Annotated in this window: 77 protein-coding genes, 5 tRNA genes and 1 other RNA gene; 41 read left to right on the forward strand and 42 right to left on the reverse strand. The window is 37.3% G+C overall.

Annotated features, from left to right (window positions below; genetic code table 11):
- Positions 1–221: 221 nt before the first annotated feature.
- From B3E00_RS21770 to B3E00_RS21820, 11 genes are all read right to left on the reverse strand, one after another.
- Entirely contained in the window at positions 222–848 is a 627-nt protein-coding gene (locus B3E00_RS21770) for a glycosyltransferase family 32 protein (RefSeq protein ID WP_293940117.1), read from the reverse strand.
- A gap of 18 nt (positions 849–866) precedes the next feature.
- The gene (locus tag B3E00_RS21775) at positions 867–3,245 is read right to left on the reverse strand and encodes an outer membrane beta-barrel family protein (protein ID WP_293940119.1); all 2,379 of its coding nucleotides are present in this window, start codon (positions 3,243–3,245) and stop codon (positions 867–869) included.
- 69 nt (positions 3,246–3,314) lie between these two features.
- Entirely contained in the window at positions 3,315–3,635 is a 321-nt protein-coding gene (locus tag B3E00_RS21780; protein ID WP_293940121.1) for a 2Fe-2S iron-sulfur cluster-binding protein, read from the reverse strand.
- A gap of 4 nt (positions 3,636–3,639) precedes the next feature.
- Positions 3,640–4,950, reverse strand: a complete 1,311-nt coding sequence (locus B3E00_RS21785; protein WP_293940123.1) for a GlcNAc-transferase family protein — start codon at positions 4,948–4,950, stop codon at positions 3,640–3,642.
- A gap of 22 nt (positions 4,951–4,972) precedes the next feature.
- Entirely contained in the window at positions 4,973–6,280 is a 1,308-nt protein-coding gene (locus B3E00_RS21790; protein WP_293940125.1) for an SPASM domain-containing protein, read from the reverse strand.
- The gene (locus B3E00_RS21795; protein WP_293940127.1) at positions 6,277–6,795 is read right to left on the reverse strand and encodes a hypothetical protein; all 519 of its coding nucleotides are present in this window, start codon (positions 6,793–6,795) and stop codon (positions 6,277–6,279) included. The genes B3E00_RS21790 and B3E00_RS21795 overlap by 4 nt, the downstream gene beginning before the upstream one ends.
- Positions 6,796–6,803: 8 nt before the next feature.
- A complete protein-coding gene (locus B3E00_RS21800) occupies positions 6,804–9,026 on the reverse strand; it encodes a peptidase domain-containing ABC transporter (RefSeq protein WP_293940129.1) in 2,223 nt (740 codons plus the stop codon).
- Positions 9,027–9,031: 5 nt separating this feature from the next.
- Entirely contained in the window at positions 9,032–10,069 is a 1,038-nt protein-coding gene (locus B3E00_RS21805; protein WP_293940131.1) for a hypothetical protein, read from the reverse strand.
- A gap of 5 nt (positions 10,070–10,074) precedes the next feature.
- A complete protein-coding gene (locus B3E00_RS21810; RefSeq protein WP_293940133.1) occupies positions 10,075–11,445 on the reverse strand; it encodes a radical SAM/SPASM domain-containing protein in 1,371 nt (456 codons plus the stop codon).
- Positions 11,446–11,578: 133 nt separating this feature from the next.
- On the reverse strand, positions 11,579–11,788 hold the full coding sequence (locus tag B3E00_RS21815; RefSeq protein WP_293940135.1) for a hypothetical protein: 210 nt from the start codon (positions 11,786–11,788) through the stop codon (positions 11,579–11,581).
- A gap of 148 nt (positions 11,789–11,936) precedes the next feature.
- Positions 11,937–12,773 carry a glycosyltransferase family A protein gene (locus B3E00_RS21820; protein WP_293940137.1) on the reverse strand — a complete coding sequence of 279 codons (837 nt, stop codon included), beginning with the start codon at positions 12,771–12,773 and terminating at the stop codon, positions 11,937–11,939.
- Between the two features lie 279 nt (positions 12,774–13,052).
- Between B3E00_RS21820 and B3E00_RS21825 the strand changes: the two genes are divergently transcribed.
- The gene (locus B3E00_RS21825; protein WP_293940139.1) at positions 13,053–13,241 is read left to right on the forward strand and encodes a hypothetical protein; all 189 of its coding nucleotides are present in this window, start codon (positions 13,053–13,055) and stop codon (positions 13,239–13,241) included.
- The gene (locus B3E00_RS21830) at positions 13,204–14,676 is read left to right on the forward strand and encodes a recombinase family protein (RefSeq protein ID WP_293885100.1); all 1,473 of its coding nucleotides are present in this window, start codon (positions 13,204–13,206) and stop codon (positions 14,674–14,676) included. Before B3E00_RS21825 ends, B3E00_RS21830 begins: the two co-directional genes overlap by 38 nt.
- Before the next feature lie 47 nt (positions 14,677–14,723).
- Here the strand turns inward: B3E00_RS21830 and ssrA are convergent.
- From ssrA to B3E00_RS21845, 3 genes are all read right to left on the reverse strand, one after another.
- Positions 14,724–15,091, reverse strand: a transfer-messenger RNA (tmRNA) gene (gene ssrA / locus B3E00_RS21835).
- A 320-nt stretch (positions 15,092–15,411) separates the two neighbouring features.
- Positions 15,412–17,442, reverse strand: coding sequence for a M3 family metallopeptidase (locus B3E00_RS21840; RefSeq protein ID WP_293940141.1), 2,031 nt, complete (start codon positions 17,440–17,442; stop codon positions 15,412–15,414).
- 192 nt (positions 17,443–17,634) lie between these two features.
- On the reverse strand, positions 17,635–18,840 hold the full coding sequence (locus B3E00_RS21845) for a pyridoxal phosphate-dependent aminotransferase (RefSeq protein ID WP_293885098.1): 1,206 nt from the start codon (positions 18,838–18,840) through the stop codon (positions 17,635–17,637).
- A 266-nt stretch (positions 18,841–19,106) separates the two neighbouring features.
- On the opposite strand from B3E00_RS21845, the gene B3E00_RS21850 reads away from it, so the two are divergent.
- From B3E00_RS21850 to B3E00_RS21865, 4 genes are all read left to right on the forward strand, one after another.
- Complete coding sequence (locus B3E00_RS21850) at positions 19,107–20,096, forward strand: cation diffusion facilitator family transporter (protein WP_293885097.1); 990 nt, start codon at positions 19,107–19,109, stop codon at positions 20,094–20,096.
- 147 nt (positions 20,097–20,243) lie between these two features.
- Positions 20,244–22,034, forward strand: coding sequence for a translation elongation factor 4 (lepA, locus tag B3E00_RS21855; protein ID WP_293885096.1), 1,791 nt, complete (start codon positions 20,244–20,246; stop codon positions 22,032–22,034).
- Between the two features lie 64 nt (positions 22,035–22,098).
- A complete protein-coding gene (locus tag B3E00_RS21860; RefSeq protein ID WP_293885095.1) occupies positions 22,099–22,986 on the forward strand; it encodes a bifunctional 5,10-methylenetetrahydrofolate dehydrogenase/5,10-methenyltetrahydrofolate cyclohydrolase in 888 nt (295 codons plus the stop codon).
- 84 nt (positions 22,987–23,070) lie between these two features.
- On the forward strand, positions 23,071–23,613 hold the full coding sequence (locus B3E00_RS21865; protein ID WP_293885094.1) for a hypothetical protein: 543 nt from the start codon (positions 23,071–23,073) through the stop codon (positions 23,611–23,613).
- A 93-nt stretch (positions 23,614–23,706) separates the two neighbouring features.
- Here B3E00_RS21865 and B3E00_RS21870 read toward each other — a convergent pair whose 3' ends face one another.
- Positions 23,707–24,576 (reverse strand): serine hydrolase, encoded by an 870-nt coding sequence (locus tag B3E00_RS21870; RefSeq protein ID WP_293940143.1) that lies wholly within the window; start codon positions 24,574–24,576, stop codon positions 23,707–23,709.
- 153 nt (positions 24,577–24,729) lie between these two features.
- Here B3E00_RS21870 and B3E00_RS21875 point away from each other — a divergent pair, with 153 nt between their 5' ends.
- Positions 24,730–25,275: a DUF1543 domain-containing protein gene (locus B3E00_RS21875; protein WP_293940145.1), complete on the forward strand. Its 546-nt coding sequence runs from the start codon at positions 24,730–24,732 to the stop codon at positions 25,273–25,275.
- 61 nt (positions 25,276–25,336) lie between these two features.
- Here the strand turns inward: B3E00_RS21875 and B3E00_RS21880 are convergent, their stop codons facing one another.
- The 6 genes from B3E00_RS21880 to B3E00_RS21905 form a co-directional block, all read right to left on the reverse strand.
- Entirely contained in the window at positions 25,337–26,821 is a 1,485-nt protein-coding gene (locus tag B3E00_RS21880; protein ID WP_293885091.1) for an amino acid permease, read from the reverse strand.
- Between the two features lie 131 nt (positions 26,822–26,952).
- Positions 26,953–27,600, reverse strand: a complete 648-nt coding sequence (locus tag B3E00_RS21885; protein WP_293888953.1) for an NAD(P)-dependent oxidoreductase — start codon at positions 27,598–27,600, stop codon at positions 26,953–26,955.
- 7 nt (positions 27,601–27,607) lie between these two features.
- Entirely contained in the window at positions 27,608–28,021 is a 414-nt protein-coding gene (locus B3E00_RS21890) for an Rrf2 family transcriptional regulator (RefSeq protein ID WP_293885089.1), read from the reverse strand.
- Positions 28,022–28,130: 109 nt separating this feature from the next.
- On the reverse strand, positions 28,131–28,817 hold the full coding sequence (locus tag B3E00_RS21895; RefSeq protein WP_293940147.1) for a carboxypeptidase-like regulatory domain-containing protein: 687 nt from the start codon (positions 28,815–28,817) through the stop codon (positions 28,131–28,133).
- A 121-nt stretch (positions 28,818–28,938) separates the two neighbouring features.
- A complete protein-coding gene (locus B3E00_RS21900; protein ID WP_293940149.1) occupies positions 28,939–30,885 on the reverse strand; it encodes a M1 family metallopeptidase in 1,947 nt (648 codons plus the stop codon).
- A gap of 168 nt (positions 30,886–31,053) precedes the next feature.
- Positions 31,054–31,401, reverse strand: coding sequence for an arsenate reductase (locus tag B3E00_RS21905; protein WP_293940151.1), 348 nt, complete (start codon positions 31,399–31,401; stop codon positions 31,054–31,056).
- Positions 31,402–31,728: 327 nt separating this feature from the next.
- On the opposite strand from B3E00_RS21905, the gene fbaA reads away from it, so the two are divergent.
- The 3 genes from fbaA (at position 31,729) to B3E00_RS21920 (ending at position 34,522) form a co-directional block, all read left to right on the forward strand.
- A complete protein-coding gene (gene fbaA, locus B3E00_RS21910; RefSeq protein WP_293885085.1) occupies positions 31,729–32,808 on the forward strand; it encodes a class II fructose-bisphosphate aldolase in 1,080 nt (359 codons plus the stop codon).
- Between the two features lie 132 nt (positions 32,809–32,940).
- Positions 32,941–33,615 carry a head GIN domain-containing protein gene (locus B3E00_RS21915; protein WP_209578871.1) on the forward strand — a complete coding sequence of 225 codons (675 nt, stop codon included), beginning with the start codon at positions 32,941–32,943 and terminating at the stop codon, positions 33,613–33,615.
- Between the two features lie 238 nt (positions 33,616–33,853).
- On the forward strand, positions 33,854–34,522 hold the full coding sequence (locus B3E00_RS21920) for a sterol desaturase family protein (RefSeq protein WP_293888961.1): 669 nt from the start codon (positions 33,854–33,856) through the stop codon (positions 34,520–34,522).
- 122 nt (positions 34,523–34,644) lie between these two features.
- On the opposite strand, the gene B3E00_RS21925 is transcribed toward B3E00_RS21920, so the two are convergent.
- Positions 34,645–35,037 carry a group III truncated hemoglobin gene (locus B3E00_RS21925; RefSeq protein ID WP_293940154.1) on the reverse strand — a complete coding sequence of 131 codons (393 nt, stop codon included), beginning with the start codon at positions 35,035–35,037 and terminating at the stop codon, positions 34,645–34,647.
- A gap of 187 nt (positions 35,038–35,224) precedes the next feature.
- Between B3E00_RS21925 and B3E00_RS21930 the strand changes: the two genes are divergently transcribed.
- Positions 35,225–35,791: a hypothetical protein gene (locus B3E00_RS21930; protein ID WP_293940156.1), complete on the forward strand. Its 567-nt coding sequence runs from the start codon at positions 35,225–35,227 to the stop codon at positions 35,789–35,791.
- A 202-nt stretch (positions 35,792–35,993) separates the two neighbouring features.
- Here B3E00_RS21930 and B3E00_RS21935 read toward each other — a convergent pair whose 3' ends face one another.
- The 7 genes from B3E00_RS21935 to B3E00_RS21965 all read right to left on the reverse strand — a co-directional run bounded on the left by B3E00_RS21935 (position 35,994) and on the right by B3E00_RS21965 (position 39,621).
- Positions 35,994–36,527 (reverse strand): ExbD/TolR family protein, encoded by a 534-nt coding sequence (locus B3E00_RS21935; protein ID WP_293940158.1) that lies wholly within the window; start codon positions 36,525–36,527, stop codon positions 35,994–35,996.
- A 242-nt stretch (positions 36,528–36,769) separates the two neighbouring features.
- Positions 36,770–36,854 (reverse strand) — tRNA-Ser (locus B3E00_RS21940).
- A gap of 248 nt (positions 36,855–37,102) precedes the next feature.
- On the reverse strand, positions 37,103–37,699 hold the full coding sequence (locus B3E00_RS21945; RefSeq protein ID WP_293888967.1) for a hypothetical protein: 597 nt from the start codon (positions 37,697–37,699) through the stop codon (positions 37,103–37,105).
- Positions 37,686–38,177, reverse strand: a complete 492-nt coding sequence (locus tag B3E00_RS21950; protein ID WP_293940160.1) for an RNA polymerase sigma factor — start codon at positions 38,175–38,177, stop codon at positions 37,686–37,688. Before B3E00_RS21950 ends, B3E00_RS21945 begins: the two co-directional genes overlap by 14 nt.
- Positions 38,178–38,186: 9 nt before the next feature.
- Positions 38,187–38,327 (reverse strand): hypothetical protein, encoded by a 141-nt coding sequence (locus tag B3E00_RS21955; protein ID WP_209578865.1) that lies wholly within the window; start codon positions 38,325–38,327, stop codon positions 38,187–38,189.
- Between the two features lie 229 nt (positions 38,328–38,556).
- A tRNA-Ser gene (locus B3E00_RS21960) sits at positions 38,557–38,641 on the reverse strand.
- A 95-nt stretch (positions 38,642–38,736) separates the two neighbouring features.
- Positions 38,737–39,621 carry a bestrophin family protein gene (locus B3E00_RS21965; RefSeq protein WP_293884613.1) on the reverse strand — a complete coding sequence of 295 codons (885 nt, stop codon included), beginning with the start codon at positions 39,619–39,621 and terminating at the stop codon, positions 38,737–38,739.
- A 67-nt stretch (positions 39,622–39,688) separates the two neighbouring features.
- Here B3E00_RS21965 and B3E00_RS21970 point away from each other — a divergent pair, with 67 nt between their 5' ends.
- The 3 genes from B3E00_RS21970 to trxA (B3E00_RS21980) are packed head-to-tail and all read left to right on the forward strand — an operon-like array spanning position 39,689 to position 41,572.
- Positions 39,689–40,537, forward strand: coding sequence for a glycoside hydrolase family 25 protein (locus tag B3E00_RS21970; RefSeq protein WP_293888969.1), 849 nt, complete (start codon positions 39,689–39,691; stop codon positions 40,535–40,537).
- A gap of 7 nt (positions 40,538–40,544) precedes the next feature.
- Positions 40,545–41,276, forward strand: coding sequence for a rhodanese-like domain-containing protein (locus B3E00_RS21975; RefSeq protein ID WP_293884615.1), 732 nt, complete (start codon positions 40,545–40,547; stop codon positions 41,274–41,276).
- A complete protein-coding gene (gene trxA, locus B3E00_RS21980; RefSeq protein WP_209578861.1) occupies positions 41,276–41,572 on the forward strand; it encodes a thioredoxin in 297 nt (98 codons plus the stop codon). Before B3E00_RS21975 ends, trxA (B3E00_RS21980) begins: the two co-directional genes overlap by 1 nt.
- A 92-nt stretch (positions 41,573–41,664) precedes the next feature.
- Here trxA (B3E00_RS21980) and B3E00_RS21985 read toward each other — a convergent pair whose 3' ends face one another.
- From B3E00_RS21985 to mqnC, 3 genes are all read right to left on the reverse strand, one after another.
- Entirely contained in the window at positions 41,665–41,826 is a 162-nt protein-coding gene (locus B3E00_RS21985) for a hypothetical protein (RefSeq protein ID WP_209578860.1), read from the reverse strand.
- A 153-nt stretch (positions 41,827–41,979) separates the two neighbouring features.
- The gene (scpB, locus tag B3E00_RS21990; protein ID WP_209578859.1) at positions 41,980–42,540 is read right to left on the reverse strand and encodes an SMC-Scp complex subunit ScpB; all 561 of its coding nucleotides are present in this window, start codon (positions 42,538–42,540) and stop codon (positions 41,980–41,982) included.
- A 9-nt stretch (positions 42,541–42,549) separates the two neighbouring features.
- Positions 42,550–43,674: a cyclic dehypoxanthinyl futalosine synthase gene (gene mqnC, locus B3E00_RS21995; protein ID WP_293888971.1), complete on the reverse strand. Its 1,125-nt coding sequence runs from the start codon at positions 43,672–43,674 to the stop codon at positions 42,550–42,552.
- Between the two features lie 430 nt (positions 43,675–44,104).
- Between mqnC and B3E00_RS22000 the strand changes: the two genes are divergently transcribed.
- The 8 genes from B3E00_RS22000 (at position 44,105) to B3E00_RS22035 (ending at position 57,027) form a co-directional block, all read left to right on the forward strand.
- Entirely contained in the window at positions 44,105–47,371 is a 3,267-nt protein-coding gene (locus B3E00_RS22000; RefSeq protein WP_293940162.1) for a SusC/RagA family TonB-linked outer membrane protein, read from the forward strand.
- 21 nt (positions 47,372–47,392) lie between these two features.
- Positions 47,393–49,129: a RagB/SusD family nutrient uptake outer membrane protein gene (locus B3E00_RS22005; protein ID WP_293884618.1), complete on the forward strand. Its 1,737-nt coding sequence runs from the start codon at positions 47,393–47,395 to the stop codon at positions 49,127–49,129.
- A 123-nt stretch (positions 49,130–49,252) separates the two neighbouring features.
- Positions 49,253–50,572 carry a D-alanyl-D-alanine carboxypeptidase gene (locus B3E00_RS22010; RefSeq protein WP_293940164.1) on the forward strand — a complete coding sequence of 440 codons (1,320 nt, stop codon included), beginning with the start codon at positions 49,253–49,255 and terminating at the stop codon, positions 50,570–50,572.
- Positions 50,573–50,582: 10 nt separating this feature from the next.
- Positions 50,583–51,881 (forward strand): MFS transporter, encoded by a 1,299-nt coding sequence (locus B3E00_RS22015; RefSeq protein ID WP_293884620.1) that lies wholly within the window; start codon positions 50,583–50,585, stop codon positions 51,879–51,881.
- A 20-nt stretch (positions 51,882–51,901) separates the two neighbouring features.
- Entirely contained in the window at positions 51,902–52,630 is a 729-nt protein-coding gene (locus tag B3E00_RS22020; protein WP_293884621.1) for a (Fe-S)-binding protein, read from the forward strand.
- A 21-nt stretch (positions 52,631–52,651) separates the two neighbouring features.
- Positions 52,652–53,542 carry a TIM barrel protein gene (locus tag B3E00_RS22025; RefSeq protein WP_293884622.1) on the forward strand — a complete coding sequence of 297 codons (891 nt, stop codon included), beginning with the start codon at positions 52,652–52,654 and terminating at the stop codon, positions 53,540–53,542.
- Between the two features lie 237 nt (positions 53,543–53,779).
- The gene (locus tag B3E00_RS22030) at positions 53,780–55,354 is read left to right on the forward strand and encodes a peptide MFS transporter (RefSeq protein ID WP_293940166.1); all 1,575 of its coding nucleotides are present in this window, start codon (positions 53,780–53,782) and stop codon (positions 55,352–55,354) included.
- A gap of 83 nt (positions 55,355–55,437) precedes the next feature.
- Positions 55,438–57,027, forward strand: a complete 1,590-nt coding sequence (locus B3E00_RS22035) for a peptide MFS transporter (protein WP_293940168.1) — start codon at positions 55,438–55,440, stop codon at positions 57,025–57,027.
- A gap of 95 nt (positions 57,028–57,122) precedes the next feature.
- Here B3E00_RS22035 and B3E00_RS22040 read toward each other — a convergent pair whose 3' ends face one another.
- Positions 57,123–58,415 (reverse strand): hemolysin family protein, encoded by a 1,293-nt coding sequence (locus B3E00_RS22040; protein WP_293885489.1) that lies wholly within the window; start codon positions 58,413–58,415, stop codon positions 57,123–57,125.
- 142 nt (positions 58,416–58,557) lie between these two features.
- Positions 58,558–59,904 carry a Gfo/Idh/MocA family protein gene (locus B3E00_RS22045; RefSeq protein ID WP_293885490.1) on the reverse strand — a complete coding sequence of 449 codons (1,347 nt, stop codon included), beginning with the start codon at positions 59,902–59,904 and terminating at the stop codon, positions 58,558–58,560.
- Between the two features lie 227 nt (positions 59,905–60,131).
- On the opposite strand from B3E00_RS22045, the gene B3E00_RS22050 reads away from it, so the two are divergent.
- The 10 genes from B3E00_RS22050 (at position 60,132) to B3E00_RS22095 (ending at position 70,823) form a co-directional block, all read left to right on the forward strand.
- Positions 60,132–61,238, forward strand: coding sequence for a phosphotransferase enzyme family protein (locus B3E00_RS22050; protein ID WP_293885492.1), 1,107 nt, complete (start codon positions 60,132–60,134; stop codon positions 61,236–61,238).
- A 79-nt stretch (positions 61,239–61,317) separates the two neighbouring features.
- On the forward strand, positions 61,318–61,962 hold the full coding sequence (locus B3E00_RS22055; protein WP_293885494.1) for a carbohydrate-binding family 9-like protein: 645 nt from the start codon (positions 61,318–61,320) through the stop codon (positions 61,960–61,962).
- 473 nt (positions 61,963–62,435) lie between these two features.
- Positions 62,436–62,684: a type B 50S ribosomal protein L31 gene (locus B3E00_RS22060; protein ID WP_209578846.1), complete on the forward strand. Its 249-nt coding sequence runs from the start codon at positions 62,436–62,438 to the stop codon at positions 62,682–62,684.
- A 78-nt stretch (positions 62,685–62,762) separates the two neighbouring features.
- A complete protein-coding gene (locus tag B3E00_RS22065; RefSeq protein WP_293885497.1) occupies positions 62,763–63,929 on the forward strand; it encodes a putative sugar nucleotidyl transferase in 1,167 nt (388 codons plus the stop codon).
- Positions 63,930–63,940: 11 nt separating this feature from the next.
- Positions 63,941–64,708, forward strand: coding sequence for a triose-phosphate isomerase (gene tpiA, locus B3E00_RS22070; RefSeq protein WP_293885499.1), 768 nt, complete (start codon positions 63,941–63,943; stop codon positions 64,706–64,708).
- Between the two features lie 9 nt (positions 64,709–64,717).
- On the forward strand, positions 64,718–65,557 hold the full coding sequence (prmA, locus tag B3E00_RS22075; RefSeq protein ID WP_293885501.1) for a 50S ribosomal protein L11 methyltransferase: 840 nt from the start codon (positions 64,718–64,720) through the stop codon (positions 65,555–65,557).
- A gap of 6 nt (positions 65,558–65,563) precedes the next feature.
- On the forward strand, positions 65,564–66,934 hold the full coding sequence (locus B3E00_RS22080) for a Mur ligase domain-containing protein (protein WP_293885502.1): 1,371 nt from the start codon (positions 65,564–65,566) through the stop codon (positions 66,932–66,934).
- A gap of 66 nt (positions 66,935–67,000) precedes the next feature.
- Positions 67,001–67,330, forward strand: coding sequence for a helix-turn-helix domain-containing protein (locus tag B3E00_RS22085; RefSeq protein WP_070566095.1), 330 nt, complete (start codon positions 67,001–67,003; stop codon positions 67,328–67,330).
- A 136-nt stretch (positions 67,331–67,466) separates the two neighbouring features.
- Positions 67,467–69,239, forward strand: coding sequence for a peptide MFS transporter (locus B3E00_RS22090; RefSeq protein WP_293885507.1), 1,773 nt, complete (start codon positions 67,467–67,469; stop codon positions 69,237–69,239).
- 54 nt (positions 69,240–69,293) lie between these two features.
- Positions 69,294–70,823 carry a peptide MFS transporter gene (locus B3E00_RS22095; RefSeq protein ID WP_293888170.1) on the forward strand — a complete coding sequence of 510 codons (1,530 nt, stop codon included), beginning with the start codon at positions 69,294–69,296 and terminating at the stop codon, positions 70,821–70,823.
- Between the two features lie 54 nt (positions 70,824–70,877).
- Here the strand turns inward: B3E00_RS22095 and B3E00_RS22100 are convergent, their stop codons facing one another.
- Positions 70,878–71,873 (reverse strand): acyl-ACP desaturase, encoded by a 996-nt coding sequence (locus B3E00_RS22100; RefSeq protein ID WP_209578839.1) that lies wholly within the window; start codon positions 71,871–71,873, stop codon positions 70,878–70,880.
- A 185-nt stretch (positions 71,874–72,058) separates the two neighbouring features.
- On the opposite strand from B3E00_RS22100, the gene B3E00_RS22105 reads away from it, so the two are divergent.
- Positions 72,059–73,282 carry a cysteine desulfurase gene (locus B3E00_RS22105; RefSeq protein WP_209578838.1) on the forward strand — a complete coding sequence of 408 codons (1,224 nt, stop codon included), beginning with the start codon at positions 72,059–72,061 and terminating at the stop codon, positions 73,280–73,282.
- A gap of 13 nt (positions 73,283–73,295) precedes the next feature.
- A complete protein-coding gene (locus B3E00_RS22110; protein WP_293885511.1) occupies positions 73,296–73,715 on the forward strand; it encodes a SufE family protein in 420 nt (139 codons plus the stop codon).
- An 838-nt stretch (positions 73,716–74,553) separates the two neighbouring features.
- On the opposite strand, the gene B3E00_RS22115 is transcribed toward B3E00_RS22110, so the two are convergent.
- Both B3E00_RS22115 and B3E00_RS22120 read right to left on the reverse strand, forming a co-directional pair.
- Positions 74,554–74,626, reverse strand: a tRNA-Lys gene (locus B3E00_RS22115).
- 263 nt (positions 74,627–74,889) lie between these two features.
- Positions 74,890–75,843 carry an acetyl-CoA carboxylase carboxyltransferase subunit alpha gene (locus B3E00_RS22120; RefSeq protein ID WP_209578836.1) on the reverse strand — a complete coding sequence of 318 codons (954 nt, stop codon included), beginning with the start codon at positions 75,841–75,843 and terminating at the stop codon, positions 74,890–74,892.
- A 160-nt stretch (positions 75,844–76,003) separates the two neighbouring features.
- Here B3E00_RS22120 and B3E00_RS22125 point away from each other — a divergent pair, with 160 nt between their 5' ends.
- Positions 76,004–78,190, forward strand: a complete 2,187-nt coding sequence (locus tag B3E00_RS22125) for a glucoamylase family protein (protein ID WP_293940170.1) — start codon at positions 76,004–76,006, stop codon at positions 78,188–78,190.
- A gap of 96 nt (positions 78,191–78,286) precedes the next feature.
- Entirely contained in the window at positions 78,287–78,808 is a 522-nt protein-coding gene (locus B3E00_RS22130) for an OmpA family protein (RefSeq protein WP_293940172.1), read from the forward strand.
- 223 nt (positions 78,809–79,031) lie between these two features.
- Here B3E00_RS22130 and B3E00_RS22135 read toward each other — a convergent pair.
- From B3E00_RS22135 to B3E00_RS22145, 3 genes are all read right to left on the reverse strand, one after another.
- Positions 79,032–79,116 (reverse strand) — tRNA-Leu (locus B3E00_RS22135).
- 5 nt (positions 79,117–79,121) lie between these two features.
- Positions 79,122–79,194: transfer RNA gene (locus tag B3E00_RS22140), tRNA-Gly, on the reverse strand.
- A 111-nt stretch (positions 79,195–79,305) separates the two neighbouring features.
- Positions 79,306–79,794: a regulatory protein RecX gene (locus tag B3E00_RS22145; RefSeq protein WP_293940174.1), complete on the reverse strand. Its 489-nt coding sequence runs from the start codon at positions 79,792–79,794 to the stop codon at positions 79,306–79,308.
- Positions 79,795–79,872: 78 nt separating this feature from the next.
- Here B3E00_RS22145 and B3E00_RS22150 point away from each other — a divergent pair, with 78 nt between their 5' ends.
- Positions 79,873–82,314, forward strand: a complete 2,442-nt coding sequence (locus B3E00_RS22150; RefSeq protein ID WP_293940176.1) for a bifunctional UDP-N-acetylmuramoyl-tripeptide:D-alanyl-D-alanine ligase/alanine racemase — start codon at positions 79,873–79,875, stop codon at positions 82,312–82,314.
- Between the two features lie 44 nt (positions 82,315–82,358).
- Positions 82,359–82,958 (forward strand): DUF502 domain-containing protein, encoded by a 600-nt coding sequence (locus B3E00_RS22155; RefSeq protein WP_209578831.1) that lies wholly within the window; start codon positions 82,359–82,361, stop codon positions 82,956–82,958.
- A gap of 146 nt (positions 82,959–83,104) precedes the next feature.
- On the opposite strand, the gene B3E00_RS22160 is transcribed toward B3E00_RS22155, so the two are convergent.
- Positions 83,105–84,007 carry a pirin family protein gene (locus tag B3E00_RS22160; RefSeq protein ID WP_293885595.1) on the reverse strand — a complete coding sequence of 301 codons (903 nt, stop codon included), beginning with the start codon at positions 84,005–84,007 and terminating at the stop codon, positions 83,105–83,107.
- 45 nt (positions 84,008–84,052) lie between these two features.
- Between B3E00_RS22160 and B3E00_RS22165 the strand changes: the two genes are divergently transcribed.
- Positions 84,053–84,655, forward strand: a complete 603-nt coding sequence (locus B3E00_RS22165; protein ID WP_293887364.1) for a hypothetical protein — start codon at positions 84,053–84,055, stop codon at positions 84,653–84,655.
- Here B3E00_RS22165 and B3E00_RS22170 read toward each other — a convergent pair.
- Positions 84,652–85,434: a Cof-type HAD-IIB family hydrolase gene (locus B3E00_RS22170; RefSeq protein WP_293885622.1), complete on the reverse strand. Its 783-nt coding sequence runs from the start codon at positions 85,432–85,434 to the stop codon at positions 84,652–84,654. The genes B3E00_RS22165 and B3E00_RS22170 overlap by 4 nt on opposite strands.
- Before the next feature lie 363 nt (positions 85,435–85,797).
- On the opposite strand from B3E00_RS22170, the gene dnaE reads away from it, so the two are divergent.
- Both dnaE and trxA (B3E00_RS22180) read left to right on the forward strand, forming a co-directional pair.
- On the forward strand, positions 85,798–90,216 hold the full coding sequence (gene dnaE, locus B3E00_RS22175) for a DNA polymerase III subunit alpha (protein WP_293940177.1): 4,419 nt from the start codon (positions 85,798–85,800) through the stop codon (positions 90,214–90,216).
- 122 nt (positions 90,217–90,338) lie between these two features.
- Positions 90,339–90,659 (forward strand): thioredoxin, encoded by a 321-nt coding sequence (gene trxA, locus B3E00_RS22180; RefSeq protein ID WP_209578826.1) that lies wholly within the window; start codon positions 90,339–90,341, stop codon positions 90,657–90,659.
- Positions 90,660–90,695: the final 36 nt, after the last annotated feature.

Genomic DNA, 90,695 nt, shown 5'->3' on the forward strand with positions numbered 1-90,695 from the left:
GCTAGTTAGGGTAAGATTACATAATAATGAAATGGTATTAATAGAAACCTCTGCAATTGATAATGATAGAAAAAGATGTACTATGGCTATTTCTTTTGACGATTAATGTTTATAAAATTATAGCATGACCAAATTGGAGATTTAGTTTTAATTTTGTGGTTTTATATAGATGATATTGTAAATGAAAATCAATTATAAGCCTTCCTTATCGAGGCGGAATACTATAACCATGTATGTAACCAATAATGGATTAAAGGTTTTTTGACCTGTCTTTGAAAAGGTTCCCTTATTTCTGAATAATCAAATTCAAAAATATCTTTTACTGGTAGAATTTGTTGGTTGCAATAATAATCATTCATAGATTCCCGCATCCTATATGCGCCTGAATAATAAGGCGTAAGGGGAAGCTGGCGGGAATTATAGACAGAAATGATATCATCCGTTAGTTTACTAAGGAAAGGTTCGTTCTTTTCGGCTGAAAAACATTCAGGCGCGAAAGTCCCGTTTCTTGGATCTTGCAATAAATACCCTTTATCCAAATTTGAGATTTTGCGGTAATAATCCGATGAATCCACCAGTTCTATATCCCAATCTACATATATACCTGAATGATGTAGAACAATTAGATACCTTGCTATGTCTGATGCTTCGGCAAGATTTCTAGCATTTATAAAAGCCTGTAGAGCATTAGGATAATTAATGGAAATAAAGTCTGATATCTCCACATGATTCCAATATTTTATCTTGAACCCAAAATTTTTCATTTTTGTCCATGAAGTTAAGCATTTATATATAAGTGAATTGGGAATATCAGATAGTAAAATTTGATGAATAATCGGCTCAATCATATCTCTCGTTATAAATTATTAATATGCCCTTTGTTTTTCTTTATCACTGATAAAGTTTCTTTGTCTAGCATTGATATTCATGCTGCCAAACCTAAAAGATATTGATAGTCTAATGCTTCGACTATCATAATAATTGTCATAGGTTTGTTGTACACTGTTGACAATCGCTTTTAGTTTACCTTGTTGTGTTTTGAGAATATCATTAGCAAATAGTGCGAGGTCCCATTGTTCGTTTATTTTGTATCTAAAATTTAGGTTTACATTAAACCGTGGTGATCTTCGAAAAATACCAGTAATCTGAGGAGAATAATAAAAACTTGATAATTGGGTGGTAATCTTTTTACTAACTTTGAAGTTGTTGTCTAAGCTTAAATAGATAACATTTACATTATAATCCGGAACGATTTTATTGTCATATTGTTTTATGTTCCTGTGGTATCCATTGAATACGAAACTGCTTTCAAGCCAGTTACTTTTACGCAAAGTATAAATTGCTGTAAACCCAACTGTTGACATATCATAAAAATTTTGCATGGTGTCAACTACCATCTTTGAGTTTTCATATGGTATGGCAGTTTGAGCAATTTGTTCTTTTGCAAAATTGGTATAAAGTGAAAGATTTAAATTACTATTGTTGGAATAATTCATCTCTATATTATGAGAAAAAGATGGTAATAAATAAGGGTTTCCAACAGTATAGTAATATTTTGAAATATATCTAGCAAATGGATTCATTGCAAGAAAAGCAGGCCTCTCTATTCTTCTTCCATATCCAAGTGAAAAAACGTTCTTTTCGTTAATTTTATATGAGGTGTAGAGTGTCGGAAAGAATTTCATGTATTTATTCTCATACTTCTTTACTAGGGTATTTGAAATACCTTCTGTAGTTGTATTTTCAATTCGAAGGCCCGCTTTAAGGTCTATTTTTTTACTAATTGCGGTATTAATAGAGAAAAATAGTGAGCCAATATTTTCTTTGAATTCAAACTCATCTGAATAATTGAAAATGGTATCTGTAATTCTAGAAGTTGCGACAGACTGTAAATTATTTCTATTACGAGAAGTTGAGAAGTTTATACCATAATTGATGTCAAACATTTTAATTTTTTGCTCAACATCTAAATTAAAGGAAGTATTTATAAAAACATTCTGGCCATTATTTCCTGAATACCATTTATTGTTCTGGATAGGGGTGCCATTAGGTAGAAATGTTTCTGAATTAAAGCTTCGAAAATTATCAAAATTGCTTCTATAATGATCTAAGTCGAGAACTATTTCCTGTCCATCCTTTCCAAGGGAATATGTCGAATTGAAGTTTAAGCCTAAACTATTAGTCGTAGAATTTTGTGAACCATTTCCATTAATAATAGAATCCAGAAGCCCTGTTTTCTGCATAATATTTGTAATAGTATTATCGTTTGCATGTGGTCTATTATCATTTAGAAAAGCCTGAGCTCCAACACTCAATTTTTCACTCACTTTGTAATCAGCTTGTATCCTTCCATTATAATATTTGCTAAAGCTCCTCTTTTTACTTATGGTGTTCCAATCCTGTGTATTATAAGCTATATGGGGTTTTTCTATGAATAAAACAGAACCCTCAGTCATATTTAAACTAGAATAAAGCGAGAGCCTGTCCTTTTTGTAATTGAAGCCGGCTCCTAAATTTATAGTTGGGTGAGTTGTCTGTGTAAATATGGAACGGGCGGATGCGCTCCAAAAATCATTGACTATTTTTTTAAGCTTAATATTTAGGATACCAGCATTCCCTGCAGCGCTAAATTTAGATGGAGGAACGGTTATGACTTCGATACTTTCAATAGATTCAGATGGTATACTTCGTAAATAGGAAGTTAGATCATCGCCAGAAATGCGTAGGATTTTATCATTTACCATAATGGTTACACTACCTTTACCTATAATACTTAATGCATCGTTTTCCGCCATAACAAGCGGGGTGAATTTTAAAACGTCCATAGCATCACCACTTAAAGATACCATACTATTTTGAACATTAAATACAAGACGATCAACTTTCCGTTCAATAAGAGGTTTATTGCCATTGACAACTACTTCTTTTAGAGTATTGACTTTTTCAGTCATCCTAAAAGTCATTTTTTTTAAATGTCCTGAAATAAATGTGGTATCAATATCGGCAAAACCTGTATGTTGAAGTTTTAGACGATATGTTGATTTTTCCTTCAAGTTATTGAAAGTAAAATTACCATTCTGATCAGAAGAAGAATATTGTAACACGGTGGTATCATGGATAAGTTTGATAGTTACAAATTCGAGATTTTTATTTTCCGCAGTAATAATTTTTCCTTCCACACTTTGTGCAAAAACGGGGCTCAAAAATTGTAATATCAAAAAAAAGCTTAATAAATACTTGGACATTTTCATTTAAGATTTATGGAAAACTTCCATTTTCCGTCAAAAATTGACTTTATTGAACGAAAGATTCAGTTAAATTCCTTTTCTATATCTTGCAAACTCTTTCTCCTGATGGGTTTTAATTACGCAATCCGAAGTTGCAAAGCCAGTACATGCTAAGAAATATCCTTCTTTTATGTCTTGGTCTTGTAATGTTGTTTGGGTAGTATGAATAATACTCCCCGAAATTAATTTACAAATACAACTATTACAATCACCAGTTCGACATAAATAAGGGAGGTTAATATTCTCTTGTTCTGCAAGAATTAAAATAGGTTTATCCTCATTTGATACTATTTCCTTTTCAATTCCTCTTTTTTCATTAATAAATGTTAGTTTATTTGTTGTTGACATTATTTTATAAATTTATACAATTTTTAATAGCAAAACCATTCAATCCGGCTTGGAAATAAGGCATCCTTCCTGTTATTCTTTTATTATTTCCTCCATGTTTATTATGGAGTTCAAGAATCCATGAATCTGGAAGATCTCTACATTTGAAATTGATTTCAATTCTGCAATGTTTTTCATCAGAACTTTTATTTTTCCAAATTTCATCTATATTAAGGGCTTGTTGATGAACTTCATCATTGTTACTCATAAATCTTAAATGAGCAAATTCATATAAATACAATTCATTTTCATCAATAACAGAGTTTGGTATATGGATATAATTGTTTACATATGAATAAAAACTGTTTTTCCATTCCTCTTCATTATTATAAATGGTTGGATTTATTGGGGGAAGGTTCATTAAAGTATAATCTTGTACTTTGTTTTCATTGAGTAATATTCCCGAATATCTTTCATAATCTTTTAAATGCCTAACTTTTCCCAGTCCATAATCTCCCCAATTATAGTAGGTTATTTTTTCTGATTGCTCAAATAGACGTTTTAATCGTCGCATTGCTCGATTCTCCAAAATTCCTGTATCAAAATGGTCATCCCAGTGCTTAGGTGTTTCTTTTCGGGTATAATAATGCCAAGTAATATTTATATGGGGATGATATAAATCATAGCCATGTGTATAAGCTCGAACGGCTAGATTAATCTCTTCACCGGAAAAATATAAGTGAGGGTCATCTAAGATTTCTTTACAAAAAGCTCCTATTGAAAAGCAAAATCCCCCAGCTAGAAATCTTGCTGGTATAGGTTCAGTAAGAACTTCCCAATTAGGAATTTCTGATGGCCATCCAATAGGATATATTCCATGTTTATCAAATTCACGGAAAATAATTTGATTTGGCGCAGTTTCTTCATATTTAAAATTAAAAGGTTCGAAATGAGGAGGATAAGTTGTTAAAATTGGTTTTTTAATACCTTTATGCCTTAAAGATTCAAGCATTTCTATCAAGATCCTATCCCATTCCCAAACAAATCTCATATGCGAGTCTATTTGTAACGTATATGCTTCATCTTTGTATTCACGTTGGATTAAATTTCTTGCCCAACACAGACCTTTTGATTCTTTATATGGAATTTCAATTATATTGATTTGAGGATGAGTTTTGAACTCTTTAAATTCAAGGTTATAGTTATCTTCGGGATTATATTGATGGCAAATAGTTATATTCAAGTTTTCCGGATTCGTTGCTTTTTGAAGCATATCCTTCAATGTTGAAACCAATAATGGATCTCTATATGCTGCTATTTGGACAAAAATTGACATTTTGATTCGGATTAAGTGAATACTAGGCTATTGATTTATAATAACTAACAATACATTCATTTAAAGATGACTTTTGGTTCAAATAACTGACTAACAAACGATCTTCAATATTATATTTAAAAGTGGGGCAACCGAGAGATTTACCCTCTTCTCTTTTTAATAGACAGCCACCTCCACATAACGGTAATAAATTGCAACTATAACAAATTGGTTGATTTTCCCGTAGTTCAAGCATCCAATTCCTAAATTTAGTCGAGTGTACATGAATCCTAACATCGTCGCTAACATTCCCAATTAGATTATTCTCGATTATATTTGGTGTTGATAAAGGAAGTGCATTACAGGAAAATAAATTTCCATTTTTATCAACAGATAATGAATTTTGGTCTGTTGCCGCACATGGTAAATTAACACGAGTTGGAAGTATACTCTGTATAAATCCCTTTTCTATTGCATAGAATAAACACTCAATCTCATTCTCAGCTAATTCATCTTTAGAAGTATCGTTGTTTTCTAGAAAATCAAATTTAAAGGTAATTCGATTTTGAGTCTCAGCATGTGAAAATTTATCAATAATGTTAAAAACATCATTAATTTTATCGCTTTTAATGGTGAGTTCAAATATAATTCCATCTTGGGGCCGGAAAGGAAAGTTATCTAATATTGTTAATATATTTTTGATTGTTATTTCAGTGGATTCATAGTTTGAACATTGTAATGTTATGTGATATTTTTTTATTATGCACAAATTGAAAAGCATTGCAAAGACTTTCTCTGTTAGAAATTCGCCTTCACAAATTAGTGATGAAGCATAGTATATATCATTCATGTCTGTAATTCTCAAATTTGACTCTGATATTGAAATCATTGTTTCAATAAATTCAGTTGGATCAACTATTTTCCATGTCAAAAAGAATGTTTTTAGATTTTTTTTGATTAGCTCAATTTCTATGTAAGAATTGATAGAATTAACAAAATCATTTTTGGGTCTAGAAATTGTATTGTTCTTTGAGCATGAATTACACCCAGATCGACAACTCTCAATCAAGTTCACAAATAAGGAGATATTATCATTAGTTACTTTATCGTAATCATATAACTCAACAAACTCATCGTTGCCATTTTGTATTAATATTCTGCTATTTTGTAACTCCGTTATTAGTCTTTCATCCAAATTGTGGAAATCTTCATTCGTAATTTTTTGAAATACTTCGTCCCTTACTACGATAGTTTGGTTAGAAAGACATGAATAAATTATTGTCATCTTGGAAGTCACAGTTTCCTTAGCGTCTTCTATAGAAGTTGTTATGATATATTTGGATAGTTTCATCTCTTTATTAATTTTCTAATCATTGACTCTATAATATTTTCTTTACTGGTTGTGATCTTTAAACCAACATTCATTCCGGCAACTGGTTCGATAACTCGGCTATTGTCTAAGCGTAATTTTTTAGTTTGATAAAGTGTACTTTTCAAGGAGATGTAAGTATGTTGATCTTGACACCAAGATGAATCAATAGTTCCTAAAATTGATCCAAGATCTACAGATTTGTCGCCTAAAAATGTGATTTGAGTTTCTAACCCGTGATCATATCCTATCTTCGGGTCGTCCATATTTAATTTGATAACTAAGCAATTTTCATTAACAATCAACTGGTTTGAAGATATTGTTGCAAGAAATCGATCGTAGTTTTTAATTTGAATTTTATTGATTAACAACATGGCTAATAATATCGATAATGTTATAAGCAAATTGCCCCAGCTAATGAAAAAATGTGGAGGTTTGTTCATAACTTCCTGAACTTCAGGACTTCTTAGTTCGTATTTTGATTTTAATTCTGCCATATCGAATTTTAATTACCTAATTCCAGCTGGTTTTTTACCAATTCATAATATCTACCTCTATTTGAAATCAATGTCGAGTGGTTACCGATTTCCTCTATCTTGCCGTCATTTAATACAATAATTTGATCTGCTTTCTTTACGGTACTAAGTCTATGTGCAATGATTACTACAGTCTTATCTCTGAAAAATTCGTTAAGATAATCTATTATTACTTTTTCATTATTAGCATCCAAACTACTTGTTGCTTCGTCAAAAAATATATATTCAGGGTTTTTATAAACCGAGCGGGCAATTAAAATTCTTTGTCGTTGACCACCGCTAATGCCCATTCCTGATAAGCCAATTTTTGTGGTATAATTATTCGGAGTACTTTCTATAAAATCTTGTAAGTTTGCCACTCTAATTGCCATTTCCATCTTTTTTTCATCTATGTCGCCGCCATCCATCGCAATATTTTTGGCAATTGTATCATAGAAAATGTAGCCGTCTTGCATCACACTTCCACAGTGGCTCCTCCACAATTTGGGGGATATTTTATTTAAATCTGAGTTTCCAACTAATACTCTTCCTTGTGTTGGTTGATAGAAATTCAGCAATATTTTCATTAGGGTCGTTTTTCCACTACCACTTGTTCCAACAATAGCTGTTACTTTGCCTTTTGGGATTCTTAGGTTAATATTTTTTAAAACATACGGAGAATTTGGTCCTTCGTATTGAAAGGAAACATTCTCAATAAATAAATCCCCTAAAGTTATTTGCGGGTACAATATCTTATTTTTTACAATTGCCTCCTCATCTTGTTTATTATGGATCTCTTGTAACCTAGACATACTTAATTTGGCATCTTGTGCGGCCCTAATTAAATTGACTAATTGCTCGATGGGACCAGAAGTCTGGCCAATTATATAAGATATACTTAGAAGTTGACCAATTGTTAAATTCCCTTTAATAGCCTCAGTTGCGGCAATAAATGTGATAAGGATATTTTTGACATGAGTCACGAATATTAGGCCGGTTCGTTGATATTGTTCTAATGCAAGGCTTTTAATATTTAATTTGTAATCTTTTACTTGTAATTGTTCCCATTCCCATCTTTTTGGGGTCTCGCTTCCAAAAAGTTTTATTTCTTGCATACCTGTGATCAATTCATAAAGTTTATCCTGATTTTCTCTGCTTCGGGAAAACCTTTTGTAGTCCATCTCCTTTCTTTTTTTCTGGAAAAGCAGAATCCATATTATCCCAAAAATGCTAAAGGCAACAAATAAACTGAGAATTTTTAGATTATAGACTGCTAGTACTATTGTGAATACAATGATATTTACAAAAGAAAAAAGTGATGTAAGTACAGAACCAGTAAGAAAATTTTCAATTCTATGATGGTCGTTAATCCTTTGAGCAATATCCCCAACTGCTTTTGAGTCAAAATATCTTATTGGAAGTTTTAATAATTTGGACAAAAAGTCAGAGATTATACTTAGGCTGATTCTAGAGTTGATATGTAAAAGTAACCAGGAGCGCACTAATTCGATACTCATGTTTCCAAAAATTAGGAAGAGTTGGGCTAGCAGGATTACGTGTACTACAGATAAATTTTTCTCCGAGACACCTTGGTCAAGTAATATTTGTGTTGTAAAGGGAAGTGTCAGAGAAATTAAACTTGCAGCCAACATACCAATAATTAGTTGGGCAATATGCCTCTTGAATGGTTGTAAATAATGAAATAAAAATTTCAAACCCTGTTGCTTTTCTTTTATTTCTTTTGCATTGTAAAATGTGGGGGTAGGTTCTAAAAGCAAAGCCACGCCTCGTTCATTGTATGTAGAAACCCAAGCTTTATAAAAGGTTTCTTCATCTAGTTTAACGATGCCATGTGCAGGATCGGCAACTACAAAGACTTTTGAATATGATTGCTTATGAAATATTCTTTTTATGAAATTTCCTTTTCTTTTAATTTTTAACAAAACAACAAAGTGTTCCTGATTCCAATGTAAAATACATGGTAATGGACAATCGTTGATGAGCTTTTGCATGTTCAATTTTACCATCAGCGATCTGAATCCAAGGGTTTCAGAAGCTTCACTAATGCTTAAAAGACTAACTCCATTTTTTCCTAAATGGCACAATTCACGGAGATACTCCATGGAGTAGCTTTTTCCATAAAATTCTGCTACCATTTTTAAACAAGTAGGGGCACAGTCCATTATATCATGTTGGATGGAAAACTTGAACATAAATATTAATTCATTGATGTTACAGTAAAATCATTGATCCGAAGTTTGGAGGTGCTTATATTTAATTCATTGAGCTGATAGGCGTAAATTGAGCTTTTTAGATCTGACGGTATCAATTGAAAAACATTTTGGAAATTCAGCATATTAGCTAATATGAAATGTTGTATGGAGGTAGGAACTTGCTTATTGAAAATATTAGATTTGATAGATTTTTCCATTCCATCCATTTGCTTACCATTCAGAATTAGCAAGAAAATATCGAGTGAATCCTTTAAGTATGGATTGATATTATCATTGTAAGGTATATTAAGATTATCAAAAATAGAAAAAAGATAATCGTTATGAAGTGGATCTAAAGTATCAATTTTTCCTATAGCTTTTGATAATATTCCGTTAATAAATGATTGTAAGATCGACTGATACTGCCCCTCGAAGGACAAAACGCTTGAAAAAGGGAACTGGAAAGATTCCTTTTCATTACTCATTAAATATTTTATCACCTCTCTAGCGAATAGTGCCGATTCGGAATATTTTCCAGCATTAAAATAAACTTTAGATATATTTAGGTATTGTTCTATTTTCATATACATTCCGTCCTCAAATCCATGGTCAATCAAAAAATCGATATTATCGAGTAATTCGACCATATATTTTTGCGCATTGTCGTAATCTTTATTAAGATAATAGTGGTAATAAGCCAACACCGGATTTAGTATTGATTTTACACTGTGATACTCTAAAAGATTATTTGGGTCTAGATTATTGTTCTGTTCTAAAATTTTGTCAACAAAATAGGATGATACATTGGGTTCCTTTTCTTTACAGACCCTAAAAAGTTTTTCGCTCAGGATATAGTTGTAAATAAGTTTTTCTCTAACTTCTTCTGTAGGTCGAACATATTTTAAAAGAGCATAAAAAATATGTCCACTGTCATAGTTTTTATGATTCGATTCTAATTCCTTAGATTCTTCTAGCTCTTCTTCACTCGTTGGAGTATACTTCTCGAACAAATGTAGATATTCAATAATTTGAGATTCATTCATAATTATTATCCTAAAGTTTGTAATTGGGATTTATCAATTAAATATTGTAAAACGAGCTTGTCCTCAATGTTCGCTTTCATTGTGGGGCATGTTATCTCACCATTATACCAATCTTTAGGGCAATTGCCATTGCAAACTGGAAATAGATTACATTTTGAACATTTCGGAGAAACATTACAAGTTGCAAGATCATCATACCATCCTCGAACCTGAGTGTTTTTGTTAAAGGTTGTTTTATCTTGCAGAAGATTTCCAATAATATGTTTTTCCTCCGTATATTTAGGCGTATAGGGGAATTCATAACAAGGCGTGATATTTCCCGTAGCATCATAAACCTCACTAGCTTCGTTGACTACCATACATACATCATAGTTTCTTGTTGGCAAAACGTACTTCACAGGAAATCCTTTTTCTAATAGATACATTAGCCATTCTATTTCAAGTTCAGCGAATTCTATAGTGGTTAAACCTTGTTGATCTCCAACAGTCTTGTCACCCCAATTTGTGATTGGGAAAAAGCCCATTTCAACTTTGTCTTGTAATCCTAAAGATGCCATATAATCAACCATTTCATTTGCTTGTCGATAATTGGTTTCATCAATATTCATCCGAATGAAAATCGGATGTGTTACGAATTGTTGGTAATGATCCAAAGAGCAGATATCAAGTATGTTTTTCATTATTATATCAAAAGTTGACTCTCCTTTTTTCGTTATCCGACGTTTATCGTGATGTTCCTTGGTAGTATCTAAAGTGATTTGAAATCGTTTAACCTTGTGATTTAGATAGAGTTCAGTGAATATATCTTTTTTTAAGCTAAGCCCATTTGTGATGATTGAAGCGCTATACCTAAGATTACGTTCATAAGCAATCTCCTGCATTTTATTGCTTAGATTAATTATGGCAGAATAACCCATTAAAGGTTCTCCCCCATACCAGGTTGTATGAACTAATTCAGTGTCAGGTTTCTTATCTAGTTGATAATATAGCCTTTCAATTATCTTATCTTGAATTTCTTGAGTCATAGTCAGCTTGGAATGAACTTGACCACAGTAGAAACATCCTAATTGACAATTTGCAGTAGGTTGAATGGTCATTGATACACATTTTGTATCTTTAACTCCTAATTTGTTCAATTTTAATATCTCTTGAAACTCATCCTCTAAGCTGTGGACTATAATTTCATACTCCATTAGCCTAGCTAATGCAGTAGTATCAATGGTAGAAAAATCCCCTTTTAATAGGCTTTGATATAGACCCTCCTCGATCAATGTAGATATACCACTTCGAGTAGAAAAGAGTATACGTTGATGAACATCGCTGTTAGGGTCTAAAACATCGGTGATCACTATATATTTTGAGAGTTTGAAGTTCATATTTATAAGAGCTTATTTCAATATTATTACTTATTTTAAGTACAAAGCCTATTTCGAGCTGACTGTAGGCTAATTATTTGATTACAGCATGCGAATTTTCATCCACATGCCGTAAATTCTTTTGTAATAATTACTATCCGTAATTACTACCATTGTTACAGGTACAATCAGGTTCTTTGGTCGTGTAGTTTGAACCGTTGTTACATGTACAAGCAGCTAAAATCCCACCACGGGTTGCTGATGCTTCATCAAGGTTCATTACTTCAAAACCGTCCGAAAGATTGCCTCCTTTTTGGCTTTCACTAAATTTTAGTAAAGCCATTTGCAAACGTTTTGATTTCATTTGACTTAATTTAAGTTTACAATTCTGCTAAAGTTTTACATTATTAAGCACTTGTTGAATGGCATATTTGACTCTTATGCTGAGTTTCAATTATAGTGGCTGGACTATAGAAGATTTTTGAATTTTGTGTTAATTTCTATATCGATTTCTAAAATTTTCTATTTAAAGGGGGGCGGCTTCTAATATCATAAAAAGCTTCTAGTTGTAGTTTTCTCCCTTCGTCTGTTGCATGGTCGTTATCCTTATGGAGTCTATAGCAATAAATTACGTTCTGAATAAATAGGCAGTTTTCAAATCCAGCAATTTCTAAAAGAGGTAACATTAACGCTTGGTCATACGTCGACATGTAAAATCGATTATCTCCATATCTGTTGTCGCTGTATCTAAAGTTCTCAACATTTGGATCTTGGTCTAAAAAAGCTTTGAATAATTTGTATTTAAAAGTTTTAAGATGAGATGCTTTCCATGTTGTCTGCCTCAGCATATTGAATTCCTCTTCTGTATATGGCGAACTCGGATCATAAAAACCATAATTAGTAATATATGAACCATAAGTTAGCAGCGCATCGTCATGATATTTACTGTTTACTATTTGAAAAGCAAATTCTCCGAAAATATAATCATCACCATCTAGAATGATTATTATGTCCTCATCTAAGAAAGACTCTGTTACTAATGCTTGGTATATATTTTCCAATGCTCCGATACGAGAATTATTTATTCTTTTATAAAAATTTGGCAAATCATCATCTATTAACTCTATTGTACCATCATCTGATGCGTCATCCAATAGATACACTTCATAATTGTTGTATTCTTGTCCTAAAATTGAGCTTACACAATCAATAATATAATTTCCAACATTCCTGAATGGAACAAGTACTATTATCCTGTTCGATATTTGATTTTTACTTGTAAAAAGCATAGGCTTTGGTCTATAATCTTTCTTGCTGTTGAATTGAGTCTGGTTTATTTTTAGAAACATCCTTAGGATTTCACTAAGGCTATCAAGTAATCTTATTGGTAATTCTATGATTAAAATAATGGATTAGGATTTTTAACAAAAATAAACTCGACCAAATGCGATTTGACCAATACCAACACTTGCTTAACCTAGATGAATTGATATTAAAAGTGTGGTTCTTAATAGATTAAAAGTAGATTGGGAGGGGACGGAGCTTACATCTTTCGAAATTTATTAAAAAACCAATTTGGAAAAAAAACTAAAAAAATAATGTATAACAATTTGAATAAATAATGTCTTATGTCAAATAATTCAGTTTTAAAAAATAGCAGTAATCTTGGTAAAGTGAATAAAAAAGACAATACTATAGCAGATCAAAAAATAAAAAATGATGAAAAATTGGTAAATTTAATAGTTAAGATTTTGGTAAACAAAGCAATAAAGGAGGCTAATGAAAAAGGGTATACGTTATTTAAGGTTCAGCAGTGATGGTCAAAGTTTACATAGTATCGAACGTCAAGATTTAATTACAAGCCAATGGATGAATAATAGTGGTGTGGAAATAGTGGATACATTTATCGACGAAGGACATACTGCACGAAACTTTGATAGGCCGGATATTAAGGTACTTTTTGACTTTATCAAAAAGAACCATGATCAAATAGATTACTTGGTTGTAGCTGAATTAACAAGATTCAGTAGAATAGCTGGCGACGCCATTAATATGGTTACAAAAATTCAAGCACTTTATGATGTGAGAATTGTAAGCGCTAGTAGAGGGTCAATTTATGATTGTATGGATCATAATTCCTTCTTTATAATGGGACTTGAATTTTTAATGGGCAATTCTGAAAATATAAAAAGACAGAATGACATAAATGCAGGAATCTATACTGCCAAAGCCATAAAGGGACTATGGATACAAGGAGGACCTGCACCTTTTGGTTATAAAAAAGAAGGAAAGAATGAGGAACGTCGTTTAGTGATAAATGAAAGTGAAGCGATAGTTGTTAGGTATATTTATGAAGCTTTTATTTCCGGGGTTGCGTTATATAAAATTAAAGAAAAGGCGAAGGAGCTAGGGTTAAAACGTATGGGAACTACAGCAGTAGAGCGAATATTGACAAATCCTTTGTATTATGGATTCCAACGTGTTAAAGCGTGGAAACAAAATCCAGGGGGTTTATACCCACTAAAAAATCATGAACCTATTGTTGATCCAACAACGTGGAAATTAGTAAATGAAAAAATAAAAAGAGGTACTAAAGAAAGGAAAATTTATGATGATCAGATTCCACTTCGTGGTGCTTTACGCTGCCATTGCGGAAAGCTATTAACAGGCGCAGCTAGTAAAGGGAAAATGGGAAAATATTATTATTACTATAAATGTAGTATCGCTAGTGCCCATAATAATATAAATGCTGAAAAAGCTCATAAACAATTATCAGGCGCTTTAGAATTAATGAGTCTTCCTGAAAAACTAATATCCAGTATAAAAGAAAAGAGTGAGATCGAAATGGAGATAACTTTAAAAGAACACAAAACATTATTAAAACAACGCCAAATCGAATATGAGCAGACTGGCCAAAAGCTTTTGTCTATTGAAGAAAAATGGATTTCAAATCGAATTCAACACGACACATATGAACGATGGCATAATGAGTTGACTATAAAAAAAGAATCTCTAAAAGAACAAATTGAAAAATTAAAGCATAATGGAGATAAGACTTATTCATTGTTACAAAATCAATTGTTTTACCTTTCTGACCTAAATTATGTTTATACCGAAGCTAACACAATAGAAAAGCAGGAACTCATTAAAATGGTGTTCGACGACTTTTTATTCTATGAAAATGGTATCTATCGAACTCCGTATATTATGGAGCCTTTTGTTCGTAATGAATTGAAAATGAGAGAAAAATGATTTTTAGATTATACAAAAAAACGGGATAATTTTTCAATGATCCCGTCAAGTGGAGCTGGAGAGATTCGAACTCTCGTCCAGTCATGGTACTGTATACGCTTTCTACATGTTTAGCTTCTCTTTAATTGTCGGGCGAGGGAAGGTGAGTCGCTTACCTATACCGTACGCCGTAGTTGCTGTTTCTCACAAGTGCTTAGCAACATCACACCTGCCAGTTCTATTGTTCGATGCCCCGAATGTTAAACCAAAGAACAGGATCTAACGGGACAAATAGCTATGTTAAGTCTAACTTAAGCAGCTAAGGCGTAGTTTTCTTCGCCAGTTATAATTCTGAAAGTTCAGATTAAAGTGCTCTACTAACAACGCACTACATGCTTACATAACCGTCTCCATCCTGTCAATTCCGGTCAACCCCAATTATGTAATACAAAGATACTATTTTTTGCGTAATCAGCAAAGTGTGAGGGATTCTTATTTTAGTGCGTTTATTCTAAATGGAAACAAGTGATATTTTAATAAATTGCTGAGCGCCAAAATATGGTATCCATAAAGTTTAAGGAACTCATCTACACCCATGCATCGGTTAAGCTAAAAAAAGCTAGATTATACGTCAATTTATTCAGATACTCATATTTTAATTGGTATTTTGGTCGATTAAGGAAATTCTTGGTATAACTACGTTTACAGTAAAAAAGCTGGATTTCAAATCCAGCTTTTTTATGATGATCAATTCAATTATCTGATCAATCCAGCCCTTTTCAACAAGGGGTCTACTGAAGGTTCTTGTCCGCGGAAGCGTTTGTAAAGAACCATTGGGTGTTCTGTACCACCTTTTGAAAGTATATTATCCTTGAATTTGGTTGCGATTTCCTTATTGAAGATACCATTCTGTTTGAAGTAATCAAAAGCATCTGCATCCAGTACTTCTGCCCATTTATAGCTGTAATAGCCCGAAGAATAACCACCATTGAAAATATGGGAGAAGGATGTACTCATGGCATTCTCCTTAACATCTGGATAGAGTTTTGTTGAGGCAAACTGTTCATCTTCAAATGCTTTAAGGTCTGAGATTGCCGTTGGGTCTTGTCCGTGCCAACCCATATCCAATAAACCGAAGCTCAATTGGCGCATTGTCGCCATTCCCTCAAGAAATGAAGCGCTTTCGCGGATTTTTTCGACTAGTTCCATCGGGATTACTTCGCCAGTTTCGTAGTGCTTGGCAAATAATTCAAGGGCTTCTTTTTCATAGCACCAATTTTCCATCACTTGACTAGGTAATTCTACAAAGTCCCAATAAACGGAAGTTCCAGATAAAGTGGGATAGGTGCTATCTGCCAGCATACCATGCAGGGCATGGCCAAATTCGTGGAATAAAGTCGTTACTTCTTGAAAAGTTAACAATGACGGTTTTGAAGCTGTAGGACGCGTAAAATTGCAAACAATAGATACATGTGGACGCTCTTGCCTACCATTTTGGACGTATTGTGGTTTAAACGATGTCATCCAGGCACCATTTCGCTTGCCTTTACGCGGGAAGAAATCGGCATAGAAAATAGCAACTAATTCCTCATTGTCTTTACTGACCTCAAATGTTTGCACCTCTTCGTGGTAGGTGTCAATATTATCGACCTCTTTAAAGTTGATGCCAAACAAACGATGAGCCACCTCAAATGCACCTTGCAAGACATTTTCGAGTTTGAAATAGGGTTTGAGCTTTTCATCGTCCAAATTAAAGCGTTCTTGTTTCAACTTTTCGGCATAATAAGCACCATCCCATTTTTCCAATTGGTCTATGCCATCCAAGTTTTTTGCAAATTGGGATAATTCTTCAAATTCTTGCACTGCCGCTGGTTTTGCTTTTCCGAGTAAGTCATTTAAGAATTCAGTGACTTTGCTTGGGTTCTGTGCCATACGCTCGGCAAGGACGAAGTCTGCGTGGGTTGCGTAGCCTAATAATTTGGCCCTTTCGAAGCGGAGTTTTACAATTTTCAGAACATTATCTACGTTGTTATACTCGTTATCCTGAAATGCTTTGCGGCCTGCCGCGAGGGTAATTTCTTTGCGAAGTTCCCGATTGTCGGCATAAGTAACAAATGGAAGATAACTTGGAAAGTCCAGGGTAAAAAGCCAGCCTTCCTTTTCGTTGGCTTTAGCCAAAGCATGTGCAGCTTCTATGGCACCTTCTGGAAGTCCGGCGAGATCTTTTTCGTCGGTTACCAACAGCTGGTAGGCATTGGTTTCGGCGAGGACATTCTCTCCGAATTTCAATTTTAAAAGCGATAGCTCGGCATCTATTTCGCGGAGCTTTTCCTTTTGTTCATCATTCAAAAGCGCACCATTGCGTACAAAATCCTTATAAGATTTTTCCAATAGGGTCGTTTGTTCTACCGTCAATGTCAGTTGATCTTTTTGATCGTATACAGCCTTAACCCTTTTGAAAAGATCGAAATTTAAGGTGATATCATTACCCAATGCAGATAATTTAGGCGCCACATCCTGCGCTATTTTTTCCATATCAGCATTGGTTTCAGCTGAATGGAGATTGAAAAAAATACTGGACAAACGGTCTAATGTCTGGCCTGAATAAGACATCGCTGCGATTGTATTATCGAAGGTCGGCAGCTCGGGATTGTTGACGATAGCATCGACTTCATCTTTTGTTTTTTTTATAGCTTCATCAAATGCGGGAATGTAATCTTCGTTTTTTATCTTTGAAAACGGAGCAGTGTCGTGCTGCGTTTTAAATTTATCTGTTAAAATACTCATAGGAGTAAATGTAATAAATATTTATTTCAAGCGATAGTATCTGCTTTAAATTATGGAGCTGAGATGATATTTGAACTTGGAAGAGTTGAGGCTGTGTCGTGAAAAATCAGGGAATTTAATCAGCGGAGAATAGATTGGGATGGGATAAAAAAAAGAGCTCCTCTGAGCTCTTTTTTTTATTGGTATAAGAGATTAGGCTAGTTTTCCTAATGCTTCTTTGATTCTTTTTAAAGCTTCGATCAAACTTTCATCTGAAGCTGCATAGGACAAACGGATGTAGTTGTCGTTACCGAAAGAATCTCCACCTACTGTCGCTACGTGGCCAACATTCAATAAGTACAAAGCCAAATCAGATGAGTTCTTGATGACATTGCCATCTTGGTCTTTTTTACCGAAGAACGAAGAGATTTCAGGGAAGAAATAGAATGCACCTTCTGGTAGATTTGTTCTTACACCTGGGATTTCAGTCAATAGATCGTATACCAATTGGCGACGACGAGCGAAAGCTTCTTTCATTTTATTGACAGACTCTAATCCTTGTTCATACGCGACAATACCGGCACGTTGAGAAATTGAACAGGTACCTGAGGTTGTCTGTCCCTGTAATTTATCATTTGCGGCAGCAATGGTTTTGTTGGCAGCGATATAGCCTAAGCGCCATCCAGTCATTGCAAATGCTTTTGAAAAACCATTGATGATGATCACTCTATCTTTGATGCTTTCAAACTGGGCGATGGATTCGTGTTTATCGACAAAGTTGATATGTTCATAGATTTCATCAGATAGAATAAATACCTGAGGATGTTTTTCGAAAACTTGGGCCAATGCAGCTAATTCATCCTTGCTATAAACAGTTCCTGTAGGGTTGTTTGGCGAAGAGAACATAAACAATTTGGTTCTTGGTGTAATTGCCGCCTCCAATTGATCCGGTGTAATCTTAAAGTTATTGTCGATTTCAGTATTAATAAATACCGATTTACCTTCTGCTAAAACGACCATTTCTGAATACGATACCCAATATGGTGTTGGTATAATCACCTCATCACCTGGATTGATTAAGGTTAGAATCACATTAGACAGGGATTGTTTTGCACCCGTTGAAACAACAATTTGAGAAATATCATAATCTAAATTGTTTTCTGTCTTCAACTTGTTTACAATTGCCTGGCGAAGTTCAGGGTATCCTGGTACAGGCGAATAACGCGTCCAGTTTTCATCTAGGGCTTTTTTCGCTGCATCTTTTACATGCTCAGGTGTATTGAAATCAGGTTCACCTACGCTAAGGCTAATTACATTAACGCCTTTTGCTGCTAATTCGCGGCCCAACTTGGTCATTTTAAGTGTAGCCGATTCGGACAAATTATTTATCCTGTCTGATAAGTATGATGATGTGCTCATGATAAGACAAAGATATTATATACGTTGCAAATAATCTCCTTTAATTTTGAGAATTTACAAACAAAAGCAACTCTTTTATTGAGCATTTTTAATAAAAGGGCTGTTGAAGCGATTTAGCGCAGTTATTTATTTTTTTCTTGACTTCACCTGTGTAAAACTAATCGATATGATCTGCCTTTATATCTTTACCTTTGCGCTCACAAAATATTGGCAGGGTATCATTTTCGTGGTTTCCTCATATAAGTTTTTATTAAGATTACAGCATCATGTCAAGACAAAGAAGATTGGTCTTATTATCGCTTTTCACCGGGATAGGTTTGATGGTCGTGAAATTTTTCGCCTATTTTTTAACAGATTCCAGTGCAATCTTTACAGATGCGGCGGAAAGTATTGTTAATGTGGTCGCTTCTGGTTTTGCATTTTATAGTATTTATCTTTCAGCTCAGCCTAGGGATGAGAATCATCCTTATGGACACGGTAAAGTGGAGTTCTTTTCGGTATTTTTGGAAGGTGGACTTATTTTTATCGCGGGTGCAATTATCCTAGCCAAAGCCTGTTACAATCTTTTCTTTCCTGCAGCGTTAACACATCTTGAACAAGGGATTTATTTGATTGGTATGACATCTGTGATAAATTTTGTAGTGGGGTTTTATATCATGAGGCGCGGTCGGGCATTGGGATCAATTACTTTGGTGGCGGATGGAAAGCATTTGCAGGTTGATGCGTATAGCACGATCGGATTGATATTGGGGCTATTGTTGATGAAACTGACTGGTTTTCAATGGATCGATGTTGTCATCTCAGTTATGCTGGGACTTTTTATTCTGTTTAATGGTTATAAGTTACTTCGCCAATCGATTGGTGGGTTGATGGATGAATCGGATACAGCGCTCGTGCGGGATGTTGTTAACATTTTGGAAAGCAACAGGAAAGATGAATGGATTGATGTCCATAATCTTCGTGTACAGCGCTATGGAAATGAGCTTCACGTCGATTGTCATCTTACACTCCCCCGTTATCTTGACCTCACCCAGGTACATGATGAAATATCTGAAGTGGACAAGGTCGTTAATGAAGAGATGTCGGTGCGGACCGAATTTTTTGTGCATGCTGACCCTTGTCTTCCACAATGTTGCCAATATTGTCAGGTTGGCAACTGCCCAATTCGTTCAGAGCAATTTGGAGAGCGGATTTCTTGGGACAGAGATAATGTCACGCGAAATCAAAAACATTTTTTATATACCATTGCTGAATAGCGAAGCCCTATTATGGTGCTGATCTTTAAGGAGATTACGCCTTATTCGATCTCATCGCCCGGGGCTAACTAAAATAAAGCTAGTTTATATAAATATATATAAAAAAAGGTATCTTTGCCTTTTAGCAAAAGAGTTTAAAAATCCTATATGAAGCACATTCGTAATTTCTGTATTATTGCGCATATTGACCATGGCAAAAGTACTTTGGCAGACCGCCTTTTAGAGTATACCAATACCATTAGTCAGCGTGAGGCACAGGCACAATTACTTGATAATATGGATTTGGAACGTGAACGTGGTATTACAATCAAGAGTCACGCCATCCAAATGAATTATACCAAAGATGGTCAGGAATATATTTTGAATCTGATTGATACCCCAGGGCATGTGGATTTTTCCTATGAGGTTTCGCGTTCAATTGCTGCTTGCGAAGGCGCTTTATTAATCGTGGACGCATCTCAAGGCATTCAAGCACAAACGATTTCAAATTTATACCTCGCGTTGGAACATGATCTGGAAATCATTCCGATCCTCAATAAAATGGACCTTCCAGGTGCTATGCCAGAAGAAGTAAAAGATCAGATTGTGGATTTGATCGGTGGTGACCGAGATGCGATTATTCCTGCGTCGGGAAAAACAGGTCTTGGCGTTGCGGATATTTTAACAGCTATTGTGGAACGTATCCCACATCCGGTGGGCGATCCTGATGGACCTTTGCAAGCGTTGATTTTTGACTCAGTTTTCAACTCATTCCGTGGTATCATGGCTTATTTTAAAGTTGAAAATGGTAAGATCCGAAAGGGCGACCGCGTGAAATTTGTTGCTACTGGGAAAGAATATTTTGCCGATGAAATTGGGACACTGAAATTAAATCAAGTACCTAAAGAAGTCATTAAGACAGGTGATGTAGGCTATATCATTTCTGGTATTAAGGAAGCACGTGAGGTGAAAGTTGGGGATACCATTACGCATAAGGATAGACCTTGTTCTGAGGCTATCCAAGGGTTTGAAGAGGTGAAGCCGATGGTCTTTGCGGGTATTTATCCTGTCGATACCGAGGATTATGAGGAGTTGCGTGAATCGATGCACCGTTTGCAGTTAAACGATGCTTCTTTGGTGTTTGAACCAGAGTCGTCAGCAGCCTTGGGTTTCGGCTTCCGTTGTGGTTTCTTGGGTATGCTCCACATGGAGATTATTCAGGAACGTCTGGAGCGTGAGTTTGATATGACCGTTATCACGACGGTTCCCAACGTATCCTATAAGGCTTATATGACCAAGGATCAAGAGGAAGTGATCGTACATAACCCATCTGATCTGCCTGATCCAAGTAAATTGGATTCAATTGAAGAACCTTATATCAAAGCTAATATTATTACGAAATCGGATTTCGTAGGACCAATCATGTCACTTTGTATCCAAAAACGTGGAACGATTATGAATCAGCATTATCTAACTTCGGATCGTGTTGAATTGGTTTTTGAGATGCCAATGGGAGAAATTGTATTTGACTTTTATGATAAGTTGAAAACGATATCAAAGGGTTATGCTTCATTCGACTACCACCAGATCGGTTACCGTAAGTCAGATCTGGTAAAATTGGATATCCGCCTGAACGATGAACCAGTAGATGCTTTATCTTCGTTAATTCACAGAAGTAACGCCTATGATTTTGGTAAAAAGATCTGTGAAAAACTAAAAGAACTGTTACCACGTCAACAATTTGAAATTCGTATCCAAGCGTCAATCGGCGCAAAGATCATCGCACGTGAGACGATCTCCGCTTTACGTAAAGATGTTACAGCAAAATGTTATGGTGGTGACATCTCCCGGAAGCGTAAGCTTTTGGAGAAACAAAAGAAAGGTAAGAAACGCATGCGTCAGGTTGGGAACGTAGAGATTCCGCAATCTGCATTTATGGCGGTATTGAAATTAGATTAATCAAAATAACACAATAATAAAGGAGCTCAAGAGCTCCTTTTAAATACAATAAAATCTCCTAAACATGAATCTATTAGATGGTAAACTAGTTTCCGAAAAAATTAAAGAGCAAATTGCGTTGGATGCTGCTGAGTTTACAGCACAGACTGGTCGTAAACCTCATTTGGTTGCTATACTCGTTGGTAATGATGGTGGTAGCGAAACCTATGTGGCTAGTAAAATGCGCAATTGTCAGTTGGTCGGCTTTGAATCAACGAACATTCGCTATGACGAAAGCATTACTCAGGAAGAGTTGATTGCCAAGATCAAAGAAATCAATCAGGATGGGTCTATTGATGGATTGATTGTTCAGTTGCCTTTACCAAAACATATTGATCCGGATAAAGTTACCGAAGCAATTGATTACCGTAAAGATGTAGATGGATTCCACCCCATCAACCTCGGTCGTATGCAGCGTAATCTTCCTTGTTTTATTCCTGCTACACCATATGGTATTATGTTGATGTTGGATTATTATAAAATTGAAACAGCAGGAAAACATGCAGTAGTTGTTGGAAGAAGCAATATTGTGGGATCGCCAATGAGTATATTGTTAGCGCGGAATTCTAATCCAGGTAATTGTACTGTTACCTTAACACATAGTCGCACAAAAGACCTTAGCGCAGAGGTTTTGCGTGGTGATATAGTTGTCGCAGCAATTGGAAAGAAAAATTTTGTTACCGCAGACATGGTTAAAGAAGGTGCTGTCGTTATCGATGTAGGTATCAACAGAGAGGTTTCTACAGAAACGAAATCCGGCTTTAAGCTATATGGTGATGTTGATTTTGAAAATGTTGCTCCTAAGGCATCGTGGATTACACCTGTACCTGGTGGAGTTGGGCTAATGACTATCGTGGGTTTACTGAAAAATACATTAGAAGCGGCGAAAGGAACAATCTATCCAAAGCAATAATTTTTCTATTTGGCATAGAAGTTGTAAATTCATATATGTGCTCTAATGAGCATTTGAAAAACTACACTTATCAATCAATATATAATGAAAAAAATTGCATTTTTAGCAGTCGTGGCAGGAACATTGGTAATGTCTTCTTGCAACAATTCGGAGAAAAAAGATACTGTAACTACCGATTCAGCTCAGACAGTAGGCGAGCACGTAGACGCAGCAATAGCAGATTTAAAAAATGCGGAGGAGAATGCTCGTTTAAAAGCCGAGCAGGCAAAAAAGGATTTGGATGAAGCTATTGCGAAGGGCGATAAAGCAGCTGAAGAAAAAGCTCGTGCAGCTTCAGAGGAAGCGAATACGGCATGGGAAAAAACTAAAGCAGCATTGCGTAATGCTGGAGAGGATGTAAAAGAAGGGTTAAAAGACGCGAAAGATGCAACAGTAGATGCAACGAACACAGCAGTTGATAAAACAAAAGATGCTGCAAAAGATGTCGCTCAAGGCACGAAGAATGTTGCAAATGATGTCGCTACCGGTACGAAAGATGCTGCTAACGATGTAAAAGATGCTTCCAAAAAGGTTGGTGACGATATAAGCCGAAAAGCTAAGAATGTCGGTGAAGCATTAAAGAACTAAATACTATATTGACCCTTCTTGATATAATAAAGGGACACATTATACGGTGTCCCTTTATTATATCGTTTCATTTTTATAGTACAAGCTTGATTTTTATTGATAATAATCCCATAGTAATTTTGAAAGCTTCCGAGTGAGGATTTCAGCTTCATTGGTTTTTCCCCAACTTTTATCAGCATTATTCTTGGTGAATATACTGAAAACATAATCTCCCTTCGGTGCATTGACTAGAATAACCTCATTACGCACATCGTCTAGAGATCCTGTTTTAGATGCGGTTTTTACAGTTGCCGGGATTTGTGAAAGCCCTCGCCCATCATAGAACATATTTCCCAGAAGGCGATACATCTGATCGGAAGATTTTGCAGACACAACTTTTCCTTCTCGGATCAATGTCACCAAATCAGCCATCTCCTTGGGGGTTGTCTGCCCCCAACCATATCTTTCCCAATCCGATTTTCGCCCCTCAGTCTGTGAGTTGACAAGCGTGTGCACTAGTCGAAGGTCGGTCATTAATTTATTGATTGCGACCCCACCCCCTGCGAGTTTCTGATTCCAGATACTGGTTACATTATCGCTATATGACAACATAAGACCAATTAAGGTTTTCAGGTCCACTTCTGTACTGTCCTTAAAAAATTGCATGAGCCTAGAGCCACCATATTTTTGATTACTGCGGTACACCAGTTGCTGATCAAGCTGTAATTCACCTTTTTCAATTTTATCAAATATGCCAACTAAAATAGGTATTTTGACAATACTGGCGGTAGGGAAAATGCTGTCAGCCTGAATATTGACCTCTTTATTTTTTTTGAGATGATGTACATAAATGCCAACATCGCCCCGAAAACCTTGAATCAGCTGTATTATTTTCGATTCAAGTTTTTTATCGGTGGAGGGCCTTTGCCCAAACGATGATAGTGATAAAAAAACTAAAGTGGATAATAGGAATATTTTGCGCATTGTTAACGTATAATACATGTTGAATGTGATGGATAATAGTTACTTTTATTGTTTACAGGGCTTAAGTTATGAAATATTCATGATTCTTATGTATGAACACTGATGAAAATAAACGGGATATTTTAACAGAGATAGTGAAAAACTGATTAGTATATGATGAGATTATTTATGATTTTGATCGGCTGTAAACCGAAAAATAGGCGAACAGAGCAGCATGATATTTTCTTTGGAATTGGTGATGAGCTCAAAGATTTTGTCGATCCAATTAAAGATTTTTGGCCAGAGGCTGATGGTAAAATTCACATTGATGCTTACCGTATTGTGCATAAGGTCGGAGAGTATGAAATCAACGTTGTTGAGATGAGCGATGAACAAACTAATGATTCCGAATTAAAGTTGTTTTTCGTCAATTTAGGAGGGTACAAGCCAAATGAATTTGATGAGTTTCATTACAAGGAGCTTATCGTCGCTTCTAATTTGGCGAAAGCGACTGAAAAGGCGAAACGCACTGCCTTTTGGAAGCATCATAGTTCGGCGCATATTGATGATAAGTATGGCTTGGATGTTGATGATATTTATGAGATAGAAGATCTATTATCGCAAGTTGATAGATGTAAGTATGGTATTCAAATTAGACCAAATGCCGATCGGGAAGAGGATATTATATCTAACGGATATTTTAAACTAAGCGCGTTGTAGTTTAGATGTATTAGTGATCTTTTTAAACAAAGTAGGCTTCTTTATAAGAAGCCTACTTTGTTTAAACTATATTTTGTTTATCTTGATGTCGTTTTCTGATGACACTATGTTTTTTACCATACACGAAGTAAATCAATAACCCTATAGCAAGCCAGATGGCCAGACGTTCCCAACTTTCTATTGGCAACGAAGCCATCATTAAAATACAAACTAAGATGCCCATGACCGGAACAAAAGGTACTAATGGTGTTTTAAATGGTCGCTCCAAATTAGGATCAGTTTTGCGGAGCACTAAAATGCCGACGCAAACTAATGTGAAGGCAAACAGTGTACCAATACTTACCATATGTCCCAGGTCTGAAACCGGAACGAAACCTGCGAATATACTGACGAATACCATAAAAATAGCATTGGTTTTCCAGGGTGTCTGTCTTTTGGATAGATCGGAAAATATCTTTGGAAGTAGACCATCTTTACTCATTGAATAGAATACACGGCTCTGGCCGAGTAACATCACGAGAATAACTGAAGTGTACCCCGCAATAATCGTAATAATCAATGCTGTGTTTAGAAAATGATATCCTGTTTTCGCAAAAGCGGTAGCAACAGGTTTTGCGTCGCCTTTAAACATGGTATAGTTTTCAATACCAGTCATTACGTAGGAGAATAAAACATACAAAAGTGTGCAGATTATTAACGAGCCGATGATGCCTATTGGCATACCTTTTTTAGGATTCTTTGCCTCTTGGGCAGCGGTGCTCACCGCATCAAAGCCAATGAATGCAAAAAATACAACGCCTGCTGCACGCAACACTCCACTGATACCAAAGTGACCAAAATCATCACTCTTTAAAAATGACCAAAAGCTTTGTTGTCCACTTTTCACAAGCTCTTCACCTGCATTTGTAGGAATAAATGGATTGTGATTTGCCGGATTAATAAAGCTCCATCCCAAGGCGATAAAAATTAAGACGACCCCAACTTTTAGAATCACCAAGATATTATTAACACGGGATGATTCCTGTGTGCCGCGCATTAATAAGAGAGATAGTAAACAGACAATAACGATGGCAGGCAAATTAACAACTCCGCCTTCCCAAGGACCTTTGAGCAGGGTGTCGGGTAGTTGGATATGAAATATCATTAGAAGCTGATTGAAATACTGAGACCAGCTGACGGCTACAGTAGCTCCTGCCAATGCATATTCAAGCACAAGATCCCATCCGATAATCCAGGCAACAAATTCCCCCATTGTAGCGTAAGAATAGGTATATGCACTCCCCGCAACAGGAATCATAGAAGCAAATTCCGCATAACAAAGACCTGCGAAGCCACAGCCTACTGCTGCGATGATGAAAGATAGGATAACAGCTGGACCTGCATTTTCAGCGGCAGCAATTCCTGTTAAAGAGAAAAGGCCTGCTCCGATGATGGCCCCAACTCCCAGAGCGATTAGACCCGAACTCGACAGTGTCCTTTTTAGCGTGTGTTCACCATTTTCATTGGCCTCAGCAATCAGTTGAGGAATCGATTTTTTAAATAACATAGGATTGATGATTTACGATTATTTAGCTTCTTAATTGTTTAATTAATGTCAAATATAAATGATATCAATGAAAAAAGGGAAGATTGCTCTTCCCTTTTGTAATAAATCTTAATCAAATGCTTGATTGAGTACTAATACGCTGCTGTAAAGCGTTTATTGAGGAATTGTTTATTTTCAATTTCGTCTACTATTGCGACAGCAAGATCCTCAACTGATAATTTGGACCGGCCTTCGTTATCAAATACCGGAGTATCTAGCCCTGTTCGATACTTACCGGTGCGTATTCCGCCAGCATGAGAATTCATTTCTATCGCTGGACTGAACATGGTCCAGGTAAGTTCAGTTTCTTTTTTGATGATATCTAAATAGTCGGCTGCAGCTAAGGCTCCCGGTTTAATTTCTTTTGGAAAATCAGGGGAATCGACCAATCGATTTCCATCTATTAATAAACTTCCTGCACCGCCGATAACAATGAAGCGATTAACACCTGAATCCTTAACAGCCTGTTGGATAGCTAGTGCTCCTTTTGTAAAATCCTCATACAGATTGGGATTCGTCCAGCCGGCATTGAAAGCCGAAATGACAACATCGACATCTTTTAGAGCTGAAACCAATTGATGATTATCATTAATGTCTACTTGTAGTTTATTTACTCTTTCATTCGATGGCGTATTTTCTGGGTGGCGTGCAATAGCAACGACGTCGTAGTTACGGTTCGCCAATTCTTTTACAAGATGAGATCCTACATATCCTGTTGATCCAATTACTGCTACTTTCATGTCTTTTTTATTTAAATGTTTTGCTAAAATCAGCTAGGTATAACTTTCGCAAACGCTGTACAATATCAGTGTCGACTTCCTGATAAAGATCATGCAATCTGGAATTGATATTTTTACCAACCATACAGTCTGGGTTAGGGCTGTTAAACTTTCCTCCGAATTCTGCCTGTTTGGTACTCAGATAAATATCTGCCAAATCAATCGCTGGATTATTCGGATTGATACGAATACCACCGCCTTTACCTTCTTTGCTAATTAGTAAAGATGCTGCTTTGAGAGAGGCAATTTCTTTGCGAACCACACTGGCATTTATCTGGATACTCGACGCAATGTACTCAGAAGAAAGCCATTGATTTGACTCTTCTAGTTGCGCGAGAACCATGATGTGTAATGCCGTTGCAAATCTCAAGTTGTGTAACATCCTCTGCTGATTTTTAAATTACAACACAAAGTAACAGAAAAGGTTTTAAACTGATGTAAAAAATATTACAGTTTAAAACCTTCTGACAATCACGTGATAAAAGTTTTTCTTATTTTTTCTCGTTAAATTTCTTATAGCTATCCATAATATACACCTTCAAAGACTCTTGGCTACTATTTTGGACGAATTTATAGGAAGGTCTAAATCGTTCCTTAAACAAGGCTAGGTCCGACCCACTGAGTGGAGTCAATTCTCTAATCAGATTCTCTGTAAATTTTCTATCAACTGCTCTCTTCTCGAGTTCAGCTACCAGAAGCTTATAATTTGAACGAGCTTGTTTTCCCTCTTTACTAAATATACGACTTGGAGAAATCCGTATGCCCCCGCGGTTCTGAGTTGCGTCCGAATATTTTCCTGCAGTCTTTTCGCGTTGTATTTCAGTAGCAAGTCTACTATCAGTCATCCTTTCGACAACGACTTCATTCAGCTGAATTACATTATTCATTCTGTTCAAATAGATTCTCCGCAGGCTATTATCGTAAATAAAGACCGTGTCTTGTTCATAACCAACCGCTTTAATCAAAAGCAGGTCGTTAATTGCCGCATCAATAGCAAATGAGCCATCTCTATTAGTCTGTACTTCAGCCTTTGTTCTTAGATTTCGAATTTGTGCAGCCTCGATTTTCTCACCGCTGACAAGTTCCATAATAATTCCCTTTGTCTTTTCCTGTGCAATGAGATGTCCACTCATTAGCATAAGAAGTGAGCAGCTTAGAATCGCTTGTAATATTTTCATTCGAATAGTTATAGTTATGTACTTTCAATCTATATATGAACAGTGTATTTACTGTTTTGTTTATCAACCTATAGCCATGATCGTTCTTTACTCAAAAATAAAGAATACAATTTGAAATTGGCTAATTTGCTTTCCATGAGTTATTGTCAGGATTCTTATCCGGCATCACCATGTCTGGATCTATTTGTATAGATTGTAATGATTCTGCGGTTGGTATTTTAAACTGCCATATCGTGTTCCTTTCCCATATTTCCACTGGCAGTTTTTTACGTATCTTCTTTCCGGATATGGTTGTTGCTTCAACAGTCACGGGCATCGGCAATTTTTCCAAGTTCTCAATGGTAACAAGGGCACCAAATTTAGGATTGTTGTTGACATAGGAAACAGACTTTATACTTTGGTCCATTTGCCAGTTGTTGACAAACCAGCCGCGCCAGAACCAATTTAGATTTTCTCCAGTACCATTCTCAATGGCTTTGAAGAAATCCTCAGGAGTCGGGTGTTTGTATGCCCAATCTTGGATGTACTTTTTAAAGGCATAATCGAATCGCTCAGAACCAATAATTTCGTTTCGCAATAATTTAAGCCCATAAGCCGGTTTGTAATAGACAAGAGCCCCAATATTACGTTCTTTCATATTTTGAGGTGTACTCATGATTGGTTCTAGATTACGAGCCGTAAATATGTAAGATCTGCTTGCCTGACTGCGGTAATATTCGCCATTATTAAATTCCTTTGTCGCAAGTTCATTTATGAATGTATTAAACCCTTCGTCCATCCATCCATGCTCACGTTCATTGGATGCAACAATCATTGGAAACCAATTATGACCAAATTCGTGGTTGGTGACTCCCCATAAGGATCCCGCTTTGGCCTGATGGCCACAAAATGAAAGGGCCGGATACTCCATTCCACCAACATTGGAAGCGACATTGACAGCTACTGGATAGGGATATTCAAACCAGCTTTTTGAATAGATCTCAATAGCGGCTTTCGTATATTCTGTAGAGCGTTCCCAGGCATTGTTGCTGTTGCTTTCTTCTGGATAAGCTGACAAAGCTAGAGCCTTTTTTCCACTAGGCAGATTGATCTTCGCACCGTCGAGTATAAATGCTGTAGAAGATGCCCAGGCGATGTCTTGAGCATTATTAAGTTGATACTTCCAGGTTAAGTTTTTCTTAATGGGGCGCGAGTTTTTGTCGTTAACTTCGTCGGCAGATCGGATAATTACAGTCTCGTCGCTGCGTTGCGCTTGTTGGTATCTTTTGAGTTGTTCGGGCGTAAATACTTCTTGTGGATTTAACAATTCGCCGCCCAAAACAACCATATGATTAGCTGGGGTGGTGATTTCAACCTGGTAATTTCCAAATTCCCGATAAAATTCACCGGGCCCGGTATAAGGAAGGGTATTCCATCCCCGAATATCATCATAAACGCAAAGTCTTGGGAACCACTGTGCAATAGCATAAATTTTACCGTTTTTCTTATCAAGTATCCCTGTGCGATCGGCACCATACTTTGGCACTGTATATTGGTATTTAATCTTAAATGTTATTTTTCCGCCCTTACTTTTCAAAGATGTAGGAAGTCTAAGTTGCATCCGTGTGTCGTTAATAATATGCTCGATTGCGCTTCCGTTGGCATCGGTAACGGATTGGATCTGATATCCGCCGTCAAATGTCGAGTTGCCATCACCGTAACGACTGCTGGTCAATGGGGAGATCAATTGACCACGCCCATATTGCGAAAACATATTTTGATCTAATTGTAACCAGAGATAATCCATATTGTCTGGACTATTGTTACTATATGTAATCTCAACAGAACCTGTAATTTGATCGTTTTGATCGTTCAGCGAAGCCTGTATTTTGTAGTCTGCTGCATTTTGCCAGTACGCCGGTCCTGGTTTTCCGGAAGCCGAGCGATAGTCATTGCCATTGTTTTTAAAGAATAGAGGAGCAAAGGCTTCGGTATAGCTGTAGTTGGATGTTTTCTCCTGCGAAAAGGCAGGTAAAGCATGGCTCAACGCCAAAAGGCTTAAGGAAGCCAGTGCAATTCTTTTCATCATACTTTTATTTAAATTATATTTATGTCCTCCAATATACAATGAAAAGTAGATTGAGCCAAAAAAACGCAATGTGCGTTTCAAGAGTTAACGGATAAAAGGAAAACTGAAGGGCTTATTTTGGATAATTGAAGGCTTTTCTAAGCCTCCGCCCATGAGAGTTGCCTAAAACTATTTTAAATTTGTTACATATTCTGCTTCATTAAATCCCAATATTATTCCTTTGTTATATTCAACAATAGGACGTTTAATCATACTGGTGTTTTCTTGGAGGAGCTTGTTTGCACTTACACTATCAACGACCTGATTTTGCGTTTCTTGTGACAACTTTTTCCATGTTGTTCCCTTTTTGTTTATTAGAGCTTCCCAATCTACATGAGCCTCCCATTCTTTTAATTTATTTTCACTGACACCTTCTTTTTTAAAATCATGGAATTCAAATGGAACATTATTATCTTTCAGCCATGTAAGTGCTTTTTTTACTGTGTTGCAATTTTTGATACCGTATACGTGTAGCATAAGAGATACAATTTAGTGAATCCAAATTTAATCAATCCTCTTTCATTTTTTTAATAATTTGTACTTCAGGATATTTTTGCGGCGCAGAATAACAAATTCAATTCGAGTAGTGGATAGTTTGTTGTGATCTAATTATGAAGTAGGGAAGAATGTGAAAGTTTCCTAAAAATCTGATTGTTACATTTCTTTTGAAAAGTCAAGATTTTACATTTTGTGCAAAATCATAGTGTATTTAGTACACTGTTAAAATTAGGAAGTAATAATAATTTTTAATAATTTAGTAGCTTCAAGTTTCATGAAAGATTAAAATAAATCAATAACAAAAATATGAGCCTAAAAGATTTTAAAGGTGTATTGACAGGAGATCAAGTACAAGAGTTGTTTGAAGTTGCGAAGAAACATAAGTTCGCTTTGCCTGCGGTAAACATTATCGGGACAAATTCTATCAATGCGGTTATGGAAACTGCAAAAGCAGTAAATTCTCCTGTAATTATTCAATTGTCAAATGGTGGCGCACAATTCTATGCTGGTAAAACCTTGAACAATGATAATTTACAAGCTTGTGTATTGGGAGCGGTGTCTGCAGCTCAGCATGTTCATTTATTAGCGGAGCATTACGGTGTAGCTGTTATTTTGCATACGGATCATGCCGCTAAGAAACTTTTACCTTGGATTGACGGCTTGTTGGATGCTGGTGAAAAATTCTTTGCTCAACATGGTAAACCATTGTTCTCTTCGCATATGTTGGACCTTTCTGAGGAACCTATTGAGGAAAACATTGAAATTTCGGCAAAATACTTGGCTCGAATGAAACCACTAGGGATGACTGTAGAAATTGAGTTAGGTGTTACAGGTGGAGAAGAAGATGGTGTTGACAACTCGGACGTAGACAGTTCAAAATTGTATACTCAGCCAGAGGAAGTTGCTTATGCTTTTGAAGAATTATCGAAAGTATCTGATAAATTTACAGTAGCAGCTGCATTTGGAAATGTTCACGGTGTTTACAAACCAGGTAATGTAAAGTTACAGCCAGTTATTTTGCATAACTCACAAGAGTATATTCGTGAAAAATATAATCTTAGTGCTGAAAAGCCAGTAAACTTTGTGTTCCATGGTGGATCTGGTTCTTCGCCTGAAGAAATTGCAGAAGCGATTTCGTACGGTGCAATCAAGATGAATATCGATACAGATATGCAATGGGCGTTCTGGGAAGGTGTTAGAGCATACGAAGCCAAAAATCACGACTATTTGCAAGGACAGATCGGTAATCCAGAAGGAACTGATTCGCCAAATAAAAAATATTACGATCCGCGTGTGTGGTTGCGTAAAGGTGAGGAAGCATTTGTTGCCCGTTTGAAAGAAGCATTCGCTGACTTGAACGCTGTAGATGTAAATAGTAAACTGTAATCCACGAAAAGAATAGCATAGAAAAAACGCCCTCAGAGAGGGCGTTTTTTTATGTCAAAATAGGTTAAATATATCGTTTTTGATAGCAATTGGCTTATTTTTTGACAATCAACAATAAAAAGTCAAATAAATATGAAATTTTTAGGAGTTAGTGTAATACTTTTATTAATGGCCCAAGTTAGCTTTGGTCAGATAAAGCAAAATGTTGGCGATTTTTCTTCAGTATTAGCGACCGACAAGATTCAGGTTGAGCTGATTAAATCAAATGAGTCTTTGGTAACCTTCGAAGGACAAAATCACGAGAATGTTAAGGTCGTGAATACCAACGGATCCTTGGTGTTGAAAATGAACGCGTTGAATATGCTTCAAGGAGGCAATATATCTGTTAAAGTATATTATAAAACTTTGGGCAATGTTGAAGCGAAAAAGGGCGCTAAGGTATTTGCGACCACAGATAATACAATTTCGGCCGATCACTTAAAGGTATATGCTTCGGAGGGCGGGCTGGTAGATCTGTATGCTGACGTAAAAACAGCTGAGATCAAAGTAACTTCGGGTGCCACAATAGCGCTGTATGGAAAGGCAAACAAACAAGAGATTATCTCGAACTTTGGAGGTAAATATGAGGGGAAAGATTTTAAGACTTCCACTACTATGGTTACTGTCAATGGTGGCGGTAAAGCAGATGTCTATGCCGCTGATTCCATTGAAACAAAAACGCGCGGCGGTGGTATCATTGATGTCTATGGAAAACCAGAACAACGTGTAGAGAAGAAAATGGCGGGGGGCACAGTCAACTTTAAATAAGCTAAACTGTCTTGGATTTGTCAATTTTATCTTCTGTTGATTTTATTGAATTTTTATCAATTGAACTGATATCTGATGTAAGAGATCAAATAAAAAGGGTTTAGCCCAATGCTTAAAGTAATAATTGTTTAACCTTTTTATTAAAAAGGTCAGTAGTTTTGTTTTTCTAGTCAGAAACCTTCTTCATTTGTGTCTAAAATAGTTATTTTTGTGAGGGAATAATAATAAAAATAGTATTATGGCGAAGCGTAATTATGTTTCAAATTCAACGGAGTCTACGCGCATGTTCAAAAATGACTTTTTGGAGTCATTGACGAAAGTGCATTGGAGTGTACCTTTGATTTTCTATGTACCTGTGGTGGCTTTCTTTTCGTACAAAGCTTTAGTTTGGGGAGATATTCCCTTCTTAACATACATGGGGTATTTTGTTTTTGGCTTGGCTTTTTGGACTGCTTTTGAATATGCTCTACATCGATGGGTATTTCACTATCATCCCACGACGGAGTGGGGGAAAAGAGTCGCTTTTATTTTCCATGGTGTGCATCATGATTTTCCTAGGGACCGTATGCGCTTGGTGATGCCGCTGTCAGCGAGTATCCCACTTGCCGCCTTGGTGTATCTCGGATTCACATTGTTTTTCTCAGATGAATTTGTTCTGGCTTGCTTTTTTTCAGGTTTTATGGTGGGCTATTTAATCTATGACGAATGTCATTATGCGATGCATCATGCTAATTTTAAAAGCGGTATTTTCAAGCGTATCAAGCAACATCACATGTTGCACCATTATTCTGATCCGGAAAAAGGATTTGGTGTAAGCTCTTCCTTATGGGATGAAATCCTACGTTCGGGCTTTGAAGAAAAAGAGTCTAAAAAAGAAACCTCTTCATTAAAAGAAGAAAAAGCATAAAGTTGGTTTTGTCCCTGATAAGGCCCTTGGATTATCCCCAAGGGCCTTTTATGTTTTTCTAAAAATTCTTCTGTAATTATTTTTTATGGTAGCATTTATTTAATGCTTGCCTTTAAAGCTTTTTATATTAAAGGTTTCTTGTTGGGATTAGCATTTAGATAGTCAAGTTTGAACTGGAACATCTGAGCCATTTTCTGTGCACGCCATTTTGCCTCTTGTGCTTTTTCACCAGCAAATAAGTCGTCCACCGTTGCTTCAAATAGTTTGAGCCATTGGGCGAAATGTTTTTCTTCTATGGGTAAATTCATATGCGGAGGAAAAGGGCTGCCAAAATAACTGTGTTGATCCAATAGAAGCGTTTGCCAAAAAGTGTACATTTTCTCGAGGTGTACAGGCCAATTGTTTTGGATACGATCCTGAAAAATAGGTCCTATCGTTGTGTCGCTACGCACTATACGGTAGAACTCATCTACTAATAATTTAATGTCATCGAGAGTTTGGATGTCCTGTTTCATCAACGTACAATCTAGCTTTTGAATAAGATTTAAATGTTGGTAAAAAACTTATTCATCGTGTTTTTTTATACCCTAAATATAGTAACATTTATGGAGAGCGATATCACTCGGATGTAAAGAAGGCTGGCTAAAATTTTGTATTTTCCTTTTATTGTCAGTAAATTGAATCCATACTAAGGGAAAACATATGGGAAAGTACGTCTTTTTAATCCTATTGTCGGTGGGATTTTATACTGCCGAAGCGCAGATTACAACAATTTCGATCAATAAGGAAAATTTTAAGGCCTCTAATTTCCCATTTAAGGGCAAACGGGTATTGCAAGTGGAGCGTATCCAAACGTCTAAGGAAGATAATTACATTGTTTTTTCAAAAGACGAACGTGGCGCAAATCCTGATAATCTTTATGTGCAGCATTTTCAGCAAGTCGACGGCATGTGGAAGGTTGTAACTGCTGAGACAATTTCTGAAGTGGGGGTAATAACATCGGTTTGGGAATCACGAAAGGCTTTTTTTGATGCCGATAAAGATGGAAAATTGGATGCGTTATTTGTCTATTCAAGACATCCACAGGATAATGTCCAGAAGCAGCTCAGTTGTATTGGTTTAGTCCTGTACAAAAATAAGTTTTATCGCCTTCGTGCTGAAGAAGCTGATGGTTATAGTCAGACAACGTATTCTGAAAATTATTCATCTTTACCAGTAGAGGTGAGGGAAACTGTGGAACGTTATTGGGAGAATCTTGATAAAAGATAATTGACACTTATGAATTTAATGTCTTGGATTTGCCGAAAGATCATCATGCCACGATCTTTCGGTAGACCTGTTTTATCTTATAGTTCATTGGGAAACGGAGTCTGCACACTTATTAATATCAATCGATTAATTTAAGAAGAATTGGTTTGATAGGCTACATTCATGGGGCTGGTTGGCTGAAGTAATTTAAACCTTAATTCTACTAGAGTGCAGCCAATAATTTTCTTTCTTCCTCAATTTGTGTTTTACTTATCACATAACGGGAAATGCGCTGTTTCTTTAATTGATCTATCGTCTGAATAAGGTCTTTTGTACGTGCTTCTTTGCTAGGTTTAATCAATACAATCATATCCTTCGTATTGGGCATGGTACTTATCTTTGCTTTTAGTTGTGCAATAACTGTCGATAATTCTTTCTCGATATTTACCGCTACTTTTGAAGAGCTGATAGGTTTTTTATAATCTCCATGATACCACATAAATTTTCCTTCGCCTAGAATCAGTGTTGCTGTACGATTTTCATCAATCAGAATTGGACTTTCTACTTCTGATTTGGTTTTGTCTGGCATAGCAATATCCATTGCTGACGGTCTGTTTAAAGTTGTGGTCAGCATAAAAAATGTAATGAGGAGAAAGGCGAGGTCTACCATTGCAGTCAGATCCACTTTAGGAGCCATTTTTCTGCTTCTTATTTTTTTCTTTCCCGTTTCTGGTGTTTTTTGGTTTAATTCTGCCATGGTCGTCTTCTTTAGGTTAACACTGTTGTTGTCACTCAGAAGTACGATGTCGGAAGTAGAAAGATTCCATAGATTTTATTGGAAAATGCGGTTTTTTTGTGCAAACTTTCCAGGTTTTTGAAGAATCATGTTCCATATCAGGAGTCTGAAAAGGCAATGATATTGTTCTAACTTTTGCTCGCAACTTAAGTTCGAACCGCGTAATACGCAAAAAGCCTTTCATTTCTGAAAGGCTTTTTCTGCGGAGAGTGAGGGATTCGAACCCCCGAACCTGTGACAGTTAACGGTTTTCAAGACCGCCGCATTCGACCACTCTGCCAACTCTCCGCGACAAAAGTAGAAATTCTGAATAGATTTACAAAACTTATTTTGCATTTTTCTTTAGCTAAATGGATGTGGCAATTTTTTGAAAGGTAATCTTATTGAATATTAGCTGTTTATTTTTGAATTTTTTAAGTTGCCAAATAAACTATAAGAGCTATCCAAAGGAGCTTTTGACAGCATATGCTTTGCATCCGAGATTTTTATTCTATTTATTTGAACGAGTCCATCACAAGAGTGATAAGGAAGCTTTTCTAATTACCAAATTGCCTTTCCAATTCCTCTAATTGCGAAATAATTTCATTAATATCTTGATCATTTTTTGCAATCTGCTTTTTGCCGATATAGAAATAAGAAAATAATATCCACCCGTAGGTAGGCAGGTAAGCCAAAAGATAATACGTAGAATTAGCTCCTTGTAGAATTTCCCAAAGATAGATTGAGAGTGCTATACTTAAGAGTATATGGTAAATAGGCAGGTTCCAATGGATTCTTTTCTTTCTAAATATATTGAATTGCCGCCATTGCAGCAGGTGTTCGGTTGGAATAGCCGTTTCGCTGATTTGTTTAATTTTATTTGCCGTTGTAAGCATTAAGCTAGCTTGTGTAAAACAGAGTAAAGATACAATGAAGAGGGAACTATACAAGGTTAGCGTCTTATGTCTAAAGTCAAGAAAATAGACTAACGCAATAATGGCTATGCCAGTGATTAATAATAAAATTGCACCTATTATCTCTTTCCTGATCAGTACCTGACGGAAACTTTTGATTCTACTCAGCTTAATCTGAGGCAGGATGTCATTCTGGTCATCTTGTTTCCAAAGATGCTTTAAATCGTTAAAGTCTTGCATATTTATGGAAAATTTCTGTTAATTCTTTTTTAATTCTATGAATTTTGACACGCAGATTGTTTTCTGTAATCCCAGTAATTTCTGCTATTTCTTCATAAGGTTTTTCATCCATTACCAATGTGATTAATACTCTATCTGCCTCTTTTAGCTTACTTATGCATGTGTATAGAAGATCGATTTGTTGCATTTTTTCATCCGATGTTTCGTCAGGAATATCAATGAAGGTTCTGTCAGATATTTTTTCGACATGTTTCTTTTTCCGCAAGTTCATCAGGCAATTGTTGATTGCTATTCTATAAATCCAGGTGCTTAACTTAGCATCATTGCGAAAACTGTCAATCTTCATCCATACGGTGATAAATGTTTCTTGGATTAAGTCTTCAGCGCTATCTCGGTCTCCAGTATAACTGAGACATAGTTTGCGAATAGTCGGCGCATATTCCTTATAGATAATCTCAAAATTCTCTTTGCTGGTCATTGGATTATTTTAAAATTGTATCCAGTTCAGTGATTTTTGCGTAAAGGTTGTACTCCGAATCTTCGGCAAGGTCGCAAGGATTATGACTTTGATCAGATTGAATAAATGACTAAGCAGATTTTCACTCATACGCATAAATATAATGTTCATAAAATTGATTTTAAAATTAGAAATCTTGATTGTCTGGAATATTATGTCTATTAGATGTGCTAGTATTCGAGTTATTACACAAAAAGCAAAATAAAAATAATAGAATCAGGGAAGTGGATTAGTATCGGAAGGTTTTATCTGAGATGAAATTATTTGAGCTATGGGCAACGCCTTTGGTCCGAACCATGTAAAATGCAAAAAGCCTTTCATTTCTGAAAGGCTTTTTCTGCGGAGAGTGAGGGATTCGAACCCCCGAACCTGTGACAGTTAACGGTTTTCAAGACCGCCGCATTCGACCACTCTGCCAACTCTCCGCGACAAAAGTAGAAATTCTGAATAGATTTACAAAACTTATTTCTCGGAGATAGGCTTAGCGTTTGAAAATGAGCTAGATTATTTTTCTAAAAGCTTATGCAGGTATAATTTCATGGCAATGCTTTCGGATATTGGTAGCAATTTTATCGATAGGTAAATCGTCTTGATCTATACCAAATGGTTCTTCAATGGATTCTCCAATCAATTCGAGGGACGCCAAAACATATAGGATAAACGGTACAGCAATTACAACAAAATAACCAATCGAAAAAACATAACCTACGGGCAGGGTCATGGTATAGAAAATAATAAATTTCTTAATAAATGCACTATAGGCCAAAGGTATCGGCGTGTTTTTAATTCGTTCACAGGCACCACAGACATTTGTCATCGCAACTATTTCCTCATTGAGGATAATAAGTTGATCGCCACTTATGGTTCCGGCCTTATAAAGATCGTTTATTTTATGAAAGATCATATTGGACACTTGGTTTGGTCCATGCTTTTTATTATCCAATGCCTTCAATTCGGGATGTTCATTTTCATCTAGCATAAACTTGGTGTAGTCCGATCTTAAAAAATCATAAAGGGTCTCAGCAAATAGCGGTACTGCTTTCCTAAAAAAACTTCGGTTAACCTTATCATCTGTTTCTAGCATTGCATTCAATTTGTAGGACAAGGCTCTACTGACATTCGTTAAAGTTCCCCATTGTTTTCGGGCTTCCCACCAACGGTCATAGGCCGAGTTTGTACGAAAAACAAGTAAGAGCGATATGACAAAACCAAGGAGATTGTGGACGATGGTAATATTCTTTACCCAACTCTTTTCATTTAATTTAAGGAATTCCAATTCTACAAAGGCTATCGCCCAGGAATAAAAAGCAATTAAAACAAGGAATGGCAGTAACTTTTTAAAGGTGTCTGATTTGTGTAATTTGAAAGTTGCTGAAAGCCAGTCTTTGGGGTTGTATACGATCATATACAAAAATATAAATTGTTGCGAAAATTTTGCGAGTTAATTGCTATTGCCGTAACTTCATCGTGCTATGGCGCAACAGCGATCAAAAACAAAAAGAACAGGTACAAAAGGAGGCCCGGGTCGAGAGACTAAGTGGATTTGGATGGTAGCAGGAATGTTTTTATTCTTTCTATGTCTTGTCTTGTGGCATTATCGAGCTGGAATTATCTATTATTTCCGTGTGGCTAGTTCTAAGGATAAGTCGTTAACAAAGGAGGCTAAATACGATATCAGGAATATTGAGATTATGAGTAAGCATGACGATAAAGTGTTTGGCATTGACGTTTCTGCCTATCAGGAAGAAATAGATTGGCAAAATGTAAACACAATCAATGATCACTTTCCGATAGACTTTGTGTTTATCCGGGCCACGATGGGGGAGAGAGGAATCGATGGTAAGTTTAGCCGAAACTGGAGTAAAACTGAAAATAGGGCGGTTTTAAGAGGAGCTTATCATTATTTCAGACCCAACGAGAACTCAGTAAAGCAGGCTAAAAATTTTATTCGTAAGGTTAAACTTCAAGCTGGAGATCTGCCGCCAGTTTTGGATATTGAGGAGCATCCCAAACAACAATCTATGGATAGTTTGAAAGTTGGTCTAAGACGTTGGCTTGATGAAGTAGAAGCCCATTATAAGGTAAAACCAATTCTTTACTCAGGAGATAAGTTTTATAGTGATTTTCTGGAAAAGGAATTTGCAGCTTATACCTTATGGATTGCTAATTACAATTTTTGGGTTGAGAACCCCAAAGAGCATTGGACTTTCTGGCAATTTTCTGAGAAAGGTACCGTACGAGGGATTCAGGGCAATGTTGACCTTAATATATATAATGGTAAAATTGAGGAATTGGAAAAGCTGCTTATTCCTTTTAAATAAAGAATATATGTATAGATTTTTTATCTCACTATTTTGCGTTTGTTTTTTATCAGTGTGTAATCAAAAGCAATTGCAGGCAAAACCAAAATCCCGCCCGGGTATCCAACAACAAATCCCTTCCAATCCGCCTCTATTAACATTGAATAAGTTTAAAAAGCTTTGTAGTGTTGATGATATTCAGGTGCTTGATACCCGATATTGTGATGATTTTTTGCAGGGATTCGTTCCAAATTCGATTAATATTAGTTTTGAAGGCCCCTTTGATCATTTTCTGACGCAAGTTTTCCCCACCAAAGATCAAAAGTTTTTGCTAATCACTGATTCGGAAAATAATGAGGCTGTCATTGATCATTTGATAAAGTTAGGGTATATAAATATTGTTGGAGTTTTGGAAGGGGGGATTGAAACTTGGAAGAGTAAAGAGATGGTAGCGTCTTTAAGTACTATTACAGCGAGGGAATTTAATAAAAAATCAGTTGAGGGTCATATTGTAGATGTAAGGACAGAGAAAGAATTTAAAAGTGGACATATTGACAATGCAATGAATATTCCCTTAACAGATTTAGTTAATTTTGGTTCTGAGCTTAGAAAAGATTATGAGCAGTTGTATATATATTGCCAATCGGGATACAGGAGTACAATAGCTTTATCTATTTTGAGTTCGAAAGGATTTAAAAATATATGCAATATCCAAGGCGGATATAAAGCATTGAAAAAAGAAGAAAAGGAGAATCAATAATGGCTACTTTTGACCAGATTATTCAATCAAATTCGCTGGTTCTGGTGGATTTTTTTGCGACTTGGTGCGGTCCCTGCCAGACTATGGCGCCGATTTTACAGGATCTTAAGGAATTTTATCAAGACGATTTGTCTATCATAAAGATTGACGTGGACAAGAATTCAAAAATTGCTTCGATTTTTAAGGTAAGTGGCGTACCTACTTTCGTTCTGTTTAAGGATGGCCAGCAAGTATGGCGACAGAGCGGAATGATTCCCAAAATGGAGCTACATAAATTGATCGATCAGGTAAAGTAAATAAAAGATAAGGCGTCCAACCAAATTGGACACCTTATCTTTTAATGATACTCTGGTGTTTTTAATAGGTAGTGATATATTACACTAAAATATTAAAATTCATCTTCATCATCGAAGTCATCCAATCCTCCAATCGGGTCGATTTCAGGTAAATCGAAATCATCATCGAAATCATCATCATCGTCATCAGGACCGTTAAAAGATGCGAATTTTACTTCTTCAAAATCTTCGTTAGCTAAAGTTGCCGTGTTCATAAAATAATACTTTATTGTTTCTTATTTAATGTTGTAAAATTAGAGAAGAAAACTATTTTTCAAAACTTTTTTTCAAAAAAATATTGCACTTTATTTTTCTGTTAATCAATGTGTTGAGTTGTATTTTAAAAATAAAAATTTATTTTATTTTATTTATTCATTTGTTTCGCCGATAGCGTTGTCTTCTGTGACGATATCTTTCATTTGTGGGAGATCTCTGACACCATTGATTCCAAAGTGATCCATGAACTGTGGACTAGTTGCATAAAGTAATGGTTTTCCTATACTATCTGCCTTTCCGGCGATTTTGATCAATTTTTTTTCAAGAAGTCTTTGAATGGAATAATCACAGCTGACACCTCTAATCTGTTCAACTTCCAGTTTTGTGATGGGCTGTCGGTAAGCAATGATCGCGAGTGTTTCCAGAGCCGATTGGCTTAATTTTCGTTTATTGTTGTGGTTTTGAAGTTGCTGAATCGATTCGTGGTACAGCGCTTTTGTCAAAAACTGGTAGGAATTGTTAATGTAGCGTAATTCGAGTACAGCATCTTCATCCTGATACTTGGTTTCAATTTTTTTTATCAAGTCACGCAGTTCGTCTCTGGATACTTCGATGGCTAAAGCTTCTTGTAAAATCTGTTTTATATCGGCAAGATCGATTCCTTCTGTAGAAGCAAATATAATTGCTTCAATATTTCTTATGACGTCTTTCAATGTAGCGTATTAATAGTTAATGACCTGTTCGACCATATGAGCTGGTAATTCGCGGAACTCATACTTTTGTGTTCGTAGTTGGGGAGTGAATCCAGCTTCCAAAATTGCTTCCTGTATAGATTTTGATGTAAATCGATGTGGCGCACCAGCTGCTGAAACAACATTTTCCTCGATCATAATTGAGCCGAAGTCGTTCGCTCCGGCGTGCAGACATAACTGTGCGGTACGTTTTCCGACTGTGAGCCAAGAAGCCTGTATATTTTTGATATTAGGAAGCATAATCCGGCTTAAAGCAATCATACGGATATATTCTTCACTTGTTACGTTATTCGTAATGCCGCGGAGTCTCTTTAGCAAGGTGCCGTCATCTTGAAAGGGCCAAGGAATAAATGCTATAAATCCATGCGATTCTTTTGGCTTTTCATCCTGGACTTCACGAATCCATACCAAGTGTTCAAAACGTTCTTCTATTGTTTCAATGTGACCGAACATCATAGTAGCTGAAGTAGGCAAATTTATTTTATGTGCTGCCCGCATCACGTCCAACCATTCTTTACCTCCACATTTTCCTTTTGAGATTAAACGCCTAACACGGTCATTAAGGATCTCAGCGCCTGCTCCAGGTAGAGAATCCAAACCCGCTTCCTTCAATTGAGTCAATACTTCAATATGGCTCATGTTCTCTAATTTGGAAATATGCGCAATCTCCGGAGGTCCAAGAGAATGCAGTTTTAGGGAAGGATAAAGCGCTTTTAATTGCCGGTAAAGATTCTTGTAAAACTCAATACCTAAATCGGGGTGATGACCACCTTGCAGTAACAATTGGTCGCCACCGAATTTAAAAGTTTCTTCTATTTTCTGTTTATAGCTTTCGATATCGGTGATGTAACTGTCTTCATGTCCGGGACGACGGAAAAAATTGCAGAATTTGCAATTTGCAATACACACATTTGTTGTATTAACATTTCTATCGATTTGCCAGGTCACCTTACCATGGGGTACCTGTATTTTACGCAATTCATTGGCTACGAAAGTCAAATCAGCTGTAGGTGCATTTTGATATAAAAAAATGCCCTCTTCCTTGGATAGGAACTCGAATCGGAGCGCCCGTTCTAATAAATTACTTACATTCATCAATAACAAATATAAGGAGCTTTTAGCTTATTTAAAGTTATTTGTACAATATTTGACGTCTAGATTGAATTTTAACAAACCTACTGACTGACGTAATAGAAGCATCCGTTAGTGTAACAATAGTATTGCAATTTAAGATAGTGTATAAAATACAATAACTTGATTTATAGAGTCTTGTGAATTAATTGGTATTTTTCCTTTTTTTTTACATTTATTATTCTTTACATTTATTTAACAGATTTTAACATTTCTATTCAGTAACCAAATTAGAAAAAAAATAAATAACCAGGGGATCTAAATCTGATAGCAAGAACGGACTGTCGCTGTTGTTGTTCTTAAAAAAATAACCGAAAACTAAATATAAACCAATATCAATTTAAATAACTAAAGAATAAACATAAATTTTTTAAACCACCTATTTAGTAAAATTATGATGAAAAAAGCGGACAAAAATTGTTTTGATCTCATATTGCGCCAAAAGTTCAATACGAGGTTTCTGCTTATGAGTTCTCTTCTCGTTGGGGGAGGAATGACCACTCATGGATTTGCCAGTGGATTAACCAACCATGGCAAAGTTGAAGTCGTTTCATTGATGAAAACCAAAAGCGTACAACAGACGCCTATTAAAGGGGTCGTGAAAGATGCTTCGACAGGTCAAGGTATCACTGGTGTTTCTGTGAAAGTGAAAGGGAGCAGCACTGGAACGTCTACCGACGAGAACGGTGCATTTACCATTCAGGGAAAAGTGGGCGATGTGCTTATTGTAAGTTATATCGGGTACAAAAGTACTGAAGTAACTGTTTCGTCGAAAGCTGATCTTGCCATTTCGATAACAGCCTCTCAAGATGCATTAGAAGAAGTCGTCGTGACTGGTTATTCTACGCAACGTAAGAAGGATTTGACGGGATCTGTCGCTGTCGTCAATACGGACCAATTAAAAACTACTCCAGCCGCAAGTGCGGTCGAGTCTTTACAAGGTCGAGCGACAGGGGTTCAAGTTGTGACCGATGGTGCTCCAGGTTCTACTCCGCAGATTAAAATCCGGGGTTATAGTACCATTAATAATAACGAACCGCTTTATGTAATTGACGGGGTTCCATTTGAAGGAAAATTGAGCTGGTTGAATCAGAATGATATTGAAACAATGCAGGTATTGAAAGATGCATCGGCAGCTTCAATTTACGGTTCACGTGCCAACAATGGTGTAGTCATCATTACCACAAAATCTGGCAAATCTGGCAAACCACAGATTAATTTTGATGCGTATTACGGTGTTCAGGTGCCTAATAGCGGCCGTTTCCCAAAAATGTTAAGCCCACAGCAGATTTATAACCTAAATGATAATAAGGATCCGCTACCTGATTATTTGTTGGCTGGTGCTGTCTCGGGCAACAAAGTAACGCCAGCAGATGCCGATATGTCCAAATATAATTATGCGGATAACAAAGAGGAATTTTATCAAATTACCAAAGCGAATAAGGCAGGAACAAACTGGTTCAAAGAATTGAGTCAGAACGCGCCGACACAATCTTATCAGTTAAATACAGTAGGCGGCGGCGAAAATGCCTCTTACGCCGTATCCGGAGGATATTTGGGACAAAAAGGAACAGTTATCCATACGGGATTCGAACGCTTTAATGTACGTTCAAATACGAATTTTTCCGCTTTTAATAAAAAACTGCGTTTTGGTGAAAATATGCAGTATAGCATGACTAAAGGACATGGCGTCGGTGTAAATACAAATACAGCCGGCGATTATATCGGTGAGGGTAGTGCGATTGGATTTGCATACCGTATTAAGAATATTATTCCGGTATATGATGAAGGCGGAAATTTTGCAGGCTCTAGAGGCGGCTGGGGAAATGGTGAGAATCCTGTAGCAATTGCTTACCGCGCGAAAGATAATGTGAACAAAAGCAATTTCTTCTTTGGCAATGCTTTTGGAGAGTATGATATATTAAAAGGATTAACATTTAGAACAAGCTTTGGTGTCAAATATGAGAATTATTACAATTTAAGTTATACCTACCCGAATCTGGAATTTACAGAGGGTAGCGCAAACAGTGCATCGTCAGAGACCTCAGGTTATAATACGGAATGGACCTGGACAAATACTTTGAACTATAAGGCTAACTTTAATGACGCCCATAGCTTAAATGTATTGTTGGGAACTGAGGCTATTGATAATACCTATCGCCAGGTTCAAGGAAATGGAAATGGCTACTTTATTACAAACAGTACGGATTTCTTTTATGTGAGCCAGGCTTCTAAAAATTCGGCAGCAAGTGAAGGTGCTTTGGGATCTTTGTTTTCCATATTTGGAAAGGTCGATTATTCGTATAAAGATCGTTATATCTTAAGTGGAACAGTTAGAAGGGATGGCTCGTCAAACTTCGGATCCAAGAACAAATATGGTACTTTCCCTGGGGTGAGTGGTGCGTGGCGGATATCGCAAGAGGAATTTATGAAAAGTGCAAGCTGGTTAAATGATCTAAAATTAAGAGCAGGTTACGGTATTACAGGAAACCAACGTATTCCATCATATCAATATTTAAAGCGTTATGCAACTTCTATTAATTCGGCTTCTTATCCAATAAATAATGAATTAGTAAGTGGTCTGTGGGTCAGTGACTATCAAAATGAGAATGTAAAATGGGAACAGGTGGCGTCCTTAAATTTAGGATTGGACTTCTCAATTTTGGAAGGGAAGATTGATGGTGCTTTTGATTGGTACAATAAGAAAACTTCAGACATGTTATTTGCATTGCCACTACCAGGGACAGCTGTTGGTCGGGCGGCTTCGCCTTATGTAAATATTGGCGATATGCAAAATAAAGGGGTGGAGTTCTCGTTGAATTATCATCATAAACAAACTGACCCGAACAAGTTCAACTTCGATATTGGAGCAAACATCTCAAGAAACAAAAATACAATTGTCGGTTTGGCACCCGGTATCAACGATGTGGTATACGGTGCTTTCCGAAGCATGGAAACCTCTATTTTAAGAACAGGTCAACCTTTTGGTGCATTCTATGGATTTAAGGTAGCGGGGATTTATCAAAACGAAGCGGAGCTGACCCAATACCCTTCTTACGAGAAAGCGCGTGTTGGAGGGTTTAGATTTGAAGATGTGAATGGTGATGGTATTATTGACGCAAAAGATAATACCGTTATCGGAAGCCCTCACCCGGATTTTACGTATTCGCTTAATTTCAATGCCAATTACAAAAACTTTGATATCATGATGTACTTCTATGGTTCTAAGGGAAATGAGAATTATGAGGCAACACGTTACTTTACGGATTTTGGCGTTTTTGATGGTCAAAAGAGTGTACGCGTATTGGATGCGTGGAGTCCAACCAATACATCAAGTATGATTCCATCGCAAACGAAAGAAGAAGTTTCGGCTAATGAGTATGCCTCTTCTAGCTATTTCGTACAGGATGCAAGCTTCTTTAAGATGAAAAACTTACAGATTGGTTATAATTTCTCTACAGATAAACTCTTTGGTGCAAATACAGGCGTGAAAAGATTAAGAGCTTATGTCGGAGTAACAAATCTATTCACCATCACAAAATACGAAGGTCTTGATCCGGAAGTATCAGCAACACCATCGGATTATCCAGCACTTGGCGTTGATTTTGGGGTTTACCCACAATCTAGGCAATACATGTTGGGCGTAAGTTTAGGTTTTTAACGGAATTATAAAGCAATTAAAATGAAAAAGAGAACTATTCAATTATACAGTTTGTTAGGACTGACGACTTTAGGTATGCTTGGCTGTAGTAAAGGCTTTTTGGAAAAAAATCCTCAAGGGCAATTGATCGAAGAGCAGATTGAGGGAAAGAAAGGGGTAGAAGCAACCTTGATTGGTGCCTATGCAATTATGAACGGTAATATAAATGGCACTTGGGGGAACTATGGTTCGGCGCCAAGCCAATGGATTTTCGGAGAAATTACATCCGATAATGCACACAAGGGATCAGTAATCACCGATCAGCCAAACATGAATATGATCGAGTCTTTTACTACGATTTCCTCTAACGACAACCTAAGCACCATGTGGCAGGTATATTATGAAGGCATACTTCGTGCAAATACTACACTGCGTTTGTTGAGCCAAGATCAAAGCGGTAGCAAAACGATTAAAGCAGAGCGTGCTAAAGAAATTGAGGGTGAGGCGAAATTGTTGCGTGCACACTACTACTTTTTTCTGTGGCGTATCTTTAAAAATATTCCATATGTAGACGAAAATACAAGCATCGAAGAGGCTAAAGTTGTCAAAAATGATAAGGATGTACAACCTATGATCGAAAGTGATCTAAAGACTGCTATTGCGAATTTACCAGATAGCAAGATCAATGGTGAAGGTGGACGAATGGATCAACGTACTGCGAAAGCATATTTGGGTAAACTATACCTTTATCAAAAAAAATATACTGAGGCTCTGACTTTATTTAAGGATGTCATTGGAAGCCGTGACATCACAACAATGCCTTTCCAGGATAATTATGATGTCAATAAGGAAAATGGACCCGAAGCGCTTTTAGTGGCTAAGCATGCCATCAATCCTGATGGCGGTGGGGATAATGCGAATGTGGGTGATATGCTCAGTGGTCTTAATGGCACTAACCCTGTTGGCTGCTGTGGTTTCTACCAGCCTTCAATTGATCTCGTTAATGCATATAAGGTAGATGCAAATGGACTTCCGATGCTAGATGATTCCTATCGTACGAATCCATATACTTCTGATATCTTGTTGACAGATAAAACCGCTATAGCAAATTATAAATTGGATTTGAACTTAAAATTTGATCCACGGCTTGATTATACCGTTGGTCGCCGCGGTGTCAATTTCTTGGATTATGGGGAGTTTCCTGGTGACGCATGGCTAAGGCCGGAGGAAGGAAGTCGTCCGCATGGTGGTCCATTTACGGGTATTAAAACGATGATTCCTAAAAGTCAACATGCTGCTCATACACAGGCCGGTGCTGCTTATGTAACCGATCTTGATGTGAATATTATTCGACTTGCTGACGTAATTTTAATGGCTGCTGAGTGTGAGGTTGAATTGGGTAATCTTCCAAATGCTTTAAAATACGTTAACTCTATTCGGCTTCGTGCGGCACAATTACCATCTAAGACTACCGGGGGCGGAGTCGCCGCTGCGAAATACGAGGTTAAACCCTATCCGGCATTCACAAGTGCCGATCAGGCGCGTAAAGCTGTTCGATTTGAAAGAAGACTAGAACTAGCCATGGAAGGTCATCGTTTCTTCGACTTGGTACGCTGGGGTATAGCGAAAGAGGTTATTGCAAATTACGCAAAATTTGAAGGCAGTATACTCCCTGTATTTAAGAGCAAAGCATATGCGGATAAAAATGCTTATTTCCCGATTCCACAAGAGGAAATAAATAAAAGTAATGGTAGTCTAACACAAAATCAGGGCTACTAGTAGCTGACATAATAAATGCAAAGGGAGGAAATAAATCCTCCCTTTGCTGTTTTATAGGATTTGTATCTGAATTTTGGCAGTAGGAGAAATGGAGTTATTACTCTTTTTTGTATGTTTACACCAATGAAAAATTTCCTGTGTACGCTATTACTGCTTTGGCTTGTCCTATTTTCTACCCTTATTGTTAAGTCCCAGGATTTTGAAGACGTCTACCATATGCTTCAGGATTCCAAAATATTAAATGATCATTTCTACGGATTTTCACTGTATGACTTAAATGCTGATAAGTTTGTCATGGATGTTAATGGCAGCAAGCATTTCACACCTGCTTCCAACACTAAAATGTATACTACTTATGCTGCTTTGGCGCTGCTGGGTGATTCGATACCAGGTTTGGAGTATGTTGAACGCGGAGATTCGCTGTTAATCTGGGGAACAGGAGATCCGACTTTTTTGCATAATCGTTTGGATACAAGGGTGGTTTATGATTTTTTGAAAAGAACAAATAAAACGATCTATTTTGTTGCCGGTACTATGAGAAATAAATTCTACGCACATGGTTGGGCAATGGAGGATTTTGAAGCCTATTATCAGCCTGAAATAAGCACATTTCCCATCTATGGAAACGTGGTTACTTTTCGTCAAAGGGGATACAATCATTTAAATACCTCTCCCAGAATTTTTCAGAAAGACCTGGATTTTTTGCCTGAGCCTAAAAAAGGTGAATTCGAGCTTTCACGCTCTTTTCGAAGCAATAATTTTTGGATGTCTAAACGTCCAGTACCAAATGATTATGTCAATGAAGTCCCTTTTATTTATTCGGATAGTTTGTTTGTGAAATTGTTGTCGGATACACTAGGTAAGCAGGTAAATCGCCTGACCTATACAAAACCAAACGATACAAAAATATTGTATTCATGTGAAACAAAAAATCTCATTCGTGAAATGATGTTGCCCAGTGATAACTTTATTGCTGAACAGTTTTTAATGATGTGCTCGTGGAAGCAGTTTGGCCAATTTGATACCTACTTGGTGCGGGATTGGATGAAGAATAACGTTTATAAATATTTTTCAGCCGAGGTTGCCCTATTTGATGGATCAGGTCTTTCTTCCTATAATAAGGTTACTCCGCAAAATAATGTGGATTTGTTGGTTCTTCTGAAAAATAAATTACCTGATGAGAAGGATCGCTTTCGCCTTTTTCCAGCTGGAGGTATAGATGGTACGCTGAGAAGAACCTATAGCAAAGATCTTGGTGAACCCTTTGTTTTTGCTAAGACCGGAACTATTACCTCTGTCTATAATCAAAGCGGTTATCTCATTACACGGAAAGGAAGAAGAATGGCCTTTTCTTTTATGAACAATAATTATATTGATGATCGGGCAAGTGCAATTCGTAAAGAAATGGCTAAAATTATTACTTATATTCGTCAAACTTATTAAGCCAATTTAAATGGAAGCAATTGTAAAAAACAACAAAAAATTGATTCGTTCTTGGGCCATGTTTGATTGGGCCAATTCTGCTTACAACCTTGTTATTACTTCCACAATATTTCCAGTTTATTATACAGCAATTACTACAACGAAAGAGCATGGAGATGTTGTCAGTTTCTTTGGAATTGAAGTGGTTAATACCGCACTTTCCAATTTTTCTTTAGCTTTTGCGTATTTGCTGATGTCTTTTTCTTTGCCCTTTATTTCTTCGTACGCCGATGCAAATGGAAAGAAGAAGCAGATCATGAAATTCTTTACCTATATGGGCGCGATGGCATGTATGTGCCTATTCTTTTTTAAGCTTGATACGCTGGAAATCGGTATCATATGTTTTGTGCTTGCTGCAATGGGTTATATCGGCGGTGTTTTGTTTAATAACTCCTATTTGCCACTTTTAGCTACTGTTGATCAACAGGATAAAGTGAGCGCGCAAGGTTTTGCTTATGGCTATATTGGCTGCGTTACATTACAGATTCTTTGTTTTATAGTCGTTCTTAAACCAGGATGGTTTGGTATTACAAACGCCTCTTTACCAGCACGCATATCGTTTCTAATGGTTGGATTATGGTGGCTCGGGTTCTCTATGATTCCATTTAAATATTTACCCAAAATTGAGGCTACTGGTAATACTACAGGTAAAAGCTTCATACAGAACGTACGGGATGAATTTGGACACGTGATTCAAAAGATCAAAGGTATTCCTGAAATCAAACAGTTTCTGCCGGCATTTTTCTTCTACGCGATTGGTGTGCAGACCTTAATGATTGTCGCTTCTTCCTTCGGAGAGAAAATTCTGCACTTAGGTGCGGAAAGATTGATTGCCACGATTCTTCTTATTCAGCTTGTAGCCATTTTAGGGGCATTTTTAATGTCTTATTTATCCACACTGTTTGGAAATATTAAAGTATTGATAGTGGTAGTAATGATTTGGATCGGAATCTGCATATCAGCTTTTTATTTATCGACTCCGCTTCAATTTTATATTATTGCCGCACTGGTAGGCCTAGTCATGGGCGGAATTCAGTCGCTTTCACGTTCAACCTATTCGAAACTAATTCCACCTGATATCAAAGACACCACTGCTTTCTTCTCTTTTTATGACGTTACAGAAAAGGTAGCCATTGTCATCGGGTTATTTTCATTTGGGCTTATAGAACAAATAACACACAATATTCGGTACTCAGCATTGGTTCTTTCTTTATTTTTTGTAATTGGATTGTTACTTTTGGTACGGATTTTAGTATCCAATAAATCTTAATTTTATTGATCAAATTTAATATGAAAGTAGAACTTTTTGTTCCTTGTTTTATAGATCAGCTTTATCCTGAGACTGCGTTTAATACTGTTCGTTTACTGGAAAAAGTTGGCTGTGAGGTTGTATATAATCCCGAGCAGACATGCTGTGGCCAACCGGCATACAATGCTGGGTTTTGGGAAGATGCAAAGCAGGTTGGACGGAAATTTCTAAGAGATTTTTCAGGCGAGCATGTTATTATTTCTCCGTCTGCTTCTTGTACTGGGATGGTAAGGCACGGTTACAACGATCTATTCGCTAATTCTGCAGATTCTCATCAATGTCATAAAATACAACAACAGGTTATTGAAATATCTGATTTTTTGGTAAACATTCTGAAAAAGGAATATTTTGGGGCTGAATTGGAGGGAGTTGCCGTATACCACGATTCATGCTCGGCATTACGGGAATGCAAGATTAAAGATGAACCCCGAATATTACTGAGTAAGGTTTTGGGCTTGGAGATGGTAGAGGTAAAAGATAGTGAGACATGCTGTGGATTTGGTGGTAGTTTTGCAGTAAAATTCGAAGGTATATCGGCTGCGATGGCTGAACAGAAAGTGCAGAATGCTTTGGATATGCATGCGGATTACATCATATCGACTGATTCATCTTGCTTACTGCAGTTGCAATCTTATATCGATAAACATAAATTACCTATTCAGACCATGCACCTGGTGGATGTATTGAGCACTGGCTGGGGAAATATTTAAATAACACATAAATCTAAACACATGAATTCAAGAAGAGATTTTCTTAAAAACCTTGCATTAGCATCTGCTGGGATTGCATTGGCTCCTTCGTTGGAGAGCTTTGCAGCAGCGAAGAAAGATTGGTTTGATATTTCCCTGGCGGAATGGTCTTTGCATAAATCTTTATTCAAAGGAGATTTGAATAATTTGGATTTTCCAGCCTTGGCTGCAAAAAAATATGGTATCTATGGTGTAGAATACGTGAACCAATTTTTTAAAGATAAGGCGAATGATAATAATTATCTTACCGAGCTGAATATGCGTGCTAAAGATAATGGTGTACGTAATGTACTCATTATGATTGATGGTGAGGGAAATCTAGGTGATGAAGACGAAACCAAGAGAAAACAAGCTGTGCAAAATCACTATAAATGGATTTCTGCAGCTAATTTTCTGGGATGTCACGCCATACGCGTTAATGCTGCCGGTAAAGGGGCACCTGAGGAAGTGAGTAAACGTGTTGTTGAAAGCCTGACCGCATTGTCAGATATAGGCAAAAAAGCAGGAATCAGTATTATTGTAGAAAATCATGGTGGTATTTCTTCACATGGTGATTGGTTAGCCAATACACTAAAAGCAGTCGGTAGTAAGTATTGTGGAAGTTTACCTGATCTTGGAAACTTCTATGAATATGATCGTTATCAGGGCGTCACAGATTTGATGCCTTATGCGCATGGTGTCAGCGCCAAAACACATGATTTTGATGCCAACGGCAACGAAACGCAAATTGATTATGAGCGTATGTTAAAGATCATCAAGAAAGCAAAATTCAAAGGATACATTGGTATTGAATACGAGGGAAGTAAGTTGAGCGAGGAAGAGGGGATCTTTGCGACTAAAAGGTTGCTGGAACGTTTACGTCCTTTGATTTAATCATGAATAAATCAAGTTCTTTTCAATAGATGGAAAGAACTTGACTGTTATAAGGGATGTTTATTCATCTACCTCTTTGTGTCTTACAGGGCTTAAATTAGACATTGGTTGGTCTGATATCTACTTGATCCTATGAGATTAAGGTAATATAGAGGGTCATCAGTTTTCCATTTGCTGATGATGAAATAATAAATGGAAATTACACTACCACATTTTGAAAAACAACTATTAAAAAACATGAATTTTGAAAAGAATGCTGTTCTAGAAACCCATTTGGAAAAAGTAGGGGCGGAGCATGTATTGGTACAAGGGCACCCCGCCGGATTATTTGTATTATTCTTCACGGAGATGTGGGAGCGTTTTAGCTATTACGGTATGCGGGCGCTTTTAGTGAATTTTTTGGTTTCTACTATTGCACAACATGGTTGGGGATGGACTAATTCAGAGGCGATGAAGCTCTATGGTCTTTATACCGGAATGGTGTTTTTGACTCCGCTATTTGGTGGAATTATTGCTGATCGTCTCACAGGATATAGAAAATCCATTATGGTCGGTGCTATAATTATGACTTTGGGGCATATTGCTATGGCTTTAGAAGGGTTTAATAAAAGCTTTTTTTTAGCAGGTCTGGTGCTTATTGTTCTAGGAAACGGTTTGTTTAAGCCGAATATATCATCCATGGTTGGTAAGTTGTATCCCGATAAAGGGGGCAAAAAGGATGCCGGTTATACCATATTTTATATGGGAATAAATGGAGGAGCCTTCTTAGGAATGATGCTTTGTGGTTACATCGGCGAAAAGGTTGGTTGGCATTATGGATTTGGTTTAGCAGGTGTATTTATGTTTTTGGGTATGTTGCAGTTTTATTTCGCCCAACGGATTTTTGGAAAAATTGGAAATACCCCAGAAAGGAAGGAAGAGCTTACCGATGACGCAGTAAATAAGGTAGAAAATCCGAAACATGTCGTTCGTGATCGTTTGTTGGTGATTGTTATTTTTATGATATCAAGTATTGTATTTCACTTAGCATTTGAGCAGGCGGGTGGGTCAATGACAATATTTGCTAAAAATTATACACAGCGGGTGTTGAGTGGGGATGCAGCGATACTATTTAAATGGTTTGATGCTGCGTTGACCGTGTTGCCTATTGTAGTTATCACTGGTGTCTTGTTCGTGTTGGCTAAAAAAATTATTCGTAAATATCCCTTGATTATACTTTTTTCCAGTATTTCTTTTGTGATCATTTGGTCCTTATGTTTATGGAAGGTCTATCGCGAATATTATGATATGAATTCTGAAGTTACGGTATCATGGTTTCCGATGTTGAACTCTTTCTTTATAATTACACTGGCGACTTCATTTAGTAAGATATGGGAAAAAGTATGGAATCCTTCTGGGCCAATTAAATTCGCAATGGGTTTGACATTGGTCGGCGTCGGCTTTGCTGCTTTATCAATTGGTAGTTCGGAGATTCCCACTGGTGCAAAAGCTGCCTCAGTCAGTATGATTTGGCTGGTCTTAGCTTATTTTTTTCATACAGTAGGCGAATTATGTATAGGTCCGGTTGGATTGTCTTATGTTAGTAAACTGTCGCCAAAGCGATTCCTTGGATTACTGTTCGGTTTTTGGTTTTGCGCCAATGCTATTGCTAATTTTATAGGAGGCTTTATTGGGTCGTATATCGATAAGATTACCGAATCTCATTCCATGTCTTATTTCTTTGCTGTGTTTACAATGATACCGATGATAGCGGCAGTATTCCTTGTTTTAGGCAATAAAAAAATAAAAAAGATGATGCATGGAATTGACTAATTCATAGAAAATTAGTGTATCTTCAAGCAATTTTTATCAAAATAAAAACAAAACCTGAGTTATAAAACAATTATTGAAATTATATGAATCAAGAAAAAGATCAAATTCTTGTAGCGCATCTGGCCAAGCATGGTATAGATGACAAGATGGTGAGTGGGCATCCCGCTGGATTATTTGTACTATTTTTCACGGAGATGTGGGAGCGTTTTAGCTACTATGGTATGCGGGCTTTATTGACCTTATTTTTAATCAGTACGATCGCTGACGGTGGATGGGAATGGAGCAATGCGCAGGCGATGCAGTTATATGGGACCTATACTGGTCTTGTTTATCTGACTCCATTGATCGGTGGTATGATTGCGGATAAATTGACTGGTTTTAAGAAGGCTATCTTGATTGGTGCATTGATTATGACATTAGGACACTTGTCTATGGCGTTTGAAGCTGTCCATTCAAATTTCTTCTATTTAGGATTACTCTTAATGATTTTAGGGAATGGTATGTTTAAACCTAATATTTCTTCGATGGTAGGAAATCTATACCCAGACAAAAGTTCAAAGAAGGATGCAGGTTATACAATTTTTTATATGGGTATCAACGCTGGTTCATTTTTGGGAATGCTCCTATGTGGTTATATCGGTGAAAAAATAGGTTGGCATTATGGGTTTGGACTAGCTGGAGTATTTATGTTCTTCGGCATGCTACAATTCTATTTTGGACAGCGCATATTTGGTATTATCGGTAATACGCCTAAAGCGTTACAGGCTCATCATGACGAAAAGGTCAAAAATCATGAAGATATTGATGAGGTTATTCCTGGAAATGTTGTTAGAGACCGCCTTATCGTTGTTACAATATTTATGTTGGCCAGCGTGGTTTTCTTTCTTTCTTTCGAACAGGCTGGCGGTTCGATGTCAATATTTGCGAAGGATTACACGCAGCGTGTCTTGTCAGGAAGTTCAGCGATTACGTTTAAATGGATTGATACAATTTTGACCATTGTACCTATCGTAATTGTAACGATTGTTTTGACAGCATTGGCTAGAAAAATATATAAACAGTATCCGCTTACAATTTTGTTTACAGCAATTTCATTCGGTATTATCTGGGGCTTGGGTTTATGGAAAATATTTCGCGAGATCGGTATAACAGGTTCGGAAGTTGGCGCTTCGTGGTTTCAAATATTGAACGCATTTTTTATTATTTCTCTTGCATCTTCTTTCAGTAAATTCTGGGAAAAGGTATGGAATCCTTCTGGCCCCGTAAAATTTGCACTGGGTCTGATATTAGTCGGTATTGGATTTGCCGCGCTAGCTTATGGCGCCAATGACATTCCACAGGGGGCTAAAACAGCATCAGTCAGTATGGTTTGGCTTGTTATCGCCTATTTTTTCCATTCTGCAGGAGAACTTTGTCTATCACCTGTCGGGCTATCTTACGTAAGTAAACTCTCTCCGAAGAAATTTTTGGGCCTTTTGTTTGGATGTTGGTTTTGTGCTTCCGCAATCGCAAATTTCATTGGGGGGTTTTTAGGTTCTTATATCGATAAAATCACAGAAGAGCACTCTATGTCTTATTTCTTTATGATATTTGCTATAGTTCCAGGTGTTACTGCGCTTTTATTGATTGCGTTCAATCCGATATTGAAAAAAATGATGCATGGTATCAACTAATTTGGTGAGGGAATCCGTCTAAAAAGAAGCGTGAGCTGATGATTATGAGGNNCTCACGCTTCTTTTTAGATAATAGGCATTTGGAATATTCAGATCTAGTCTGTCAGTTTCATCAATAGTTTATCGATGCGGTGTCCATCCATATCAAGCACTTCAAAAATTAGGTTTTTAAATTGGATACGTTCCCCTTCTTCGGGTACATGATCTAACCGGAGGAACACTAAGCCACCTACGGTAGTGACATTACTAATCTCATTTTCATCTTCTTCAGAAAGGCCTATCTCAAATTCATCCAAAAGGGTTTCGATCTGATATTGTCCATCGACAACATAGTCTCCATTTTCTAATTGACGTATTGTTGGACGGACACTGATATCGCTTTCTGCAATGTTGCCTACCAAATCACCAACAATATCCCGTAGCGTAATGATTCCTTGAGGTGACCCATACTCGTCTATGACGACCGCTTGATGAATACTAGATGTCCGCAAGGTATTCATGATACTGTAGGAGGAACTAAACTCGTTCACAAATTTGATGGGCAACATAAGGACTCTTAGGTCAAAAGGCTCATTTTGGAGACATTGTCGAAGTAATGATTTTACATGAACAACTCCTTTAATGTTATCAAGTCCACCTTCACAGACAGGATAGATGGAATAATCATTGTCTAGTATAATCTTGCGGTTTTCTTCAAAGGATTCTGCGAGGTCCAAGAACACAATATTTTTACGGTGAGTCATGAGGTTAACCGCTTTTTTGTCCCCTAAACTTAACAGACGGTCCACGATATCGTGTTCGATTCCTTCAATGACTCCACTATCCACACCCTCATCTACCAGGGCTTTTATTTCTTCTTCCGTGACGCTATTACCGCTGCTTTTAATATTAAGGATTTTGACGATAAACTCTGTTGACATGCTTAGTAACCACACAAATGGCCGAACGATTTTGCTGAGCAGATTCATCGGATAAGAAATAAGCATGGCATACTTTTCTGGAATGGCCATACCTATGCGTTTGGGTACTAGCTCCCCAAGTACCAATGAAAAATAGGTAATAATAAATACAACAATAATTACAGCGAGCTGCTCGCTGTATGGAGCGATAATACTCGATTTATTGAAGACTTCTACTAAGTACGATGATATACTGCCACCAGAAAAAAATCCTGTTAATATCCCGATAAGCGTAATACCTATTTGTACAGTAGACAGAAAGCTGTTTGGCGATTCTTTTAGACTTAACGCTATTTTGGCTGCTGCATTATTTTTATCGCTTTCGGCCTGTAATCTTGCTTTTCTGCTGGATACGATGGATATTTCTGATGCCGACAGTATTCCATTTAGAATAATCAGGGCTAAAATAATAATTGCTTCGGTAAGCATAATGAGTTGAAAGTTTTTACTAGGGCTAATTTACGGAAAAGACCAGCTAAATAGTAGGATTATTATGATTATGTGGAGCATTCATAAAAAAAGCCGTATTTCTTCCAATACGGCTTTTTTAATAGTAAGTGTGTCTTTCTAATTACATTCCACTATCATCTAACATAAAGGTGTTTTTCTTCGTTTTCCATTTTCCTTTCGTGAAATCAGGGAATTCCAACGTCTTATTTCCTTTCGCAATAGATTCGGTAGATAAGGGAAATACTGCACTCATGGTCACAGAATCGTATACATCAATTGGAGTCTGTACCTTTTGTTTCACGGATTGAATGAACGCATTGAATACAAACCAATCCATTCCGCCATGACCAGAACCATTTGCTAATTCTTCATATTTTTTCCAAATTGGGTGGTCATATTTCTTTACCCATTCGTCTGCAGAATCCCAAGTGTGCGGTTTAGATTTACCTTCGATATGTATGCCTTTGGCAACATCCATCCAAATCCCATCTGTTCCTTGTACGCGAAAACCGATAGAATAGGGTCTTGGTAAGTGTGTGTCATGCGTCAATAACATGGTTTCTCCATTCGCACATTGTAACATCGTTTGTGTGATGTCCCCATTTTTGTAATTGATCTTACCATTAGGGTGTCCTGGGGAAACTTTATTGACATACGCAGCCAATCCACGCGCTTTACTTGAGTAAGAAGTAATATGAGTGAATCTGTTTCCTTTGTTGATGTCTACAAATTGCATGATTGGGCCTAATCCGTGTGTAGGGTAAAGATCGCCGTCTTGGTCGATGTTGAATTGTGTGCGCCATTGCGCCTCTGAAATTGCTTTTGGGCCATACTCGACACCTTGACCGTAATAATTTTTTCCGTCGTTGAAAAGCACTTCACGTAAATCATGTTGATAGCCCCCTTCAAGATGTAATAATTCACCGAAAAGCCCTTGTCTATGCATGTTTAATACAGCAAGTACATCGCGCCGAAACGCTACATTTTCTAATGTCATGTAAGGTTTTCCGGTTTCTTCGGAAGCTTTAACAACGTCCCAATGATCTTGCACAGTTAAACCGGCAATAACCTCACACCCTACATATAATCCTGCCTTCATTGCGTCAATAGCTTGGTCTTTGTGGAACTGCCAAGGAGTGGCAATAATAACGGCATCTAAGTTTTCGTTGCTTAACATCTTTTTGTAAGCCTCTTTACCGCCCGTATATTCTTTTGGAAGTTTGGTTCCCTTTGCATTAAATTGTTTACGGCATTGGGCTAAAGATTCTTCTTGAGTGTCACAGATCGCCACAATTTCTAGATCATCTCTATTTAGCGCAATTTGCACATGATTACGTCCTCGAAGACCTACGCCAATAAAGCCAATTTTTATCTTACCATTTGTTTGGGCAAATAAGTCTGTACTTGAAAGGACACCGATTCCAGCTGTAGTGATGGCAGTCGATCTTATGAAATTTCTTCTATCCATTGTTTTGAGATATAGGGAGTTTGTATATTAGTTATTTACTTATTAAAACAGTCTGTTGGACTGGCTATTCTAAACAAATATATTATTTCATTTGCGATAAATGAATGTGCAAACGTTTGCTTAATTTTAATAAATTTCATGCAAACGTTTGATTGAAATAAAAATTATCATTTATTAATTCAATTTGTGATATTGCAAGCACATTGATGATTTAAAAACATAGTTTAATGTCTGATTTTAACCAATTAGTAATAGAGCGCGCGGCAAAACAATTCACATTAGAAGGAGATATCATTTCGGTTCAACCATTTGGTTCTGGTCATATCAATGATACTTATCGTGTAATTACTACTGAAAATACCCAGGTATCGTACTTATTGCAACGGATTAATCACCATGTTTTTCCTAATGTGGATGGACTAATGCACAATATAGCGCTAGTTACCAAGCATCTTAGCGAAAAAGTTAAAGTCGCAAAGGGCAAAAGAGTCAGCGATCACGTATTAACCATTGTCCCGACGATAGACGGGAATTTGTATATCCAAGATGACCGTGGAAATTATTGGCGTATGTTTATCCTAATTGAAGATACGAAGAGTTATGATATTGTTGAAACTGAATTTCAAGCAGCGGAGGGCGGGCGTGCTTTTGGTCTTTTCCAAAAGCAGTTGTCAGATTTGGATGCGTCACTGATCGTTGAAGTTCTTCCTAACTTTCATAATATAGATTTTAGACTTGAAAATCTTCGGAAAGCGATCGCTAAAGACACCTGTAAACGCGTAGCATTGGTGAAAGACAGATTAGATTTTATCTTTAGCCGCGAAGATCGCATGCAGACCATTCTTCAACTAGGTAGCAAGGGTAAACTTCCCCTGCGCATAACCCATAATGATACCAAGTTTAATAATGTGCTCTTGGATCATCATGATAAAATGCAATGCGTGATAGATTTGGATACGGTAATGCCTGGATATGTTGCATACGACTTCGGTGATGCTATTCGGACGATTATAAATCCTGTTGCGGAAGATGAAACCGATGTGTCTAAAATTAGCCTTAATTTGGCTTTGTATAAAGCTTATGCGGAAGGTTATCTCGAAGAAGCGAATGACTTTTTGACGACTATGGAAAAAGAAACATTGGTAGATGGGGCTTTTTTATTGCCTTTTATGCAGGGCGTACGTTTTTTGACTGACTATTTGGAAGGCGACCATTATTACAAAACAAAGTACGAGGATCACAATCTCGTGCGTACAAACACACAACTGAAGCTGGTAGAGGAGATGGAAAGGAATGAAGCATTTATGCGTAAGGTTGTTTTTGATTGCATTTAACAATTTTATACCTTTAATCATATTTGTAAGCTTCTGTCAAGTAGACGAAGCTTTTTTTTTCCAAAAAAAACAGAGTTGAATGAAGAAATTGACTATTTTGCCTATTGCAGCTGATTTGACAAAGGATCTTGATTATAAGACCTTGTCAGAGCTCATGAGTGATCTCGAAACGCAGTCGCTGAGTTATAACAATTGGAGCGAATCCTTCCCATACAAACCCGAAGTACAATTTAAAATTGGTTACACAGCGGAGTACCTAGTATTGCAATATGAGGTCATCGAAGAACAGCTTCGCGGCCACTATTCTGAAGCCAATCAGAATGTATGGGAAGACAGTTGTGTGGAATTTTTTGTGTCATTTGATGGTTGTAAGCATTATTACAACTTAGAATTTAATTTAATTGGAACTGGATTGATCGGTTATGGTACTGCCGAAAAAGCAGCAAGAAATAGGTTAGATACGAGTGAGATAGAAAAGGTTCGTACCTTTTCCTTAATAATGCGTAATGGTAGTGATAAGCGATGGACGATGATTGAGGTAATTCCGCTTTCTATATTTAAGTTTGACGAACTTGTAAACTTGAAAGGTAAAATAATTCATGGTAATTTCTATAAATGTGGTGATCACCTCAAACAGCCACATTTTATCTCCTGGAATAAAATAGAAAACCCAGCTCCTAATTTCCATCTGCCTCAATTCTTTGGCGAAATGGTTTTTGGTTAGGCGTGGAATCTAACTCCGGGCCATTTTTTTTCGCGCCAGCTTTTTAACCAAGAATTTTGTTTGACACGGTTATGCTATTTGGCGTCTGATGTAGCAATTGTCTCGAAATCTGTAGTGTAAATGGCAGGACATATCCCCATTGTCACTTTTCATCTTTGTCACTTTGGAATAAACGCTTCATTCAATGATAAGCCTAGCGTTTTTAGTATCAAAATATAAGCGGAAATTTTTTATCTAATTTAATTTTGTGTTACATAAAATTCTATTTATTAATGTTTTGTGTTGGGTTTGGGAGTCGGTAAACAAAATTATTCTTTGGTTAGATTAAAGAATGTTACCTTTGTGACCTTGATGAGTGCTGTTAATGAAAATGTGAAAAAAATCAACTAATTATTCTTGGTAATTGTTGTAAATTACATTTTTATAAGTTATCTTTGCACCTCAATAATTGAATATACGTAATCATAATAATAATGAAAAAAGATTTGCATCCTTCAAATTACAGATTAGTTGTATTTAAAGATATGTCAAATGACTATGCTTTTATTACAAAATCTTGTGTTGATACTAAAGAAACTATCACATGGGAAGATGGTAATGAGTATCCAGTTGTAAAACTAGAGATCTCTCACACATCACACCCTTTCTATACAGGTAAAATGAAATTGGTTGATACTGCCGGTCGTATCGACAAATTCCGTAGCCGTTACAACAAAAAATAATTGTAGCAGATCTGTATATTACAATATTAAAAACTCGATAAATATGATTTGTCGAGTTTTTTTTATTATTTTTAGGTTGTGAAAATCTTCTTTACCGACTGCTTTGATGCTATCCAGACGTTGGATAGGCTTACCTCCAATTTGACTACTTTCAATAAAAAGACTCTTTATCCACTCACTTTCATTAAATCTTGCTTGGATCTGCGGGTCGGTGTGCTCACTTTACGAGAAAAATGGAAAAAGATAGGTTCGACATATAGTGTTCAGTTCGTTGCCAACTGGGATCATGAGGAAGGGCTTATATTTGTATCCGAAAATCTTGTTCCTTCAACTGCATTAATGGAAGCGTTAAAAAAAATGGATATTGGTGAAGTACTGGTGCAGGATGGCTATGTGTTATGTTATCGTTATACCTGTACTGGCTTTTACCGCGTAACGGAAATAGGATGTGATGTTAGTATTTTAAAAGGAGTCGAAGACCTATTTTTATTGAATGGTCCAGAAATAACAAGGGATTTTAATTTGTTGATTGAAGATGTTAAGTTGCCATGCATATCTGAAACAAATCAACTGCTGGGTAATCATATTTTTATTGCGCATAATGTTAGCATGGAATGTGCAACACTTAATTCACTTCACGGTCCAATATATATTGATGAAGGTGTTACAATCATGGAAGGAGCTCATTTACGTGGTCCTTTATACCTTGGGAGAGGATCGGTTGTAAAAATGGGAACTACCATTTATGGTAATGTTTCCGTGGGAGAGCACGCGGTGGTCGGTGGAGAGATCGGTAATTCGGTTATTGGTGACTTTTCGGCTAAGGGGCATCATGGTTATCTAGGCTGCTCAGTTATCGGGGATTGGTGTAATCTGGGGGCAGGAACGTCCAATTCTAATCTAAAGAATAACTTGAAAACGGTCGCTATTTATGATTATGCATTAAATCGCGACAGGGATACGGGGCTGTTAAAATGTGGATCATTTATCGGTGATTATACACGTATCGGCATTAATTCGGCTTTAAATACGGGTACTGTAATTGGTCTTGCAAGCATGCTGGCAGATACAAGTTTTTATGCTAAATTTGTACCGTCATTTGCCTGGGTGTTTGGAGGGCGTACAGAGACCTATGAATTTGATAAATTCATAGCATATTTAGAGGCTTTATATGCTTCGAAAGGGAAGGTGCTCACAGAGCAGATAAAAGATAAATTGATTCAACTTAACAAGAAATATAATTAAATCGTAAAATCATGCGTAGAAAAATCGTAGCTGGTAATTGGAAAATGAATTTGGACTATCAATCAGGATTAAGTTTATTTTCCGAAATTATCAATATGGCCAAAGATGAAGTGATTGGAAATCAAGAATTGGTTGTTTGCAGCCCATTTATACATTTGTCAAGTCTCGGACAATTGTCTAAAAATGTGGCAAATGTAAATATCGGTGCACAGAATATTCATCAAGCTGAGTCTGGAGCCTATACAGGTGAAATTTCAGCTTCACAAGTAAAATCAGTCGGTGCTTCACATGTTATTTTAGGCCATTCCGAAAGACGTGCTTATTTTGGTGAAACAGATGCATTATTGGCATCAAAAGTAGATATTGCTCTGAAACATAGCTTAACTCCAATTTTTTGTATTGGAGAAACAAAGGAAGAACGTGAATCTGGTGCTTTCTTCGATGTGATTAAAACACAATTGACTGCAGGCTTGTTCCACTTGTCGAAAGAAGCGTTTGGAGCAGTAGTCTTAGCTTATGAACCTGTATGGGCTATTGGTACGGGGTTAACAGCGAGTCCGGAGCAAGCACAAGAGGTGCATAATTTCATCCGTAAGGTTCTTGCTGATCACTATGGTCAGGAGGTTGCTGATGATACGAGTATTCTTTATGGAGGATCTTGTAATCCTGGCAATGCGAAAGAGCTATTTGCTCAGGCAGATATCGACGGTGGTTTGATTGGAGGGGCATCTTTAAAATCAAGAGATTTTATTGATATCGCTAAAGTATTTAACGGCTAATTTTTAGAAATGAAATACATAGAGGTTATCTTTCAAATGCGATCAGGTGAAGAGTGGCAAAAGGATTTGTTGATATCTGATTTAGCTGATATTGGCTTTGATACTTTTGAGGATACCGAATCTGGATTTGCAGCCTATATTCCGGCTGCAAATCTTGACTTGCAGGCGTTAGAGACGTTGATGATGCAACTGTATGAAGGCCTAGAGGTCGATTATAAAGTGCAGGAAATAGAAAATCAGAATTGGAATAAACTTTGGGAAAGTAACTTTAACCCAATTGAGGTTGGTGGACAATGCTACGTGCGCGCCACTTTTCATGCAGCAAGAACGGAATTTCCATACGAAATTATTATAGACCCCAAGATGTCTTTTGGAACAGGTCACCATCAAACAACATCGATGATGCTCCAATATATTTTGGAGAATGACTTTAGTAGAAAGCAAGTTTTGGACATGGGTTGTGGTACAGGGATCCTAGCAATTCTGGCATCAAAGAAGGGAGCTGATGCTGTATTGGCGGTAGATTATGATGAAATTTGTGTGGAAAGTGTAATTGAAAATAGAGCGCTTAATCATGTTGAGCATATTCAGGCTCTCTGTGGATCTTACGAGCTATTGGAAGGTCGGAGCTTTGATGTAATTTTGGCAAATATTAATCGTAATATCTTGTTAGAGCAATTGCCACAATATGCGTTGAGTATCCACACAGGGGGAGAGTTATACTTAAGTGGTTTCTATGAGCAAGAAGATTTACCAATCTTAATAGATGCAGCAACATCATTAGGATTTGAGTTTATCTCCAATAAGGTTTTAAACAATTGGTGTGCAGCCAAATTTGTGAAGCGGTAATTTACTATGCGGATTCATTTTATAGCGGTAGGTGGTAGTGTGATGCATAACCTTGCTATTTCATTGGCAAAACAAGGGCATCAAGTAACAGGTTCAGACGATCAGATCGTGGAGCCTTCTCGTTCTCATCTAATTGAAGCAGGGTTACTTCCTGATCAACTCGGGTGGTTTGACGAAAGAGTGACTGAGGATATCGATGCTGTTATCTTGGGAGCTCATGCACAAGCTGATAATCCCGAGCTAAAGCGGGCACAAGCATTAGGTCTTAAAATTTATTCTTTTCCAGAATTTATTCAAGAGCTTTCGCAAGATAAAATTAGAGTAGTTATTGCGGGAAGTTACGGTAAGACGACGATCACGAGCATGGTCATGCACGTGATGCGATTTTTAGGAAAAGAATTTGACTATTTAGTAGGAGCGCAGCTAAGAGGCTTTGATAAGTTGGTAGATATCACCAAACATAATAAGATTATTATTATCGAAGGAGATGAATATGTTTCATCTAAGATTGACCCTAAGTCTAAATTCCTGTATTATAAACCCAACATAGCCCTGATTTCGGGTATTATGTGGAATGAGTTTAATTCGAAAATATCCCAAGAGGAATATATTAAACAATTTGAAGATTTTATTGACTCTATTCCGCCTAAAGGTACGCTAATATATAATAAGGAAGATCTTGTTTTACAGAAAGTTCTGCAAGATACGAAAGATTGTAAGATCAATAGACATGGTTATAAAATTCCTGATTATACGATTAATAAAGGGGTAACGTATATCAATACGCCAGATGGTGATGTTCCATTGCAGGTTTTCGGTAAGCATAACCTATCTAATATTGCAGGAGCGTATACAATTTGTGAATGGTTGGGAATTAAAAAGAAAGAATTCTTTGAAGCGATCAAAAGCTTTAATACTTCGATCCGCTATTTGGAGTTTGTTGCAAGTTCTGAAGGATCTGTGGTGTATCAGGATTATGCGTGTAACGCGGATAAAGTCAAGTCAAGTATTCATGCCGTAAAAGAGCAGTTTCCTAATCAGAAATTGGTTACAATTATCGAATTAAACTCGTATGATAGTCTAGATTCATCGTTTTTGTTACAATATGCGAACTCTATGAGAGAGTCGGATGTATCTGTAGTTTACGTGAATATAAATTCCTGTAAAGAACTTAATAAAGATATTGAAAGTGTCCCAATTAATATCAAGGATAGTTTTAATAGTCCTGATTTAGAGGTTGTTGTAAGTCTGGAGGGGCTCTATTCCTTTTTGGATGGTGTCAAGTCAAAGGGGTACAATTTACTTCTTATGAGTTTAAATAATTATAATGGGGTTAATCTATCGGTGCTTGCTGATCGATTTTTTAGGGATTTTTAGAGAAAAAAATATAATTTAATGTAAATTAAGTTGTAATTTATTATTTTTGTTTAAAATATCTACCAGATGAATGCATTAGGAAAAAAAATCAGATTACTTAGACACCAAAAAGGGTGGAGTCAAGAGGATGTTGCAAAGCGATTGGATATCTCAATCCCAGCATTTTCTAAAATTGAAACAGGGATTACAGATGTAAATTTGTCTCGCCTGAATCAAATCTCAAAATTATTCAATTTGACAGTTGTTCAACTTTTATCTACTTCAGATTCTGAAGAAGATAAGGAATATGTAAATGAGGTGAATGCTTTGACGCAAAAATTACAACAACGCGATGGCGAAGTAATTGAATTGCAGAAGAAAGTTATTGACCTTTATGAGCAATTGCACAAGAGATAGGACATATTAAAATTGTTACTGAAAAGGCAATCCAAAGGGTTGCCTTTTTTTGTTTATGCAACTTTATTTTGGTCAAAAGTGATTTTGTTTTTGTTTCTTTGTAAATATTTTATCAAAAAATAAAGGTTGATTATTTATGGGTAGATTAAACGGGGATATTGCTAATAGCCCGTCGACTGATTTTTTTAAATCAAATGTGTTAGGACAGCGTTCGGGACTCTTTGTCCTTTTTTTTACTGAGATGTGGGAGCGTTTTTCGTTCTACGGAATGCGAGTACTTTTAATGCAGTTTCTAACCGCGGCTGTCATTCAAGGTAGTCCATTCTCGGGATGGTCCTGGACGGCTCAACAAGCAGGGGCACTTTATGGTACATATGCTATGATGCTCTACTTAACTCCTATTCTAGGAGGGATTATTGCAGATAAATATATTGGATCGCGTAAAGCAGTTATCATTGGATCAGCGATTATGACGCTTGGGCATGCTGCCATGGCTTTTGATACCTCCATTATGTTTTTCCTTGGTTTGGTCTGTCTAGTTATAGGAACAGGCTTTTTCAAACCGAACATGCCCTCTATTCTAGGAGAAATGTATAAAGATCTGCCGGAGAAAAAAGATGGTGCTTATACCATTTTCTACATGGGAGTTAATGCTGGTGCTTTCTTTGGCATGATGTTATGTGGATATATTGCCGAAACCTATGGTTGGCACTGGGGATTTGGATTGGCTGGTATCTTTATGCTTTTAGGAACGTTGCAGTTCGTTTTCGCAAAACCGCTAATGGGCAATCTTGGTGTTTTGAGTAAGTCTTTGGTTGAAGGGCATAAAGTTGTTACTGAGGATACCGATACCAGAAATCCATTTACCCTGCGTGATTATGTATTGATAGCTGTAGTCTCTATTATTGGGTTCGTATATGCTTTTAATGATCCATTGTCTAAGAATGGTATTGTGGATGTATTCTCACGTTTGGATACCCCATTTTTAAGAGGACAGTATATCATGGTAATCGTAGCGTTGATTCTCTTTGTATATCTGATTGTTACGCGCATACTGCGTTATGATAAAGTGGTTAGGGACCGTATGTTTGCCGTAGTATTACTGGCCTTTTTTCTGGTATTCTTCTTTATGAGTTTTGAACAAGGAGCAACTTCATTGGTTATTGTGGCAAGGGATAACATTGATCGAGTCCTTAGCGGGGCTGCATTAACAACTTTTAATGTGGTGAACGGCTTGTTAACCATTGTCCCCCTTTCAATTATTACTTGGGTTCTGATCAAATTGGCGAAAGTAACCTGGAATAAAATCGCGATCTCCAATATCGTATTGTTCATCTGTTTTGGTTTGATTTGGGGGGCTGCTATTTGGATGCTATATAAAGAATTTAACAAGGAGGCGTCAGAAATTAAAGTCTCTTGGTTTTCTATCCTAAACTCATTTTTTATTATTGCACTTGCTTCTTCTGTATCCAAAATTTGGGAGTCTAAATACAATCCTTCTGCGGCTTTTAAATATGGCTTTGGTCTGATCTTAGTTGCTATTGGATTTTTAATTATTGGATTAGGATCACTGGGGATAAGTCAAGGTACTAAAATCTCGATGGTATTTTTGGTGCTAACCTATTTGTTCCATACATTGGGTGAATTATTTATTTCGCCTGTAGGTCTATCTTATGTGTCGAAATTAGTGCCCGCACGGATGCTTGCTTTTATGTTTGGAATTTGGTATTTAGCAATCGCCATTGCGCAGAAGGTTGCGGCCGTATTAGGGGGACAGGTAGAGACCATTCAAGAGGAACACTCATTGAGCTACTTTTTCTTCTTGTTTACTGCAATTCCAGCTTTGGCAGGCTTGCTAGTAATGCTGTTTAATCCTTTGATTAAGCGATTGATGCACGGAATTAAATAATAACTATATAAGCTTCTTCTACGAAAGAAGCTTTTTTGATTAATATAAATTAGTATGGAGGTTAGTACAAGGGAGTCGCTAGAAGAGATTCAAAATTTTGAAGGAAAGTATCCAAAACAAATCTGGAGTTTATTCTTTTCCGAGATGTGGGAAAGATTTTGTTTCTACGGTATGCGCGGTATGTTGGTGTTCTTTATGATCACCCAACTAAACTTTGCTGAGAAGGATGCAAATTTGCAGTATGGGGCGACACAAGCGTTTGTCTATGCATTTACATTCATTGGTGGATTATTTGCAGACAAAATCCTAGGTTTTAGAAAGTCTTTATTTTGGGGTGGTTTATTGATGATCGTAGGAAGTCTTTTTCTTGCAGCGGACCCACATAAATATTTCTTTTTTGGTTTATCATTTATCATTATAGGTACTGGTTTTTTTAAACCTAATATTTCGACGATGGTGGGCGAATTGTATAAAAAAGGTGATGTTCGTCGAGACGGAGGATTTTCATTATTTTATGCTGGAATAAATTTGGGTGCTTTCTTAGGAGGGTATATCTGTGTTGCTATCGGGAAGGGATATATGCTTGCCTCATTGATTTCTGAGGGGCATCGGTGGAATGTCGCTTTTGGTTTGGCGGCAGTAGGCATGCTGGTAAGTTTAGTGAATTTTCATTTTACCAAAAGACATTTGGGCCCTATTGGACTTCAGCCGGGGGATCCCGATGCGATTGTCAAAACAAAGGCACTTCCAAAATGGGCAGAATATGGCGTATATACTGCGACATTAATTTTTATTCCCATCGTTCAGATTATGGTGTCAAAAACGCAATATACTGACTATTTTATGTATACGATAGGCCCTTTGACACTGCTGTATCTTTTCTATGAAATGTCTAAAGTGACATCAGAGGAACGTAATAAATTGATTGCTGCTTTGGTATTTATACTTTTCTCTATTATTTTTTGGGGAATATATGAACAGAGTGGGGGGTCATTGAGCATTTTTGCTGCAAAACATCTGAATGATTCTTTGTTAGGCGTGATGAAGCTGGATCCGAATGGTGTTAACAATTCCGGGGGAGCACTATTTATTATCGTATTAGCACCTCTTTTTGGTCTTTTCTGGATTTGGTTGGGTAAGCGTAAGTTAGAGCCAAACACCATTATTAAGTTTGGTCTTGGTTTTGTTTTCTTGGGATTAGGATATTATGTTCTCTTTGCTACGCGCTTATTTGCTTTTAATGGTATGGCGTCATTGGATATCTTCACGCTGGCGCTACTCGTCATCACGGTGGGAGAGCTCTGTCTTTCACCCATTGGTCTTTCGATTATGACAAAATTATCCCCAGCGCGATTGCAAGGTATTATGATGGGAATGTGGTTCTTGGCTAGCGCTTACGGACAATACGTAGCTGGTTTGATTGGTGCAAGTATGGCCGAAGCTAAGGAGGGAAGCTCATTAGCTGATAAATTGTTAGCATATACAGACAGTTATAAGCAATTGGGATTATACTCTTTGATTGCGGGAGTGGTGCTTATCGCTCTCTCTCCATTTGTACGAAAATTGATGGGCAATGTAAAGTAAGTGAAAGATTTGAAACTTCGTTACGGATAACATAAAAAAAGNNCTTTTTTTATGTTATCCGTAAATCCATTTGAATTTATAATCTTTTTCCGGAACCTTCATACGGTCTGCCAGTCTAATCAAACGATCGGGTAGTTTTAGGAGATAATCTCTCGCTTTTTCCCCTTTATCATTCAGTCCTGTTACCTGATCAATGTTCCATTCACTATTCAGCTCTTTTAAGATATCAACGTAGTCCAAAGCTGTATATACCCCCAACCGCTGGGCGGCGTCAGAGAAATGCGCAAACGCCTCTCCTTGAGGCTCGCCTGCTTCTCTTAAAAATTGGGCAGGCATAACTATTTTTTTACGCATCATGTCTTCAAATGCGATCATGACTTCACTTGGATCTACAGTAATTGCTTTTGAAATAAAAGACATATAGGCTTTGGCATGACGTGCTTCATCAGAGGCGATGACACCACACATTTTTGCCAAAAGTTTATCGCCGCCTTTTTTGGAAAGGCCGGATACACGACGATGGGAAACATTGGTTGCCAATTCCTGGAATGAAGTATAAATAAAATTCCGGTATGGGTCAGCGCCAGTACCGATATCAAAACCATCTTGAATAAGGTATTGCGTAGACATTTCAAATTGGCGCATGTCTATTCTACCCGACAAATAAAGGTATTTGTTCAAAAGATCACCATGACGATTTTCTTCAGCTGTCCAAGCGCGTACCCATTTCATCCATCCTCCCTGCTCGTTTTTGTCGACATCTTCTACCATAGTCAACCAGGATTCATAAGTCGGAAGAGCCTCTTCGGTGATGGTATCTCCAACTAATACAGCGACCAAATCATAAGAGAGCTCTTTTGCACTTTCCTGCAACTCTCTTACTTCCTCAAAAAAAGTATCCCTAGAAGAATCCGGAAGAAAATCGGCAGGTTGCCACATTTCTTCAACAGGCTTCAGGTATTCGCTCATCTCATTGAGCATGAACGGTTCCAAATAGGCCATCACTTCTTTACGTGAGCCTTCTGGTAAATTTAGAGGTAATTCTTGCATATTATTACAAAGGTACTAAATAGCATCTATAATTTATAAAAGCTAACTATAATTGTTAAAACGGCAAAATTGCTTTTTTATTGGACAGCGTCTCTGGAGCGCTGTCGATAATGACATAAAAAACAGATTGACCATCCTGTATTCTATAAAATACTATTAACTTTGTATAAATTATTTAGACAAAGTTGGAAAGATTTAATATAGATAAAATACGTGCTGATTTTCCCATTCTCAAAAGAGAGGTAAATGGTAAGCCATTGGTTTATTTGGATAACGGCGCAACAACACAGAAACCAAGTGCTGTTATCGATTCGATTGTACGCTATTATACCGATATGAATAGTAATGTGCACCGCGGTGTGCATTATCTTAGTCAAATATCAACGGACGCTTTTGAAATAACTCGAAAAAAAGTTCAAGCCTTTATTCATGCAGCAGATGACAAAGAGGTTATTATCACTAAGGGGACCACAGATGGTATTAATCTTATTGCTACTTGCTATGGCCGAGCTTTTATCCATGCTGGTGATGAGATTATTATTTCAGCAATGGAGCACCACTCTAATATTGTGCCTTGGCAGATGCTTTGTGACGAAAAGGGTTGTAAGATCCGGGTTATTCCAATGAATGACAAAGGTGAACTCGATATGGTCGCGTACGAGAATTTGTTAAATGAAAAAACCAAATTAGTTGCAGTGACCTATGTGTCAAATGCGCTCGGGACAATCAATCCAGTGGGTGAGATTATTTCAATGGCCCACCAGTATGGAGCTGTCGTGTTGGTTGATGCTGCTCAAGCCGTGCAACATATAAAAATTGATGTTCAAAAACTTGACGTCGATTTTTTGGTGTTTTCAGGCCATAAAATGTATGGACCTACAGGAGTAGGCGTGTTATACGGTAAAGAAGATTTGTTAAACGCGATGCCGCCTTATCAAGGTGGTGGAGATATGATTAAAGAGGTCACCTTTGAAAAAACAACGTATAATGAATTACCTTTTAAATTTGAGGCCGGTACACCTAATATTGAGGCTGGTATCTGTTTGAATGAGGCGATCGATTATATCAATTCAATTGGTCTGGAAAGTATTGAAGCCTACGAACTTGAATTGTTGCAGTACGCTACAGAGAAGCTATCTGAAGTTTCGGGAATACGGTTTATAGGTACAGCCGAGCATAAGTGTTCTGTGATATCCTTTTTAATAGAAGGTACACATCCTTATGATGTCGGTGTTATCTTAGATAAATTGGGGATTGCTGTCCGTACGGGACACCACTGTGCGCAGCCTGTCATGGATCGGTTTGGAATACCAGGGACTATCCGTGCTTCTTTAGCCGTGTATAATACAAAAGAGGAAATAGATGCTTTGGTTGCGGGAATTCAGCGCGCGGTGAACATGTTGATTTAATAGAAAAATAAGTATGACCATTAATGAAATACAGGATGAATTGATCGAGGATTTCGCTTTTTTCACAGATTGGATGGAAAAATATGAGTATATCATCCAGCTTGGAAAAGAAGTGCCTCTAATTGATGAACGATACAAAACAGATGAATATATTATCAAAGGATGTCAATCCAAAGTATGGCTTTTTCCAGAAATAAGAGATGGAAAGGTATACTTTAAAGCGGATAGCGATGCTATTATCACCAAAGGGCTGGTGAGTTTAATGGTCAAAGTGCTATCTGGACATACTGCTAAAGAAATCGTTGATGCTGATTTATATTTTGTTGACCAAATAGGATTGAAAGAACATTTGTCACCCACAAGAGCAAACGGCTTGTTATCCATGATCAAGCAAATGAAATTATACGCATTGGCTTTACAGGCAAAAGCATAGAAAGGGGAGAGTAATCCCAGTCATGGTCGGAATAAATTCCGGCCATTTTTTATCGTTTAAAATCTCTTATTGTTGTACCAAACCAATCGTTGTATACTAATAAATTTTCCCAATAACAGACCACTACTCTTTCGGATATTCACTTTAAGCTTACAATCTCCTCACGCTGTATAAGAAAAGTTTGCGTTCGATATGCGAAGAAATACTCTTCTGAAAACTTAAAGTTTTGTATGGAAACAATATACTAAATAATTGGCACCTCCGCCGATTCTATAGCCTGCTGAGGTAAATTTAAGCTTATCTAATACTATGGAGCTGGCTGCCGATCGATCCTTCTAAGTTCTAAAACATGCTAACATGGCTTCTTAAATCAATAGGGGGCATGCTTCCTAGACGGAATCCTCAACAATTTATTTGATCCAATGGAATGATTGTAAGAAGTTAAGATAATTAATCGAATTTACATATCCTTATACCAGCTTATACCTAGCCACAATTTTAAATCAATTTTTAGACAGTATTTGCCCATTGATTGCTCAGTCTTTACTGAGCGATCAGTGAGTACTGAACGAGCACTGAACAATCAACGTCGAAAACCCAAAACTGATCCCCATTTGATTATAGTTTGTTAGAACTAAGAATTAAAGAAGAAAAGCGAGCGAGCTACACTTACGAAAAAAAATCGATGTTTTCGCTAGTATACCGTTGGGATAAAGATGGAATTGGGAACGCGTATGAATATAGAGGGTACTGTCTCGCGACTTTTAGCATTTTCCTTATCTAGGGGGGAGTACCTTTTAAACCAAAAAAGCTAATCAAACGATTAGCTTTTTTCTAGTGATCCCGCTGGGATTCGAACCCAGGACCCATACATTAAAAGTGTATTGCTCTACCAGCTGAGCTACGGAATCCTTTCTGTTTTTGAAAGTGATGCAAAGGTATGGAAATAAATTTCTTATACCAATTTTTTTTACCCTTTTTTTTGAAATAATGATAACTGTTTAAAAACTAAAGAATTAATTTTTATTTATTATTTCACTTCGAGAATTGACTAAAGGGCTGATGGCCGTGAAAGCTTATTTTATATATAAAAATACCTGTTCTAGGGGTAGAATAATCAAAAAAAAGCCAGTGGTCAGCTGGCTTTATATGATTAGATACATGTTAAGGGATGTTATTCGGTTACAACACCCATTTTACTAAACTTATCGATTCTTTCAGAAACTAATGTATCGCTATCTTTAGCCGTCAATTCGGCAAGATCTTTTAACAACTGATTTTTTAGGTTAACAGCAGCTGCGGCTGGGTCTTGGTGAGCACCACCAAGAGGTTCGGGAATAATGCCGTCGATCAGTCCATTGCCAAGCATATCTGTTGATGTCAATTTTAAAGCCTCAGCAGCTTTTTCTTTGTGATCCCAGCTTCTCCAGAGGATAGAAGAGCAAGATTCCGGGGAAATAACCGAATACCACGTATGTTCCATCATGTAGACTCTGTTTCCAACACCAATGCCCAAAGCTCCACCTGAAGCTCCTTCGCCAATAACAACGCATATAATTGGCACTTTCAATACAGCCATTTCCATCAGGTTACGTGCGATCGCTTCTCCTTGTCCGCGTTCTTCAGCTTCCAATCCTGGATAGGCTCCCATTGTATCAATTAATGTGATAACGGGTTTATTGAACTTTTCAGCCATTTTCATCAAACGCAATGCCTTTCGGTAGCCTTCCGGATTGGCCATTCCAAAATTGTGGTATTGACGCTCTTTTGTATTCTTGCCTTTTTGATGACCAATGATCATAACCGCATTACCATCTATAGAGGCCATCCCACCGACAATCGCTTTATCGTCTTTAACAGTCCTGTCGCCGTGCAATTCGATGAATTCATCACAGATCGCTTCTATGTAATCATAAGTCTGCGGGCGATCAGGGTGGCGTGACATCTGTACATTTTGCCATCCGGTTAAATTGCCGTATATTTCTTTCTCTGTCGAAGCAAGCTTTTCCTCCAGTTCACGAACGGTTGCGCTCATGTCAACTTGAGTCTTTTCGGCAACTTGAGTTACCTTCTCAATTTGCAATTGCAAGTCCGCAATTGGCTTTTCAAAATCAAACGTGGTTTTCATATATCTATTTTATGAAAATATTCAGAGGGCTAATTTAGCGCATTTTTTCTGAAATTAAAATTAGGGAGGATAATATCATTGGAATTCCTTTGTTACATTTGCGTTATAAACGTAGTGGTGGCTTAGTTTTTGATTGTAGCCCTGTGAAAAATGTTGACTTATGCTGAAAAAATATTTTTACTTTATTTTGTTATTGATCTTGCCTTCTTTGGCCAGATCCGAAAGTTATCCTGAAGTTTTATTTGACAATAGCGTTATCAACGGGAGCTACGCTAAAAGTATTGCACATTATACAGGTGAGTCATGGATACAGAATGTAAGTTATAGCTTACCTGTCTCGGACAGCCTGTTTTTTACGCCGGGCAATTCACTTTCACTGCGGTACGTTTCTTCTCCCAATGGGAAATGGGAAGCAAGTATTTTAAACGACAAGCAGAAATTTCCTTACTTAATTACTAAAGACGATCATCTGACGTTCAAACTATTTATTCAAAGCAATACTGAGAAGGGACAACTCCCTAAAGTTACTTTGCAACAAAATGATACACGGACAAATGCTGTGGATATTGCCAGCTATATCGATGGGTTTGATTATGATACCTGGCTTAACGTATCTATTCCGGTGTCTAAATTTGCTGGAATTTCAATCGGCAAATCTGTATCGGCCTTAATCCTTGAACAAAATGGAAGTTGTTTGCATACCAATCAATTATTTATAGATCAAATAGAATTTTTGCCCAAGAACTTTCCGAAAGTAAAACTATCATCAGCTGCCATTTTGTCCAAAATAAGTTCGGTAGATAAGCAAGTTGAGCTGGTATGGCAATTGCCTCTGACACCAAGTATTCGCTACGTGAAAATTTATCGCTCAGAAGACAAGCTTAATTATCAGCCAATAGCAATTTTGCCCATCTATGTACAGAAATCGCTGGATCGGGTGGACGAATACAACAAACCATATTATTACAAAATAGCATGGGTAGACTATAATTATGTTGAATCGCCTTTCTCTGAAGTTAGAGAGGTACAGACAAAAAAGGGAACGGATGCGGAGATGTTAAATTTTATCCGGAATGCCCATGTCAATTATTTTATAGACAACTATGATGTAAACAGTGGTATGTTTCTGTCTGATCGAGGAAATCGGCAAGCAATTGTATCCACCAATGAAACGGGCTATGCCATACTGGGATTGCTTGTTGCAGGAGAGAATAACTTAATATCGAGGCAGGCTCTATTGGGCAGGTTGACGCGGATTGTCAAATTTCTGAGTGGTGCTCAACAACACCAAGGTGTTTTTACAGCGCTTTACGATGGTCGGTCAGGGGTGCCTTACTATCGCGATTCAATTCCAAATTATGACTTACGCGGGACTTCTCATATCATGGAGTCGCTCTTAATCGCTCGACAATATTTTGCTAAAGATAATCCTGAGGAGCAGACCTTAAGAACTAATATTACAAAACTTTGGGAGCGTATAAATTGGGGCTACTTTACTGATGCAAAGAATGCCGATGTACTATGGGATAAGTGGTCTCCAGTGGATAGTACTGCTCGATCCAGGCCGATGGGTGGATTTAATGAGAGTTTGGGTACCTACTTGCTTGCAATGTCTTCACCTACTCATCCCTTACCGATTTCAGCTTATACCAATGGATTTGCAACCAAACATAAAGGGAATGAACTGTATTTTGGGGATGAGTCAAGTGATTTGGCCCCAGAGCTTAAAATGAAGTTAGATGACTCATTAGCACACTCGATAAGCACCAATCCATTAATTAGTGATCTAGGAAATACGGCAGCTTCGATCTATTCCGATGATAAGGTTATTTTTGCCAAGAATATTGCTGGCGGGAGTTTAAATGAATCATTAATGGCTGTTTATCGCCCTTTCTTGATTATGGATCCAAAAGGTAAAGTAGATGATTTTGTAGATTATAAAAAATATTTGTCAGACTATATCCTCGCTTATAAACGCAGAGACAATGAAATGAGCATAGGAACGCGATTTACAGATATTTGGGGGGTAGAAAAAGTTGAAGATTCATATCAAGGTTATTTGGTGAATCCAGCGATATCAATTGCAGCTTACCCATTTGAAAAAGAGATTGGTCTAAAAGCATTGCGTAAATTTTATGAAGAATATGCCGATGTGTTATTTACACAGTATGGCTTCAGAAGCTGGATTGATATTAAAAACAACGATGTTTCTGAAAGCTACCGTGCAAGAAATCAGGCTACAATCGCGGTGATGATTGAGAACGCAAATTCAGGTATGATCTGGAAATTGTATGAGAATATCCCTGAGGTCAAAAAGACCTTGGAAAAAGTATATGCCAAGAAATAGATTTGTTACTTTAGATTTGGAAGAAACGGGTAGTCTTATTGACTTTTTTCGCTATATTTACTTGCTTAAATGGATATTAAATACGTAAGAAACGACATGCTTAGAAAAATCAATTTGGGAATTTTAACCTTATGCGCAAGTTTATCGTTATTTTCTTGTAAACAACAAGCTATTGTAGTCAATCCAGGTGCAGTTATAACAAAAGATGGCACTGATGACGGTTTGAAAAATGTGAAAAAAGATTTTAATGATGCAAAAAGAACGGATGAAGGAATTAAATTTAGTATATCTTCCGATCTATTATTCCCAACAAACTCTTCTTATTTATCTGAAAAGGCAAAAACTGAAGTAAGCAAGTTGGCTTTGATTTTGAAAGAAAGCAATAATAAAATCAAAGTTGACGGATATACGGATGCCACAGGCACTGTGGAGTATAATCAGTGGCTTTCTGATAAAAGAGCTGCGTCAGTAAAGAAATTCTTGGTAGATTCAGGTGTTGCGGAGTCTCGTATCACGGCAAAAGGCTTCGGCCAGTCAAATCCAGTTGGAGATAACAAAACTCCTGATGGACGTCGAAAAAATAGAAGGGTAGAAGTTACTATTTTGGATAAAAAATAGTAGTTCGAGCCTGTTCATTGTATTGAAAGCGGAATATCCTATATATTCCGCTTTTTTATGCCTATACATTTTATATATTCCTAGATCATTTCCATGAACGAAATGTGTTAAGCAATAGGGATCGGAATACTTTTTTTTGGGATCAATTTCTAGTTATACTAGAAATCTCTTGGAAGCATTGCATTTATAACAAGAAAAGCCCATCGTTAGATGAGCTTTCTTGTACCTAGGGCGGGAATCGAACCCGCACTCCCTTAACGGGAACAGGATTTTAAGTCCTGCGTGTCTACCAGTTCCACCACCTAGGCAGGTGAGCGAAAAACGAGATTCGAACTCGCGACCCCAACCTTGGCAAGGTTGTGCTCTACCAGCTGAGCTATTTTCGCATTGGAATTTTATTTCAATTTTAAAGGATCATTGCGTTCCTTTTTGGTGATGCAAATATAGAGCGAAAAATCAATATTGCAAAATATTTATTTACTTTCTTGTAGTGTTTTTTATAACTCCTTTGAATTCAGTATAGAAAAAATTAAATCACTTTCAAAACCACGAGATAATGCAAATTGATAAAGTTTATTTTTTACAGTATAAAAATCTTTGCTACCTATTTCACGCCGTTTCTTATCGATTAGGTCACTTAATATTTGCTCATATTCATCTTGGTCGATCTGTCTAAATGCAATTTTTATTAATGGTTCGGATACTCTTTTTAATTTCAGCGCCTGTTTGATCTTTATTTTACCCCAACCTTTCATACGGAGTTTTCCGTTGCAATATGCAATGGCGAATCGTTCCTCGTTGAGGAAGTTTTCAGCAATTAAATCGGCAAGCACATTCTCAACTTCTTCTTCGCTCAGTCCCCAACTATAGAGTTTATCGCGAACTTCCTGTTGGGCACGTTCCTGATACGCACAATAGCTCTCAGCTTTTAACTGAGCCTGGCGCTGTGTCAATATCTTTTTGTTTCTCTTCTCTTTATCAAACATAATGTCAAAATTTCAAAAATAATATGAAATAACTAAAAAAATGTTCAGTTTTGACACAATTAAAGAAATATCAAAAGAATGTACAAAATATCCGAAATCGTTCAGATTTTTCATCCTAATCGCACATTTATAACGGATCCCAATTCTTTTGTCCAACATTTATTTTACGATAGCCGTAAGATCGTTCAGGCTGATAATGGGATTTTCTTCGCATTGCAGAAAAATAGAGACGGTCACCATTATTTGAAAGAGGCCTATGCTAGAGGTGTTCGGAATTTCGTATTGCAAGTTGACGAACAGCAGGAGGTAGAGTTATCGGGAGCAAATATTGTTTGGGTTGAAGATAGTTTGGTCGCCATGCAAGCATTAGTGACCTTTCATCGACAAAAATTTCATTATCCCGTCATAGGAATTACAGGTAGCAATGGTAAAACAATTGTCAAGGAATGGCTTTTCCAGTTGATGTCGCCAGAATACAAAATCTATCGAAGCCCCAAGAGCTACAATTCGCAACTAGGCGTGGCGTTGTCACTTTGGGGATTATCTGATGAATATAATCTCGCTATTATCGAAGCTGGAATTTCAGAAAAAGGTGAGATGACACGTCTCGAGCAGATGATCAAACCTTCCATTGGTTTATTGACCAATATAGGTGTGGCACATAAGACAGGTTTTGAATCGAAGGCGGAGAAGATTGATGAAAAGCTTCAGCTTTTTACACATGTGGAAACCATGATCTTTCCATATAGTTATCTCGAAAATGTTCAGCTGCCTTATCGACCGCGTAAGTTTTCTTGGGGACTTGAGGAAGGACTTTCTTTAGAGGTTTATTCTATCAAGCAGATGAATGATCGATTTACAATGGTTACCTTCTATTATATGAGTCGTACGTTCGCTGTTGAAGTGCCATTTGTGGACAAAGGGAATGTAGAAAATGCAATTAACTGTGTCGCGGTGATGTTGCGGTTCGGATACGAGAGTGCGGTAATTGCTGCTCGAATTAAAAACCTACAACCCGTGGCTATGCGTCTCGAGTTAAAAAAGGGAAAAAATAATAGTTCAATTATCGATGACTCCTATAGTAATGATTTGGATGCACTGCAGATCGCGCTCGAGTTTTTGAATCAGCAGGGCCAACATCCATTGAAGATGTTGATTTTATCAGATATCTCAGGTATCAGTATAGATGATGTAAAAAGTTTGGCCAAGCTTAAACGTTTGCTTAGCGAGTACCGCTTGGATCAATTAATATTGATTGGTAAAGTTTTGCCAAAAGTGGCGTCGCAGTTCGATGTACCTTCTATTTCTTATGTGGACACAACTGCTTTTTTAGCTGATATTAGATCCGTTTCTTTTGAGAATGCCACCGTGTTGTTGAAAGGAGGTCGGGAATTTCATTTTGAGCGTATCAGTCGGCAATTAGTGGCTAAATCACACGATACGGTACTTGAAATTAATCTGAATGCACTGGAAAATAATTTGAATGTATACAGACAATTACTGCCCAAGCATGTCAAGCTGATGACCATGGTAAAAGCTTTTTCTTATGGGAGTGGCAGCTTTGAAATTGCCAATCTTTTGCAATTTAATCGTGTGGATTATCTTACCGTTGCTTTTGCCGATGAAGGAGTTGATTTGCGGGGCGCTGGTATTACACTACCGATTGTTGTGATGAGTCCCGACGAAAGTTCTTTCGATTCCATCGTGCAATATAATCTTGAACCGGAGATTTATAGTTTTAGGATCTTGTTCTCCTTTTTGAATTTTTTGAAGGGTAAACAGGTAACCTCCTTCCCAATTCATATTAAAATTGATACAGGTATGCACCGCCTCGGATTTATGCCTGATGAGGTCGATCAATTGATAACTTTTCTCAACACTGCATCCATTTTAAAAGTAAAGTCGGCATTTTCCCATTTGGCGTCTGCAGGAAATGAAAAAGATAGCGAATTTACTCAGCGACAAATTGATCTGCTTAATGAGTGCACAAGACGTTTGCAGGATGGTATAGGATATTCTTTCCTCCGTCATATTGCTGCAACTTCAGGTATCGAATTGTGGCCAAATGCTTATTTTGATATGGTCAGGTTGGGGATCGGTCTCTATGGAGTTGATATTGAGCGTCATGATTTGCCAATCCGTGAGGCAAGCATACTAAAAACCAATGTAACACAGATAAAATACCTTGCAGCCACTGAGACCGTTGGATATAATCGTCATGGTGTCCTGCACAGAGATAGTAAGATTGCAACGATAAAAATTGGTTATGCAGACGGGTACGACAGGCGTTTTGGGAATGGGGTAGGTCAAATGATGGTCAACGGTGTTTTGGTTCCTACGATAGGAGATATTTGTATGGATATGTGTATGCTTGATGTAACTGATGTCGAGGTAGGTGAGGAAGACGAAGTTATCGTATATCCCGATATAAAGTCGTCGGCCAAGGCAATCGGGACGATTCCCTATGAATTGCTCACGAGTATTTCTCAGCGAGTAAAAAGAGTATATTTTTATGAATAATAAAGGATATTCTGCATTTTTGAATAGTATTTTATTTTGAGATCATGTTTAGAAAATTAATTAGGGGATTCATTAATTATTTGATTCGCGGGATTTTGGTTGTTGTCCCATTGGCGGGTGCGATCTTTCTAATTGTCTGGATTGTGGCATCAATTGATTCTTCGTTAAATCTGACCGAGCATTTTTTAGAGGATGAAAAGGGACATCCGCTCTATATTCCGGGTATAGGTATTTTGACGGTCATTTTGGTACTGGTTTTGGCCGGTGTTATATTTACAAATTTTGTGACCGATCCAATTAAAGTTTGGATTAACCACCAAATCAAACGGATACCACTCTTAAACACATTGTACACCTCCATAAAAGACTTTACTGAGGCATTTGTTGGTGATGCGAAGAAATTTAATGAGCCTGTATTGGTGACTGTCAATGAATTTGGTCTGAAGAAGATCGGTTTTTTGACGCAGCATGATTTGAAAAGTATAGGTCTTGAGGAGGAAGTGATGGTCTATTTTCCATACTCGTATTCTTTTGCAGGACAGGTGGTCATTATCAGTGCGGATAAGGTGAAAAAATTGGATATGTCTCCCACAGACGCGATGAAGTTGGTCGTTTCTGGTGGCGTCAGTGGGATCGACCATTAGTTGTTTATTCAGTTTATATTGGGATGCCCACCAGAAAAGGCTGCAAGTGATTCATGATTTTAAGCCTTTTCTGGTAAATATTTGTTGTGTCAGCATGTTAAACTGCTCTCCTTCAATTTGATGATATTTTGATTTTCAGTATGATTTTACTGATCCTTTTTTTTGCTCAAGGTTGGATTTGCTGGTGGGATGGGAATATAGCCATTATCGCCTGGAACTTTTGGGAATTCATGATTTTCCCATTTGGCTCTTGCTTCCCGAAGTGTTTCTATATCTGAGGCGACAAAGTTCCAGTCAATATAACGTTGCTCAGGAAATGGAGTTCCTCCAAAAATGTATACCGAAGTACCTGCTTTCATTTCGAATTCGCATAGTTTTGCGTCTTTAGCGACCAAAATTTGTTTTGGTCCGAATTCCTGACCTTCAGCTTTTACAGTTCCATCCAAGATGTATAAGCCACTTTCGCCGTAGAGATTATCCCCCAGTTTAACCGTCGCGTCTTCTTCCGCTTTCATTTCGATCAGATACAACGGACTGTAAACGGGGACTTCGGAGCGATGCTCCTTAATTTCTCCGGCAATTAACCGATAGGACACACCATCCTCAGTCCAGTGGGGAAGCTGGGGTTCTTCGATGTGTACAAAATTAGGCTCCATTTTTTCGAGCTCTTTAGGTAGAGCAACCCAAATTTGCAGTCCATGCAAATTATGGGATGTGGATCGCAATTGTTGCGGCGTTCTTTCAGAGTGTGTAACACCTTTTCCTGCCGTCATCCAGTTTACTGCGCCAGGTTTGATTTCCACGGCATTTCCCAGGCTGTCACGGTGCATAATATTGCCTTCGAACAGATAAGTCAGCGTTGATAAGCCGATATGTGGATGTGGGGCAATGTCCATGAAGTGCGGTTCGGTAATCGTATCAGGTCCCATATGGTCGATAAAGATAAAAGGGCCTACCATACGTTTTTGCCTGAAGGGAAGAAGGCGTCCAACCAAGAAATTGCCTATATCGGCCGCCCTTTCTTCAATAACTATTGCAATATTTGACATAATGTTTTTCTATTTTTGTATTTGGAATCTATAGCAATTTAACAAATGTCTGGTATAATAAATCGTTTTTTTGGTAAAAAGGTCTTAATAAATGAGGAGCTTTTGGCACTTGCGGATCGCTTGTCTTTTAGGAACAGTCAGCTCGATAGTTTTTTGATGGGGCATTTTTTAAAAGGTGATAAAACAAGTCTGGATGAATATTTTGCTTTTCAAAAGCAGGTGCTTGAGCTGCAGGTCGACCGGTTTGAATCGATCCAGATCGAGCTTGACTTGTTGAAGCAGTATTTGAAGCTAATAGAACATGTTGTCGCGGACGGTTTTTCGGTAAAATGGGAAAATAAACTTCCATGCCACGAGGAGATTATGTTGCCACCACTCATTTTTTTCCCTATGATACAGCATGCCGTTAAAAATGGTTATAATACGATGTCCTCCCATCCTGTCCGTATTCGACTATCGGGTTCACCAAAGGTGCTAATATGGGAAGTTAGCTATCGCGTAAACCATTATTTGGAAGATCAGTTTAGTGACACATTATTAGTTGATTTCCAAAAGCGATTAGCCTATCTCTTCCCACAAAAGCATAATTTATTGTTAAATAGTAACAGCAATACCGCTCGAATAACATTGTCGGTCCAGCTGTTTTAGATGATGTTGAAGTGTTTTAGTGCATTCCAGATACCATTATCATCGACGCTGTCTGTTATATAATCTGCAATTTCCTTGACCTCGGGATTTGCATTGCCCATAGCAACTCCAATATGTGTGTGTGCTAGCATGGTGATATCATTGCCTCCATCGCCAAATGACATGGTTTCTTCCGGGGTGAAGTTGAAATGATTTAAAAAAACATCTATTCCTATTTTTTTGCTCTGCCCCATGGGGTTAACATCGGCGAAAATTGGTGTCCATCTTGATGCGACTGAGTTTGGCATCACGTTTCTCATAAATTCGGCTTCTTCTTCCGGACTGATGAAAACATTAATCTGCATCACCGTGTCCAGATCAAAATCCCGTTCGTAATCGCGAATAGGCGGAGTAGGGACATTAACCTGCTGGTACATCGCTAATACCTCTGGTGTAGCCCGATTTAACGAAATTTCTTTTTCTGACATAAATGAAAAAGTCAAGTCTTCACGTTTTTTGGCATAGTGCAATAAGGAGCGGATATCTTTTTCCGGAATATTATTTTTATAGATAACTTCCTGTTCCTTTGTGACGCAATATCCGCCATTGAAAGTTATGTAACCATCAAAATTAAGATAATGAATATGCTCCAGCTGATTGTATGATCTTCCTGTTGAAACAAATACCTTAATATTTTTTTCTTTTAATAATTGAAATGCACGTTGAGTAGATTCAGGAACTTGATGTGTTTTGAAACTTAGTAAAGTTCCATCGATGTCAAAAAAGATAGCTTTAATCATGAACTTTTGGGTCAAAGTCAAATATACTAAATACCTAGGATAGTGTAACTATTACAGTATTGAATTTGATGTATTTATCCCTATAGGAAGATTGTTTTTTAGACGATTTGAGCAAGGATATGTTTGCATCCCTCCTTAGCGAAAAATTTATGACGACAGACTGTTGATGTACGATAGGTAGGTCTCAATTCAGCTTTCTGTTAGCGTTAGTTTAAGAGATCTTCTTCTGTAATGTGCTATCTCGATAGTTTATTTTCGCAAAAATCTAACACAATCTTCTCTAATAATTTCGTAAATTTCAAATCCAAAAAAATGCAAATTGTATTGTGTTTAATGTGTTGGATTAAAAGGGTTTAGAATTTTATGTATATTATTTTCGATACGGAGACGACAGGTTTACCTAAGCGTTGGGACGCGCCAATTACGGATACGGACAATTGGCCTCGCTGTATTCAATTAGCTTGGCAGATTCATGATGAGATGGGGAATTTGGTCGAACATCAAGATTTCTTAATTAAGCCAGATGGATTTGATATACCCTATGACTCTGAAAAAATACACGGTATATCCACTGCATTGGCGGAAGAGCAAGGGTTGCCAATTCAAGAGGTGCTGGAGAAATTCAATATCGCATTAAATAAAGCTAAGTTTGTCGTTGGGCAGAATATTGGTTTTGATTTGAATATCATGGGCTGCGAATTTTATCGCTATGGTGTCACATCCGATATGGCGAATATGCCTGTTTTAGATACCTGTACGGAAGTAACCGCTGAACTACTGAAGATTCCTGGTGGTCGTGGCGGGCGGTTTAAGTTGCCCAATTTGACCGAGCTACATTCCTATTTATTTGGAGTGCCATTTGCCGAAGCACATAATGCCACTGCCGACGTAGAGGCGACAGCACGTTGTTTTCTGGAGCTGGTGAGAAGAGAAGTGTTTACGGCCGAAGAACTTCAGGTAGATACTGGTTACTTCGTTGATTTTAAAATCAATAATCCGGGTCCGATACCTACTGTAGGGCTGAAGCATGTAAACTTAAAAGCCGCCTCTGATGAAATTAGACGGCAGTCTGAGCCTGAGGAGGCTAGGGTTGTTGTGGATGCTGAAGCGCTGGCTGCCTTAAAGGATGCTAAATTTGCCCATTTACATAACCATTCTCAGTTTTCGATCCTTCAGTCCACGATGTCGTACGATAGGTTGGTTTCGGCAGCGATCAAGGATAATATGCCGGCTGTTGCATTAACGGATCATGGCAATATGATGGGGGCTTTTGAGTTTGTTTCTCGCGTTATAGGTCATAATAAGGAAATTGAAGCTCAAAATGCGGAAGCTATTGAGAATGGACAAGAACCTACTGGTCAGCTCTTAAAGCCCATTGTGGGGTGTGAGTTTTTTGTCTGTGAAAACCACAAAGATAAGTCCAGAAAAGATAATGGTTATCAGATTGTCTTGTTGGCAAAAAATAAGCGAGGTTATCATAATCTGGCGAAGCTAGCTTCTTTCGCCTACACTGCAGGATTCTATTATGTGCCCCGGATTGATAAAGATCTTATTCTTCAATATAAGGAGGATGTTATCGCTTTGTCAGGAAACCTGCAAGGAGAAGTTCCCAATAAAATACTGAATATAGGGGAGAGCCAGGCCGAGGAGGCATTGCTATGGTGGAAGGAGCACTTTGGTGATGATTTTTATCTCGAGTTGATGCGCCATGGCCAGGAAGATGAGGACCGTGTGAACCAAACCTTGCTTAAATTTTCCCGCAAATATCAGGTTAAAATTGTTGCGACCAACAATACATATTACGAGAAGAAAGGTGACGCTCATGCGCACGATATTTTATTATGTGTGAAAGATGGGGAGAAGCTTTCGACTCCAAAAGGTAGAGGCCGGGGATTCCGTTTTGGTTTGCCGAATCAGGAATATTATTTCAAGTCTTCTGACGAAATGAAGGCGCTGTTTAAGGATCTTCCCGAAGCAATTTTGAATATTCAGGAGATAGTTGACAAAGTTGAGATTTTTAAACTAAATCGCGATGTTCTCCTGCCTAAATTTGATATACCCGAAGAGTTTCAGGTTGAAGCGGATCTTGAGGATGGCGGAAAACGAGGCGAGAATAAATACCTCGCGCACCTCTGTTATGAAGGTGCTAAAAAACGTTACGAAGAAATCACGGATGATATTCGTGAGCGGCTAGACTTTGAGTTGGCTACTATCGAGAAAACCGGCTATCCTGGTTACTTTTTGATTGTGCAGGATTTTATTGCAGCCGCACGAGCGATGGGAGTGTCGGTGGGGCCTGGACGGGGATCTGCTGCTGGTTCAGCTGTGGCCTATTGTCTTGGCATTACCAATATCGATCCGATTAAGTACGATTTGCTTTTTGAGCGTTTCCTAAATCCCGACCGTGTATCTATGCCCGATATTGATATCGATTTTGATGACGAGGGGCGTGGACGCGTCATGCAATATGTAATCAATAAATATGGTGCAAGTCAAGTTGCTCAGATTATTACCTACGGTACAATGGCTGCTAAATCATCCATTAAAGATACAGCCCGTGTACTTGATTTACCTTTAGGTGATGCTAATGAAATTGCTAAGCTGATTCCAAATCTTAAATTATCCAAAATTTTTACGCTAGATGACGCTGGTTTAAAGGAGAAGCTAAGAACAGAGGAAATTGAAGCCGTCAATAGATTGAAATCTATGGCCGATGGTGCTGGGCTCGAAGCTGAAACAATCCGGCAAGCCCGGGTATTGGAAGGTTCTGTACGGAATACCGGTATTCATGCCTGCGGCGTTATTATCACACCCGACGATATTACTAACTTTGTTCCTGTTTCTTTAGCAAAAGACTCTGACCTTTATGTAACCCAGTTTGATAACCACGTGGTGGAAAGTGCTGGTTTGCTAAAAATGGACTTCTTAGGTTTAAAGACGCTGACTTTGATTAAAGATACCGTCGAGAATGTCAAATTAAGTCATGGTATTGTACTGGATCCAGATCAGTTTCCAATTGATGATGAACTTACGTATGAGCTCTTTCAACGTGGGGAAACGATTGGTGTATTTCAGTATGAATCTCCAGGGATGCAGAAGTACATGCGTGACCTTAAACCTACGGTATTCGCAGATTTGATTGCTATGAATGCACTTTATCGTCCAGGGCCAATTGAATATATCCCCAGTTTCATTAAGCGTAAGCATGGTATAGATCCGATTGTTTACGATTTGGATGCCTGTGAGGAGTATTTAAAAGAAACTTATGGTATTACAGTATATCAAGAGCAGGTAATGCTTTTATCTCAAAAGTTAGCTGGATTTTCGAAAGGTGATGCCGATGTACTGCGGAAGGCCATGGGTAAGAAGCAAAAGGCTGTACTTGACAAGATGAAACCTAAGTTTATTTCGCAGGCCGAGGAGAAGGGACATAATGCCAAGGTCTTGGAGAAGATATGGACCGATTGGGAAGCTTTTGCGAGTTATGCATTTAATAAATCCCATTCCACATGTTATGCGTGGGTGGCCTATCAGACAGCTTATTTGAAAGCACATTTTCCTGCTGAATATATGGCGGCTGTACTTTCTAACAATATGAATGATATCAAGCAAGTAACATTCTTTATGGAGGAATGTAAGCGTATGGGGTTGGAAGTACTTGGACCTGATGTGAATGAATCCTATTATAAATTTACAGTGAATGAACGAGGTGCTATTCGTTTTGGAATAGGCGCTGTAAAGGGTGTTGGAGCAGGGGCCGTGGATGCTATTGTTCAGACAAGGCAATCGGGTTTATATAAATCCGTTTTTGATATGGCTAAGCGTATTGATCTACGTGCTGTCAATAAAAAGGCATTTGAGAGCTTAGCTTATGCTGGGGGATTCGATAGCTTCGAAAATACACATCGTGCACAATATTTCCACTCCGATGAAAATTCAACCGGCATGGAAAAGGCGATACGTTTTGGACAGCGTTATAAGGAAAATGAAAGTTCAGCCCAGGCAAGTCTTTTTGGTGTTGATGGAGGAGCCGAATTGCCAGAGCCCGTGTTGGCGCCATGTCCACAATGGGGGTTAATTGAGAAGCTTAAATATGAGAAAGAGGTCATTGGTATTTATCTAACTAGTCATCCATTGGATACCTATCGTTTTGAGATCGAGCATTTTTGCCAGAATTCGGTTTCAGACTTAGCATTGATCAATAAGGTTAAGGCGGCGGAGGTTGATGAAGAGACTTTACTTGAGTTTAATCGAATCAAAAATAAGGAATTAGTAATAGGGGGTATTATAGCTTCTGCAAACCATCGATTGACTAAGAATGGTAAGCCCTTTGCTTCTTTTATCATTGAAGATTATAGTGATTCCTATGATATGGCTGTATTTGGGGAAGAGTATGTGAAGTTAAAAGGATATTTGCAGGAAGGATACTTTGTGCAGTTAAGAGGCTTGGTGCAGGAGCGTTTTAGACAAGTCGGAAATTGGGGCTTTGAGCTACGCAGTGTACAATTGCTTTCTGATCTTCGTGAAAAGATGGCTAAAAGTTTTACGATCAATATTCCTTTGCCTAAATTGGACGAAGCATTTTTAGATGGAATTAAGGATATACTTGCGCAAAACGAGATTGAAGGTGTTGTGCCAAGTTGTCAATTGAAGTTTAAAATTTGGGATCCGCAGGATGAGATATCTGTCGAAATGCCAGCTAAAAGTCTGAAAATAAACCTTACAAATGAATTTTTGGAATGCATTGATAAGTTTGAAGGTATAAATTATAGATTGAACTAGTTTGGATTGGAATTTGTGTAATTAAGATTACAATTACATTAATAGTTGTTATTATCTTTGTTTATAGATTTTAGCAATTAAAAAATATAAATATAACTTCGGTTTATAAAAATTAAAAGATTATGGCATTAGAAATTACAGATAGCAACTTTGAAGAAGTTGTTTTAAAATCAGACAAACCAGTATTAATCGATTTTTGGGCAGAATGGTGTGGACCATGTCGGATGGTAGGTCCTGTAGTGGAGGAATTGGCTAAGGATTATGAAGGAAAAGCGGTTATAGGGAAAGTGAACGTGGATGAGAATCCAGAGATTTCAGTACGTTATGGAATTCGTAACATCCCTGCTTTGTTATTCTTCAAAAATGGAGAAATTGTTGATAAACAAATCGGCGCTGTTCCAAAGTCTGTTTTGAACGAGAAATTAGAAAAGCAACTGGCTTAGCGAGTTATAAAAATCAAAAAGAGGCTGTCTCAAAAT

The organism is Sphingobacterium sp. UBA5996 (genome assembly GCF_002429765.1).
In the GTDB taxonomy this organism is placed as follows: domain Bacteria; phylum Bacteroidota; class Bacteroidia; order Sphingobacteriales; family Sphingobacteriaceae; genus Sphingobacterium.

Coding starts and splice junctions, on each gene's coding strand:
- B3E00_RS21770 (WP_293940117.1), bottom strand. CDS start 848: ATGATTGAGCCGATTATTCATCAAATTTTACTATCTGATATTCCCAAT.
- B3E00_RS21775 (WP_293940119.1), bottom strand. CDS start 3,245: ATGTCCAAGTATTTATTAAGCTTTTTTTTGATATTACAATTTTTGAGC.
- B3E00_RS21780 (WP_293940121.1), bottom strand. CDS start 3,635: ATGTCAACAACAAATAAACTAACATTTATTAATGAAAAAAGAGGAATT.
- B3E00_RS21785 (WP_293940123.1), bottom strand. CDS start 4,950: ATGTCAATTTTTGTCCAAATAGCAGCATATAGAGATCCATTATTGGTT.
- B3E00_RS21790 (WP_293940125.1), bottom strand. CDS start 6,280: ATGAAACTATCCAAATATATCATAACAACTTCTATAGAAGACGCTAAG.
- B3E00_RS21795 (WP_293940127.1), bottom strand. CDS start 6,795: ATGGCAGAATTAAAATCAAAATACGAACTAAGAAGTCCTGAAGTTCAG.
- B3E00_RS21800 (WP_293940129.1), bottom strand. CDS start 9,026: ATGTTCAAGTTTTCCATCCAACATGATATAATGGACTGTGCCCCTACT.
- B3E00_RS21805 (WP_293940131.1), bottom strand. CDS start 10,069: ATGAATGAATCTCAAATTATTGAATATCTACATTTGTTCGAGAAGTAT.
- B3E00_RS21810 (WP_293940133.1), bottom strand. CDS start 11,445: ATGAACTTCAAACTCTCAAAATATATAGTGATCACCGATGTTTTAGAC.
- B3E00_RS21815 (WP_293940135.1), bottom strand. CDS start 11,788: ATGAAATCAAAACGTTTGCAAATGGCTTTACTAAAATTTAGTGAAAGC.
- B3E00_RS21820 (WP_293940137.1), bottom strand. CDS start 12,773: ATGTTTCTAAAAATAAACCAGACTCAATTCAACAGCAAGAAAGATTAT.
- B3E00_RS21825 (WP_293940139.1), top strand. CDS start 13,053: ATGTCAAATAATTCAGTTTTAAAAAATAGCAGTAATCTTGGTAAAGTG.
- B3E00_RS21830 (WP_293885100.1), top strand. CDS start 13,204: ATGAAAAAGGGTATACGTTATTTAAGGTTCAGCAGTGATGGTCAAAGT.
- B3E00_RS21840 (WP_293940141.1), bottom strand. CDS start 17,442: ATGAGTATTTTAACAGATAAATTTAAAACGCAGCACGACACTGCTCCG.
- B3E00_RS21845 (WP_293885098.1), bottom strand. CDS start 18,840: ATGAGCACATCATCATACTTATCAGACAGGATAAATAATTTGTCCGAA.
- B3E00_RS21850 (WP_293885097.1), top strand. CDS start 19,107: ATGTCAAGACAAAGAAGATTGGTCTTATTATCGCTTTTCACCGGGATA.
- lepA (WP_293885096.1), top strand. CDS start 20,244: ATGAAGCACATTCGTAATTTCTGTATTATTGCGCATATTGACCATGGC.
- B3E00_RS21860 (WP_293885095.1), top strand. CDS start 22,099: ATGAATCTATTAGATGGTAAACTAGTTTCCGAAAAAATTAAAGAGCAA.
- B3E00_RS21865 (WP_293885094.1), top strand. CDS start 23,071: ATGAAAAAAATTGCATTTTTAGCAGTCGTGGCAGGAACATTGGTAATG.
- B3E00_RS21870 (WP_293940143.1), bottom strand. CDS start 24,576: ATGCGCAAAATATTCCTATTATCCACTTTAGTTTTTTTATCACTATCA.
- B3E00_RS21875 (WP_293940145.1), top strand. CDS start 24,730: ATGATGAGATTATTTATGATTTTGATCGGCTGTAAACCGAAAAATAGG.
- B3E00_RS21880 (WP_293885091.1), bottom strand. CDS start 26,821: ATGTTATTTAAAAAATCGATTCCTCAACTGATTGCTGAGGCCAATGAA.
- B3E00_RS21885 (WP_293888953.1), bottom strand. CDS start 27,600: ATGAAAGTAGCAGTAATTGGATCAACAGGATATGTAGGATCTCATCTT.
- B3E00_RS21890 (WP_293885089.1), bottom strand. CDS start 28,021: ATGTTACACAACTTGAGATTTGCAACGGCATTACACATCATGGTTCTC.
- B3E00_RS21895 (WP_293940147.1), bottom strand. CDS start 28,817: ATGAAAATATTACAAGCGATTCTAAGCTGCTCACTTCTTATGCTAATG.
- B3E00_RS21900 (WP_293940149.1), bottom strand. CDS start 30,885: ATGATGAAAAGAATTGCACTGGCTTCCTTAAGCCTTTTGGCGTTGAGC.
- B3E00_RS21905 (WP_293940151.1), bottom strand. CDS start 31,401: ATGCTACACGTATACGGTATCAAAAATTGCAACACAGTAAAAAAAGCA.
- fbaA (WP_293885085.1), top strand. CDS start 31,729: ATGAGCCTAAAAGATTTTAAAGGTGTATTGACAGGAGATCAAGTACAA.
- B3E00_RS21915 (WP_209578871.1), top strand. CDS start 32,941: ATGAAATTTTTAGGAGTTAGTGTAATACTTTTATTAATGGCCCAAGTT.
- B3E00_RS21920 (WP_293888961.1), top strand. CDS start 33,854: ATGGCGAAGCGTAATTATGTTTCAAATTCAACGGAGTCTACGCGCATG.
- B3E00_RS21925 (WP_293940154.1), bottom strand. CDS start 35,037: ATGAAACAGGACATCCAAACTCTCGATGACATTAAATTATTAGTAGAT.
- B3E00_RS21930 (WP_293940156.1), top strand. CDS start 35,225: ATGGGAAAGTACGTCTTTTTAATCCTATTGTCGGTGGGATTTTATACT.
- B3E00_RS21935 (WP_293940158.1), bottom strand. CDS start 36,527: ATGGCAGAATTAAACCAAAAAACACCAGAAACGGGAAAGAAAAAAATA.
- B3E00_RS21945 (WP_293888967.1), bottom strand. CDS start 37,699: ATGCAAGACTTTAACGATTTAAAGCATCTTTGGAAACAAGATGACCAG.
- B3E00_RS21950 (WP_293940160.1), bottom strand. CDS start 38,177: ATGACCAGCAAAGAGAATTTTGAGATTATCTATAAGGAATATGCGCCG.
- B3E00_RS21955 (WP_209578865.1), bottom strand. CDS start 38,327: ATGAACATTATATTTATGCGTATGAGTGAAAATCTGCTTAGTCATTTA.
- B3E00_RS21965 (WP_293884613.1), bottom strand. CDS start 39,621: ATGATCGTATACAACCCCAAAGACTGGCTTTCAGCAACTTTCAAATTA.
- B3E00_RS21970 (WP_293888969.1), top strand. CDS start 39,689: ATGGCGCAACAGCGATCAAAAACAAAAAGAACAGGTACAAAAGGAGGC.
- B3E00_RS21975 (WP_293884615.1), top strand. CDS start 40,545: ATGTATAGATTTTTTATCTCACTATTTTGCGTTTGTTTTTTATCAGTG.
- trxA (WP_209578861.1), top strand. CDS start 41,276: ATGGCTACTTTTGACCAGATTATTCAATCAAATTCGCTGGTTCTGGTG.
- B3E00_RS21985 (WP_209578860.1), bottom strand. CDS start 41,826: ATGAACACGGCAACTTTAGCTAACGAAGATTTTGAAGAAGTAAAATTC.
- mqnC (WP_293888971.1), bottom strand. CDS start 43,674: ATGAATGTAAGTAATTTATTAGAACGGGCGCTCCGATTCGAGTTCCTA.
- B3E00_RS22000 (WP_293940162.1), top strand. CDS start 44,105: ATGATGAAAAAAGCGGACAAAAATTGTTTTGATCTCATATTGCGCCAA.
- B3E00_RS22005 (WP_293884618.1), top strand. CDS start 47,393: ATGAAAAAGAGAACTATTCAATTATACAGTTTGTTAGGACTGACGACT.
- B3E00_RS22010 (WP_293940164.1), top strand. CDS start 49,253: ATGAAAAATTTCCTGTGTACGCTATTACTGCTTTGGCTTGTCCTATTT.
- B3E00_RS22015 (WP_293884620.1), top strand. CDS start 50,583: ATGGAAGCAATTGTAAAAAACAACAAAAAATTGATTCGTTCTTGGGCC.
- B3E00_RS22020 (WP_293884621.1), top strand. CDS start 51,902: ATGAAAGTAGAACTTTTTGTTCCTTGTTTTATAGATCAGCTTTATCCT.
- B3E00_RS22025 (WP_293884622.1), top strand. CDS start 52,652: ATGAATTCAAGAAGAGATTTTCTTAAAAACCTTGCATTAGCATCTGCT.
- B3E00_RS22030 (WP_293940166.1), top strand. CDS start 53,780: ATGAATTTTGAAAAGAATGCTGTTCTAGAAACCCATTTGGAAAAAGTA.
- B3E00_RS22035 (WP_293940168.1), top strand. CDS start 55,438: ATGAATCAAGAAAAAGATCAAATTCTTGTAGCGCATCTGGCCAAGCAT.
- B3E00_RS22040 (WP_293885489.1), bottom strand. CDS start 58,415: ATGCTTACCGAAGCAATTATTATTTTAGCCCTGATTATTCTAAATGGA.
- B3E00_RS22045 (WP_293885490.1), bottom strand. CDS start 59,904: ATGGATAGAAGAAATTTCATAAGATCGACTGCCATCACTACAGCTGGA.
- B3E00_RS22050 (WP_293885492.1), top strand. CDS start 60,132: ATGTCTGATTTTAACCAATTAGTAATAGAGCGCGCGGCAAAACAATTC.
- B3E00_RS22055 (WP_293885494.1), top strand. CDS start 61,318: ATGAAGAAATTGACTATTTTGCCTATTGCAGCTGATTTGACAAAGGAT.
- B3E00_RS22060 (WP_209578846.1), top strand. CDS start 62,436: ATGAAAAAAGATTTGCATCCTTCAAATTACAGATTAGTTGTATTTAAA.
- tpiA (WP_293885499.1), top strand. CDS start 63,941: ATGCGTAGAAAAATCGTAGCTGGTAATTGGAAAATGAATTTGGACTAT.
- prmA (WP_293885501.1), top strand. CDS start 64,718: ATGAAATACATAGAGGTTATCTTTCAAATGCGATCAGGTGAAGAGTGG.
- B3E00_RS22080 (WP_293885502.1), top strand. CDS start 65,564: ATGCGGATTCATTTTATAGCGGTAGGTGGTAGTGTGATGCATAACCTT.
- B3E00_RS22085 (WP_070566095.1), top strand. CDS start 67,001: ATGAATGCATTAGGAAAAAAAATCAGATTACTTAGACACCAAAAAGGG.
- B3E00_RS22090 (WP_293885507.1), top strand. CDS start 67,467: ATGGGTAGATTAAACGGGGATATTGCTAATAGCCCGTCGACTGATTTT.
- B3E00_RS22095 (WP_293888170.1), top strand. CDS start 69,294: ATGGAGGTTAGTACAAGGGAGTCGCTAGAAGAGATTCAAAATTTTGAA.
- B3E00_RS22100 (WP_209578839.1), bottom strand. CDS start 71,873: ATGCAAGAATTACCTCTAAATTTACCAGAAGGCTCACGTAAAGAAGTG.
- B3E00_RS22110 (WP_293885511.1), top strand. CDS start 73,296: ATGACCATTAATGAAATACAGGATGAATTGATCGAGGATTTCGCTTTT.
- B3E00_RS22120 (WP_209578836.1), bottom strand. CDS start 75,843: ATGAAAACCACGTTTGATTTTGAAAAGCCAATTGCGGACTTGCAATTG.
- B3E00_RS22125 (WP_293940170.1), top strand. CDS start 76,004: ATGCTGAAAAAATATTTTTACTTTATTTTGTTATTGATCTTGCCTTCT.
- B3E00_RS22130 (WP_293940172.1), top strand. CDS start 78,287: ATGCTTAGAAAAATCAATTTGGGAATTTTAACCTTATGCGCAAGTTTA.
- B3E00_RS22145 (WP_293940174.1), bottom strand. CDS start 79,794: ATGTTTGATAAAGAGAAGAGAAACAAAAAGATATTGACACAGCGCCAG.
- B3E00_RS22150 (WP_293940176.1), top strand. CDS start 79,873: ATGTACAAAATATCCGAAATCGTTCAGATTTTTCATCCTAATCGCACA.
- B3E00_RS22155 (WP_209578831.1), top strand. CDS start 82,359: ATGTTTAGAAAATTAATTAGGGGATTCATTAATTATTTGATTCGCGGG.
- B3E00_RS22160 (WP_293885595.1), bottom strand. CDS start 84,007: ATGTCAAATATTGCAATAGTTATTGAAGAAAGGGCGGCCGATATAGGC.
- B3E00_RS22165 (WP_293887364.1), top strand. CDS start 84,053: ATGTCTGGTATAATAAATCGTTTTTTTGGTAAAAAGGTCTTAATAAAT.
- B3E00_RS22170 (WP_293885622.1), bottom strand. CDS start 85,434: ATGATTAAAGCTATCTTTTTTGACATCGATGGAACTTTACTAAGTTTC.
- dnaE (WP_293940177.1), top strand. CDS start 85,798: ATGTATATTATTTTCGATACGGAGACGACAGGTTTACCTAAGCGTTGG.
- trxA (WP_209578826.1), top strand. CDS start 90,339: ATGGCATTAGAAATTACAGATAGCAACTTTGAAGAAGTTGTTTTAAAA.